Here is a 108,391-nt window from a genome sequence, read left to right as displayed (position 1 = left end):
CGGCCGCACAATCGTTTCGGACCGGGGCTCTACATCGTCGGTGGCGGCACCCATCCGGGCTCGGGCCTGCCGGTGATCTACGAAGGAGCCCGCATATCGGCCCGGCTGCTGATCGAGGAGCTTGCCGGTGCCCGCGCCGCCGCCGCGGCCGGCATCCCCGACACCGCCCCGCTGGCCACCTCCAGCGAGGCCTCGTGAGCGCGGCGACCGACCGGAGCCTTCTCCGGAGGCCGAGAGGACGCGTGACGGTTGCCGTGGCGGCCTGGTTCTGCGCCGCGGCCGTGCCGGCATGGGCCGCCGCCGTCCAGGTCGAGGTCGACGGCATCGAGCCCGGGGGCGGCCAGGTGCGCGTCGCGCTCTGTCAGGGCGGTCTCTCGGAGACGTCGTGTCTCAGGGGGGACGACGCGCCGGCCACCACTGACCGGGCGCGGTTCACCTTCCGGGATGTCCCGCCGGGAACCTACGCGGTGGCAGCCTACCAGGACGCCAACGGCAACGGGCGCCTCGACCGCACCGGCCTCGGCCTGCCGCTCGAGCCCTACGGCTTCTCGGGGGCCGTCGGGCGGCGGGCGCGACCCGACTTCGCCGAGGCGGCCTTCGCCCTCCGGGAGCCCGGCGCCGCCGTACGGGTGCGCCTCGGCCGTGCCCTGCCGGGTCGGTGAACCGATGGACGCCCCCCTCGTCCGGCTCGCGGGCGTCGGCCTCGACCTCCGCGGCCGACGGGTGCTGGATCAGGTCGATCTCGACCTCGGCACTGGCGACACCTTGGCGCTGCTTGGACCGAACGGGGCCGGTAAGTCCTCGCTGATGCGCCTCGTGGCGGGGCGGCTCGCGCCCAGTGCGGGCTCGGTGCGCGTGGCCGGAGCGGACCCGTACCGCGCGGGACAGGCCCGCCGCGCCATCGGATGGGTGCCGCAGGAGATCGCCCTCTATCCGCGGCTGACCGTATCGGAGAATCTCGGCGTGTTCGGGCAGCTGGCGGGGGTTTCCCGCCGCGACCGGAAGGCGGCCGTGGAGGCCGCCCTGGCCATGGCCGACATCGGCGACGTGGCTCGGCGCCCGGTCGGCGTCCTGTCGGGCGGGTACCGGCGCCGGGTGAACATCGCCGCGAGCCTGATGAACCGGCCCCGGCTGGTGCTCCTCGACGAGCCGACCAGCGGCGTCGACCTCGCCGCGCGGGCCGCGATCCACGCGGTGCTCGATCGCCTGAAGGCCGCCGGCACCGCGATCCTGATTGCCACCCACGATTTCGCCGAGGCGGAACGCCTCGCCTCCCGGGTCGCGTTCCTGGCCCAGGGCCGGGTCGTGCGTGCCGGCCGTCTCGCCGACCTGCTCGCGCAGTTGCGCACGGGCGCGCCCGAGCGGGAGCTGAGCCTCACCGGCCCGGTGACGGGACAGGCCGAGGGCGTGCTGCGCCGGGCCGGCTTCGTGCCCGCCGAGGCTGGCGGCCTCGTCTGGCGGTCGGTCGAACGGGCCGGCCTCGACGGCGCGGCGCTGCTCGGCGCCCTGCGCGCCCAGAACGTGCCGGTGGCCGAGATCCGGGTGCGGGCGCCGCGGCTGGAGACGCTCTATCTCGACGCCCTCCGCCCGCGGGAACTGACGGATCCCGAAGCCACCCCGCTCCGGGTCGGGGCCGCCGGATGATCGCTGCCGCCTTCCGGGTGATGCTCCTGACCCTCCTGCGCGACCGGGCCGCGCTGGTGATGGCTTTCGTGCTGCCGACCGTGATCTTCTCGATCTTCGCGGCGATCTTCTCCGGCGCGATCGGCGACCGGATCCGCATCCATCTCGGCTTGGCCGACCTCGTCCACACCGCGGCAACACAGCGCCTCGCCGACGCGCTCGCGGCCGATCCCTCGCTCCGGGTGACGCGGCTGCCCGCGCCCGACATCGACGCCGTGGCGCAGGCGGTGCGGGCCGGCGAGGTCGACGTGGCGCTGGTCCTGCGTGGAGACCTGATCGCCGCCCCTGCTGAGGCCGCGCCCGGTTCCGCGGACCAGCCGGTGGTGCTGGTCGAGAACCCCGCCAAGGCGCTGGCGACACCGATCGCCCTCGGCCAGCTCCAGCGGGTCCTGAACGAGGCGCTGCCCGACGTGGTCCTGTCGCGGGTCGTCGCCGACGTCGAGCGCACGGGCAAGATCGGTCCAGACGAGCGCCGGTTCCTCGACGAGGCCTTCGCCGAGCAGCGTGCCAAGAAGGAACCGTTCAGCTTCGCCTCCCTGGTGGAGCGCCGCAGCACCGCGTCCGGGACCGCCAATGCCCGGGTGAGCTACTACGCCGGCGCGATCACCGCGGTGTTCCTGCTCTTCGCCGCCATGCAGGGCGCCATGTCCCTGGTCGAGGAGCGCGAGACGGGCCTCACCGAGCGGCTGATGGCCGGGCCGGGTGGATTGCCCGTCGTGGTGCTCGGAAAGTTCGCCTTCCTGACGCTGCAGGGGCTCGTCCAGGCCGGACTGATCTTCCTGGCCGCTGCGCTTCTCTACGGCGTCGAGATCGGTCCGCACTGGCCGGCCTTCCTGGCCGCCTGCCTGCTGGTCTCCGCGATGGCGGCCGGTCTGGCGCTCGCGGCCTGCGCGCTCGCGGCCTCGCGCCAGCAGGCGCATCTCGCCTCGACCTTCGGGGTGCTGCTGCTCTCGGCGGTCGGAGGCTCGATGGTCCCGCGGTTCCTGATGCCGCCCTGGCTGCAGCAGGCCGGATGGCTCACCCCGAACGCCTGGGCGATCGAGGCCTACCAGAGCGCCCTGGGCGAGGGCTTCTCCGCCGCGGCCCCGGCCCTGGGCGTCCTGGCGGCGCTGACCCTGGCCGGTCTCGCGTTCGCCCTCGCGTTGGCGGCGCGGCGGACGGCCTAGGTCCCGGCGTCCCGACCCGGACGGCGCTACTCCACGTAGACGCCGGCACCGACCAGCGCCTCCACGCCGGCCACGCGCGTCGCGCAGACGTAGCTCCATTTCACGCTCGGCGCCGACTGGCCGGGCTTCGGGAACATGTAGTCGACCCATCCGGCCCCGAACCGCGTGACGGCGTCGATGAAATCGTGGTGGAACTGCTTCCCGTCGGCGTCGCGCTCGTGGAGCAGGTCGTGGCCCTCGCGGTTCGGATGGGCGGCGTTGAAGAGGACGATCCCCCGCAGGTCGACGACGAACAGGTAGACGTCCCCGTATCGCCAGGTGCTCCCCTTGCGCCGGAACGCGTCGAACGCCCGCGCGCCCTCGGCCTCCAGCATGTCGGCCGCCCTGTTGACCAGGGCCTCGATCTCGGCCGCCTGGTGCAACGGCGGGGGTGCTCGCCGGGCGGTGGCCGGGATGGCCAACCCCAGGACGAGCAGCACGATCCCGACCAGCAGGGTTCTCGACAGGCCGTCGCACCGCCGCGTCACCGGCAGGCGGGGATCTGCGCGCCTCGCGTGGCTCGCCCGATCCTCCGGGGAAGCCTTAGGAATGCGCCTCGATGCCATGGCCCGCGTACCCGCCGCGCCGCCGGAGGAAGAGCAGCCAGTTCCGCTTCCGCGGAGGGGACGGAGGTGGGGACGGGCCGACCGCGTTGGGCAGGGCCAGGAACGCCAGCCGCCTGCGGTGCCGCTCGATGATGCGGTCGAGGTTCCGCAGCGCCGCGAGGCCCTGGTTCGCCATCAGGCAGTGCCCCTCGCAGGCACCTCTCCGGTCCAGGTCGGCAACGATGTTCTCCGCGTGAGCGAGGATATCCCGGGCTTCCGCGCAGTAGAGCTCCACCTCGGCGAGATCTGGCATCCTGTCCTCCGCGCTGATCGTTCCTCGGAGTCCGAGACGGCAGGGGTAAACCCGGCCTCGCGGGGCGCATCACCCGTTTGGAGGAGTCGGGCCAGATTTCAGCGGCCGCCTCCCGCGACGATCCGCGCCGTTCCTGCGACGCGGTGTGCACCGACATAGAGGCGCCTCCGCTACGGCCGCGCTCCCCGGTATCCCGCATGCTCCGCCTGCTCATCGCCGACGGCAACGATCGCGCTGCCCGCGACCGCCACGTCGCGGCCACCGGACGAACCTCGGCCGAGTCCTACGCGGCGGTGGTGCGGGACCTCGCGCCGGGCTCCGTCTGCCGGCACGTCAACGCCGCCGACGCCGACGCGGCCCTGCCGGCGGGTCTCGCGGAGTTCGATGGCCTGATCTTCACCGGCTCGACCCTCAAGGTCTCGGAGGGCACGCCGGCCGTGAACCGGCAGCTCGACCTGATGCGCGCGGCCTTCGAGGCCGGGCGCGCGGTCTTCGGCTCGTGCTGGGGAGTGCAGGTCGCCGCCACGGTGGCGGGCGGGCGCGCCGCCGAGAATCCCCGCGGGCCGGAATACGGCTTCGCCCGGGCGATCACCCCGACCGAGGAGGGCCGGACTCACGCTCTGCTGGCCGGCCGTCCGGCGACCTGGGATGCCCCGGCGATCCACTCCGACGCCGTCCTAGAGCCGCCCCTGGGCGCCCGCGTACTCGCCGGCAACCGCGTTCTCGGCATCCAGGCCCTCGAGATCCGCCGGGATCGCGGCTGGTTCTGGGGAACGCAGTATCATCCCGAGCTCGACCTCGACGAGCTGGCCGCGATGCTGCGCCTCTGCGACACCGCCATTGTCGAGGCGGGACTCGCCGAGAACTCGCGGGCCGTGGCCGCCTATGCCGACGAAGTCGCGACGCTCCAGGGCCACGACCCGGAGACCGCGCGCCGCCTGGCCTGGCGTCACGGCGTCGGGCCCGAAGTGCTGGAGGCCGGGCTCCGCCGGCGGGAGATCGGGAACTTCCTGGCGCGCCTGTCCACAGGCGAGCGCCGCCACTAGGCGACCGCGACCGGGTGGCGCGTTGACCCGCCCGGCCCCAGGTCTAGCTTCGCTCTGCGGGCCACGCCTTCCTCGGCCCGGGGAGCCAGCCAGCAGGATGAGCCAGGATTCCACGGTCGCCGTCATCGGCAGCGGGCTCGGCGGACTCGCCGCCGCGTGCGTCGCCGCCGCGCGGGGCCACCGCGTGACGGTCTACGACAAGAACGGCTGGCTCGGCGGAAAGGCGGCGGTGCTCCACGAGGGCGGCTTCCGCTTCGACATGGGGCCGACGATCCTGACCGTGCCCCGGGTGCTGGAGCGGATCTTCGCGGAGTCCGGCCGCTCGGTCCACGACTACATGGACCTGCGCCGCCTGGACCCGCAGTGGCGCTGCTTCTTCGACGACGGCACGCATATCGACCTGATGCAGGACGTCGAGCGGATGGCCGGCGACATGGAGCGCTTCGCCCCCGGCACCGGCGAGGGCTACAAGAAGTTCATCACCATCTCCGAGCATCTTCACGGCGTGTCCGAGAAATTCTTCTTCTGGAAGCCGGTCGAGGACCTGTTCGACACGATCAACATCCGCGCCAACATGAACCCGGGCACGCTGCGCGACGTACTGTCACTCCGCATGCACGCCTCGGTGGCCTCGACGATCCGCGGCAAGGTCAAGGACGCGCGGCTCGCGCAGATGCTCGACCACTTCGTGCAGTATGTCGGCTCCTCGCCCTACGGCGCGCCGGCGGTGCTCTGCGCCATCGCCCACATGCAGACGGCCGACGGCGTCTGGTACCCGATGGGCGGCACCCGCGCCGTCGCCGAGGGGCTGGCGAAGCTCGCCCAGGAACTCGGCGCCACGTGCAAGACCGACACCGAGGTGACCGGGATCGAGACCGCCAACGGCGCGGTCCGGGGCGTGCGGACGGCCGCGGGGGTCACGCCCTACGACGCCGTGATCTCCAACATGGACTCGGTCCGCACCTACCGCGAGCTCGTGGGCGGCGAGGCCGCCAAGGCCTACGCCAAGAAGAACCCCGAACCGGCCTGCTCGGGCGTGGTGCTCTATCTCGGCCTGAACAAGCGCTACGAGCACCTCAACCACCACGACTTCGTCTTCTCCCGCGACCCGGAGGAGGAGTTCGACTACATCTACAACAAGGGCGAGCCGGCTCCGGACCCCACCGCCTATCTGGCAGCTCCCTCCTCCACCGATCCGAGCGTGGCGCCCGAGGGCGGCGAGGCGCTCTACGTCCTCGTGCACACGCCGTATCTGCGGCCGCACCACGACTGGCGGCCGGACGGGCCGCTGTTCCAGAACTACCGCCGCACGATCCTCGACAAGCTCAAGCGCACCGCCGGCATGCCGGACCTCGAAGAGCGTATCGTCGTCGAGCGCCACCTCACGCCGCAGGACATCCACGAGCGTTACAAGGTCCTGAACGGCGCGATCTACGGCCTCGCCTCCCACGGGCGCGTGATGGGGGCGTTCAAGCCCGGCAACCGGTCGCGGCAGGTGCGCGGCCTCTACCTCGCGGGCGGCGCCGCCCATCCGGGGCCCGGCATGCCGATGGTGATGATGTCGGGCTGGATCGCCGCCGACGCGCATGACCAGGATGCGCGCGGCGCCCTGCGCGCCTCGGCGTGACCGCGACGCCGCCATCTCCGCCCCCCGGTGCGGGGGGCGCGAGAGGCGCGCACGGCGCCCCCCTGCCCTCGGTCTCGCCCCGGATCCGCGCCTTTATGGTGGCGTGGTTCGAGCGATACCTGCACCGCCACCTCGACGCCCTGCGGCTGCCCCTCTGGAGCACGCCGCCTGACGCAAACCATCCCGGCGCGATCGTGGTCTACTGCAACCATCCGGCCTGGTGGGACGCCGCGCTGATCATCGTGCTGGGCGGCCGGCTCTATCCAGAGCGGGCGAGCCGCGCGCCGTTCGACGCCGCGATGCTGGCGCGCTACCGCATCTTCGAGCGGATCGGGGCCTTCGGCGTCGACCTCGACAGCCCGCGCGGGGCGGCGCAGTTCCTGGCAGCCGCACGGTCGATCCTCGGAGCCCCCGACGGCATGCTCTGGATCACCGCGCAGGGCCGCTTCGCCGATGCCCGCGCGCGGCCGCTGGCCCTCCGTCCCGGCGTCGCGCGGCTCGCCGAGATCGCCCCCGACGCGCTCTTCGTCCCGCTCGCCGTCGAGTACACCTTCTGGGACGAGCGCGGCGCGGGAGCCTTCGCGGCCTTCGGGCCGGGGATCGCCGGATCCGAACTCGCCGCGCTCCCGCGCGATCGGCGCCTCGCGCGCCTGGAATCCGAACTGACCCGAACCCTCGACCGCCTGAGCGCCGACGTGATCAGCCGGGAGCCCGGACGCTTCCGCACGCTGGTTTCCGGCCGGAAAGGCGTCGGCGGCCTCTACGACCTGTGGCGGCGCCTGTCGGCCCGCCTCTCCGGCCGCCGGTTCGATCCGGCGCACCGCGCCGCGGGCGGTCAGGATCGCGCCGGATGAGACCGCCCGCGCGCGCCAGATCCCGCCCGATCCCCTATCGTGGCGCGCTCCCCTGCCGGCGCAGACGATGACCGACTCGATCCTCACGGCCCTGGCGTACCTCTGCCTCGCCGCCGCCCTCCTGCCGGCCATCCTGGCGGCGGTGAATCTCGCGGTCCTGCGCCGGCCCGCGGTGGAGACCGGGGCCGGTCTCGTCTCGATCCTGATCCCGGCGCGCAACGAGGCCGGCAACATCGACGCCACCGTGCGGGCGGCGCTCGCCAGCGCCGCGGTCCCGGTGGAGGTGATCGTCGGCGACGACCATTCCACCGACGCGACCGCCGAGATCGTGCGCGCCGTCGGCGACCCGCGCCTGCGTCTCGTCCCGGTGCCGGCCCTGCCCGACGGATGGACGGGCAAGAACCACGCCTGCAGCCACATGGCCGGGCTCGCCCGCGGCGACCACCTGCTGTTCATCGACGCCGATGTGCGCCTCGAGGCCGGGGCAGCCGCCGCCCTCGCGGCGCAGGCTCGCCGCACCGGCGCGGCCCTCGTCAGCGGCGTGCCCCGGCAGCGGACCGACACGGTGGGTGAGATGCTGACGGTGCCGATGATCGACTTCCTGCTCCTCGGCTTCCTGCCCGTGCCGCTGATGCGCCGCCTGTCCGACCCGTCGCTCGGCGCGGCCTGCGGTCAACTGATCCTGATGGATCGGGGGGCCTACGCGGCCACCGGTGGCCACGGCGCGATCCGCACCTCCCTGCACGACGGAGTCCGCCTGCCCCGCTTGTTCCGGGCCGCGGGCTACCGGACGGATCTCGTGGCCGCCGCCGCGCTGGCCACCTGCCGGATGTACGACGGCTTCGCCCAGGCCTGGGCCGGCTTCTCCAAGAACGCCCACGAGGGCATGGCCACGCTCCGCGCCCTTCCGATCTGGACCTTGCTCCTCGGCTGCGGTCAGATCCTGCCGCCGCTCCTCGTCCTGGCCGGGCTGCTCGGGCTGCTGCCGGCCTCCGCCCTGTCCCCGGCCGCCCTGGCCCTCGGCCTGTCCCTGGCGACCCGAACGGCCGTCACCGTCGCGGTCCGGGCCCCGTGGGCGACGATCCCGCTCCACCCCGCGGCGGTCGCGGTGGCCCTGGCGATCCAGTGGAACGTGCTCCTGCGCCGCGAACGGGCCGGCGCGGCGACCTGGAAGGGCCGCAGCTATCCGGTGAGCGGCGGCTGACGCGCGCGGACCGGCGGAACAGAGGATGCCAGCCCGCGCCCGGACCTCACGGTTGGGACGGCTGGCACGGATCGGTGGAGCGGGCCTTTCCGGCCTGCGGCTTCAGCGAGACGATGAGCTGCACGTTCGGCACGTCGCCGACCTGTCGGGTCAGGTGTCCGACATGGCCCTCAGGCCCCTGCGGCATCGATCCCATATCGGCGTTGAATTCCACCTCGCCGGGGCCCTGCTCCAGCACTGACCCGTCCGTAGCCTCCACGGACCAGCGGCCCGACAGGGTGATCACCCATTGGGGACCCGGCGCCGTGTGCCACGTGCCGACATAGCCGACCGGCAGGACCGCGTACTTGATCGACGTCACCTCACCCGGCGGAAAGCCGACATATTGCGGCGCTGCCGGAGGCGCGTAGCTCTTGAAGATGAAGTTCTTCAGGTCGCAATACTGGACATGGCTGTGGCCCTTGTCGTCGGCATAGAGGACACCGTACCGCAAGGCGGGCGGATCGGCCGATGCGAGGCCGGCGGGACCGGACGGCGCCGGCGCGACGGTCATCAGCGGCTCGCTCTTCGGCGCCCCGGCCGCTTGCGCATGCACGGCGCCCGCGACTGCGGCGAGCAGGACCAACCCCAACCGTCCTGCATTCCTGAAACGTACCATGATTTTCCTCCGCGTCGCATCGCGTGCGGTGTACGCACGGAGGTTTTCTAGCCAAGCACACCAGATGAATTCAATCTTCTACTCCAATCAGTCAATATAAATTCTCGTTTCATAATTCAAGATCGGATATTTTTAGCATAGATTCGTATATTTATGTCTTTTTAATTCGACTCCACGACTACGCCAATGGCACCAGTGTCCGACGAGCCATTGTGGCGCCCGCACCGACGGCAAGGCGCGCTTGTCCACAGCCGTCTGGACCCTGTCCGGCACACTCGCGGAACCGGCCGGAAGGGTCAGGGTGGGAAGCAGCGCGGCGCAGTCTGCCGGATCAGTCCGCCTGGGTCCCGTTCTCGGACGGCTCACCGGGCTGCGTCTCCGCCAGGATCCAGGCGGCCGTGTCGGCGTCCGCCCCGGCGACCGGCAGATGCAGGATGATCGGCGTGTCGTAGGGGTGGCGGGCCTTCAACGCGACCGCCAGCGCGTCGGCCAGACCTTCGCGGCTCTTGAGGATGGCGGCGACCTCGGCACCGCGCTCCACCGCGCCCTTCCAGCTGTAGACGGACTGCATGCCCGGCAGCACGTTGATGCAGGCGATGAGTCGCTCGCGGACCAGCGCCTCGCCGATGTTCAGCGCCGAGGCGAGGTCGGGAAAGGTGGTGTAGACGAGGAGCGGACGCTCCATGCTATGCCTCCAATTGCGCGTGTGCTCGCGGAGTGAGGCGCATGCCGGGCAAGGACGTCAACCGGGCGGTTCGCTCGTCAGACTGGAGCCGTGACGTGAACCCTGAGGCGATCCCGACGCGCCTGCGCGGCTGCGCCTGATCCATGCCGCGTTTCCAGAAGATCGCCTTCGTGGCGAGCCCGACCGGCTACGCCCGCGAGGCCGCGGCCGCCCTGATGCGGCGCTACGACCACGTCCCGCCCGAGGAGGCCGACGTCGTCGTGGCCCTGGGTGGTGACGGCCTGATGCTCCAGGTGCTGCACCGCTTCATGGACCACCCGAAGCCGATCTACGGGATGAACCGCGGCACGGTCGGCTTCCTGATGAACGAGTTCCGCGACGACGACCTCTTGGAGCATCTGGAGAACGCCCAGCGCAGCGTCATCCACCCGCTCGTGATGGACGTGCTCGACACGGAGGGCCGATCCCACCGGGCGCGGGCGATCAACGAGGTCTACCTGCTGCGCCAGACCCACCAGACCGCCAAGCTGAAGATCGCCGTCGACGGCAATGTCCGGCTCGACCTGCTGATCGCCGACGGCGTGCTCGTCGCCACCGCGGCGGGCTCCACGGCCTACAACCTGTCGGTCGGGGGACCGATCCTACCGCTCGACGCCAAGCTTCTGGCGCTGACACCGATCTCGGCCTTCCGCCCCCGGCGCTGGCGCGGCGCACTTCTGCCGGACTACGCCCGGATCCGGATCGACGTCCTCGACGCCCCCCACCGCCCGGTCGCGGCGGTGGCCGACCACACGGAGTTCCGCCGGGTCTGCACGGTGGAGACCTCCCTCGACCGCGCCACCGAGCTCGTGCTGCTGCACGATCCCGGCCACAGCCTCGACGAGCGCATCCTGCGGGAGCAATTCGGGTGAGTCTGCACATCCGGGCCGCGCAGGCGGCCGACCACGCGGCCATCACCGGCATCATCGTGCCGACCATCCGGGCCGGTGAGACCTACGCGCTGGACCGCGACCTCGGCGAGGCCGAGGCTCTCGCGTACTGGACCGGCCCTGACCGCGAAACCTTCGTGGCCGAGGAGGCAGGGACGGTGCTCGGCACGTACTACCTGCGCGCGAACCAGGCTGGCGGGGGCGCCCATGTCGCCAATTGCGGCTTCATGACGGGAGCGGCCGCCCTCGGCCGCGGGGTCGCGCGGGCCATGTGCGCGCACGCCCTCGACCGGGCGCGGACGCGGGGCTTCGCGGCGATGCAGTTCAACTTCGTGGTGAGCACCAACGCCCGGGCCGTCCGGCTCTGGGAGAGCTTCGGCTTCGACGTGGTCGGCCGGCTGCCGGGCGCCTTCCGGCACCCGACGCTCGGGCCGGTCGACGCGCTGGTGATGTTCCGGACGCTCTGAGGCGCCCGGATCAGGCCTGCGGGGCCGCGACGAGGTCACCCTCGCGGATCGCCCGCTCGCCGGTCTTCGTCCGGATCCGATAGCTCGGCTCGCCGGTCTGATCCGCCGGCATCAGCCGCAGGATCTCGAACACCTCGGCCTCGCCCGTCTCGCCCGGGATGCCCAGGCGGGACCGGCAGACGCGCTCGCCGACCTTGAACTTGTGGGACATGCCGAGCTCCTGGACGGGCATCGCTGCGGAACGCGCCTCAGCGCTTCTTCTGAGCCTTCGCCTTGCGGGCGAGATAGCGCGCGTCGCGCTGGGCCTTCTGCTCGGCCTGCAGGGCCTTGGCGCGCTCCTGGGCGGCCAGCTGCTCGGCGTGCTTGCGCTCGATCTCGGCGAGGCGTTCCGCCTCGGCGAGGGCGGCGGCGCGCTCGATCTCGGCCTGACGCTGGGCGGCGCGCTCGGCAGCGCGGACTTCGCGGGCATCGACCACAGCGCGGCGGGCGGATTGGCGGGCGAGGACGGCCGGGTCGTCGGCGGACGGGCGGGCCCGGAACCGGGCCAGCATCTCGGAGCGCGCCTTGGCGGCGGTCTCGAGGCGATCGGCGACACCCTGCTTGTTCAAAAAGCTCACAGACACTCCTGGATCGGGTGCGGCGAAGGCCGTCACCCGCAGAGGGGGGTTAGAAACACGATGGCAGATACGAAGAAGCCGCTCCCAGAGGAGCGGCTTCCGGAGAAACGCTGAGGACGGCGATCAGGCCGTCTGGAGCTGACCGGCGGACTGCTTGCCGCTGCGACGGTCGGTCTCCAGCTCGTACGTGACCTTCTGGCCCTCGTTCAGGCCGCGCAGGCCGGCGCGCTCGACGGCCGAGATGTGGACGAACACGTCCTTGCCGCCGTCATCCGGCTGGATGAAGCCGTAGCCCTTGGTCTCGTTGAACCACTTGACGGTTCCGGTGCTCATGGAAGTCCTTGATCTTCGCAGGCATAGTGAGAGATGGCACCCGCCCGAACGAGGGGGCGCCGGCATCGACCGATAGCGATAGGAAAGTCAGAACCGCCCTGCGAAGGCGTAACGGTCCAAGATATCCGGACACGTGCCGATGCGGTAGAAGTAGACCGCCGGCGGTTCTTTGGCAAGCGCAGAGAAATATTTCCCTCGGCCAGCGCCGGAGCGATGCGGGAAACTCTTTCCGGAAATCCCGGTTGAGCGGCGCCGGAACGGTCGCTTGAACAACGGGATAAGGGATTTCAATACGGCGCGTCCGCGCGAAAGCTGTGCTGCCGACCGGACGATCGGACGCGGCCGACATGGGCCCCGTGACGCGGGTTCGCTCAGGCCGGGACGAGGCGCAGGATCCCTTCGCCGCGCCGGTGGCCGACGGCCGTCACGGCGACCTCGCGCGCACCGCCGGCGGCGACGAGGGCGGCGGCGAGGGCCGCCCCGAACGGCGCCGCCACTTCGAGTCCGTGCCCGATCACGTCCCCGAGGGCGCGCAGGCGCGCGCCCGGTGCGAGCCGCGCCAGCGCGCCGCGCTCCTCCGCAGTGATCGGGGCCACGCCGGTAGCGCCGGACAGGACGGTGTCGGGAGCCGAGAGGCCGGCCTGCCGCCAGAGCGTCTCGAGGCTGCCGGCGACACTGCCCGGCGCGCGCCGGGTCCGATCGCTCGCCACCGGCTCCAGCCGGGCCAGGGCGCGGGCGCCGCGCGCCGCGGCTTGGGCGGCGGATTCGAGCATCAGGAAGGCCGCGCAACTCCCGAGGATGAACCCGCCCGCCCCGCCACCGGACTCGCCCCGCGCGAAGACCGGGCGGTAGGCGTCGCGGGCGAGGTAGCCGCCCATCTCGTGGATCACCAGAACGTCCGGCCGCTCGGCGCTGTAGGAGCCGCCGACCAGGATCGCGTCGATCTGGCCCGACGCCACCCGCGCCTGGGCGATCCGCAGGGCGTCGACCCCGGCGGATTCCTCACCCATGAACGTGCGCGAGGCGCCCGTCACCCCGTGTACGATAGCGATGTTGCCGGCGAGCAGGTTCGAGAGCTGGGCGAGGAACAGGGTCGGGCGGAGATCGTTCTGGAGCCGCTCGTTCAGGTAGGCGCCCGGATCGGCGGCGTCGCGCAGGCCGGTCAGGATCGCTCCGTCCGCCGCGTAGTCGCGCTCGCCGCCGCCCGCGGCCACGACGAGGTGGAGCGCCGGCTTGAAGGCGGCGTCGTCCTTCACGCCCGCCGCGTCGAGCGCGAGGCCGGCGGCGTAGACGCCGAGCCGCTGCCACGCCTCCATCTGGCGCTGGTCGCTGCGCTTGGGGATCTGGCCGTCCCAGACGATCGCCGGGGCCGGATGGACCGGATAGGGCGCGAAGGTCTCGCTGTCGGTGCGCGGGACCGCCTCCCCGGCGAGGGCGGTTAGGTGGGCGTCGACGCCCTCGCCCGCGCAGGAGACGAGGCCGAGGCCGGTGACGACGACGGGGCGGCTCATGGCTGGCTCATGGCTGGCTCAGGGCTCGCGTTCGGCCGGAGCCGGATCGGGGAACAGGCCGATGGTCCGCGCGCGCTCGCGCATCGGCGCGTCGAGTCCGTCCGGGAACGGCATGGTGCGGAAGCGGAGTTCCGCGTCGCACAGCGCCTTGCCGTCGTGACTGATCGCCGCCCTGGTCACCGCGTAGCCCGAGCCGTCGTGCTCGAGGGTGGCCGTGACGAGGAGGTCCGCGCCGGGCCCGACGAAGGACCGGAAGCGCGCCTTGTCGACCCCGGTGAGGAACGGCATCCGGGCGAAGTCGAGATGGGCGAGCACGAGGTACCCGGAGGCCTGGGCCATCGTCTCGGTCAGGAGCACACCCGGCACGAGGGGGTGGCCGGGGAAGTGGCCCTCGAAGACCGGGCTCGCCATCGGCACCCGGGCGAGCGCCTCGATGCGGCCGGCGGCCTTGTCGAGGAGCCGCACGGAGTCGATCATCTCGAAGTATTCGAGGCGCATGACGGGTCGGATCGGCCTCGGTTCAGACCTTGGCGGCCTTCTCGGCCACGAGGCCGTCGATGCGCGCGCACAGGTTCTTGAGGACGAAGTACTCCTCGGCCGGGACCTTGCCCTCGTTGACCTCCTGGGTCCACCGCTCGAGTGGCAGCTTGATCCCGAAAGCCTTGTCGACCGCGAAGGCGATGTCGAGGAAGGCAAGGCTGTCGATGCCGAGGTCGTCGATGGCGTGACTCTCGGGCGTGATCTTGTCCCGCGGGATGTCGGCGGTCTCGGCAATGATGTCGGCCACGCGCTCGAAGGTGGCGCTGCCGTGGGCGGGCTCGTCGGACATGTCTTCTCGCGGGCTGTTCGAGTTCCGGATCGGTCGTGCGGGAGCCCCCTCGCCGCCCGGGCGGCCGCCCGACGCGTGGACGGGGCCTGGAACGCGGCCCGGTCGAATGGCGGCGACCTCTACACGAGGGTGTCAGAAGCGGCAACCGCGGCGCTTCCCCGGCGTTTCAGCGCCTGTCCACAGGCGTGCGCCGCCGGGTGCGGAGACGCGCGTACGCTCCGGACGCGCCGGCCCTAGCTTGACGGCGAGACGAGGCGCGTCCTCAGGAGACCAGACGGATGCCACCGATCACCAAGCCCGCCGCCCCGCCGGCGCGCGTCGAGACGCCGCCCCTGCCGCCGCAGGAGCGCGCGCGCTCCCAGGGAGCGGCCCGGGTCCTGCTGGTCCTGACCCTGACGGCGCTCGGCCTCTGGATCCTGCACGAGTTCCTGCCGGCGCTCGCCTGGGCGGTGGTCCTGGCGATCGCCCTCTGGCCTGTCTACCAGCGGCTCGAGCACCGTTTCCCGCCGGGCAAGCACAACATCCTCCTGCCCACGCTGATGACCGCGGCCGTGGCGCTGGTCTTCCTGGCGCCGCTCGCGATCCTCGGCATCCAGGCCGCCCGCGAGGCCCACGACGTGGCCGAGTTCGTTCGGAACGCCGAGGCGAACGGGGTGCCGGCGCCGGAATTCCTGCAGCACCTGCCCTACGGCGCCGCGCAGGCGACCGCGTGGTGGAACGACAATCTCGGCCACGCGCAGGCGGGCTCCGACCTGCTGCGCCGGTTCGAGAACCACTCGGTGCTCGGGGCCTCCCGCAATGTCGGCCGCGAGGTGCTGCACCGCATCGTCCTGTTCGGCTTCAGCCTCGTGGCGCTGTTCTTCCTGTTCCGCGACTGGCGGACGGTGCGGGACCAGTCGCTCACCGCCTGCCACCGGCTGTTCGGGCCGCGCGGCGAGCGCGTCGCCCGCCAGATGGTGGCCTCCGTGCACGGCACGGTCGACGGGCTGGTGCTGGTCGGCCTCGGCGAGGGCTTCGTGCTCGGGATCGTCTACCACTTCGCGGGCGTGCCCCACCCGGTCCTGCTCGGCGCCTTCACGGCAGTGGCGGCGATGATCCCGTTCGGCGCCGCCGTGGCCATCGCGATCGCGGCGCTCCTCCTGGTGGCGGCCGGGTCGGTGACAGCGGCTCTCGTGGTGGCGGCGGCGGGCCTCGTCGTGACTTTCGTGGCCGACCACTTCATTCGCCCGGCGCTGATCGGCGGCACGACCAAGCTGCCCTTCCTGTGGGTGCTCCTCGGCATCCTCGGCGGCGTCGAGACCTTCGGGCTCCTCGGCCTGTTCCTAGGGCCGGCCGTGATGGCCGCCCTGGTCCTCCTCTGGCGGGAATTCACCGAGGGACAGGACGCGACGGCCTGAGCCGCCGGAGCGGCTAGTCGGCCGCGCTCGTGCCGGCCGCGGCCTCGACCCGGCGCCGGTCCTGGCGCCAGTCGGCCGGCTTCTCGAAGGTGCCGGCCCAGATGCCGCGGCGGGTCGCCCAGGCGTGGCCCTCCTGGCGGATATAGGGAGCCGTCACTTGACGGTTGGCCAGCGCCAGGCCCTGCCCGACCATCCAGGCGGACAGGTCCTCACCGTGGACGTGGCAGATCCCGGTGACGCGACCGGGCGCGCCGCCCTCCCGCCGCTCGCACGTGACCGCGCCGCCGCCGATCCGCGCGCGCAGGGCCTGCGCGGCCTTGCTGCCGCAGCGATACTCCTGGCCATTGGCGGTCTCGCAGCGCTGCGCGGTCTCGGGGGCGTCGATACCGTAGAGGTTGATACGCGTGCCCTGCACCTCGATCGTGTCACCGTCGATCACGGTCGCGGGGCCGCTGACCGTCCCGGCCGCGGCCGCGGGGCCGCAGAGGAGGAGCAGGGCGAGCATCGGTCTGATCATAGCGGGAATGTCCACGCGCGTGGCGAGTCAGCTGGTGACGGGGGCGTCGAGGCCGCGACGGTGCCCGGCCAATGTGGCGAATTTGCCGGGCGACCGAATCGGCCTCGAGAGCGCGATGCCGAGTTTCGACCGCCGTGGTTGCCAAAGCGTTCCGCCCGTCGGAGCGAAGCTTGGCAACGGAACGACGGCCCGGAGCCGCTCGTTATGAAACATGACCTTTCTCAAGACCCTGCTGGCCAGCCTGGCCCTGTGCGCGGCTCTCCTCGTATGGGCCGGCCTCTCGATCGGCCCGGAGCGGCCGACGGACCGGACCAGTCCGGGCCTGACCACCGCCGCGGTGCTGGCCAGCGACGGCATGGGGCCGGACGGTCGACCGGGCGAGCCGGCCGCGGCCCCCGGCGGCCCGGATCGGGGCGATCTGGATCGAGCGGCTCTAGACCGGCTCGCAAAGCGGGTCTCCGGCGAGGTCCGCGACGCGTCCGCCGCGGGGACGCCGGCCGGCTGACCGGTCAGGAATCCGCGCCACGCCCGCTCAGGTCCGGTACTTGCCGTTGCGCTTGATGAGCACGCGGGTGCCCACCGGCACGCGCTCATACAGGTCGGCGATATCCTCGTTCAGCATCCGAACGCAGCCTGACGACATCTGCTCGCCGATGCTCCAGGGCTCGTTGGTGCCGTGGATGCGGAACAGGATGTCGCGGTTGCCCTGGTAGAGGTAGAGGGCGCGCGCCCCGAGGGGATTGTCGAGGCCGCCCTTGCGGGTGCGCGGCAGGTCGGGATGCAGCGAGACCATCGTGACGGTCGGGCTCCAGTCCGGCCAGACGCCCTTGCGCCCGACCCGAGCCTCGCCCTTCCAGGAGAAGCCGGCCTTGCCGACGCCGACACCGTACTGCATCGCCGTGCCGTCGGCCTGGACCAGGACGAGCTGCCGCTTGTCGATGTCGACCACGATTGTCCCCGGCTGCTCGGGGCCGTTGTAGCTCACCTGCTGGCGGCGGTACTTCGGATCGAGGCGCTGGGTGTCGACCAGCGGAATGTCGAAGGGCTTGTCGGGCTTGCTGCCGACGTACCACGCCGCCTCGTCGTCCTGGGCGACCTGGACCGGACGGGTCTGGCAGGCCGCGACGGGCGCGATCGCCACGACGGCGAGGAGGATTCGCGAGAGAACGATCCGGCGCAGGCGGCTCCAGGCCGAGGGAAGCGTGGCGATCATAGGTCCTGTCGTGCGGGATACGGTCGTCGCGCCATGCCTACCGCCTCTGCGCCTGTGACGATGTAGCTTTTGCGCCGCAGCCGGCCGCGCGCGGGCCGCTCCCACGGCCACGGTTGTGCCCTAATTCTGAATCGCAGCGGTGCTCTACTGCGCCCGGAGCGGAGGTGAACGATGGCCGAGACCGAAACTCTTCCCACCGAGGCGACGGTCGCTCCCGATGTCCCGCTCAGCCCGGCGATACACCTCGATCACTGCGTGATCCACGTGAGCGACTGGGCACGCTCGAACGCCTTCTACCGCGACGTGGTGGGTGCCGAGATCCTCGAGCGCGGTCCCGGCTTCGCCTACCGGTTCGGCGGCGTCCAGCTCAATTGCCACGGGCCGGGCGTCGAGCCGGTACCGGTCGCGGCGAAACCCGTCCAGCCGGGCAACAGCGACCTGTGCTTCCGCTGGTCGGGCGCGATCGAGACCGCCATCGCGCATCTCGAGGCCGCCGGGGTCCCGGTGGAACTCGGCCCGGTGGAGCGGCACGGCGCCGCGGGCGCGGGGATCAGCGTCTACTTCCGGGATCCCGACGGCTCGCTCCTGGAATTCATCACCTACGCGGGATGATCAGCCCCGGCTCTCCGCCAGCGCCTGGTTGGTCTGCTCCAGCCGCAGCGCCAGCACGCGCATCAGGGCGATGCTGATCTGTGGAAACTGGGCCAGCAGTTCCAGGAACACCCCGCGGTCGATACGCAGGGCGGTCACCGCGGATTGCGCCGTCACGGTGGCGGAGCGGGGCTGCTCGGCCAGGATGCCCATCTCACCGACGAGGGCGTCCTGGCCGAGCAGCGCCAGCCGCACCGGGCCGGCGGGACCGTCGATGCTGACGTCCGCCGTACCCGAGAGGATCACGTAGGCCGCATCCGCGACGTCGCCGCGGGCGAAGAAGCGTTGCCCCGGCTCGAAATGCACCCGCTCGCTGGTGAAGGCCAGGAGCTTCAGGCGCGCCGGTTCCACCTCGCGGAACAGCGGCACCTGCTTCAGGGAGGAAACCTCGGTGTCGAGGGTCATTCGGGGGCTCCGCGACGGGTCTCACGCCCAGGACGGCGGGGCCGGACGGGCCCGCTTATCCATGCGGTTCGTCAGGCACTTGTCCAGCCCCGCGCCTTACGCAACCTGTCGGTGTGGTCTCGGCGCCCTCCTGGCATTGTGCCTCGTCCTGTCGCCGGAGCCGGCAGCGGCCCGCCTCGTCAAGGCCGACCTCGCCCGCGTCGCGGTCGCGCCGCCCCCGGGTGCCCGGGCTCCGCTCGACCTCGCCGCCACCGACGCGCGCACCGACCGGCCGACCACCCTCGGGCAGGCGCTGGGCGGCCGCGCGGCCCTTCTGCTGCCGGTGGATTACACCTGCGGGAATGTCTGCGACCCCATGCTGTCCCTGTCGGTGGACGCGCTGGCGGCCACCGGCCTGCCGATCGACGACTACGCACTCGTGCTGGTCGGGATCGATCCCCGCGACGACGCCGCGGCCGCCCGGCGCATGCTGACGGAGACGCTCGGGGATCGGGCGGGATCCGTCCGGCCCCGGGCGCTCATCGTGTCGGACGCCGCGCTCGCGCGCCTCACCGGCGCGCTGGGCTATGAAGCTGTCTATGATGCTGGGACCGACAGCTTCGCGCATCCCGCGGCGGCGCTTCTCCTCACCGCCGACGGCCGGGTAGCCCGTGTGCTGTCGCCCCTGGCGCTGACCGGGCGCGACCTGCGCCTCGCCCTGACGGAAGCCGGCGAGGGCCGGGTCGGCAGCATCGCCGACCGGCTCACCCTGCTCTGCTACGGCTACGATGCCGCGCGCGGCGTCTACACGCCCCTCATCCAGCGGATCCTGACGGTGGCCGGGATCGTCACGATCCTGGCGATCACCCTTCTCGTCGCGGGCCTGACGCGCCTCGCGCACCGGCGCCGGACCTGAGAACGCCCTCGCCCGGCTCAGCGCTTCGTCGAGAGCCCCTGTCCCCCGGGAGGGGGCGCGTCGCGCTTGAGACTGGCATTCAGGTGCGGCGAATCCGTCGGCTCCTCGCGGGTGGTCGGGGTGGCGGAGTCTTCCGGCGCCGGCATCGGCGGCAGCGGCGGCGTGTTGGGCTGCGTGGCCTGTGCCCCCGGAGCGGCATCCTTGACCATGTTGCGGTTCGTCATGCGCGAAAACCCTTCTCTCGTGCCGTGAGGCCGCGCCGTCCGCCCGGGACGAGTCGCCGGGCCTCCAGGCCTGTCGGACCCGACGCGGACTTCAACCAAGATCGAATGTCGACCAACGCGGCACACAAGTCGGGGTTGCTGCCAAGCTTAGCTGTCGGAAGCTTGAGCAGGTCTCGGGACAGGAACCTTGGTTATTGCTGAAGGTTGTTGCGGGGTGAAGCGAAGCCTGAGGAGGAACTGATGGCGTCCGGAAATTCGACCTCGAAGCGAGGCTTTGCCTCGATGGACCTGGAGCGGCAGCGCGAGATCGCCAGCAAGGGCGGCCGCAGCGTTCCGGCCGAGAAGCGCTCCTTCTCGCAGGATCGTGAGCTCGCCTCGTCCGCCGGCCGCAAGGGCGGTCAGTCCACGGGGACCGGCCGGGCCGAGTGAGGCCGCTGCCGTTCCGTACTGCGTAGCGGCGCCGCGTCCCTCGGGACGGGCGCCGTTTTCGTTTCAAGTTTAGGCCGCGGATCGCGATCTAGGGCCGATCCACACAGCAGAAGGCCCCGCCGAGACGGCGGGGCCTTCTGATTTCCAGTCCTTGTCGGCGCCGATCAGGAAATGCAGCGGCCGGGGGTCATGCGGCGCGCCTCGGGACCGACCAGAGAGCTCAGCGCTGCTTCGCACCCCTCGCGCATGCGCCGCGGCGGCTGCCGCAGGATCGGCTTGATCTCCAGATCCTGCGCCTCGCCGGCCACCGGGGCGTTCCGGCTGTCGAGGCGCTGCACCCCTGCCACCCGCGTCGGGCTGATCGACAGCGACACGGGGCGCATCCCGGGCAGCGGCGCCGAAATGGTCTGCGCGGTCGGGACCGGCATCGTCCACCGATCCGCCGTGTCGCGAACCACCGGCTGGACCAGAACGGTGAGAAGAGCCGCAGGAGCACTCACGCCCAGGATGAAACCAGACCGCAGCATCGCCCCGACCTCATTGCGAGAGCTTGACAGGATGTTCGTACAACGCGCCCTGCAATCGCAGGTTCCTAGACTGTCTCGTGTCTACGAAGCCTGAGTATTCGAACGCAGCTCGGCTGTTGGTGCGGCGGCGCACGCCCGCTATCCACAGCCCCGGGTCGTGGCAAAAAAAGCACGCCTCACGAAAAAGCGCCCATTCTGGAACCTCCCGCGCCGGCACCCGTTCTCTGTGCACCCGGCCACCTGGTCCTCCCCGCATTCCCCTTGTGCATCGGCCGGAACCTTCGCGACGGGCTGGAGCTCTCTCCGGCCCGTTTTTTTGTGCGCGGCGACCGACGAGGGCGTGCGGACCGACAACGAAAAAGCCCCGGCGTGAGCCGGGGCTTTTTCGTTGTCGCCGCTCTCGGTCGCGGGCGCCCCGGGTCACTCCCGGGGGGCGAACCGCCAAGCCTGACCGCAGGCCGGATCTCAGGCCGTCAGCTCAGGCCGTCTTGGCTTCCCGCCGACGGGCGGTCTGCTGGAAGAACAGCGCCTGGCTGATCACCGCCGAGACGTTGGCGGGCTGGAACGGCTTGGCGATCAGGAACGCCGGCTCGGGCCGCTCACCGGTGAGGAAGCGCTCGGGATAGGCGGTGATGAAGATCACCGGCACCTCGAAGGATTTCAGGAGGTCGTTCACGGCGTCGAGGCCGGAGGAGCCGTCGGCGAGCTGGATGTCGGCCAGGATCAGGCCGGGGCGCTTGCCCTCGCCGGCGATCTTGATCGCTTCGGTGCGGGTGCGGGCGACACCGATGACGTTGTGGCCGAGACCTTCGACCAACGCCTCCAGATCCATCGCGATCAGGGGCTCGTCCTCGATGATGAGGATCTCGGTCGCCATGTCGGCGGCGAGCTCGCGACCAGCCTCGTCCACGAGGTCGCGAACCTCGGACACGTCGACGCCCAGAATGATCGCCGCGTCCTCCTCGGAGAAGCCCTCGAGGCAGGAGAGCAGGAAGGCCTGGCGCGGCAGCGGGGTGATCTGGCCGAGGCGGACCTCCGCTGGCAGGTCGTGCTGGACCTGCTCGCTTCGGCCGTTGACCGAGAGCGAGTTCCAGATCCGCGTGAAGACGCGGAACAGGTCGGCCTTGATGTTGGTGCTGCGACCGAGCGTGTCCGGCTCGTTGACGAGGGTCTCCAGGGTGGCGGCGACGTACGCGTCACCCGCCACTTGGCTACCCGTGAGCGCGCGCGCGTAGCGGCGCAGGTACGGCAGGTGCTGTACCACGAGTTGCGATGTCGACATTCGATCCCCTGTGCCTCGCCGTGTTGCCCGGCCGCGAGCGCCTCGATCCGTCACCGAGGGCCTGCCGGGGCCGGCTTTCTGTCCTGCGCAGCCTACCGCCCAACGCGGAGGCCCGCACTCCGTTCCACCCCCCAGCGGAACCGATGCCGGCGCGCAGGCGTTGCCAGCGCAGCCATGGCGTATGTCGAGCCGCAGCACAATGCGGCCGGGCCGACTTCGGCAACAAGGGGCGTGTTGATGGTGGACCAGGGAAAGGAGGCCGGTCTTCGCGCGCGCGATCCGCACGTCGAGACCGCTTCGGATCGCTTGTCGGAGTCCGAGAACAGCTCCGGCGGCACGGCCGCCTCCGACCCGTCCGACCGCGCCAGGAGCAAGGGCGGCCTCAGCGATCAGACCCGGAACCGCATCGCCGCGCAGCTGCGCGCGATGTACGACACGGTCACGCAGCAGCCCGTACCCGATCGCTTCGCCGAACTGATCGCCAAGCTCGACAGCGCCGACCGCAAGGCCTGAAACCGCTCGTCCCGTGACCGGGACAATCTACCCCTGCAACGGCGCGATGGTAGCGCCGCGATGGAAAAAGCCGCCGCCCTTCGGCGACGGCTCTTCCGTGGGTCCGTGCGCCGGCCCGCTGAACGGGGCCGGCCGCTCCGGCCCTCGGTCAAAGTGTCGGCGAACGGCCCCGCATCAGGCCGACGACGGCCGAGATGGCGAACAGGACGATCGCTACGAAGAAGACCAGCTTGGCCGCCTCCATGGCGGTGCCGGCGATGCCGCCGAACCCAAGCAGAGCGGCCACGAGAGCGACGACGAGAAAAGTTACGGCCCAACCGAGCATGGTTCGTATCCTTAGAAAGTACCAACGCGGGCGGGCCGCGTCGTTCTGAACACGAAAACGCCAAGGTTTCGCTCCGGTTCCGCCCCCATCGCGAAGTCCTGTGAGTCCCCGCGGGCGCGAGCGCCGGCCGCGACATGGGGTGACGGAACGAGACAGGGGCGCTAGCGTTCGAAGATAGGTCTTAAGGCTCGATCCGGGATTTGCGATGCTGCAATCTGCCAAGAGTGCCGTTCGATCGAAGGCCGCCGCGATGGCGGCGCGGGTGACCGAGATCGTCGACAGGGCCGGCGACGCCCTGCGCGCGGCCGCGCTCGGTCTCATGCCGGCACCGGCGCCCGTACCGGTCCGCGTGCGCGCACGGCAACCGCGCCGGCAGGACTGATCGCGGGACGCGCGCGACCCCGGAGCGGACGCGACCCCGTCCGCGTCCCTCCACAGGCGCCGGACGGCATCACCCCTGCGTCAGGATCACCGGCAGGACAGCGGGCAGGTCCTGCCGCCATCCCAGAATGCCTCGCACCGCGGCCTCCCATCCCCTAGGCCTCGAGGGCGATTGCCACGCGGCCGCGAACCGTCCAAGGAACCGCCGTATCGATCGCACGGGATCGCGATGGCGGACACCGACGAGACCACCCTGACCTTCGATCCGTCGATGCCTCCGGCCGGCCGGCTGGACCGGGTCGCGCCACTGATCCGCCGGCGGGTCGCGCCGAACGGAGGCCCGTTCACGGCGAGCGGCACCTGCACCTACGTGGTGGGCCAGGAGCGCGTCGCGGTGATCGATCCGGGCCCGGACGATCCGGCCCATGTCGAGGCGCTGCTTCGGGATCTCGGCACCGAGCGGGTCGAGGCCATCGTGGTCACCCACACCCATCGGGATCACTCGCCCGGAGCAAGGCTGCTCGCCGCGCGCACCGGCGCGCCGATCGTCGGATGCGCGCCGCACAGGGCCGCGCGGGCCCTGTCGGAAGCGGAGACCCCGATGCTCGACGCGAGCGCCGACCGGGCGCACGCGCCGGAACGGATCATGGTGGAGGGCGACGCCGTGTCCGGCCCGGGCTGGACCCTCGTGGCCGTCGAGACCCCCGGGCACACGATGAACCATCTCGCCTTCGCGCTGCCGGAGGCGCGGGCGCTGTTCTCGGGCGACCACGTCATGGCGTGGTCGACCACGATCGTGGCGCCGCCCGACGGCGCGATGCGGGCCTACATGGAGTCCCTCGACAAGCTGCGCGGGCGCGACGAGACGGTCTACTGGCCGGGCCATGGCGGACCGGTGCGCGAGCCCGCCCGGTTCCTCCGCGGGCTCGCCGGGCATCGCCGCCAGCGCGAGGCGGCGATCCGCGCGCGGCTGGCCGCCGGCGACGGGCGGATCGCCGACATCGTCGCTGCGATCTACCAGGGGCTCGATCCCCGGCTCCGCGGCGCGGCGGCGCTGTCGGTCTTCGCCCACCTGGAGGATCTGGTCGGACGCGGGCTCGCGTCCTGCGACGGCGCCCCCCGCCTCGACGGCACCTACGCGCCGGCCTGAGAGGCGCGGCGGCTCACTTCACCGCGAGAGCGAGGTTGGCGACGTCGTCGAGATAGGCCCGGATCCGGTCGGCATTGCTGCCAAAATCGCGGCCGCCGAGCCGCGAGGCCGAGCGCACGTCGATCCGCGCCCCGTCGGCGCGGGGGCGGATGCGCACGGTGACATCGTCCGGCAGGTTAAGGATCAGCCCCCGCGCCACGGCCTCGATCCGGCCGTTGCCGGTCCGGCCGCCCGGCCGGATCGCCTCGACGATCTGCCAGTGCCGCTTCAGGGCAGCCTGCCGGGCGAGTTCGAAGGCCTCGTCGGCGCCGATATCGAGGGTCAGCGGCGCGATCTGCGGGTAGGCGCCGCGCTGGCTCTCGCGCGCAGCCGGGCTCGGGTCCGCCGGGTAGCGTCCGCCGCGGGCCGCGAAGGCCGCCCGCGAGCGCGAGAAGGCCGGCGGATTGTCGATGTCGGTGGTGATGTCCGACAAGGCGGGAAGACGCAGGCCGCGCAGGCCCAGGAAGGCGGGGTAGCCGAGAACCGCCAGCGCCAGGATCAATCCGGCGAGGGCGGCCCCGAGACCGCGGGCGCCCTCGCGCCAGACCCGCACGAAGGCGAAGATCGCGGCCGCGGCCGCCAGCAGCGCGACGCCGAGCCCGGCCACGAGGGCCACGAGGGCGGCGTCCGTGTCGGAGCGCGGATCCCGGACGAGGACCAGGGCGATCCCGGTGGCGATGACGGAGAACACGGCGAGCCGCCGGGCCAGCGGCCCCGCGCGGGTCACGGGTTCCTCGATGAGCAGGCGGCGCATGGGGATCATGAAGGCGTTCGAGGCCCGATCTTAGAGCTTGGCCGGAGCCGGCGCCATGACGCCGCGGTCACGGCGCGTACGCGCGGGCGTTGCCGGGCAGGCCGAGCGTGGCGGGCAGTTTGAGCGGGTCGGGGAGCATCGCGCCCCCGTACCGGCCGACCGGGTCGGGGATCTCGCTGTGCGCGACCGTCTCAGCCGTCAGGGCGCTCCAGGGGCCCGTCACCGCGAACAGGATCCCGCGGGAGGAATCGCCGGGCGGACGCAGGACGAGATCGCCCTTGGCATCGAGCCGACGCTCCGGCAGCGAGACTTGGCCGTGCAGGGTCGCCCCGACGCTCGGCCCCAGGAGACCCGACTCGGCGATCTCGCCCACGCCGTCGGCGAAGCGCAGCGTCACCACGGCCCGTTCGAAGGCCGTCCGGCCGTTGCGGCGCGCCAGGGCGCCGGACGCCACCGCGCCGTTGCGGTGGATGACGTCGGCGAGGTCGAGGCCCGCGATGGCACCACCGTCCATGGCGAGCGTGGCGCGGCCATTCAGGTGCGCCAGCAATCCGACCGTGTCCCGGGCCCTGGATTCGAGGGCGAAATGCCCCTGCACGGGCCCCACCACCCAGCGGGCCGCGCCGATCTCGCCGAGCAGCGCGCCGAGGTCGACGCGGTCGAGGCTTCCCTGCGTGCGCAGTTCGGTCGCGGCCGGATCGGACCCGCTCGTCAGATTGACGCGCCCCTTGAACGTGCCGTCCTGGATCCGGGCCCGGTTCACCGCGACCTCCAAGGCGGCCTCCCGCACCAGCACGCTCGCCGCCAGATCCTGCACCCGGACGGCGCCGGCGCGCCCCTCGGCCGCCGACAGCCGCAGGTCGAGGTCGCCGCGCGTGAAGGGCGCCAGAGCGATCGACGCGGGCGCGGGGTCGAGGAGCCGCGACAGATCCGCGACGAGAGGCGTGAGATCGAGCGTCTCGGCCGCCAGGGTCGCCTGCACCGAGAGGCGCGGCGCCTTGCCGGGCCCGAACGCGACGGCGCCGGCCCCCTCGAGCACGTTCTGACCCAGGCCGATGCGCAGGCTCGGCCACGAGACGGACCGCTCGCCCGTCTCGAACCGGCCGTCGACCGAGAAGGCGCCGGCGAGCGGCGCCAGCGGCATATCGCGGCCGATCCAGGCCAAGCTGTCCGGCAGGGATCGCGTCTCGAACCGGACATGCCCGGACATGACGGGCAGCGCGCTCCCCTCCGCCGGCGGCGCCACCGTTCCGTCCGCCGCGAGGCGGCCGTCCGGCCACGTGATCTCCGCGGTGAACGGGCTCCCGCGGCGCTGGGCCATCTCGGCCGGCCGCAGGTGGCTGAGGGCGATCCGGGTCGGCACGCCGCGCCAGATGAGGCTAGCGCGGCCCTCGGCGGCCTTGCCCCAGAGCGGCCACGCGATGTCGAGGTCGATGTCCCGGGCCGTATCGCCGGCGGCGAGGCGCGCGTCGCGCACGACGATCCGGCGCGGCCGGGCCGTCTCGCCGGACCGGGCCTGCTCGGCGAGGCGCGCGAGGGGGGCGTCCCAGCCGGCGGGGTCGTCCGACAGCCGCGCGCCCTCCAGGCGGAGGCCGCTCACCGCGGCGCGGCCGCCGAGGAGGCTCAGCGGGTCGAGATCAATGGTCAGACGGCCCTCATCCGCCAGGACCGGGCCGTCGGAACCGGCAGCGAGCCGGACGCGGTCGAGGGTCAGGCGCGGCCAGGGCAGCACCGCGAGGCGCGCGGGCCCCTGCAGCGTCAGCCCGAGTCCGTAGGCGTCGAAGGCGCGGCGGGCGAAGGCCGTGGCCCGGCCATCCTCCAGGGGCCAGTCGCGCAGGCCGAGGCCGGCCGCGATCAGGCTCCCGAGAGCGAGGATGAAAATCGGGCGGCGCAGCGACATCATGCTCCGAGAGGGCGGCGGCTGTGGCCGGAAGCCGGGCGCCGCGCCGGCCCCTCGGGCTGCCACGGCCCGGCAGGGTCTGCACGTCGAGTGGGCAACTTAGCGTCCCCGGCCGGTTTTGTCTGCCGCGCCCGCGCAGGGCCGCCCTGCCCTCCCCAGCGCAGTGCCGGTTACGGATCGCTCGGGACCGCGCCGGCCGGTGCGGTGCACCACTGGATTTCGCGCGCGGAATCGGGAAGAGCAGGCGCGAGGACACGCGCGTCCCGAGGTTTCGGCCGGTCGGGTCCGGCGGGAAAAGGACGGTTCGATGAAGAAGGTCTACACGGATGCCGCCGCGGCCCTGGCCGGCCTCCTGCGCGACGACATGATGGTGATGTGCGGCGGCTTCGGCCTCTGCGGCATCCCCGACGAGCTGATCGAGGCGGTGCGCCTCTCCGGCGTCAAGGGCCTCACCGTCGTGTCGAACAATGCCGGCATCGACGGGGTCGGTCTCGGCAAGCTCCTGGACACCCGTCAGGTCGCCAAGATGATCTCGTCCTACGTGGGCGAGAACAAGGAGTTCGCCCGGCAGTACCTCGGCGGTGAGCTGGAGATCGAGTTCAACCCGCAGGGCACGCTGGCCGAGCGGATCCGCGCCGGCGGCGCCGGCATCCCGGCCTTCTTCACCAAGACCGGCGTCGGCACCAAGGTCGCCGAGGGCAAGGAAGTCCGCGAGTTCGACGGCGAGCAATACGTCATGGAGCGCGGCCTGTTCGCCGACCTCGCCCTGGTCCACGCCCACACGGGCGACACCGAGGGGAACCTGCGCTACCGGATGACCGCCCGCAACTTCAACCCGATGATGGCCACCGCCGCCAAGATGACCGTGGCGCAGGTCGAGCACCTCGTGAAGCCGGGCGAGATCGATCCGGACACGATCCACACGCCCGGCATCTTCGTGAAGCGCATCATCGACGTCGGGCAGCGCGACAAGCGCATCGAGCAGCGCACCACGCGCAAGCGCGGCGACAGCACCCCGGCCGCGGCGGCCGGCGGCGGCACGCACTGATCGGACGGGAAGGGAGCGAGAACGATGGCCTGGACCCGCGAGCAGATGGCGGCGCGCGCCGCCAAGGAGCTGGAGGACGGCTTCTACGTGAACCTCGGCATCGGCATCCCGACGCTGGTGTCGAACTACATCCCCGAGGGCATGTCGGTGCAGCTCCAGTCGGAGAACGGCATGCTGGGCATGGGCCCCTTCCCCTACGAGGGTGAGGAGGACCCGGACCTGATCAACGCCGGCAAGCAGACGATCACCGCTCTGCCGACGACGAGCTACTTCTCCTCGGCGGATTCCTTCGGGATGATCCGCGGCGGGCACATCAACCTGTCGATCCTCGGCGCCATGCAGGTGGCCGGCAACGGCGACCTCGCCAACTGGATGATCCCCGGCAAGATGGTGAAGGGGATGGGCGGCGCCATGGACCTCGTGGCCGGCGTGAAGCGCGTGGTCGTGGTGATGGAGCACGTCGCCAAGAACAAGGACGGCACCGAGAGCCCGAAGCTGCTCAAGGCCTGCGACCTGCCGCTCACCGGCACGCAGGTGGTCGACCTGGTGATCACCGATCTCGGCGTGTTCGAGATCGACAAGAAGGGCGACGGCGGCATGAGGCTCATCGAGCTCGCCGACGGCGTCACCGAGGACGAGATCCGCGGGAAGACCGAGGCCGATTTCACCGTCGCCCTGAAGAACTGACGTCTCGGGGCCCGGCGGCCGGCGTCGCCGGGTCCGCCGGGTGGGAGACGGCCGGGCACCCGACCGTCCCGCAGTGCCGCCGCCCAACGCCTTTCCACATCGGCGCAGGCGGTTCTCGGTTCAGACGGCGCGCTCCGTCGTCGCGAGCGCAGCGAAGTGACCCAGGGTCGCGCCATCGTGGAGAGCGGGGCGCTGTTGGATTGCTTCGCTCCGCTCGCGAGGACGGCGGAACCGGTCGGTGACCCGGAAACCGCATCGAACGCCAGGCACCCCCGCTCCCAGTCGGGACAGGGGTGCTTCGCGTGATCGCCTGCCGGCCAGGCGTGGCGCGGGCTGAGGGTCCAGCCCGGCCTCGGGCGGATCAGCCGGCGTCGCTGGCGCCCGCGCCCGCGAGTTGCGGATTCCGGGTCGCGGGCCGCACCGGGCTGTCGGCCGCCGGTTCCTCGCCCCGCAGCGCCCGCCGCACGTAGCCGTCGACCCGGTCGCCCTGCTCCGGCAGGGCGGCCTCGAGATGCGCGATCATCTTGGGCGTCCAGAACGCCTTGATGTGCTTCTGGATCCCGGCCACCGCCTCCTCCTCCGGGTAGGACCGGAAGAAGGTCGCGATCTGGTTGGCCATGCGGACGAGCTTGTCCGCCTGCGTCACGGCGCTCATCGGGTACTCTTACTCTGCCGCGTCGAGGGTCTGGGCGATCCGGGTCAGGGAGAAGTCCTCCTCGTAGAACTTCGCCTGCCAGTCGGAGGGCCGGTTGGTCCGCCGGACCTGCACCGCCGTCACCTTGTACTCGGGGCAGTTGGTCGCCCAGTCCGAGTAGTCGGTGGTGATGACGTTGGCGCCGGTCTTGGCGTGGTGGAAGGTCGTGTAGACCACGCCGGGCTGCATCCGCTCCGAGATCTTGGCCTTCAGGGCGATGTCGCCGGAGCGGCTCTCCAGGGCGACGAGGTCGCCGTCGACGATGCCGCGCAGCTCCGCGTCGAACGGGTGGATCTCCAGCACGTCCTCCTCGTGCCAGCGCGAGTTCTCGGTGCGCCGGGTCTGCGCGCCGACATTGTACTGGGACAGGATCCGGCCCGTGGTCAGGATCAGCGGGAACTTCGCGCCCGTCCGCTCCTCGGTGGCCACGAACTCGGTGATCATGAACCGGCCCTTGCCGCGGACGAACCGGTCCACGTGCATCATCGGCGTGCCGAGCGGCGCCTTCTCGTTGCAGGGCCACTGCACCGAGCCGAGCTCGTCGAGCTTGGCGTAGGACACGCCGGTGAAGCTCGGGGTGAGCGAGGCGATCTCGTCCATGATCTCGGACGGGTGATTGTAGTTCATGGGGTAGCCGAGGGCATTGGAGAGCAGCACCGTGCCCTCCCAGTCGCCGTAGCCGCCCATCGGGGCCATGACCTTGCGGACCCGCGAGATGCGGCGCTCGGCGTTGGTGAAGGTCCCGTCCTTCTCGAGGAACGAGGCGCCCGGCAGGAAGACGTGGGCGTACTTGGCGGTCTCGTTCAGGAACAGGTCCTGGACGACGATGCACTCCATCGCCATCAGGCCCGAGGTCACGTGGTGCGTGTCGGGATCCGACTGGGCGATGTCCTCGCCCTGGATGTACATGCCCTTGAACGTGCCTTCGACGGCCTCGTCCAGCATGTTGGTGATGCGCAGGCCCGGCGCGTTGTCGAGCTTGGCGCCCCAGAGGGCCTCGAAGCTCTCGCGGGTCGCATCGTCCGAGACGTGACGGTAGCCCGTCAGCTCGTGCGGGAACGAGCCCATGTCGCAGGAGCCCTGCACGTTGTTCTGGCCGCGCAGCGGGTTCACGCCGGCGCCGAGCTTGCCGATGTTGCCGGTGGCCATGGCGATGTTGGCCATGCCCATGACCATCGTCGAGCCCTGGCTGTGCTCGGTGACGCCCAGCCCGTAGTAGATGCCCGCCGCGCCGCCCTTGGCGTAGAGCCGGGCCGCCCCGCGGACCTGCTCGGGGTCGAGGCCGGTGAAGGAGTGCTGGTTCTCCGGGGAGTGGCGCTCGTCGGCGATGAACCGGGCCCAGGACTCGAACTCGGCGAGGTCGCAGCGCTCGCGGACATAGGCCTCGTCGATCAGCCCCTCGGTGACGATCACGTGCGCCAGCGAGTTGATGAAGGCGACGTTGGAGCCGGGCTTCAGCGGCAGGTGATAGTCGGCCTTGATGTGGGGCGACTTCACGAGGTCGATCTTGCGCGGATCGGCGACGATCAGCTTGGCGCCCTCGCGCAGGCGCTTCTTCATGCGCGACCCGAAGACCGGGTGGCCGTCGGTCGGGTTCGCGCCGATCACCAGGATCACGTCGGACTTCTCGACCGACTTGAAGTCCTGGGTGCCGGCCGAGGTGCCGAGCGTCGACATCAGGCCGTAGCCGGTCGGCGAGTGGCAGACACGGGCGCAGGTGTCGACGTTGTTGTTGCCGAAGGCGGCGCGCACGAGCTTCTGGACGAGGTAGGCCTCCTCGTTGGTGCAGCGCGACGAGGTGATGCCGCCGACCGAATCCTTGCCGTACTTGGCCTGGATCCGCTTGAACTCGGAGGCCGCGCGGTCGATCGCCTCCTCCCACGACACTTCGCGCCACGGATCCGTGATCTTCTCGCGGATCATCGGCTTGGTGATGCGGTCCTTGTGGGTGGCGTAGCCGTAGGCGAAGCGGCCCTTCACGCAGCTATGGCCCTCGTTGGCCTTGCCGCCCTTGTACGGAACCATGCGGACGACGCGCTCGCCCTGCATCTCGGCCTTGAACGAGCAGCCGACGCCGCAATACGCGCAGGTCGTCACCTCCGCGTGCTCGGGCTGGCCGTACGCGTGGATCGACTTTTCATGGAGCGTCGCGGTCGGGCAGGCCTGGACGCAGGCGCCGCAGGAAACGCACTCGGACTCGAAGAAATTGGTCGGGCCGGCGGCCACGCGGCTGTCGAAGCCGCGGCCCGCGATGGTCAGCGCGAAGGTGCCCTGCACCTCCTCGCAGGCGCGGACGCAGCGGTTGCAGACGATGCACTTCGACGGGTCGTAGGTGAAGTACGGGTTCGACTCGTCCTTCGGCAGGTACTTCTCGGAGCTCGGCCGGACGTGGTTGTCGCCCTCGTAGCCGTAGCGCACGTCGCGCAGGCCGACGACGCCCGCCTGGGTCTGTAACTCGCAGTCACCGTTGGCCGCGCAGGTCAGGCAGTCGAGGGGATGGTCGGAGATGTAGAGCTCCATCACGCCCTTGCGGAGCTTGGCGAGCTTCTCGTTCTGCGTGTGCACCACCATGCCGTTCTCGGCCGGGGTCGTGCAGGAGGCCGGGGTGCCGCGCCGGCCCTCGATCTCCACGAGACAGAGGCGGCAGGAGCCGAACGGCTCCAGCGAGTCTGTGGCGCAGAGCTTCGGGATCTGGGTGCCGGCCTGCATCGCCGCCGCCATCACCGAGGTGCCGGCCGGCACCGTCACCGACATGCCGTCGATCGTCAGCGTCACCGTCTGCTCGCTGACGCGGATCGGCGTGCCGTAGTCGATCTCCTTGATCAGGCCCATCGACGCCTCCTTACTCGGCCGCGGCCGGCAGATCGCCGGCGCGCCTGAAATCCTCGGGGAAATGGGTGATCGCGCTCATCACCGGCATGGGCGTCAGCCCGCCCATGGCGCAGAGCGATCCGTCGGTCATGACCTCGCAGAGATCCTCGACCAGCTTGAGATTCGCGTCCGGCCGGATGCCGGCGATCACCTTGTCCATGGTCTCGACGCCGCGGGTCGCGCCGATGCGGCAGGGGGTGCACTTGCCGCACGACTCGGTGGCGCAGAACTCGAAGGCGAAGCGGGCCTGGGAGGCCATGTCGACGGTGTCGTCGAACACCACGATGCCGCCGTGGCCGACGAGGCCCTTCTTGGCCGCCATCGCCTCGTAGTCGAGGGGCGTGTCGAGGAGATGGTCGGGGAAGTAGGCCCCGAGCGGCCCGCCGACCTGCACGGCCCGGACCGGCCGGCCCGAACGGGTGCCGCCGCCGAAATCCTCGATCACCTGCCGGAGGGTGATGCCGAAGGCCATCTCGATCAGGCCGCCGTGCTTGACGTTGCCGGCGAGCTGGATCGGCAGGGTGCCGAGCGACCGTCCCATGCCGTAATCGGCGTAGGCCTTGGCCCCGTTCTCCAGGATCCACGGCACGGCCGTGAAGGTCATGACGTTGTTGACCAGCGTCGGCTTGCCCAGGAAGCCCTTGAGCGCGGGGATCGGCGGCTTCGCCCGCACGATGCCGCGCTTGCCCTCCAGGCTCTCCAGCAGCGAGGTCTCCTCGCCGCAGATATAGGCTCCGGCGCCGAGGCGCACTTCCAGGTGGAAGGTCTTGCCCGAGCCCAGGATGTTGTCGCCGAGCACGCCGGCCGTCACACCGTTGGCGATCGCCTCCTTCAGGGTGGCGAAGGCCTGCGGGTACTCGGAGCGGAGGTAGATGTAACCGCGGGTGGCGCCGGTCGCGACGCCCGCGATTGTCATGCCCTCGATGAGGTTGAAGGGGTCGCCCTCCATCATCATCCGGTCGGCGAAGGTCCCGGAATCGCCCTCGTCGGCGTTGCAGACCACGTATTTCTGGTCCGCCTTGGCGAGCATCACGGTGTTCCACTTGATGCCGGCCGGGAAGCCGGCACCGCCCCGGCCGCGCAGGCCGGAATCGCGCACCGCCGCCACGATGCCTTCGGCATCGAGCTTCAGGGCGGCCTCGAGGCCGCGGTAGCCGCCATGGGCCCGGTAATCGTCCACGGAGACCGGGTCGACCACGCCGCAGCGGTGGAAGGTCAGGCGCTGCTGCCGGGCGAGGTAGGGGATCTTCTCCGGATCGCCGAGGCGCAGGGCGTGGTCGCCGCCCGTGGTCAGGCCGGCATCCAGCAGGGCATCGACGTCCTTGACCGTCACCGGCCCGTAGGCGACGCGCCCCTCGGGGGTGCCGACCTCGACCATCGGCTCCAGCCAGAACAGGCCGCGGGAGCCGGTGCGGACGATGGTGACGTCCAGGCCGCGGCGCTCGGCGCCGGCGAAGAGGGCGCGGGCAACCTTGTTGGCGCCGAGCCCGAGGGCGACGGCGTCGCGCGGAACGTAGAGCGTGACGCTCACTGGCGCACCTCCGTCAGGGCAGCTTCGAGGGCGTCGGCGGTCAGGTGCGCGACGGGCTCACCGTCCACCAGCGCGGCGGGGCCGTTGGCGCAGAGGCCGAGGCAGTAGACCGGCTCGACCGTGGCGCTGCCGTCGGCGGTGGTCTCGTGCCAGCCGCAGCCGAGGCGGCCCAGGATCTCGCGGTGCAGCTTGTCCGAGCCCATGGCCTGACAGGCCTCGGCCCGGCACAGCTTCACCTCGTGGCGGCCGGCGGGGTGCGCCCGGAAGTCGTGGTAGAAGGTGATGCAGCCGTGGACTTCGGCGCGCGACAGGTTCAGCGCGTCCGCGATCAGCGGCACGGCACCGGAATCCACGTAGCCGAAGGTTTCCTGCAGCGCGTGCAGGATCGGCAGCGTGGCCCCCTCGAGATGGGTGTGCTCGGCGATGATCCCGGATGCGCGCTCCGCGCTCCAGGGCTCGTGACGCGCCATGGTTTCCAGCCCAGTCTGTTCCTGTTCTAATGCGAAGAGGAACAGAAATGCCGAATGGCATCAATCGCGCTGTCCGGTCGGGCGACAAAGGACGTTTGTCGAGCTGTAACGCGCAGGCCTGAGGAGCGGAGCCAGTTCCTTAACCTCTTGCCGCAGCGCGATTTTTCAGATCCGATCGGCAGTCAGGATTTGTCGCTTGCGTCGCAACATAAATTTGTGCCCTGCAAGAAACTGCATTCCGCCACGTTGGGTCCGGAACGTCCGCTCAGAGCCCTCTGTCCTTGCGGGCGGAGCGAAGCAATCCAGGGCAGCGCGACCTCGGCAAGCGTGGCGCGACTGGATTGCTTCGCTCCGCTCGCAAGGACGGTGGCGGGCTCCAAGGCGGCAGCCTCGGCCGCGTCAGAACTCCATCTCGAGTTCCTCGATCTCGTCCGGCTCGTCGGCGGCGGCTTCCGCCCACTCGACCATCAGCGGCCAGTGCAGGATCGTGTCGCGGTAGGCGGCGGCGCGGGGCGGCAGCGCGACGTCGTAGGTGCGGAAGCGGGTGCAGACCGGGGCGAACATCGCGTCGGCGAGGCACGGCCGCGCGCCGAACAGGTACGGCCCCTCGTAGCGGTCCAGGCAATCGTCAAAGATCGTGACGATGCGCTCGATATCGGCCTTGGCACCGTTGAACACGCGGAAATCGGGGTGGAAGGCGCGCAGGTTCATCGGCAGCGCCGAGCGCAGATTGACGAAGCCGGAATGCATCTCCCCCGAGATCGACCGGCAATGGGCGCGCTCCGCCACGTTGCCGGGCAGGAAGCCGGCCTCCGGGAAGGTCTCGGCGAGATACTCGGCGATCGCCAGCGTGTCCCAGACGACCACGTCGCCGTGGCGCAGGCGGGGCACCAGGAACGAGGGCGACAGGTGCAGCAGCTCCGCCCGGGTGGTGGCGTCGGTGCCGGACAGGACCTCCGTCCGGAAGTCGAGCCCGGCCATCCGGCAGATCAGCCAGCCCCGCAGGGACCACGAGGAGTAGTTGCGGCTCGAGATGGTGAGCGTAGCGGCCGTCATCGTCCTGCCCCGGGCGCGTCGCCGATCGTGCGGTCTGCGAGGCCCGATCCAAGACTCGTGCCGAACGGGGCGGGCGAATCGCTTCCGGCGGCGATTCTACTCCCGTCGCAGCAGCGCCGCGACCTCCGCCTGCTCGGCGGCCGACAGGTTCCGGGCCGGCGCGGGCGGGCGGCGGCGGGCGAGGCGCCAGATTCCGAGCCCGCCGAGCAGCACCGCGAGCACCGGGGTCAGCCACAGCAGCAGGGTGTGCAGCGCGAAGACCGGGCGCAGCAGCACGAACTCGCCGTAGCGGGCCACGACGTAGTCGAGCACCGCCGTGTCGCTGTCGCCCTTCTCCAGCCGCTCGCGGACGATCAGGCGCAGGTCCTTGGCGAGCGGCGCGTCGGAATCGTCGATCGACTGGTTCTGGCAGACGAGACAGCGCAGTTCGGCCGAGATCTCCCGGGCGCGGTGTTCCAGCGCGGGATCCTTCAGCACCTCGTCGGGCTGCACCGCCAGGGCCGGCAGAGACGCCAGCAGGGCGAGCGCGGCCAGCGCCGGGCGGAGCGAACGGCGCGCCATCACTCGGCCGGCACCGCGGCCGGGAGCGGCCGCGCCTTCGCCTTGGCGGGGACGCCCACGCGCATCCGCCGGTCCGTGAGCGACAGGCCGCCGCCCAGCGCCATCACCACCGCCCCGAGCCAGATCAGCAGGACCAGCGGCTTGTAGTAGAGGCGCAGGCCGACGCCGCCGTCCTGCCCGATCTCCCCGAGGCTCGCGTAGACCTGGCTGACACCGTTGGTCAGCAGCCCCGATTCCGTCACCGCCATCTTGCGGCTCGGGTAGAAGCGCTTGCCGGTCTCGACCTTCCCGACCTCGTCGCCACCGCGGGTGCGGATCGTCAGGTAGGCGGCGGCCTCCTCGTAGTTCGGTCCCTTGCGCGGCGCGACCCGGTCCAGGGTCGCCACGTAGGGCCCCGTCGCGAGGCTCTCCCCGGGCTTGAGGGTCGCCAGCCCCTCGGTGGCCCAGCCCTGCGCGGCGATGCCCAGCACCACCACGCCGACCCCGGCATGGGCGATGGCGGTGCCCCAGGCCGAGCGCGGCAGGCCGACGGCGCGGCGGCCGATCTGTCCGAGGGACCGGGCGCGGCTCGCCCCGTAGCCGCGAGCGCGGGTGACGATCTCCAGGGCGGACCCGATCAGCAGGTAGGCGCCGAGGCCGATTCCGACCGGCGCCAGCACCGGCCCGCCCCAGGTCAGCGCCAGCACCGCGAAGCCGACCACCAGGGCGACCGCCAGCGCGGCGAACAGGCGCTGGGCGGCGGCGAGCACGTCGCCGCGCTTCCAGGCCAGCGCCTGGCCCATGGGCACGATCAGCAGCAGCGGGATCGCCAGCGGCACGAAGGTGGAATTGAAGAAGGGCGGACCGACCGTGATCTTCTCGCCCGTCAGCATCTCGAGCACCAGCGGGTAGAGCGTGCCGACCAGCACGGTGGCGCAGGCCGCCACCAGGAACAGGTTGTTGAGGACGAGCGAGCCCTCGCGGGAGATCGGCGCGAACAAGCCTCCCTGCCGCAGCAGCGGCGCCCGCCACGCGAACAGCGTCAGCGAGCCGCCGATGAACAGGATCAGGATCGCCAGGATGAAGACGCCGCGGGTCGGGTCGGTGGCGAAGGAATGCACCGAGGTGATCACGCCCGAGCGGACCAGGAAGGTGCCGATCAGCGAGAGCGAGAAGGTCAGGATGGCGAGCAGCACCGTCCAGACCTTCAGGGCGTCGCGCTTCTCCATCACCACGGTGGAGTGCAGCAGCGCCGTTCCGGCGATCCACGGCATCAGGGAGGCGTTCTCGACCGGGTCCCAGAACCACCAGCCGCCCCAGCCCAGCTCGTAATAGGCCCAGTAGGAGCCCATCGCGATCCCGAGCGTCAGGAAGCACCACGCGGCGAGGGTCCAGGGCCGCACCGCCCGCGCCCAGACGGCGTCGATCCGCCCGTCGATCAGCGCGGCCACCGCGAAGGCGAAGCTGATCGAGAAGCCGACATAGCCGACGTAGAGGAGCGGCGGGTGGACCGCGAGACCCGGATCCTGCAGCAGCGGGTTGAGGTCGTTGCCCTCGAGCGGGGCCGGGATCACCCGGGTGAACGGGTTCGAGGTCGTGATGATGAACAGCACGAACACGAAGGTGATCAGCCCCTGCACGGCCAGGGTGTTGGCCCGCAGCCGCGGCGGCACCGAGTTCTTGGCCGCCGCCACGCAGGCGCCGAACAGGGTGAGGATCAGAACCCAGAGGAGCATCGAGCCCTCGTGGTTCCCCCAGACGCCGGAGATCTTGTAGATCAGCGGCTTCTGCGTGTGCGAGTTCTCGACGACGTTCTGGACCGAGAAGTCCGAGGTGACGTGCGCGTAGGTGAGCGCCGCGAAGGCGAAGAGCACGCAGGCGAAGGCGCCGAGCGCCGCCTGCGAGGCGGTCTGGCGCAGGGCCGGATCGCCCGAGCGGGCGGCCCAGATCGGCATCACCACCTGGACGAGGGAGATCGCCAGCGCGAGCGCGAGGGCGAAGTGGCCGGTCTCGACGATCATGCGGGTTCCCTCACCGCTCGCTGCGGGGACCGAGGGTGCTGTCCGCCGCCGCGGTGGCGGGCTTCGGCGCCGGGCCGCCCTTGTTCGGGCCGCCCTCCTGCCAGCGCCCCTGCGCCTTCAGCGCGTCGGCCACCTCGCGGGGCATGTAGGATTCGTCGTGCTTGGCCAGCACCGTGTCGGCGCGGAACTGCCTGCCCGGCTCCAGCACGCCCTCGGCGACCACACCCTGCCCTTCCCGGAACAGGTCCGGCAGCAGGCCCTTGTAGTGGACCTCGACGGTCTCGTTCGTGTCGGTGACGGCGAAATCGACCGTCTGGTCGGGGCCGCGCCTGAGCGAGCCGTCCTTCACCAGCCCGCCGAGCCGCAGCCGCGTGCCCGGGGCGATGGCCTGCTTGGCGATGTCGGTGGGCGAGCGGAAGAACACGATCGAGCCGCTCATGGCGTACAGCATCAGCCCCACGGCGAGCGCCAGGACGCTGCCGCAGGCGGCGATCAAAATCAGGCGGCGTTTCTTACGCGTCACGATACTTCCACCCCGCGGTCCGGCGCGCGGAGACCCGCCTCGACCGGAACCGTTCTCATTCTAGTCTTGAGGGTGTCGGCTCCAGGCGCCCGCGGGTCAAGGGCGGGCGTCGGGACCGATTGTCGTACGGACCGCTCCACGGAGGCGGGCTCGCGATTTCGTGGCGCCGGGGAACGGGCTTGGCGGAGGCCCGGCGGTCAGGGATTGGGCTTGGCGGGGAGCTCCAGCTCCCGGGCGAGACCGTCGAGCCGCGCCACAGCCTCGCTGTTGGCGGCCAGCGCCATCCGGGCGCGATCGAGGGCCTTCACCGCCTGGTCGCGCTCGCCCAGCGCGCTGTAGGAACGCACGAGCCGCATCCACTCGTCCGGCGTGCCGCCCCGCGCGGCGAGGCGCCGGTCGAGTCCCTCGACCATCCCGCGAATCGCCGCCTGCTGCTCCGCCTGCGGCATGGCGCGCACGGCCGCCATCGCGGCCTCCTTCTCGGCCTGAACGCCCGGTCCCGCCCGGCCCGATTCGGCCGGCGCGGGCGCCGCGCCCTCGGCGCCGAGACCCACGGCGCGGGCGCCCTGCTCGACCTGGGCGAGACCCTGCGGGTCGCCCGCGAGGGCCGTGCGCGCGCGGGCCAGGGCGTTGGTCGCCTGCGCGCGCTCGCCGAGGACCATCCGGGACCGGACGAGCCGCAGCCACTCGTCGGGGGTGCCGCCGCCGCTCTTGAGGCGGGTGTCGAGCCCGTCGACCATGCCGCGAATCGCTGCCTGCTGCTCGGCCGGGATCTCGGGGGCGGCCTGGGGCGTCGCGGGCGGGGGCGGCTCGCCCTTGAGGCGGGCGAGGCTCTGCTTGACGATCCCGAGCCACGGGGCGTTCGGCGGGCTGCTGGCCTCGAGCTCGGTGAGCTGGCGGATCGCCTCGCCGGTGTCGCCGGCCTGCTCGGCCGCGCGGGCGAGGTAGAAGCGGGGCTTGGGCGCGTTCGGCTCCTTGGCCTGCGCCTTCTCGAACAGCGCCTTGGCCTCGGGCGACACGGTGCCGTCGCCGGCCGCCGTGAGGGCCTCGCCCTGGTCGGCCAGGAGGTCGGCGGTCTCGCCCTTGATCCGCGCGAGGTGGCCGTAGGCGCGGGCGGCATCGTCGAATCGGCCGGTGCGCATGTAGACCGGGGCGAGCACGGCCCAGCCGCGGGCATCGTTCGGGTCCCGGGCGAGGCGCGCCTCGATCTGCCCGACCGCCTTCATCAGCTCGTCGGCGCCGCCGCGGGCGGCCTGCCGGTCAGCCTCGGTCTGCGCCGGCACCTCGGGCGAGCCGTAGAGCCCGTAGGCGATCAGCGCCACGAGGGGGATGGTGGAGAGCGCGAAGGCCGAGGCGGCGCGCCGGCGGCGCAGGCGCGGCTCGGCCGGGCGCGCGGCCTCGGCGATGCCGGCATCCTCGGCCTCGCGCTGCGCCTCGCGGCTCGACCGGAGCAGGCGGCGCGCCGCCTCGGCCTTGGCGGTCTCGGCCTCGTCGGGGGCGATCAGGCCGCGCTCGAGGTCGCGGTCGATCTCGGCGATCTGATCCTCGTAGAACGCCGTCTCGGTGGCGAGCCCGCTGCCGCCGGCCTCGCCGGTCGGCACGGCGGCGCGCCGCGACATCGGCCAGAGCAGGCCGAGCACGGCCGCCGCGGTCATGGCCGCCAGGATGAACCAGATCGCCGTCATGGACCTTATCGCCAACGGGCCGCACCGGCCCGCCCCTCCCCACGCCCTGTGGAGCCGGCGGCGTGATGCCACGACGCCTCCCGGCGGCGGCTCGGTGTCACGCAACTCTGTTGCGATGACAAGGCCCCGGGCGGGAGCCATGAGGCCGCGCGCCGCCTCCCGGCCCGTACCCGGACGCGGCCGGACGTGCCCGGACGTGCCCGGACGCGTCCGACGGCCTCAGTGGGCGGCCGTGCCGACCGGCAGGTCCCCCGGCACCTCCAGCACCGCGCGCAGGCCGCCGAGCGCCGCCTGCTCCAGGGTGAAGCGCCCCCGGTACAGGGCGGCGAGGTCGGCCACGATCGACAGGCCGAGTCCCGAGCCGGGCTTCGATTCGTCGAGGCGGCGCCCCCGGCCGAGCACGGCCTGCCGGGCCTCCGGCGGCAGGCCCGGACCGTCATCCTCGATGGCGACGACGAGGTGGGGATAATCGTCCTTGCTCACCGCCTCGGCCCGGATCGCCACCCGCCCGTGGGCCCACTTGGACGCGTTGTCGACGAGGTTGCCGACCATCTCCTCGAAATCCTGGCGCTCGCCGCGGAAGCGCAGGCCCGGCGGGACGTGGACGTCGTAGGCGATGTCCTTGTCCCGGTAGATCTTCCCGAAGGTGCGCACGAGGCCGGCGAGCGCCGGCTCGACCTCCGTGGAGGTGCCGAGCGTGCCGGCGAGCGCCGCGGCGCGGGCCCGGTCGAGGTGGTAGTTGACCTGATCGCGCATCACCGCGGCCTGCTCGCGGATCTTATGCGCGAGTTCCTCGGGGGCGTCGGAGGCCCCGACCTCGTTGACGATGATCGAGAGCGGCGTCTTCAGGGCGTGGGCGAGGTTGCCCACCTGGGTGCGGGCGCGCTCCAGGATCTCGCGGTTGGTCTCGATCAGGAGGTTCACCTCGCCGGTGAGCGGCGCGATGTCGCGGGGATAGGTGCCGGTGATGCGGTCGGCCTCGCCCCGGCGGACGGCGCCGAGCGCGGCGCGCATCTTCTTGAGGGGCGCGAGGCCGAAGCGGATCTGCAGCAGCGTGGTGATCGCAAGCGACAGGCCGAGCAGGCCGAAGGTGATGGTCAGCGAGTTCCGGAAGCGGTCGACGTCGTTGACGATCTCGTCGGCGGGGCCCGCGACCCGGACCGTGTAGCGGCCCTCCTCGCCGAGATCGACGTCGCGCTCCATGATGCGCAGGAGGCGTCCGTCCTGCCCCTTGCCGTAGCCCTGGCGGATCTGCCCGACGCCGACCTTGCCGTCCGAATCCGTCGCGGGCGGGAGCGGCACGCCGACGAGCGAGCGGGAGGTGCGCACGTCGCGCGGCTTCGCGTCGGGCTTGCCGACCTGCCAGTACCAGCCGGACAGGGGCAGGTCGAAGCGCGGGTCGCCGAGCGAGAAGGTCCGGCTCTCGGGGTCGTTGGGCGAGACAAGGTCGGTGGCGAGATTGTTGGCGAAGACGAGGAGCCGGCTGTCGAAGGAGCGCTCGGTGTTCTCGCGGTAGAGGGTCGTGAGGATCCAGGCCGCGATCAGCAGGATCGCGGAGCTCGACAGGAACGCCGACACGGCGAGTCGCACCGCGATGGAGCGGCGGCGCAGGGAGAAGAGGCCGATGAGGTCGATCATGGATGCGTCGGTCGCTCAGACGTGCGGCGGCGCATCGTAGAACACCGCGCCGCGCATCAGCGGGCGCGCCGTGCGGAAGAAGGCGCCGCGCTCGGCCCGCCAGCCGTCGGCCCCGCGGGTCACGGCGGCGTCAGCGGTGAGGATGCCCGACGGCATGCCGACCCGCAGGGCCGCGTCGGTGGGGCGCGCGGCCTCGTGGACGAGGCTGCCTTCGAGCCGGGCGGCGACCGCGAGGCACAGGGTGGCGGTGAGCGGCAGCGCCTGGTGCGGCACGCCGTTCGAGATGACCCGGGCGGTCAGGTCGGTCTCGGCGGCGCGGATCGTGGCGCCGGAGAGGCTGCCGGAATCCTGCGGCGGCGCCACGAGGCCGACGAAGGGCACGTGGACGACGCGCGCCGCCGCCTCGAGATCGGGCGCGATGCCCATCGCCACGGAGCCGGCCCGGCGGATCCGCGCCAGCCGGTCGAGGAGGCCCGGCACGGCCTCCAGGGCGGCGGGCAGCTCGGTGCCGGCGAGGCCGAGATCGGCGGCGCGGACGAACACGCAGGCATTGGCGGCGTCGATCAGCGAGGCCTCGATCGCGCCGAGGCCCGGCACGTCGAGCCTCTGACGGACGGCGCCGGTCGGGAGCAGCCGGCCGGTCGTGGCGCCGCCCGGATCCAGGAAGTCGAGCTGGATCGGCGCGCCCGTGCCGGTGACGCCGGGGATCGCGAGGTCGCCGCGGTAGACGCTGCGGCCGCCCGCGGCCGCGAAGCCCGCCACGATCAGCTTGCGCGTGTTGGTGTTGAAGATCCGCAGCCGCACCGGGCCGTCCGGGACGTCGACGAGCCCCTCGTCGACCGCGAACGGCCCCACGGCGGCGAGCATGTTGCCGCAATTGCCCGAGAGGTCGATGCGGCCGTCGCGGACCACGACCTGCACGAAGGTGTAGTCGATGTCGGCGTCGGGCCGCGCCGAGCGCTCGACCACGCAGATCTTCGAGACCGACGAGACGCCCCCGCCCATGCCGTTGAGCTGCCGCCCGAACGGGTCGGGGCTGTCCATGGCGGAGAGGAAGACCGGCTCCCAGGCGGCGAGATCCCCCGGCACGTCCCGGCGGTGCAGCATCAGCGCCTTGCTGGTGCCGCCGCGCATGAACACGGCCGACAGCGTGCCGGAACGCGCGGCCGCGCTCACATCCGCGCCGGCGGCTGGTTGGGATCCACGAGGTAGCCGAGGCCGCGGACTGTCTGGATCAGGTCCACCGCGAGCTTCTTGCGCAGGCGGCCCACGAACACCTCGATCGTGTTCGAGTCGCGGTCGAAATCCTGGTCGTAGAGGTGCTCGGTGAGTTCGGCGCGGGACACGACCCGGCCGGTATGGTGCATCAGGTAGGAGAGCAGCCGGTACTCGTGACTCGTCAGCTTCACCTGGGCGCCGTCGACGAAGACCTTGCCGGAGCGGGTGTCGAGGGTCACCGGCCCGCAGGCGATCTGGCTGGTGGCGTGGCCAGCGGCGCGGCGCAGCAGGGCGCGCACCCGGGCCATCAGCTCCTCCATGTGGAAGGGCTTGGTGACGTAGTCGTCGGCGCCGGCGTCGAAGCCGTCGACCTTGTCGGACCAGCGGTCCCGGGCCGTGAGGATGATCACCGGGGTCTTCACGCCGGCCCGGCGCCACTTCTGCAGCACGGTGACGCCGTCGGCCTTGGGCAGGCCCATGTCGAGGATGATGGCGTCGTAGGGCTCGCTCTCACCGAGATAGCCGCCCTCCTCGCCGTCATAGGCCTTGTCGGCGACGTAGCCGGCCTCCTCCAGCGCGGCCACGACCTGCCGGTTGATGTCCTTGTCATCCTCCACGACCAGCAGACGCACGGCTCACTCCCCTCCGAAACGGTCCCCGCGCCCGCTCAATACTGTCCCGCCACGGTGCCGGTGCGCGCGTCGACGATCACGTGCACGAAATGCCCGTCGCGGCGCAAGGCGGTGAGCATGTAGACGAGGCCGTCCGCGTGACGGCAGAGGCTCGCCCGCTGGATCTCGGCGCGGGGGATCACTGTCCGGGCCGCGCGGATCGCCGCGACCGGCGGGATCACCCGGCGCTCGCCGACCTCCTCGCGCAGGTCCGCGGGGGACAGGCAGCTCTCGATCCGCAGCGGCGGCTGGCTCGACACCGCGCCCGTCTGAGGGGCCGGCCCGTCGTCGGCCATGGAGCCGAGGCCGCCCGCGGCGAGGGCCGCGGCGGTCAGGCTGATGGCGACGAGGGCGATGGCGTAGCGCATTGGCAGACGATGTGAGCCCAGGGCACTGAATGCGTCCTGAATACGTGGCCGTGCGTCGCCCCCGGCGGTCGTCGGCGGCGGTCCGGACAGTCCCTTCGCGGTCGATTCGGTGGCGGGCGGCATCGTGCGGACATGACGGCCGAGGCGGCGCCCGGTTCCACGCCGTGCGCCGCTTCCCACAGGCGCCGCGGCCGGTCTCACGGTGGCGGCGCTGCGGCGGGACCGCAGGCCGCGGCGCGGGCCGGCGGCCCGGCCCGGCCGGTCCCCGCCGGCGCGGCCTGCGCGGCGCCGCCGGACCCGAGCGTCCAGGCAAGCCGGCCGACCGCCGCACCCTCGTGGACGGCGACCGTCACCGCCGCGGCGGCCGCCAGGCCGAGCCACGCCCGGTCGAGAACCCTGTCCCAGAGCAGGCGCATCTCACCCTCCCGTCAGCAGCTTCCAGAGGGCCCGCAGGGCCGGGATATGCGCGGCGAGCCACGCGACCTGGTCGGAGAACCAGTGCGCGGCCGCCGCCGCGGCGACGAAGGTGAGCACCGTCGCGTGCTTGAGCCGGCGCAGGTAGCGGCGCAGCGCGCGGCGCTCGAGATGCGCGTCGACCAGCTCGTCGAGGGCGGCGAGGCGCGGCTCGGACTGCCGGGCGAACCACGCGTGCCAGACGGGCGGGAAGCGGATCGTCCGGGGCCGCCCGCCGAGGGCGACCCCCGCGCCCTCGGCGTCCTGGGGGGGCGCGGATTGCCGTGCCTCGGTGCGGAGGGGCTTCATGGTGACGATCCCTGTTACACGGCCCCCGCACCGCCGAGGCGGCGAGGCCCGGCCTCAGGCCGGGTGCTTGTCCGCCCCGCGCAGCTGCGCGAGCGCTGGGGCGAGGACGTTAGCGGCGCTCGCCTGCGGATCGAGGGGGAGCGCCCGGAAGATCCGCGCGGCCACGCCCTCGGGGCCGCCCGCCTTCCGCACGACGTGCGCGGGGGCGGTGGCGAGCACGTGCCGGGCGCCGGCAGCCACCACCGCGGCGCCGAGATCGGCGCTGACGGTCCGGCCCCGGGCGGCCCCGGCCACGGCGTTCTGGCCGAACTCGGCCCCGGCGCGGATCGCGGCCTCGATCCGGTCGCGGGTGAGCACCGAGGCGGCCCAGGGCGCGACCCGGGCGATGCCGGCGGTGACGGCGGCAGCGGCGAGCGGCACGAGGGCGGCCGTCACCGGCTGGAGCAGACCGGAGAGCCAGTCGCCCCACGGCAGCGCCGGGCCGGCGATGGAAGCCGCGACCGAAGCGACGGCGGGCGCGGCACCCCCGGCCTGCGCGGCGAGCGGCAGGCCCGTGACGGCCAGGGCGAGGGCCGCCCGGATCGGGTGCATCATCGTGGAACTCCTTCTCAGCGCGCGGCGGACCCGGCCGGCTCGGGATCGTGTGACGACGGGTCAGGGCCGGCCCGGCGGCTGAGCCGGCATCGCGGCGGGACCGTCGCGCAGGGCGGCGAGGGCCCGGCGCGCCCAGGCGAGGCGGCGCGCGGGCGCCACGACGCCGGGCCGCTCGTAGCGGCGCCAGACCGCCTCGGTGGCGGCAGCGAGGGTGGTGGTGGCCCGCAGGGCCGCGAGGGCCGGCGCCTCGGGACCGCGCAGCTCGGCGCAGAGGTAGCCGTAGCCCGCCTCGGGGTCGGCGGGATCGCGGCCGCGCGCCCGGCACCACGCCTCCATGGCGACGCGCCGGGGCCCGGTCCACTGGGCGAGCCCCCAGCCGCCACGGGAGCCCGGCACTGCGGGGGCGACCTCCTGGAGGTGGCGGAACCCGCCGGTCTCGTGGCCGAGATTGCCGAGCAGGCCGGCGGCCTGGACGTCGCTCAGGCCGAGATCGCGCATCAGCTGCGGGCCGAGCCGGCGGCAAGCGGCGGCGAAGGGCTCCCGCGCGGCGGGGTCGGATGGCGGCATGGGCGTGCTCCGGAAGCTGGCGTGCCCGGACGCGCCGGGCTAAGGCGGCCCGCGCCGCGGGCGGCGCCGAGGGGAAAGCGTGGGACGCGGACAGGACCGGCCGCTCGTGTTCATCGGCGACTCGATCACCGCCGCCTGGGGCGCGGTGCGGGCCGAGACCTTCGCGCGCCACGGCTTCGTCGCCCGGGGCGTCCCGGGCGAGACGAGCGGGCAGATCCGCGCGCGCTTCCTGCGGGACACGGCCGGCGCCCGGGGCGTGCATCTGCTCTGCGGGATCAACGACATCGCGGAGATCGGCGGCCCGGTGCCGGACCGGGCGATCGCCGGGAACATCATGGCCATGGGGCGGATGGCCTTCGCGGCCGGGCTGCCGCTCACGATCGGCACCGTGATGCCGAGCGACTTCTGGGGCTGGCGCCCCGAGCTGCGGCCGGTGGCGCGGATCCGCGCCCTGAACGGGTGGCTGCGCGCCTACTGCGCGGCGGGCCCGGCCCGCCTCGTCGATTACGGGCCGCCGCTCGCCACGGAGGCGGGGGCGCTCCGGCGGGACTTCACCGACGACGGCATCCACCTCAACGGCGCGGGCTACGCGGCCGTGGAGCCGGCGATGCTCCGGGCCCTCGACACCGTCCGGGAATAACGGCGGCCGCGGGGTCGGGCGCTCACGCGCCCAGCGCCAGCCAGTAAGTCGGCACCGACCCGACCCCCGCCACCGCGCCGGGCGTCGCGCGGCGGGTGCGGAGCGTGAACCCGGTGGCCGCCACGTCGCTGACCTGCGCGGCGTGGAGCGCGTCGCCGGCGCCGGCGACCGGCTGCGCCCAGACGCCGAGGCAGCTCCCCGGGAAGGCGATGCCGAACGCCACCGCGACATCCGCGTCGGCGGCGGTGACGAGCCCCCATTGCGCGATCAGGCCGCCCGGGAGCCGCACCGACCCGTTCGCGCCGAGCACCTGCGCGCCGGTCGCGAGCGGCGTCCCGTCGGCGCGCTGGTAGTGGCGCACGCGCCAGCGGCCCGCCGCGTCCGAGGTGGCGATGCAGGTGTCGTCGGCGGCCGTCACGAGATCGGCGCGGGTCGGCAGCACCAGCGCCTCGGGATCGTGGACCAGGGTCGCGGCGCCCGAGAAGCGCACGAACCGCTCCCGGTCGGCGGCGGCGCCGAAGCTCGCGATCCGGGCCGCGCCGGTGACGAGCACCCGCCGGGTGCCGGCCGCGCCGAGGTCGGTGGTGGGGGCGGCCGCGAGGGCGGTCTCGGCCGAGGCGAAGTCGATCCCGCCGGTCCGCGCCGAGGCGGTGAGCGCCGTGGCGAAGGCGGCCCCGTCGGGCGAGACCTTCAGGGTGAAGTCGTCGCTCCCGAGGGTACCCAGCAGCGCCCGCGCCGCGTAGCCGGTCTCGAAGACCAGGGCGGCGTCGCGGGCGGCGGATTTCCGGTTGACGAAGACCCGCATGTCGCCGGTGCCCGGCGTGGCGTCGTCCCAGGTCAGGAGCGCGGAATCGGACTTCACCGCGAGACGGTTGGTGGCGTCGGCCGCCGTGTTGATCCCGAGGCGGCCGACGCTCTGGAGCGCGGTCAGCGCGCGGCGGAGGCTCGTCCAGGCCGCGCCGTCGAAGACGTAGAGGTCGGCCTCGTCGATCAGCCAGGCGAGCCAGCCAACCCGCGGCGCGGCGCCGGTCCAGACCCCGTCGGCGTAGCGCACCACCTGGCCCGCGAGCCCCGCCCAGGCGCCCCCGGGCTCGGCGGCGGCCACGAGGTAGCGGTCGCCCTCCGCGGGGCCCGGCGGCGGCGCGGCGAGGTCCTTGTCCAGGCACGCCAGTTGGACCAGCGCGTCGAGGAGGCCGAGCGCCTCGTTGTGGGTGACGTGCTTCTGCGCCTGGCTCGCGGCGATCAGCGGCAAGCCGAGATGGGGCGTGGCGTCGGACATGGGGCGGCTCCCGGGCGGTCAGGCCGAGCGGACGGAGACTCGGGCGCGGCAGGCGGGTCCGGGGCCGGCGACCAGACCGATCTGCGCCACCGCGACGTCGAGATGCGTCTGGGCGCCGCCGAAATCGGCCGCCTCGTCCGCGTAGAGGCAGTGCTGGGCCTCGGCCCGGAGCGTGCGCAGGGCCGTGCCGGCGGCCGAGAACACCGTCACGGCGTAGGTTTCCGGCTCGTCGAGCGGGATCTCGGCCGGCTCCCAGGCATCGCCGTCGCGGCGGGCCCGCCGGATCCACGAGAGCCGCACCCCGTCCGCCGCGCGCCGCGCCCGCAGGTGGACCGGCCGCAGCGGCGTCAGCGCCGCGAGGCCGGCCGTGGCGGTGATCTCGGCGAAGGCCGGGTCGGCCGGATCGCGATCCGCCGGCCCGATCCGGTAGCGGAACGCGCGGCCGACCTCGTCCAGCCGGTCGACCAGGGGCGCCACGGCACCGTCGTCGAGGCGCACGATCAGGCTCCCCGCCGGGCAGACCCGCCCCGCCGCCGCCTCGCTGCCCGCGAGCCCGCGCAGGAAGCCGGACAGCCGGTAGGTGTCGGGCCCGGTCAGGACCGCGGACGCGGCGCAGAGCAACTCCACGGTCCCGTCCGCACCGAGCAGGGCGAACAGGTTGCCCCCGGCCAGCATCGCGCCCGCCCCGATCGAGGCCAGCGTCGCGCCGCGCCGCAGGGCGACGTCGAGATGCGCGCCCCGCTGAATCCGCCAGAGCGGGCCGGGCGGCAGCGCCGACAGGGTGCGCCCGAGGCAGGCCGGGTAGTCGACGAGGCGGTGCAGGGCGAGCGGCCCGTCGCCCGCGGCGCGCCAGATCGCGACCGCGCCGGGCCAGGGCTCGGCCGCCACCGCGCAGGACTGAAGGACCGTGGGGTCGCCGCGGTCGACCGGCAGGTCGAGGGCCAGGGCGAGCGGCGGACCGGGAAAGGCGGGCGGCGCCACCTCGGCCCGGGCCATCGCGCGGGGCAGCCCGCGCCCGGGCCCCGCCCGGGGCGGCACGCCGCTCGCCTCGATCCGGCGGCCCGTGGGCGCGTCGTCGATCCGGTCGATCCGGCGCAGGACCGCGCCGCCGGGCACGTCGGCCGGGACCGCCAGGAGGTCGCCGGGCTCCAGCTCGACCCGGCGCGGGCTCAGCGTGAACACCGCGGTGTCGCGGGCCGCGATCAGCCGGTCGAGCAGCGCCTCGGCCAGGCCGTCGGCGGTCTCCCGGCGGGTGACGATCGCCGCCTCGATCCGGGTCTCGCGCCGCCGCAGGCCGGCGGGCCGCACGGCCGAGGCCGCGGCGCGCCGGTAATCCGGGCTCTCGGAATCGGTGATCCCGAGGTCCACGGAGCGCGGCAGGGCGCTCTCCTCGGCCCGGACCTGGTGCAGGACCGGCCGCTCCTCCGACAGCCGGACGAGGTCGGTCTCGGCCAGGATCACGGGCCGGTCGCGCCGGGGACCGCGCAGCCGCAGGGTCCCGGCCACCGCCGAGACGTCGAGGCCGTAGACCTCCGCCAGGGTCTCCAGGGCGCCGCGCGCCGTGAGCGGCCGGTCGATCACGTAGCCGTCGAGATAGGCGGCGGCCTCCACGGAGACCGGCGCGTCGAACCCGAAATCCGCGAGGATCCGCTGGACCAGCAGGTCGAGGTCGCAGCCCTCGATCCGGCCGGTGATCCAGTGGCCGACCCGCCAGTTGGCGGCGTCGGCCCAGACGCCGCGCACCGTCGGGAAGGCCGGGAAGGGCCGCGCGTCCCAGGCCCAGACGAAGATCCCGTCGGGATCGACCATGCGGCCGCCGTAGACCGGCGAGACCGGGTTGTCGGCTTCCCGGAAGCCCGGCACGGCCGGGTCGAACCGCGCGATCACGGCCTCCAGCCCGCGGAGCTGGATCAGCTCGTCGCGCAGGGCGCGGGATTCCGGCGGGACGGCGCTCTCGGACGATTTCGGGTCCGGGAAGACGTTGGGGCCGTTGGTGCCCTTGTCCACCGCCGGAACGCCGATCTCGGTGAGCCAGATCGGCTTGCCGGCCGGCACCCAGGCGGTGGTGCGGGTCTCGACGCCGCCGTCGCGCTCCACGTGCGGGCTCGACCACCACGCGACGAGGTCCTTGGCCCGGTAGATCCAGGGCTTGCCGGCGGCGCCGTCGGTGATCGGCCGGCGGGCCTGGGCGGCGCGGTCGGCCGCGTCGGCGTAGTACCAGTCGAAGGCCTCGCCGGACGCGCCCCGGGCCTTCAGATAGGCCCGGTCGGCGATGTCGCCCGTCACCGCGAGGTCGGCGTGGTCCGGGTCGTCGCGCCAGTCGGAGACGGGCGGGTACCAGTCGATCCCGACGGCGCCGATATGCGGGTCGGCGAACAGGTCGTCGAGGGGGAAGCGGACGGTGGCGCCGCCGTCGCCCACATGGGCGCCGTACTCGGTCCAGTCCGCCGCGTAGACCAGGGTGACGGCCGGGCCGAGGCGGTCGCGGAGCGCGGCGGCGAGGTCGCGCAGGGCCCGCACTGCCGGGTAGCCGGCCGCGCCGCGCACCCGGGTCAGGCCGACGAGCTCGCTGCCGATCACGAAGGCCGCGAGGGGCGCGCCCGAGGCCGCCCAGCCGGCCGCGAGGTCTGCGTAGTGCAGGACCGCGTCGCGGTAGCCACCCGCGAAGAAGGCCGCGACCTGCGCGTCGGCCGCGGCGGTCCCGTCCGGGCTCCCCGGAAGGCCCGGGGCCGGATCGCAGGTGATGCGGCCGCGCCAGGGATAGGCGGGCTGCGCGGCGCCGGGGGCGTGCGGATCGGGGAGCGCGTTGCCGGCCGGCACGTCCATCATGACGAACGGGTAGAGCGACACCGCCAGCCCCCGGCGCGCCAGCTCGGAGACCAGCCGGGTCAGGCCCGCATCCGCCGGCGTGCCGCCGTAGGCCGGGCTGCCGTCCGGCAGGGTCGAGACCGTCTCGGCCCGGTCGCGGGCGATCCCGGCGACGCGCCAATCCTCCGGCCGGGCGCGCTTGTCGGCGGCCTCGACCTTGGGCACGACCCGGCAGGATCCCGCCCGCAGGTCGGTGCCGAACCACGTCGCCACCACGGCGACCCGGCGCAGATTCGGGCAGAGCGCCTGGAGCGCGTCGAGGGAGGCGATCACGTCGGTGCCGCGCTGGAGCTGGTGCCGGTTGGCGGCCTCGGTGCGGCCGAGCCCGAGATCGACCGTGACGCGGTCCGGATCGAGGCCGAACTCGCTGGCGCCGGGGATCAGGTCGACGGCGCGCACGCGGTCGAACAGGCCGTTGACCGGGCGGATCACCTCGAAGGCGAATTGCGGGACGCGGTTGCCGAAGGCCGCGAGGGCCAGGTTCTCGAACACCGCGTAGGCGAGGCCGCGATAGGCGGGCGCGTTCTCCGCGCCCTCCTTGGCGACGATCAGCGGGTCCGGCTCCTGGCCGGAGCCGCCGGTATGGACCCGCAGGGTCAGGCCGGCTTGGTCGATCTCACTGCCGTCGGCCCAGATCCGGCGGACGCAGGCGATCTCGCCCTCGCACAGGCCGACCGCGAGGTTGGCGAAGTAGCTGTAGCGGGTGGTGACGGTCCTCGGGCCGCCCGCGAGCCCGCCCAGGCCCTTGGCGGGCGCGGCCGCGCGGGCGACGGTGGTGTTGGCGACCTCCAGCGGACGGGTCGCCCAGATCAGGGTGCCGCCGATCCGCGCCCGCCCGTAGACCCGCGGGATCGGATCGCCCTCGGTGGAGGTGAGCCCGGCCACGTCGGCGAGCCGCGGCCCCTCGACGAAGCGCGCGTGCCGCCCGGACCCCGACAGGGCGCCGCCGAGGGCCGCGCCCGCGACGGAGCCGAGCGCGCGCCCGACCAAGCCGCCGATCGGGCCTCCGAGGGCGGTGCCGACCGCCGCGCCGGCCGAAGACAGGATCAGCGTCGCCATGGCGGGGCTCCGGATCTGATGGCGGTATCGCGTGGACGGGTTGCCGGTCCGTATCCGATCGGATACGTTCGACCTGTGACGACGATCCTGCTGTCCGACACCTTCCGGACTTGGCTCACGGGCCTGAAGGATCACCGCGCCAGGGCACGCATCGCGGCACGTATCCGCAGCGCGGGGCTCGGCAATTTCGGGGATGCCAAACCGGTCGGGGCAGGTGTGTTCGAGATGCGGATCCCGTATGGCCCGGGCTTTCGCGTCTACTATGTCCGACGCGGCGAGGTAACGTACCTGCTCCTGTGCGGCGGCGATAAGTCCAGCCAGACCCGGGACATTCAGAGGGCCAAATCCATGGCCGCCTCTCTCGACGGAATCACCTGATGCGTTTCACACCGTTCGACGCCTCGGAATTCCTCGACAGTGAGGAGGCGATTGCCGAATACCTGGCGGCGGCGCTCGACGACCCCGACCCCGAGCTGTTCATCGCGGCCCTGGGCGATGTCGCGAAGGCACGCGGCATGGCGCAGATCGCCCGGGAAGCGGGTGTCGGTCGGGAGAGCCTCTACAAGGCGCTGACGCCGGGCTCGAAGCTCCGCTACGAGACGGTCCGCAAGATCATGGACGTGCTCGGCGTCAAGCTCACCGTATCGACGCGTTCCTCGTAGGCGCCGCAGCGCGCCGGAAACCGGAACACCCCCGTCGCGTGCCGCCGCCACCATCCGGTGAGCGCGACCTCGGTGACGGCGGCCCCGTCGTGGGCGTGGATCATCGCGCCGGCGCCGGTGGCGATGGCGCAGTGGCGGGCCGGCAGGTGGCGGCGGAAGGCGAAGAGCAGGACGTCGCCCGGCCGCATCGCCAGGTCCGCCAGGGATCCGGGCACCGGCACGAGGTGGCGGGCGGCCGCCTCGGTGAGCGGGTCGGTCCCGGGCGCGGCCGATTCCGCCCAGGTGCCGGAATAGGGCGGCGGCACCTCCGGCTCGGCGCCGTAGAGCCCGCGCCAGACCCCGCGCAGCAGGCCCAGGCAGTCGCAGCCCACGCCGCGCAGCGACGCCTGGTGGCGGTAGGGCGTGCCCAGCCAGAGCCGCGCCTCGCCGAGCGCCGCGACACCGATCTCTCGGCCGATCTCGCGCCGCATCGCGCTCATCGGAAGAGGCTCCCGCCATCGAGGATGGGGTCCGAACCGGGGACCGCCCGCATGACCGCGTCGTTGCCGGGCATGTGCGGGAAGCCCTGGAAGTTGACCGCGTTGGCGAAGCGGTCGCGGCAGGTGGCGAGGCGCTTGTCGCACCCGGCCGTCAGGCTGAACCCGTCGCCGGCGGCGACCGGCCGGGGCGGCACCGTCCAGAGCTCGATCAGGGGCCCGAGCTGGAGGCGCACGTCGGCCGCGAGCCCGGCATTGGCGCCCGTCGTCCAGGTCAGGCGCCCGCCGGTGAACAGGCCGTCCGCGAAGGACCCGGCGAGCGCCGCCGCGAGCGTGGCCGGCTCCGGGACGCCGCTCACCCGACCGGCCGTCGTCCACGCGGCGCGGTCCACCCGGCATCGGGCATCGCCGAGATCGGCGCCGCAGGTCGCCCGGTAGGTGCGGCCCCGCTCGGCGCCGAGCCGGTGCGCGAGGCCGCGCAGCTCCGCCACGAAGGCGTCGCCGTCCCGGCGCACCTCGCCGATCGTGGCGACGTCGAGGAGGAGCCGGGTCTCGGGGCTGCTCCAGTCGACCAGCCAGGTCTCCACGGCGGCGCCGTCGTAGAGGCCGCCGGCGATGTCCGCCTCGGTGAGCCCGAGGCCGCTCAGCGCCCCCGCCACGTCGCCCCCCGAGACCGCGAAGCCGAGCTCGGCGCTGGCCTCGGCCGCCTCCAGCCCGGTGCGGGCGGCGTGGACGAGGCCCGCGACGGTCAGGTCGCGGTCGTGGTCGGTGAAGCCGAGGGCGAGCCCGTCCCGCCGCCGCAGGGACCAGCAGCGGCACAGGGTGGTCACGCCCCCCGCGAGATGGGCCGCGAAGGCCTCCGGGATGTCGCGCATGGCGTCACGCCTCCTCAGGGCACGATCTCGACGAGCGGCACCTTCGGGATCTCCCCGGCCGTGAAGGCGGCGAGGTCGATGGTCAGCGCGTCGGTGTCGAACCGGACCGGCACGTCGAAGGCGAAGCCCGCCGTCACGGCGGCGCCGGGCGGCGGGACGCGGCCCGCCGCGAAGGTGACGAGGCCGGTCGTCGGGTCGCACGCGAAGGCGCCGGGCTCGACCTCCCGGCCCGCCACCGCCACACGGACGCTGCCGGCTACCGGCTTGGCGATCCGGCGGCGGTAGGGCGCGAAGCCGACGCCGTAGGTCTTCACCAGCGGAAAGGTGGCGGTGACCCCGTCGCCGGTGCCGAGCGGCTGGTCGAGGGGATCGGTCGGCCGGCCGGGCGGCCCGGAGCGGTCGTCGACCCGGTCGCGGAACCGGAATCCGTAGAGCCGCCCGCGCCGCTCCTCGAAGAAGGCCAGCACGGCGTGCAGCGCGTCGAGGCCGCGCATCCCGAAGCCGGCCTCGTAGCGGCGGCGGGAATCGGCCCAGCGGCCGTTCCGGTGCTCCCGGCCCGAGGCCAGGGTCACGATCTCGGTGAGCCGCTGCGGACCCCCGCCGGCGCGCAGGGAAACGTCGAGGGGGAACAGCACCTCGTGGAAGTCGTCGGCCATGACGGGCCTCTCCGGTTCGGGTGGCGACAGGGCCGCGCCGGTCTTCCGGGGCGTCACCGTCATCGCGAGCGCAGCGACGCGACTCAGGGCAGCGCGACATCCGTGACCGTGGCGCTCCGGGATCGCTTCGCTCCGCCCGCGAGGACGGAGGCCGGGCCGCAGATCCCGCGCGACGCCCGGGGAACGGTATCGCTGCCGGATCGGAGCAGCTGAAAAAAGTCTTCCGAGAGGCGCCGGAAAATCAAAAGCGCCGTTCATCGACACGGGACGGCAGGTGATCGAAGATCACCGCACCGAAGCGGATGTTCTCCGAAGTCCTCTCGGTCCGCACATCTCGGTTCACCGCGCGATCCGCACGACGCGGCGCCGTTCTGCCAGGGAAACCTTCCGATGAGCGCCATCCCCCAGCCCCTGCACGCATCCGCCCCTGCCCTCGACATCCGCCGCGTCGCCGGCCGCATCGGCGCGGAGATCCGCGGCGTCACCCTCTCGGGTGACTTGGACGACGGGACGGTCGCGGCGATCCGGCAGGCGCTGAACACCCACAAGGTGGTGTTCTTCCGCGACCAGGACCTCGACGAGGCCGGGCAGGAGGCGTTCGGCCGGCGCCTCGGCGACCTCGTCCCGCATCCGACCGTGCCCTCCCTCGCCGGCACGGCGGGAATCCTCGACATCGACGGCAGCCGGGGCGAGCGGGCGAGTTCCTGGCACACCGACGTGACCTTCGTGCCGGCCTACCCGGCGCTCTCGATCCTGCGGGCCGTGACGCTGCCGCCCCACGGCGGCGACACGCTCTGGGCCAACACGGCGGCGGCCTACGCGGACCTGCCCGAGCCCCTGCGCGACCTCGCCGACAAGCTCTGGGCGCTGCACTCGAACGTCTACGACTATGTCGGCGGCCGGGTGAACGTGTCGGAGGCCGGGCGGCGGCGCTACGACGAGGTGTTCACCAGGACCGTGTTCGAGACCGAGCACCCGCTGGTCCACGTCCACCCGGAGACCGGGGAGCGCTCGCTGATCGTCGGCCACTTCATCCAGCGGATCCTGGGCCTGACCACCGCGGATTCGCAGCACCTGCTGGCGATCTTCCACGACCACGCGACCCGGCCCGAGAACACCGTGCGCTGGTCGTGGCGGACGGGCGACGTGGCGATCTGGGACAACCGCGCCACGGTCCACCGGGCGGTGGACGATTACGGCGAGGCGCCCCGCGTGGTCCGCCGCGTGACGATCCAGGGCGTCGCGCCGGTGAGCGTCGACGGCCGCACCAGCCGGGCGCGGGAGACGGAGGCGCGCAGGGCGGCGTGAGCTGTGGCCGCGCGCGCCTCAGGTCGCCCGCTGGCCGCGCGCCACCGCCCGGGCGAGGCTCGCGGTCACCTGCGCCTCGGAGCGGCGGAACGCCCCCGGATCGGGGGTCGCGATGTTGACCGTCACGGAGACGGGCCGCGCCGCGGCGCCGCCCGCGGCCACGCCGAGGCGACCGTCCGGCCCGCGGCCGAGGGGGAGGATCGCCTCCGGGCCGGCCTCGCCCATCAGGCCGGTGCCGCCCGCCATGGGGAAGTAGGTCGGCGCGGCCACGACGCCGCCGGCGGCGAAGGGCTGGACGCGGCCGCCCCGGAACACGCCCCCGCGGGCGAAGCCCGTCTCCGCGCCGGAGCCCAGCATCGCGCCGATCAGGCCCGTGAGGCCCGCCTGGATCGGCCCGGCCGCCGCCCGCGCCGCCACGCCGGCGAGGCGCGCCCCGATGGTGCCGAGCACGCCGTCGAGGCTGCGGCCGGACGCGGCCCCGCGGGTCAGGGCGGTGTCGAGGCTGCGGCCGAAGCTCTGCGCCAGCCGGTCCAGGGTCTCGAGCTGCCGGATCCGGTCGTCGGACAGCGGGTCGGCCTGCGGGTCGGTCTCGGCCATGGCGGTGCCTCACGGTGGGTCGGGATGGGCGGCGAGGAGCCGCGCGAAGGCGGCGCGGGACAGGGGCTCCGGGCCGGCGCGCCGGCCGAGCGCCGCGGCGAACTCCCGCGGGGTCGCCGACCAGAAATCGCGGGGCCGCCAACCCAGCGCGCCGAGGCCGAGGGAGAGGGCGTCGTCCCAGGGGAAGCGGCCCGGGGCCGGACGCGGCGGCTTGTCCGCGTCCGGCCCTAGGGAGGGTTTGCCGGGCCCGGCGCCTCCCCACCCGGCGCTTCCCCGAAGGCCGCCGCCAGGACGTCGCCCAGGGCGGCCGAGACGGCGTCGAGCCCGCCCGCCAGCGGAAGCCGCGCCACCGCCGCGTCGTCGAGGTCGTGGCCGCCGCCCCGCAGGGCGACGCCCAGGAGGGCGATCAGGTCGCGGGCCGAGACGCGCCCGCCGGCGAAGCGCGCGGCGAGGCCCGCGAGGTCGCCGGCCTGGAGCGCGGTCTCCAGCTCGGCGAGCGCGCCGAGGGTGAGGCAGAGCGTGTAGCGCCGCCCGCCGAGGGTGAGCGGCACCTCGCCGCGGATCCGGTTGGCCACGGCGCTCAGACCGCCGCGAAGGCGAGCGCGCCGCCGGATTCGAGGCTCATGTCGAAGGTGACCTCACCGGCATGGTCGCCCCGGTACTCCAGGCTCGCGATCTGGAACGGCCCCTCCAGGATCCCGAAGGCCGGGATCACGATCTGGAACACCTCGACCGCGCCCTCGAAGAACAGCAGGCGCAGGCGCGCGTCCGAGGCCTGGTCGCGGAACACGCCCGAGCCGGCGATCGCGGCCCGCCGCACCCCGGCCCCGGCGAGCAGCTCGCGCCAGCGCCCGGCGGAATCGGCGTTGGTGACGTCGACGGTCTCGGCGTTGAGGGTGATCTGGCGGCTGCGCAGGCCCGCCACCGCCGCGAAGCCGCCCGCACCGTCGCCGGCCCGGATCAGCAGGTCCTTGCCCTTCTGCGCGCCCATCGGCACCCTCCTCACAGGTTCTCGGTGACGGCCTCGACCGTCAGGGTCGCCCTGGCCTCGCCGGTCCGGGCGTCGCGCCGGGCGCGGACGGCCCGCACCCGGAGGGTCACGAGCCGGCAGCCGGCCAGCGGCAGGACGAGGGGCGTCGGGGCGTCCCGGAGGAGCGCCGCCATGCGCGAAGCAGCGTCGAGGGCGGTGCGCACCGAGCCCGCCTGGGCGATCACCGCGATCGCGTGGCTGTGCCAATGGCGCTCGGCGCCGTCGACGGATTCGTCCGCGATCTCGGCGTCGCCGAACAGCGCGTAGACCGGGAGCGTGCCCCGCGGCGGCTCGTCGTAGAGCCGGACGCGGCCGCCCAGCAGCGCGGCCAGGGCGGCGTCGGCGGCGAAGCGGGCGATCAGGCCGGCGCGGAGCGCCAGGAGCGGGCCCGGATCGCTCACGACCGCCCCTCCCCGGGCAGCTCCTCGACGTGGCAGACCAGGTCGCGGCCCCGCGCGTCGGGCTCGGCGACGGCGCGGATCGCGAAGCGGCGCGGCCCGGCGGCGAGCCGCATGGTCGGGTCGAGCGCGGCCCGGCTCCGCAGGGTGACGCGGTAGGCGGGCCGCGTGTCGGTGCGGCCGCCGGCCGTTCGGTCGGCGAGTCCCGCCGGGGCGATCGCGCCCCACAGGACCGGGCCGGCCACGTAACGGCGCAGCACGCCCCCGAACCCGTCGGGCTCCTCCAGGGGCCGCTCGAGCACGAAGCGGCGCCGCCGCGCGCCGAGGGGCGGGCGTTGGAACGAGGTCACCATCGGGGAAGCTCCGGGTGCGAGGATCACAGCCGCAGGCGCCGGAACGGCGCGCCGAGCGCGGCGGCGTCGGTGCGGGCGGCGTCGGGCTCGTCGCCGCGACGCTCGTAGCGGGCGGCGGCGAGGCGCAGGATCGCGAGGCGCAGGGGCTCGGGGAGCGGCGGCCCGTCGCCGCCGTACCCGGCCGCGACCTCGATCAGGATCGTGCGGCCGGCGGGATCCGGCGCGGCCGGATCCACCTGCAGGGACGGTGCCCCGTCCGGGTCGGGGCCGAGGCGCACCAGCCCGGCGTCGAGGTCGGTGACGCCTCCGGACGGGTCCGCGAGGCCGGCGCGGAGGATCGCGACCAGCGGGCTCAGGGGCAGCGGCACCTGCCCGTCCGGCGGCCAGGCCGTCAGGGCGATCCGGTACCGGCCCGGGACCAGGATCCGCCGGGTCTCGATCTCCAGGCTCGCGCGGGCCGCCGCGATCAGGGCCTGGAGCAGGCCGTCCTCGTCGGCGCCCGCGTCGGAGTCGACGCGCAGGTAGGCGCGCAGGTCGGGCACGCCCACCGGCTCGACGGCGGCGGCGGCGATGCGTAACGGGATCATCGCGCGTCTCTCTGCAGGTGGTCCGATGCCGATCTCGAAGCGCCGCCCGGCGGCCCGCACCGCGCGGGTAGCGACCGTCACCGCGATCCTGATGGCGATCCCGGCGCTCGCGGCCGTCCCGGCGCGGGCGGTGGTCGGCGGCACCGAGGCGCCGGCCGGCGGGGCCGTGATGGTCCTGTCGTCGAAGGGCGGTGTCTGCACCGGCGTGGTGCTCGCCCCCGACACGGTGCTGACCGCCGGCCACTGCCTCGCCGGCGCCAAGGAGCACCGCGTCCATTTCCGCGACGCCGCCGGGGCGCCGGTGCTCGTCGACGTCACCGCCCAGGCGGTCCATCCGGGCTACGACGCCGGCGCGGCCGCTTCCCGGCGGCGCTCCGTCGATCTCGCGCTGCTGCGCACCGAGACGCCGCTGCCGCCGCGCTTCGCGCCCGTGACCCTGAGCGCCGCCCCGGCGCGGGCGGGCGAGACCCTGACCCTGTCGGGCTACGGCGCGGCCAAGCCCGGCGACCCGCGCTCCACCGGCACCTACCGCAGCCTCGGCCTGCCGGTGATCGAGCCCTACGGGCCGAGCCGCATCCTGGTCTGGCTGAAGGGCGCGGGCGGCGGCGCCTGCCAGGGCGATTCCGGCGGCCCGATCGCGGGACCGGACGGGGCGGTGCTCGCCCTGTCGGCCTGGATCGGGGGCGCCTGCGGCGGCCTCACCCAGGGCGTCCTGGTGGGGCCGCAGCGGGGCTGGATCGACCGCGTGCTCGATAGCTGGGACCGGACGGCGCGCTGGGCGCAGTAGCGGCGCGGCGCCGCGTGCGCAGGGAACCTCAGCTTGGCCGGGCTATTGCCTTGCTCTAGGCTCACTCGATCTGGGGCCCCTCGCCCCAGGCTCCCTCGGCGCCGCCTCCGGCGTCCCCCACCCGCGCCCGCGCGCGCCCGGAGTTCCCGATGTCCCCTCGCCCGATCCGGAAGGCCGGCCCCCGCGAGCGCAGCCTGCGCGGCGGCCTGTGGGGCGGGTTCCTGGGCCTGTCGCTGCTCGGCGCCCTCGGCGGCCTGCTGCCCACGCCCGCCGCGGCGGTGATCAACGGCACGACGACGCGGGACCCGAACGGGGCGCGCAGCTTCGTGGTGCGGATCGAGAGCACCGAGGGCGAGATCTGCTCGGGCACCCTGATCGCCCCGGACCTCGTGCTGAGCGCGGCCCACTGCGTGATGCGGCCCGCCGGCTACACGGTGATCAGCGTCGACCGGAACTTCCGCCAGCACCGGACCGCGGTGATCACCGCCTCCATGCACCCGGACTTCGTGCCCGGGACGACCCCCGAGGACCAGCCCGGCGTCGACCTGGCGCTGCTCAAGCTCGAGCGCCCGCTCGGCGACGACTACGTGCCCCTCGATCCCCGGGGCGCGGGCTCGATCACCGACGGGCAGCCCGTGGACATCGCGGGCTTCGGCGTGGTGGCCGAGAACCGGCGGAACTCGGCGCGGATCCTGCGGCTCGCCCACCTCGTGTCGATCGGCTCGCTCCAGGTCGCCAACCGGGTGACCGTCGTCACCGACCGGCGGCGCATGGCCGAGACCTCGGGCGCCGGCGCCTGCCTCGGCGATTCGGGCGGCCCGATCCTGACCGGCGGCCCCGGCGGCTACCGGATCGTCGGCGTGGTGAGCTGGTCGAGCGGCGCCCTGCAGCAGGGCGCGCGCCGGACCGCCTGCGGCGGCTTCACCGCCGTGACCCCGGTGGCCGAGCATGCCGGCTGGATCGCCGCGCGCACGGCGGAGCTGTCGCGCATCCAGGTCGGCGACGCCCTGCCCCGCGGCAACCGGTCCGACTGGATGGCCCGCCCAGGCCGCCGCCGCTGAGGGGCTTGACCGCGGCCCGACCGCGGCAAAGCCGCTGCCCGCCCCCGGATCCTTCGCGCCTGCGGGAACCCGGGGGCCGATCGGCACTTTTCGCATCCGAACCTTCCCGGCTCACGGAGCGAGAGCATGGCCGACACCGGTACCAGCAACACCCCGCGGACGCACAAGACCCGCAACAACACCGACTCGAACGCCAAGAAGGTCTCGATCGAGGCGCTCAACGCCCGGCTCGCGGACGGCATCGACCTCGCGCTGGCGATCAAGCAGGCCCACTGGAACCTCAAGGGGCCGCAGTTCATCGGCGTCCACGAGATGCTCGACGGGTTCCGCACCCAGCTCGACGAGCTGAACGACAGCGTCGCCGAGCGCGCGGTCCAGCTCGGCGCCACGGCCTTCGGCTCGACCCAGGCGGTCGCCGAGCGCACCAAGCTGCCGGCCTACCCGACCGGCATCTACGCCATCGCCGACCACATCGCCGCGCTGATCGACAGCTACGCCGCCTACGCCAACGCGGTCCGGCAGAACATCGACGAGACCGACGAGGCGGGCGACCCCGACACGGCCGACCTGTTCACCGAGATCTCGCGGGCGGTCGACAAGCACCTCTGGTTCCTCGAGGCGCACGTGCAGGAGCCGACCGGCACCCTGCGCGACGGCAACGCGGGCCGCTGAGCAAGGCGCCCCGCCTTCGGGCGGGGCGCGATCCGACGCGATCGGGGATACGAAAATGCCCGGCCGCGAGGCCGGGCTCAGTGGGGTCCCTTTGCACGGGGACATCAGAACCGGGAAGCTTTGGAGAGCGAACCGGTCCCGATCGGGGATCAGAAGTCGCGCTGGACGCGGAAGCGGAAGGTGGAGACGCTGTCCGCCGTCGTGGTCCGCGGCACGAAGGTGCCGTTGTTGATGCCGGCGACGTTCGCGTAGGCCGTCGGGCTCTTGTCGCGGTCGATCACGCGGCCGTTCTTGACGCCGATCTGGGTGTAGAAGCCCTCGACACCGATATCGAGGTCCTTGACCGGCGACCAGATGATGCTGCCGCCCGCCACGAACTGGTAGGTGTCGCGCAGCGCCTCGCTGAGCTGGTAGAACCGGGTGCCCGGCACGCCGACGGCGTTCACGCCGAAGGAGTTGGCACCGGCCGGGTTGGACAGCGCGAAGGCCGCGCCCTGGGCCAGACGGGCGCCGCTGCCGTAGTTCATCTCACCGTACGACCCGAAGAAGGCCGAGCGCCACTCCGGCGTCCAGTAGTGGAGGTACGAGGCCGTCGCGGTGAAGCTCGTCGACTGCTCCATCTGGCCCGTGAACGGGTTCACCGTGGCGTCGTTGAAGTACTGCGCGAACTTCTGCCCCTGGATGGTCGTCGGGTTCTGCGAGTAGCAGCCGCTGAACGCGCAGTAGCCGGTGTACATCTGCGAGCCGGAGCCGTAGGCGCCCTGCAGGTAGAGGGCGTCGCCCGGCGCGATGAACGGCGTGTTGATCTTCAGGCCGCCCTGCACCGCCCAGCCGTACGAGTTGCTGGTGTGGGGGATGCTGATGTTCGAACCGGTGCCGGTGCCGGCGCCGTTCGCGACGTTGCCGACGTTCAGCTCGTGGACGGCGGCCGAGACCTGAGCCGAGCCCCAGGCCTGGTCGAGGCGCAGGGCGCCGACGACGTCGGGCATGCGCGAGCGCTGGATCACGTCGACGAAGCTGTACCGGGTCGGCACGCCGCCGGTGTAGCCGATGAACACCTCGGCCGGCGCGTTCGTCTGCGCGAAGTTGGCGATGTTGGCGTTGTTCGTCACGCCGGCCGGGTTGTTGGTCTGCGAGAAGATCGGGCTGCGGCGGAAGACCGGGTCTTCGGCCGAGATCGTGGCGGACAGGCCGTTGCCGAGCGTGGCCGTGTAGGCGAGCAGGTTGGTCGAGGCGATGTCGGAGCCGAGCGTGGCGCCGGCGAACTCGAAGTCGTGGGCGTAGAAGTCGAAGAACGACGAGGCGCGACCGGCGGTCATGCCGGCGAACTGGATGAAGGCCTTGTCGACGTTCACGAACTGCGAGGCGCGACCGAACTGGTCGATGCCGAGAGCCGGGAAGGCCTGGCCGATGCGCTGCTGGGTGCCCGACTGGCCGACGCCGGAATAGCCGGTGCGGGATCCGGCATCGAGGCGCACGAAGGCGCGCAGGGTGCCGTAGGCGGTCTGGGTGCGGGCATCGAGGTTGATGCGCATCCGGCCCTGGTAGCCCGACGTATCACCGACGTTCGAGCCGTTCTGCCGCGAGTAGCTGGTCATGTAGCCGCCCTCGAACCGGGCGCGGCCGGAGAGACGCAGGCAAGTGTCGGTGCCGGGGATGTAGAAGAAGCCGGCGCCGTACGCGCCGCAGACGCGGACGTACTCGATCGGGACAGCCTTCTTGACCGGCAGATCAGCCGCCTGCGCTGCGCTCGCCGCGGACAGAGCCGCGGCGGAACAGAGGAGCGTGTGCTTCAAGATCCTCATCGATTTCCCCAAAACGTCGAGACCCATATTGGAGACAGCATTCAGCCACGCAGGCCGCGCTGCTATTATTTGTTTCGGCCGAATTGATTCGTCTTGCCGATGAGCTCTGGTTCTTTCGAGCTCTTGTTCGAATAAGTTCCCGCAAATGGCCGCAGCCATCAATCCCAAATCGGAACGGCCACCCGTGCCGATGTATTCGGTGGCCACGCGGCCACATAAAAATGATCTTGTTTGTCCGACGGAAACAGACACAGCACGAGCGTTTCGGCTGGAAAGCGTACTAACAGACCATGTTTCTAGCAGAAACACTGTACTTCCCTGACAGATCGTATTGATCTACCGGAAACGAAGGGGTATTCGGCCGTCGAGCCCTCACGGGCCGGCTCGGACGCGGATCCGATCGCCCTGCAGGATGGCGCCGCGCCGGGCGGTGCGCGGGCCCCGCAGCGACGGACGTCTGCCGACGGGACCGGACCCGGACTGCTCGGTATCGAGAGGCGGCGCCGGGGTCCCGGCCCCCTCTCACCCCATCGGGTCGATTGGCACGGCCGATCGGCCCTAGGCGAGCCGCCCATGCGCAGCGCTTCGTTTCATCCCGTCCCACGCCCGAGTCGTCCGCGTACCGTTTCAGCGTTTCCATGATTTCCGCGCGTCCGCCCGAGCGGATCCGCGTCATGCAGCCCTTGAAATTGTGAGACGTCAGTGGAAATCGATCTTGAGACATATTATCAGGCGGCCAGAACCGGCAGTCTGGCCTGTATTCGCTCGCTCGACCCGATCTACGGCGAGCGCTTCTTCTTCCTGCGCGTCCGCGAGGTGCGGAACGGCCGCATCGCCACCGCGCGCGGGATCTTCTGGGCGGTCAACGGCGAGAAATGCGATCCGGGCTGGGGCGGGGACGCGCACGCGCTGGTCGTCCCGACCCTGGCGCTCCTCGAGATGATCGAGCCGAACCTGGAGCGGATGGCGCAGTTCGGCGTCGACCGGCGGTTCGAGATCGCCGTGGCGCGGGCCGTGCTGGAGGGCCGCCTCACCGAGATGCCGGAGATGCCGCAGCCGCCGGTCCCGACCCTCAAGGAGGCGCAGGCCGAGCTGCAGGCCGCGATGGCCTACTGGGAGGCCGTGGACGTCCGCGAGGCGAAGCCCGGCACCTCGGTGCGGATCCGCCGGGAGGCCAGCGAGCGGCTGGTCACCGCCCGCACCAATCTCGAGCGGGCCAAGCAGCAGGCCGGGCGGCTCGCGAGCTGCGGCGACCGCGCGGGCTGCCCCGGCTAGGGTCGCCGCCGCGCGTCAGGAGAACTTCAGGAGCTTGAGCGCGTCGAAATCCTGCACCCCGCCGCCGACGCGCTTGGTGGTGTAGAACAGCACGTAGGGCTTGGCCGAGTACGGGTCGCGCAGCACCCGCATCCCCGTCCGGTCGACCACGAGATAGCCCCGGCGGAAGTCGCCGAACGCCACCGACAGGCTGTCCTTGGCGAGGTCCGGCATCGCCTCGGCCTCGGTGACCGGGAAGCCGACCAGCGTCGCGGACCGGCCGGCGGCGAGGGGCGGCTGCCAGAGATAGTTGCCCTCCGAATCCTTGAACTTGCGGATCGTGCTCTGGGTGCGCCGGTTCATGACGAAGCCGGCATTCTGCCGGTAGGCCGCCCGCAGCCCGTAGATCAGGTCGAACAGCGCGTCCCCCGGGCTCGCCGACGGGAAGGCCCCGGCCGTCCCGGTGGCGACCGTGCCGATCTTGCCCGGCACCCAGGCGGCGTTGGCGACCGTGTCGTAGCTCAGGAAGCCCCGCGGGCGGCTCGCGCCGTTGCCGGACACGAAGGCGACGCCCTCCTGCTCGGCGAAGGCGGTCTCCACCTCGGCCGAGAGCCACGCGTCGAGATCGACCACGGAATCGTCGAGGAGCGTCTGGGTGGCGGCCGGCATCGCGTAGAGCTCCATCGCCGGGAACGCGATCTCCGACAGGGCCGGCGCGGCGGTCTCGGGGCGCGGCGCGGTCTCGGCGGCCCAGCCGGTGACCGGCGCGCCCACCGAGACGGCGCGCTTGTACTGGGCGCCCGAGATCGGCTGCACGCTGGCGATCGACCGGATCGGCGAGACCTGCCCGAGGCGCGCGAGCACGGTCCGCTCGATCGTGTCGGGGACGAGGTAGCCGCCGTCGGGCCCGGAGCCGGCCGAGAGCGCCTTGGCCTCCAGGCGCTTGAGCCCGGCGCTCTCGCCCGCCCGGACGTAGAGGTCGAAGGCGGCCTTGTGCTCGTGCGCGGCCCCCGTCTCCCGGACGTCCGGCTGCCCGAGGGGCGGCCGGGCCCGCTCCAGGGCGATGCGGTCGAGCCGGGTGCGGGCGGCGTCGAGGGCCGCGTCGATCCGGGCGAGCTTCTCCTCGGTGAGCACGTCGACGCCGAGGCGGCCCTCGATCCGGTCGATCCGCGCGTCGTTCGTCTCCTTGAAGGCCGCGAAGGCGGCGGCGAGCTCGTCCAGGGCGGAGCGGACCGGGCCGCCGTCGGAATGGGCGGCCTTGTTCTCCAGCGGCGGCAGGCCGCCCAGCGGGGCGGGATCGGCGATCGGGGTCTGGGCGTCCATGATGGGCCTCGTCGGGGGTGGAAGTCAGGACCGCGCGGCCGGCAGCGGCCAAGCGGCAGGTCTGGCGGCAGGTCTGGCGGTGCGCGGCGGCGCGATCAGGCCGGCGAGGCCGCGGATCGCGTCGGCCTCCGGGTCCGGAGCCGGGATCGACGCGGGGCTCGCCCTGGCCCCCGGCTGCAGCGGGAAGGTCACGAGCGAGATCTCCCAGAGATCGACCTGCTGGAGCCGGCGCTCGCCGCCGGCGCCCTTCCGGGCGCGCAGCGTGCGGAAACCGATCGAGAGCCCGTCGAGGCCGCCGCCGCGCATCAGGGCGTCGACCTCGCGGGCGCGCTGCACCGCGAGGTTGAGCGCGCCCTCCGCGAACAGGCCGCGGCCATCCTCGCGCAGGGCGAGCCAGCGGCCGATCGGCTCGGCCGGATCGTGCTGGAACAGGAGCCGCACGCCCGCGGCCCCGCGGCGGGCGAGGCTCGCCGCGAAGGCGCCCGGCACCACCACGTCGCGGCCGAGATCGGGCACGCCGAACAGGCTGGCATAGCCGGAGAAGTGGCCGTCCATGGAGGATCCTCGGATGGGACAGTGAGGGCGCGCCCCGCGCCTCAGGGTGTGCCCGGCGCCCCCGGCATCGCGGGCGGGTAGCCCACGGCCTCCCGCTTCTCCGCCACCGACAGGAAGTCCGCGGCCTGGACCCGGCGCCACAGGGATTCCCGCTCGCCGGCCAGCGCCTCGATCCGGTCGAGGTCGGGCTCGAGGTCGATCGCCCCGAAGGCGGGTTCCAGCCAGCCGGCCAGCGCCCGGGCGGTGCGGGCCGCGAGGGGGATCAGGGTCTGGCGGTAGAGGGCGCGGTTGGCCTCGGCGTAGTTGGCGTGGGTGTTGTCGCCGGGGAGGCCGAGCAGCAGCGGCGGCACGCCGAAGGCCAGGGCGATCTCCCGGGCGGCCGCGTCCTTGGCCGCCACGAAATCCATGTCGCGCGGCGAGAGCGCGAGCGGCTTCCAGTCGAGGCCGCCCTCCAGCAGCAGCGGCCGGCCGGCATTGGCGGAACCCTGGTAGTTCGCCTCCAGCTCCGCCTTCAGCCGGTCGAATTGCGGCTCGGACAGCGTCGCCCCGGCGAAGACCAGGGCGCCGGACGGCCGGGCGGCGTTGTCGAGCAGCGCCTTGTTCCAGGCGCTCGCGGCGTTGTGGATGTCGAGGGCGGCGGCCGCCGCCGCGATCGGGGCGAGCCCGCCGGTCTCGTCCTCCGGGTGGAACAGCGTCAGCGCCAGGATCGGCGCCACGGCGATCCCCGGCTCGGGCAGGTCGAACCGGCGGCTGCGCCCGCCCGCGGTGTAGAGATAGGCCGCCGGCCAGCCGTCCGGGCCCGGCAGCACCCGCATCCGTCCGGGACGCAGGACCTGGAGCGCGGCGACCCGCCCGTCGAGGCTCACCGCCTCCAGGTAGGCCGTGCCGGTGAGGAGGAGGTCGGCGTAGAGCGTTTCCAGGAGGTGCGGCCCGCTCTCCCGGGGGTTCGGCCGCGCCAGCAGGGCGAGCAGGTCGCCCGCGCGCTCGGCGCCGGGGCCGGTGGCGATCAGCGGCAGGCCGGCGGCGCTCTCGGCGACGAGCCGCACTGCCCGGTGGACGACCGGGTTGGCCTGGTAGCCGGCCCGGGCAAGCGCCGCCGGATCGCGGGGCGTCCAGCTGGCCCGTCCCTCGGCGTAGAGGGCGAAGGCCGGGGCCGCGGCGGCCTTGGTGGCGAGGGCCGGGCCGCCGGCGGCGCGGCGCGCGACCCGCGCCAGGCGTTCGAGGAGGGTCGACATGCCGGTCCGTTCCTGAGCTATGGTCACGCGATGCAGCCCCGGATCCCCACACGGCCCCAGGCGCGGCCCCAGGCGCGGTTCGGGGGACGGGTCCGGGCGGGGACCCGCGTCGCGGCGCGGGTCGCGGCTCTGGTCCAAGCGCTCGTCGCCGGGCCTCTGTCCGGGCCTCTGGCCGGGCCCCTGTCCGGGCCACTGGCCGCGCCCCCGGCCGCGCCGGCCCGGGCCGCGGATGCGCCCGCACCCGCACCCCTGTGGCCGGAGCCCGACGGGACCCTGATCCTGGCGCGCCCCTTCGGCCGGTCCGAGATCAGCCTGCGCCTGTCCCGGCGGGTCGCCGGGGCGGTGGACACGCTGACCTGGGACGGCGTCACCTTCCTCGCCGACACCGAGCCCGGCGATGCCCTGCAGGCGCGGGCGGAGATCGGCTCCGGCGCCGCCTGCCGCCGGGCGAGCGAGGCCGGCACCCCGCAGGACGGGTCGGGCGCGCCCGCGGCCCGGCGGCTCCGCGCCCTGCGCGCCGGCCGGAGCTGGGCCGAGACCGAGACCCGCATGGCCTGGGACGGCCCCGCCGACCCGGCCGACGAGCCGCCCGCGGACTGCCCGACCGCCTCCGCGAGCCCCGCGATCCCGGCCCCGCTCCTGCGCAAGCGGGTCGCCCTCGGCCTGCCGGGCCTCGGCAACGCCGTGGAGGTGCAGGCGAGCTTCGTCCTGATCGAGCCCGCGGCGGCGCTGCGTCTCGAACCCCTCGCCGCCGCGGTGCCGGCGGAGTTCTCCGCGGCCTGGCGCTTCGACCCGTCGACCGGCGGGCTCGCGCCCCTCGGCCCCGGAGCGGGGGAGCGGCCGGACCCGGTGATCCTGGCGACGCCGGAGGGCTCGCACGCCCTCGCGGTCTGGGCCCCGGGTCCGCCGGAGCAGGAGCCCGACGCGCCGCGGCCCGGCTTCGCGGTCGCGCCCGAGGCCGGGGCGAACCGCCTGAGCTGCCGCTTCCGGCTGGCGAACGCCGCCGCCGGCGCGCACGATTTCGCCTGCTACGCCCTGGTCGGCACCCTCGCCGACGTCCGGGCCGCCCTTCGGAGCCTGACCACGCCGCCCTGACCGGCCCGGCGCCGACCTGTGCTAGACTGTCCGGACCGACGAACCGATGGAGGTTCCGATGGACAGGAAGCAGGCCCTCGAACTCGCGATCTTCGTCATCGCGCTCGTCCCCTTCCTCCGCTGCCTCATGCCCTCCGCGACGCGCTCCCGGGGGCCCCGCCGCTCCGGCTCCCTCAGCTACGATTCGGGCTCCGGCGGCGACGGCGGCGCGATCTTCGGCGATGGCGGCTGCCACGGCAGCGACGGCGGCAGCTGCGGCGACGGCGGCGGCGGCGGTGATGGCGGTGGCGGCGGCGATTGAGCGACCGCTCGGGCGTCCAGGAGCCCGGCACGCCCAGGAACCCGGCACGCCTAAGAACCCGGCACGCCCAAGAACCCGGCATGCCGATGTGCCGGGGTCGGGCAGCGACGACGGTTCGGGAATCGGAGCCGGGCCGCGGCGCCCGGCAAAGGACGGCGGGGATCAACCCGACAGATGCGCCGCTCAATCCGCCCGCCGTCGCCGCGCAATACGGAGAATTACGGTGGGGATTCCCAGCTCAGGACCGCGTGCCGTGGCCTGATCGCTACAGATTTGGCGCACGACATTGTGTATACAGCATGCAGTTCGTTCCAGAGACCACGAACCGACTCCGGCGCGCTTCACCCGAAGCGCGCCGAATTGTTTCCGGCGACCGCTGTCACAACCGCCGGATCCGGGGCTCGGCCCGGGGCTCCAGCATCAGGTGCGTGAGCGCCCAGACCAGGGCATCGAGACGGTCGGGCGAGGTCCCGCCGGACAGGCCGTCCGGACCGAAATCGCACAGCTCGTCCTCCAGCGCCGGGAAGGCGCCGACGTGGTGGACCAGCCCGCGGGCGTAGAGCAGCGAGACCGGCTCGGCGCGCAGGTACTTGCCCCGCGTGGCGTGGACCCGGGTCACCGGCACGGCGGGGTCGCACTGGCCCAGCACGGCGGCGGCCATCTCGCCGCCCTGGTTGACCTCGACCACGAGGGCGTCGGCCCGGAGCCGGTGGTAGAGCGCCAGCGCCGCGGCCGCCCAGGCCTGCGGGGTGGCGCGGGCGAGGCTCGCGTCGGCCAGCACGTAGGCGTGCCCGCCCGCGCGCCCGGCCGCCACGATCCCGCAGGCGTCCGAGCGCGCGCCCGAGGCGGCGGGGGGATCCACCGCCACGACGATCCGCCCGAGATCGGGCGCCGCGGCGAGGCGGCCGGCCTCCAGGGCCGCGCGCGTCCACAGGCCGTCGTCCCGGTCGGCGATGAGCTCGCCGTCGAGTTCCTGCCGGCCGAGCCGCGTGCCGGCGTAGCGCCCGACCACCTGCTGGAGGAAGTCGGGCGCGAGATGCGCGGCGTTGTCGTGGGTCCGGGCACGGCTCACCACCGTGCGCGGGTCGGCAAGCAGGCGGCGGATCAGCGGCACCGGCCGGGGCGTCGTCGTCACGAGGTTGCGCGGCCGGGCGCCGAGGCGCAGGCCGAACTGCAGCATGTCGAAGGCCACCTCGGGCCGGCGCCACTTGGCGGCCTCGTCGCACCACGCGGCGCCGAATTGCGGGCCGCGCAGCGCGTCGGGCTCCTCCGCCGAGAAGGCGAGCGCGACGGCGCCGTTGCTCCACTCCACCCGGCGGCGGCTCGGCGACCAGGCGGGCCGGGCCCGTCCCCGCGCCGGCAGGCCGAGGAGGCCGGAGGGTCCCTCGACCATCACGTCGCGCACGTCGAGATGGGTCTCGCCCACCAGGGCGATCCGCCCGACCGGCGCGCCCGCGAAGGCCGGGTCGCCGCGCGCGAGGGCGTCGACCCACTCGGCCCCGGTGCGGGTCTTGCCGCTGCCGCGGCCGCCGATCACCGCCCAGGTGGTCCAGGGCGACGCGTCGGGCGGCGGCAGCTGGTCCGGCCGGGCCTGGTGCAGCCAGTCGCCTGCGAGCGCCCGGAGGAGGTCCGGCGGCAGCGTCTCGAGGAAGTCAGGCAGCCGCCCGGCCGCCGACAAAGCCAGCAACGCGTCGCGCGATCTCCGCGCGCAGGGCGGGCAGGTCGGGCTCGGTGTCGGGTTCGGTGTCGCGTCCGGTGCCATCGCCCCCCTCCCCCGCGGCGCCGCGCGCGCCCTCCGCATCCACCGTGTCGAGGAGCCGCTTGAGGCCGCCGAGGTCGCGCAGGATTCGGGCGGAGTCGCCCGCGCCCGCCCCGGCCCCGCTCAGAGCCGCGTCGAAGGCGGCGATCTGCCGGGCGATGTGGGCGCGCAGACGCGCCCGCAGGGTCGCCGGGTCGGCCGCGGGGTCGCCGCGCCCGGTGACCGCCGGCGGCAGGTCAGCCCCGAAGGCCGTGGCCATCATCGCCGGGTCGAGCCGGCCGAGACCGAGGATCTCGGTGACGTCGCCGGGATCGGCGCCAGGCGTGCACAGCAGGCGGATCAGGGCGGCCCGGCGCGCCGCCGGCCAGCGCCCCGTCAGGAGCCGCGGCCGGTGCTGCCGCGGCCTCGGCCAGCCGGCCCGGGCGTTCCAGGTGTGCACGGTCTTCGGGTGGACGCCGAGACGGGCCGCGATCGCGTCGCACGTCAGGTCGGTCTCGCGCAGGAGCGTCAGGGCCTCGGCGCGGCTGTCCGCCCTGCTGGGAGGGGGTGGCCACATCGGGGTCTCTCCGCACACGTCTCGACCGTGCCTGGTTGATACCCCGGCAGCGCGCCGGTGTCAAGCGTTAATTCCTATTTCTCGGCTGATCTAGGACTTAAGGCATCGTTCGGTCTCAGCCCGCCCAGTGCGCCACGCCGCCGTGACCCGAGCAGGTGCCTCGACGGGTGTGGCTGAAGCTCCACGTGCCGTCCCGGCACTTGGCCGTGGCGCCCGCGGGCTTCCTGCCGTCGAGGCTCTTGGCCGGCCGGTGGACGTCGGACCCGTCCCGGCTGCGGTAGTGGCCGTGGCGGTCGAGGTTCCGGTCGTCGGGCTCCGAGAACGGCCGGGCGACGGCGCCGCCCGACAGGCCGAGGAGGACGAGGCCGGCGAGCACCGGCCAGCGGGCGGCGTTCGTCGCGGTCGGGACAGGCAGCACGGCACCCTCAAGGTTGTATCATCTGCCAAGAGACACAACCAGATCGGGGCGTCACGAACTATCTGTGGTTATCCAGAAGCCAGCTACAGGTTGTGCGCGCGGGTCACGGGGTGCGCGCGGGCCGGACCTCGGCCGGGGTCGTCCGACCGGCTCTCCGCCGCATCCGCGCGCCCGGTGCGGCCCTGCATGTCTACGGGATGCTGAACGGGCTCGAAAGGTATTGCCGCTAATGTCCCGGTGAATGGCAGATCTGAACGCGGTTCAGGACCGGAACGGCCGTCCGGTCGACACGTTGACCGGCGCCATCCGCACGCAGGCGTCGCCTTTCACGCAGTTCGTCAGAGTGAATCGGGTACAGAATGGTCGGTGAGCCACCAGGGTCCGGCGCGGAAGACCCGCTGGGCAACGGCCCCGCGGGGGATCCTGGTCGGGGCCCGGCGCAGGGCACCGCGGAAGCCGCCGCCCTCAGCGACAGCTTCAGGCGATTCGCCGACGTGGTGCCGCTGATGATGTGGCGCTCGGACGAGGCCGGTCAGGCGATCCACCACAACGAGTGCTGGCTGGAATTCACCGGGCGCCCCCTGGAGGCGGAGCTCGGCCTGGGCTGGCGCAGCGGGCTGCATCCCGAGGATTTCGAGCGGCACGCCCGGATCGTCGCCGAGGCGTTCGAGGCGCGGGCGCCCTTCACCGTCGAGTTCCGCCTCCGGCGGCACGACGGCGAGTACCGCTGGCTGCTCGACACCGCCCGCCCCCTCGTGGAGGACGGCCGGTTCCAGGGCTATCTCGGCTCCTGCTTCGACATCACCGACCGCAAGCACGCGGAGGAGCACATCGAGCACGCGCTGGCCGAGAAGGAGGCGCTGCTGGCCGAGGTCTACCACCGGGTCCGCAACAACCTCCAGGTGATGGTCAGCCTGATCGGCCTCTACGGGCGGGCCGCCCCCGACCCCTGCCGCGGCAGCTTCGAGGCGCTGGGCCAGCGGGTCCGGGCGATCGCGCTGGTGCAGCAGCACCTGCACGAGGCGCCGCACATCGCGTCGATCGACCTCAAGGACTACCTGCACCGCCTCGCCTCCGGGCTCGGGCAGCTCCGGCGGGCCGGGCGGATCGGCGTCCAGGTCGGCGGCTCGGGGAACGGTCTCGTGGAGCCGCGCACCGCCAACGCCCTGGGCATGATCGTCGCGGAGATCGTGGCCGAGTGCCTGGACGCCACCGCCGAGCACGTCGCCTGCGCCATCGCCATCGACATCGAGGCCGCCGCGCCGCTGCGCCTCTCGATCGTCTCGAAGGTGAGCGACACGGCCGAGTCGGGCCGACCGAACGTCCCGAAGCTCGGCCCCCGCCTCATCGCCGCCTACGCGGCCCAGGCGGAGATCAGCGTCGCGGGCGATGCCAGCCCGGGCGACCCCCTGTGGCTGACCCTGCCGGCGGCGCGCCCCGGCCCGCAATGAGCACCCGCGGCGCCGGACCCCGTCGCCACAACGGCGCGGCCGGCCTATAGCGGCCCAGACCTTTCCGGACCCGGCCGAGCATGCTCCCTCCCATCGACACCATCATCGAGAATTTCGAGATCGTCGAAGACGACGACATGCGGCTCGAATACCTGATCGAGCTCGGCCGCGCCCTGCCGCCGATGCCCGAATCGGAGCGGACCGAGGCGAACCGCGTCCACGGCTGCGAGAGCCAGGTCTGGATCGACACGCGGGCGGAGCCGGCGGACGGCACGCCGCGCCTCGTCCTGCACGGCTTCAGCGACTCGTTCATCGTCCGCGGCTTCGTGGCGCTGATGATCGCGCTCTACACCGGCAAGACGCCCCAGGAGGCCGCCGAGACCGACGGCCTCGACCTGTTCCGGCAGCTCCGCTTCGGCGCCCACGTCACGTCGAAGCGCTCCAACGGCGTCCGGGCGATGGCGGAGCGTATCCACCGCGACGCGGTCCGGCTCGCCGCCGAGGCCTGAGCGGCCTCACCCGCGCCAGAGGCGCAGGCGGGCCCGGTCCGGACCGGTCGCCTCCCGTTCCAACCCGTAATGCTCGGCGAGCCGCCCCAGGGCGATGCGGGCCACGACCTTGGCGGAGCGGGCCGGCCAGCGGCGCTCGGCCTCGATCCGCTCCAGGCCCTTGAGGAATCCGCAGAGGTCGATCAGCAGGCCCGAGAGGTCGCTCCCGACCGCGTCGAGGGCGCCGCGCACCCGCTGCCGGGCCGCGATCACGTGGTCGGCCGCGGAGGCCGGGTCGCGCGGGCCGCCGCCGTCGATCCGGGGCGCCCCGAGATCCGCGCCCATCCGAGGCAGCAGGGCGGCGGTGGTCATGTCCCGCCGCAGCCGCTCCCCGGCCTCGAAGGCGGCCGCGTCGATGAGCGGCGCGCCGTCCCGGTCGCGTCGGCGCACCATCCAGGCCAGGGGGTTCTCGGCGGCGTTGCGCAGGGTCGGCCCGGCGCCGCCCCCCACGACGGCGAGATCGCGGTGCTGGTTCGCGAAGGTGAGGTCGCCCGGCCGGGCCGCCCGGCGCAGGCGCGCCCGCCCGGCCTCGCTGATCGTCAGGTGCGTGCCGGCCGCGTTCCACGTCGCCAGATCGGCCGCCACCAGGGCGCGCCCGGAGGTGGCCGCGAAGCGGCCGCTCCCCACCGAGATCCCGTCGCCGCCGCGCCGGGCGACCAGCGCGTCCTCGACCAGGGGGTCGGGCCGCGCGTAGGCGCCGGGCTCCCCAAGCCGCGCCAGCAGGCGCACCGCCTCCGACGGGAGATCCCCCGGAGCGGCGCCGCGGCGACGCGTCCCCGCGGAGGCGGAACGGCCGCCCTTCACTCGCATGTTCATGTTTTGTTCCGTGTGTGCTACGACGGACGTGCGAAGCCTCCAGTGTCTCAGGAAAAATCAGAAGGTCAAGGCTTTTTTACCTACAACCCACAGCTATCTAGCGACGGCCGCGCGCGTCGGCGGCCGGTGCAGGATTTCGGCGATCTCGCCCTCCGACTTGCCGCGGACTTCGTAGCCCATCGCCTCGAACCGGTCGATCAGCGCGGCGCTCTCGGTGGCGGAGCGCGCCGCCCAGACGGCGAGGATGTCGTTCACCCGCTCCAGGTCCGCGGCGGGGTGATCGTCCTGCGGATCCGGCTGCGGATCGGGGGTCGCGTCCATGTCGGCACCTCGGGATCGAACCGGTGACCGTGGTCGAAGCCACGGCCCGCGGTTCAACGCCCCAGGCCGGAACCGGCTCCCGGCCGAGCCGGCATCGCCGCCAGCCCTCTTGGATCACCCCGGATCCGCAGCCGCCCTCAGAAGTCCCGCTGCACGCGCGCGCGCACCTGGATGACGTCGACGTGGCGGGCGGTCGAGACCGGGTTGGCGAGGTTGTTGACGTAGGCCGCGTTCTGGTTGGGATACCGGCCCAGGTCGAGGATGCGGCCGCTCTGCGGCCCGTAGCGCGTGTAGATCGCCTCGACGCCGATATCGAACTCCTTCACCGGCGACCAGATCAGGTTGCCGCCGACCACGAAGCGGTAGCTGTCCCGCAGGACCTGGCTCAGGTCGAAGAACCGCGTGCCGGGGGTGCCCGGCCCGGTCCCGGTCACGCCGAAATAGGCGCCCTGCGCCGCGCGGGCGCCGCGAGCGAAGCTGAGAGCGCCGTAGGAGCCGAAGAAGGCGGAGCGGACCGCGGGCGTCCAGTAGTGCAGCATCGCCGCCGTGAACGAGTAGCTCGTCGACAGCTCCAGGCGCTGGGTGAAGGGGTTGATCACGCCGTCGCTGAAGAACTGGGAGAAGGCCGCCCCCTGCACCGCGGTGGCCGACTGCGCCCAGGGGCCGTTATAGGCCGGCAAGCCGGTATACAGGGCGGTGCCCTCCCCGTAGGCGCCCTGCAGGTAGAGCGTGTCGCCGGTCGCTATCGCTGGCAGGTTGATCTTCACGCCCCCCTGAACGGCCCAGCCGAGGGCGGAGGCCGCGCCGCCCGGGGTGCGGTTGTTGCCCACCGAGACGGGCGCGCCCAGGTTCGTGCCGGCGAACGAGACGCTGCTGAGCAGGCCGTGGTTGACCTCGTGCACGGCCCCCGAGAGCTGCGCGGAGCCCCACGACTGGTCGGAGCGCAGCACGCCGACAATGTCGGGCATGCGGCTGCGCTGGACCGTGTCCACGAAACCCACCCCGGTCGGGCGGCTGGCGGCGTCGTAGCCGACGAAGACCGGGGCGACGGGGTTCCCGGGCGAGAGGATCGCGCCGGGATTCGGGAACGCCGAGGCCGCGGCGTTCTGGGACGCGTAGACCGGCGTGCGGCGGAATACCGGGTCCTCCATCGACAGCGAGGCGGACAGGCCCTTGCCCAGCGTCGCCGTGTAGGCAGCGAGGTTGGTCGAGGGATTGTCCGAGCCGATGGAGGCGACGATGAACTCGAAGTCGTGAGCGTAGAAATCGAAGAACGAGGAGGCGCGGCCGGCGGTGATGCCGGCGAACTGGATGAAGGCCTTGTCGACGTTGAACTGCTGCTGGGCCCGCCCGAACTGATCGACGCCCAGGGCCGGGAAGGCGCCGCCGATCCGGTTCAGCGCGCCGGCATGCATGGTGGCGAAACCGGTCCGGCTCCCGGCGTCGAGGCGGAGGAAGGCGCGCAGGGTGCCGTAGGACGTCTGGGACCGGGCGTCGAGGTTGATCCGGAGGCGGCCCTGGTAGCCGCTGTAATCGCCCGGGGTGGCGGTCGCGCTCCCCGAACGGCTGTAGGAAGGCTGGTAGGCGTACTCGTAGCGCGCGCGGCCGGAGAGGCGCAGGCAGGTATCGGTGCCGGGGATGAAGAAGAAGGCCTGGCCGTAGGCCGAGCAGATCCGCACGTGCTCGATGAGCTGCGATTTTCGCCGATCGGGAAGTTCCGCCGCCTCCGCCGGCAGACTCAGCAACCCCGCTACACCCGCCAGTACGCCCGTTGTCCCCCGCTTCGCACGATGTTTCCGGTACTCCGCACACAAAACATGCATCGAATCGGCCATTCCACCATCCGCAAGTCCCCCTTCATGTCGGACGGATCGCGGAGCCGGATAATCCCATAGCGATTTTCTCGGGCCTGTGCTCGGCTCGACTTGTCAGGATCTGTGGCGCACCCGCGGCGTTCCGGTGCCGCGCTGAGGCCGAAATCGGCCGCTGCGCCAAGTCCCTGGCGGGTTCGGGGCCTTCGCCGAGACCGCACGATCGGGCCGCCCCGGCGCGGCTCCCGACGCCGCTCCGGCGCGGGACCGCGCCGGCGGATCGCGTCGTCGGCCGGACCGTTTCCCGCGCCACCGATGCCGGAAAGCAACGGATCGGCCCCGGTCCCGCGGCCGCGCCGTCCCGGCCGGCGATACGCGCCTCCCGCCCCGGCCGCGCCCCCGGACGCCTTGCATCCGCGCGCCCGGCGGGACACATCCCCTCACCCGGACGCGACACCCGCGCGCGACGGGACCCGACGGGAGAGACGATGACGGAGATCGGCCACGGCTTGCTCGCTCACAGGACCGGCGCGCCGGTGGCCGAGGCCCGGCCGCGACGCTTCAGCGTCCACGGGCAGGAGATCACCGACGACTACGCGTGGCTGAAGGCCGAGAACTGGCAGACGGTCCTGAAGGACCCGGCCGCGCTGCCGGAGGACATCGCCGCCTACCTGAACGCCGAGAACGCCTTCGCCGAGGCGGCGCTCGCCGGGAGCGCGGAACTCCGGCGGCAGCTCGTCGCCGAGATGCGCGGGCGGATCCAGGAGGACGAGAGCGGCGTCCCCGAGCCGGACGGGCCCTTCGCCTACTACACCCGCCACCGCGAGGGCGGGCAGCACCCGCTGATCTGCCGGCGGCCGGCCACATCACCCGACGTGCCCGAGTCGGGCTTGGACCCGGATGAGACGATCCTCATCGACGGCGACCGCGAGGGTGAGGGCCTGCCGTTCTTCGAGATCGCCGCCGCAGTGCATTCCGACGACCACGCCCGGCTCGCCTGGAGCGCCGACACCAAGGGCTCGGAACTCTACACGATCCGGGTGCGCGACGTCGCCACCGGCCTCGATCTCGACGACCGGGTCGAGGCGACCTCCGGCGAGGCGGTCTGGGCCGCGGACGGCGCGAGCTTCTGGTACGTGGCGGTGGACGCCAACCACCGCCCCGCCAAAGTGATGCGCCACCGCGTCGGCACGGGGCAGAGCGAGGACGAGACCGTCTACACGGAGGCCGATGCCGGCTACTTCGTCCACATCGGCAAGACGCAGTCCGGCGCCTTCCTCGACGTGACGGTGAGCGACCACGAGACCTCCGAGGTCCGGCTGCTCGACCGGCACGCGGAGGACGCCCCCCTACGCCTCGTCGAGCCGCGCACGCCGCTGCTGATCTACGGCGTCGAGCACCGCGGCGACCGCCTGTTCATCCGCACCAACGCGGACGGCGCCGAGGACTTCAAGATCGTCACCGCGCCGCTCGACGATCCGGGCCGCGCCAACTGGACCGACCTAGTGCCGCACCGGCCCGGGGTGATGATCCGCCACCTGCACCTGCTGGCCGGCCACTTGGTCCGGCTGGAGATCGAGAACGCCAAGCCGCGGATCGTGGTGCGCGACCTCGCCGACGGCACCGAGCACGTCGTCGCCTTCGCCGAGGAGGCCTACTCCCTCGGCCTGCGGGCCGGGCTCGCCTTCGACACGGCCACGATCCGCTTCGTCTACTCGTCGATGACGACCCCGTCGGAGACCTGGGACTACGACTGCGCGACCCGAACCCGGCTCCTGCGCAAGCGGCAGGCGGTGCCGAGCGGCCACGACCCGGACGCCTACGTGACCCGGCGGCTCTTCGCCACCGCGCCGGACGGCGAGCAGGTGCCGATCTCGCTGCTGCACCGCCGGGACCTCGCCCTCGACGGCGGCGCGCCGCTGCTGCTCTACGGCTACGGCTCCTACGGCACGCTGATGCCGGCGGCGTTTCGCACGAACCTGCTGAGTCTCGTCGACCGCGGCTTCGTCTACGCGATCGCTCATATCCGCGGCGGCACCGAGAAGGGCTGGCGCTGGTACCTCGACGGCAAGCGCGAGAGGAAGCCCAACACCTTCACGGACTTCATCGCCTGCGCCCGCGCTCTGATCGACGCGCGCTACACGTCCGAGAAACGCATCGTCGCCCATGGCGGGTCGGCGGGCGGGATGCTGATGGGGGCTGTGGCCAACCTCGCGCCCGAGCTGTTCGCCGGCATCGTCGCCGACGTGCCCTTCGTCGACGTGCTCAACACCATGCTCGACGCGGAGCTGCCGCTGACGCCGCCGGAATGGCCCGAATGGGGCAACCCGGGCGAGAGCGAGGCCGCCTTCCGGACGATCCTGTCCTACTCGCCCTACGACAACGTCGCCGCCAAGGACTACCCGGCGATCCTGGCGCTCGGCGGGCTGACCGACCCGCGGGTGACCTACTGGGAGCCGGCCAAGTGGGTCGCGCGGCTGCGCGCCACCATGACGGGCGGCGGGCCGGTGCTCCTGCGGATCAACATGGAGGCCGGCCACGGCGGCGCCGCCGGCCGGTTCGACCGGCTGGAGGAGGTGGCGCTGATCTACGCCTTCGCGCTCATGGCGGTGGGGAAGGCGTAGAGCCGCCTCCCGTGCGGGCGCGGCGCTCCACGGGGTGCTGCGCCTGAGGCCGTCACGCTGGCCAGCCCCACCCCCGCCCTCAGGACGCGGCCGGCCTCACGGCCGGGCCTCGGCCGGCGCCGGTGGCTGGGCAGCACCCTCCTCCGGGTTGCGCGGCCGCCTCGCCGCCTCCTCGGCGGCCTTGTCGGCGGCAGTCCTGTCCGCAGCGGCCTTCTCGGCCGCGGCCTTGAGGGCCGCCGCGCGGGCCCGATCCATCTCGATCCGGGCGCGGCGGCGCTGCCGCTCCACTTGGTCGGCCTCGGTCAGCTCGATCGTCTCCAGCTCGCGCTGCAGCACGAAGGCCGCGAGGCCGTTCGACAGGGTGCCGACGTCGAGCACCCGCTCGGGCGCGCCGAGCGGCCCGGTCAGGCCGAACTGGACCGCGGGCGGCCCGGCATTCCAGCCGCGGGGCACCGGGCCGCCCGCGAGCGTGCCGCGGGCGTCGAGGCGCCCGGCGCGCAGGTCGTAGCCGACGGTGCCGACCCAGCGGGCCGGCCCGAGATCGAGGTCGAATGGCCCGGCCCGCAGCACGCCCCCCACGATCGTGGCGGCGGCCTGGGCGGATCCGCGCGCCTGCGCGCCGCCCCGGGCGAGCTCCTCGGTGACGAGCGCCTGGAGCCGGCCCTCGCGGAGCGGGTCGTCCATCTCGGCCGCGCGGGCGAGAGCGCGGCCGAGCGCCGCGGGATCGGCCGCGGGCAGGCTCAGGTCCGTCAGGGTGAGCGCGCCGCTGCCCGAGAGGCTGTCGGCGAGGCCCGGCAGGGTCTCGGCCGTGGCGGCGAAGCGCAGGTCGGCGCTCAGGCGGCCGCCGAACGGGCCGCCGGCCAGGGTGGGGAGCGCCGCGCCGTCGAGGCTGCCCGAGCCCGAGACCGAGGCGCCGGCCCCGAGCCGGGCGATCGTCACCGAGCCCGCGAGGCGGCCGCCGGCGAGCTTGCCGGTCAGGTCGCGCAGGGTCAGGCCCGCGTCGGCGAGGCCGAGGGCAGCGGTCGCGTCGGTGGCGACGAGGCCGCGGCCGAGATCCAGGCTGGCCACGCGGGCGTCGAGGGACAGGGCCGGGTGGGCGGTCGGCGGGCCGAACGCGCCGTTCGCCCCCGGCGGGATCACCAGGGCGGCCGCGAGCTGCGGGATCGACAGCCGGTCGAGGGCGAGGCGGCCGTGAAGGGCACCGCCTGCCGACCGCAGCAGCGTCCCGTTCACCCCCGCGCCCGCGACCGTGCCGGCGAGCGCGGCGGCGGCCTCGCCCTGCTGCCGCGACAGCGTGACGGTGAGGTCGGCCGGCCACGCCCCCGGTGCCAGGGTCGCGGCGCCGGCCAGCGTCAGGAACGGCGCCAGATCGGCCGTCTCGGCGCGGAGCGTGCCGCCGGTGGGGACGAAGTCGGGACCGACCAGGATCGGGCGGCCCGTACCGAGGCGCAGGCCCGCGACCGTGCCGTTCGCCGTCAGGGCGAGGGTCTGGCCCTCCGGCCGCTCGGCTGTCAGGCGCAGCTCGGCAGGTTGCTGCAGGCCGGCGAGGTCGGTGCGGCCGAACCACGCCCCCGCCCGCGGCGCCGTGAGGGTGGCAGCGCCGCCCTCGATCCGCGTGCCGCGGCTCGCGAGCGTCAGGTCGAGGGTGCCGCCGCCGGCACTGCCCCGGGCCTGGGTCCGCAGGGCCGCGGCCGCGCCGCCCTCCCGGTCGAGGGTGACGGCGAGGTCGAGGGGCGCGTCCCGCAGGAAGGCGGGCAGCAGGCGGATCTCGCCCACCCAGACCCGCTCGAGCAGGCCGAGCAGCGGCGCCGCCGCCGGCGCCTTGAGGCGCCCGGAGACGCGGCCGGTCCCGTCCGCGCCGATCTGCCCGGACAGCCGGGCGCTGGCGCCGGCGAGGTCGGTGACGTCGAGGCTGTCGACCGTCAGGCCGGCGCCGTCCGACTGGATCCGCGCCGCGATCGTGCCGGTACCGGAGCCCGCGGTGCCGAACCGGACGTCCTTCGCCTCGAGCGTCAGGGCGAGGTCGGTGTCGCGCAGGGTGCCGAGGGTCGTCCCGAGGGGCGGCAGGCCGGCGATGTCGAGGCCGGTGGCGCGGATCTGGGCCTCGAACCGCCCGCGCTCGGCGCCCTCGGCGGCGGTGTAGCGGGCGTTCCCGGTGATCCGCGCCGGCCCGAGGCCGAGGCGCATGTTGCGCAGGGATAGGCCGGTCCCGGCGGCCGACAGGTCGGCGGCGGCCTCGATCTTCCGCCCGTCGAGCAGCGCGACGAGCGGCCCCTCGGCGCCGAGGCGGCGCAGGTAGCGGCCGAGCGCATCCGAGTCGGGGGCGGCGAGCGCCACCGGGCCGGAGAAGCGCAGCGGCGCCGTCTCGACCTGCCCGCTCGCCGTGACGGTGGACTCGGCCGGGCCGGTCACCGCGAAGCGGCGCAGCAGCAGGCCGCCGGCCCGCTCCAGGGTGCCGGTGAGGGCGAGGTTCGACCATTCCTCGCCGCCCAGCACGGCGCTGCCCACGGTGAGGTCGAGGTCGAGCATCGCCGGCAGGCTGCCGGCCGAGCGCGGCAGGCCGCGGGCGATCAGGCTCTGCCCCTCCGCCGAGGCCAGGAAGGCGTCGAGGTCGAGGCGGCGGGCGTCCAGGGTCAGGCCGGCGCGCCACTGGCGCAGGTCGAGCCGTCCGGTGCCGCCGAGCCGCAGGGCCCGGCCGCCGGGGTCGATGGCGAGGTCGACGGCCTCGAAGCGCACCTGCGTGCCCCGGGCCTTGAAGGTGCCGGCCAGCGAGAACGGCAGGTAGGCGCCGGCCGCCTGGGTCGGCGGCCCGACGACGAGGCGGGCGGAGCCCTCGGCCTCGACCTGGGCGCCGCCGGATTCGGCGGGGACGAGGCCGAACCGCGCGTCCGCCTCGAAGCGCGGCATCGCGTCGCCGCCGCCGGAGATCTTGGCGGCGAGGCGCCCGTCCGGTCCCGGCGTGCCGCTGACCGCCCGGAACGGGACGCCGCCGCTCGTCCCCTCGATCCGCCAGGGCCCGACCAGGGCCGGCGCCTGCAGGCGCAGGTCCTGGACGTAGAGCTGGTCGGTCCGCCCGGTGGCGGGGACCTGCGTGGTGACGAGGAACTGCTGGATGTGCAGGTTCTCGATGGCGAGGTCGCGGTCGCGCAGGGCCCCGCCGAAATCGGGCGGCAGCTTCAGCGTGTCCGGGCCGGCGACCGGGAGCTTGATCTCGGCCCGGCCGATCCGGGTCTCGGTGAAGCGGAACTCGCCCTTGAGGAGCGGCGCCAGGGCGATCTCGGCCTTGACGAACCGGGCATCGAGGCTGGGGCGGTCCGGATCGGCGCCGAGGTGGAGGCGGTCGACGCGCAGCCGCGGCGACGGCAGCAGGCGGACCTCGATCCGGCCGTCGGTCCGGACCGGAACGCCCAGGGACCGGGCGAGCGCCCGCTCGACGAGCCCGCGATGGGCCTGCCAGTCGACGAAGGGCGGGACCGCGAGCGCCGCCACGAGAACCAGGATGACGGCGCACGCCAGCGCGGTCAGAAGATCACGCAATGGTCCCGTTCCGCACCATCTCTGCGCGAGGCCGCGACCTCACCGGGCCGCCGTGCCCCGCGTGCCCCCGCGAGTCAGTCGCCACGGCCATAGCACGATAAGCCGCCGGGGGCGCCAGCGGCGATGCCACGGTCCCGAGCGGCGGTCGGGGCACGCGCGAGGTTCCTCGGGCATCCCGGGCCCGCGGCCTATGGATCGCGCGATCGGCCGCGGAGCGCGACGCGCCCGGAGGACGCGGATCATCCCGGCGCGGACAGCCGCGCTTCATGGCTCCGCGCCCCCGCCGCGGCGCGAACGGCCTCGACGCCGTTCGCGATTTGGTCCAGGGAAGCGGGATGCAGAACCGCCCGCATCCGCAACCCGCCGGGGACGGCGCGCCCGCCACGTCCATCGCCGCCCGCGCCATGGGCGCCCTCCGGCGCGACGCGGCCGCCTACCTCGAGGGCCTCAACCCCGAGCAGCGCCGCGCCGTCGAGACCACGGAGGGCCCGGTCCTGGTGCTGGCCGGGGCCGGCACCGGCAAGACCCGGGTGCTGACCACCCGCATCGCCCACCTGATCGCCACCAACCGGGCGCGCCCCTTCGACATCCTGGCGGTGACCTTCACCAACAAGGCCGCCCGGGAGATGAAGCACCGGATCGGCGCGCTGATCGGGCCGGCCGGCGAGGGCATGCCCTGGCTGGGCACCTTCCACGCCATCGGCACCAAGATCCTGCGCCGCCACGCCGAGCTGGTCGGGCTGAAATCCGACTTCACCATCCTCGGCACCGACGACCAGCTCCGGCTGATGAAGCAGGTCATCGCCGACCAGAACGTCGACGAGAAGCGCTGGCCGGCCCGGGCCCTGTCCCACGCCATCGACGGCTGGAAGAACCGCGGCCTCGGCCCCGAGCAGGTGCCCCCGGGCGAGGCCGCGGCCTTCGCGTTCGGCAAGGGCGGCGCCCTCTACACCGCCTACCAAGCCCGGCTCGCGACGCTGAACGCCGTCGATTTCGGCGATCTCCTGCTGCTCTGCCTCAAGCTCTGGCGGGAGAACCCCGACGTCCTGGCCAATTACCAGGACCGGTTCCGCTACATCCTGGTCGACGAGTACCAGGACACCAACGTCGCCCAGTACCTGTGGCTGCGCCTCCTGGCGCAGTCCCGGAAGAACATCGCCTGCGTCGGCGACGACGATCAGTCGATCTACGGCTGGCGCGGGGCCGAGGTCGACAACATCCTGCGCTTCGAGCACGACTTCCCGGGCGCGGTGGTGGTGCGCCTGGAGCGCAACTACCGCTCCACGGGCCACATCCTGGCCGCCGCCTCGGGGCTGATCGCCAGGAACGAGAGCCGCCTCGGCAAGACCCTGCGCACCGACGACGAGCCGGGCGAGCGCGTCACCGTGACGGGCGCGTGGGATTCCGAGGAGGAGGCGCGGATGCTCGCCGAGTCGATCGAGTCCCTCCAGTCCAAGCAGCATCCCCTGTCGGAGATCGCCGTGCTGGTGCGGATCTCGGCGCAGATGCGCGAGATCGAGGACCGGTTCGTCCAGCTCGGGCTGCCCTACCGGGTCATCGGCGGCCCGCGCTTCTACGAGCGCGCCGAGATCCGCGACGCGCTGGCCTACCTGCGCGCCACCGTGAACGTCAGCGACGACCTCGCCTTCGAGCGGATCGTGAACACGCCCAAGCGCGGCCTGGGCGACGCCACTCTGCAGCAGCTCCACACCTACGGCCGCGCCAACCGGCTGCCTCTGCGCATCGCCGCCGCGCGCCTGTGCGAGACCGACGAGCTGAAGCCCCGGGTCCGCTCGACCCTGCGGGCGCTGACCGAGAGTTTCTCGCGATGGGCGCGGCTCGCGGAGACGCAGCCGCACAGCGAGGTCGCGCAGACCATCCTGGAGGAGTCCGGCTACACCGAGATGTGGCAGAAGGACCGCTCCGCCGACGCCGCCGGCCGGCTGGAGAACCTGAAGGAATTCGTCCGCTCCATGGAGGAGTTCCCCGACCTCGCGGCCTTCCTGGAGCACGTCTCCCTGGTGATGGAGGCCTCGGAGGCGGAGGGCGCCGAGCGGGTCTCGCTGATGACGCTCCACGCAGCCAAGGGGCTCGAGTTCGACACCGTGTTCCTCCCCGGCTGGGAGGACGGCCTGTTCCCGAACCAGCGCGCGCTCGACGAGAGCGGCCGGGCGGGCCTGGAGGAGGAGCGGCGCCTCGCCCATGTCGGGCTGACCCGGGCGCGCAAGCGCGCGAAGCTGTCCTTCGCGGTCAACCGGCGCATCCACGGGCTCTGGTCCTCGACCATCCCGTCCCGGTTCATCGACGAGCTGCCCGAGACGGCGGTCGACGTGGTCGAGGCCCCGGCGCACTTCTCCGCCGGCGCCTCGCGGTTCGACCGCAACCCGACGCCGTTCGGATCGAGCTACGGCACGCCGGGCTGGCAGCGCGCGCAGGCCAACACCGCGCCGGGCGGCCGGTCCGGGTTCGGATCGGGGTCCGGAGGCGGCTTCCGCTCGGCGGGCCCGGGCGGCCGGTCCGGGGGCCAGTCCGGCGGTCCCCGCCAGATCGAGGGCGAGCTGATCGCCAAGTCGACGGGCGCGCCCTCGGCCTTCCAGGGCGGCCAGCGGGTCTTCCACACCAAGTTCGGCCCCGGAACGGTCGCGGCGGTCGACGGCAACAAGCTGACCGTTGACTTCGACAAGGCCGGCCGGAAGATGGTCCTCGACAGCTTCGTCCAGGCCGGATCGAGCTAGTCCCGCCGACCAAGCCCGGACGTGTCAGGGCGGCAGGGTCGGCCGGCTTCGCCCGCGCGGGCGGGGAGGATCGCGACCGTGCCGGATGCCGCGTTACCGCGACACCACCGTCCCGAACCTGATGCATCCGCGCCAGCCGCGCGGCTTTTTCGAAGCCCCTTCACCGACCGTCACCCCTTAGTCACACCCGGCGCGCAATCGTCGGGCGCGAATCGCACTGGTGCGCCAGTTGCATCGCGTATTCGGCCGCGCACGGAACGTCGTGACGCTCTCCACAGGCGGACGAGCGCGGGGCGGAACCTTCGGCCTTGGGCCGGTATTAAGTTCCGCAAGCGAGTAGAACCGGGAGCAAGCAGGTAAACGGCAGTTCAGAGACAGATCCAGGTTGGCAAGTCCCGTTGGAGTGTACATCCATGAAGAGACGCCGCGCACGACTTGAACTGGTTGAAGACCGCACGTCCCGCATTCATCGCACACGCTTCGACGAAGAACGCAATCTCGCTCCCATCCAGCCGCTCACCGAACGCCAAGCCGAGTACCTCGACGCCCTCGCCCGCTCGCCGCAGGTCATCGTCCTGGGGCCCGCCGGCACCGGCAAGACCTTCATCGCCGGCACCCGCGCGGCGGACCAGCTCCGCCAGCGCCGCATCGCCAAGGTGGTCATCACCCGCCCGAACGTGCCCTCGGGCCGGTCCCTCGGCTACTTCCCCGGCACCCTGGAAGAGAAGATCGCCCCCTGGGTCGCCCCCCTCACCGAGGCCATGAAGGAGCGCATGGGCGCCGCCGCCTTCGAGATCGCCCTGAAGACCGGCGACATCGAGATCGTCCCCTTCGAGGTGATGCGCGGCCGAACCTTCAAGAACTGCCTCGTGATCCTCGACGAGGCGCAGAACACTACGATCAACGAGATCAAGATGTTCCTGACCCGGATCGGCGACGATTGCCAGGTCATCATCAACGGCGACGTCTCGCAGACGGACCTCCGCGAGACCTCGGGCCTGCGCACCGTCATGCACATGGTCAAGAGCCGGATGATGCCGATCCCCGTGGTGGAGTTCACCCGCAACGACATCGTCCGCTCCGGCATCTGCGCCGAGTGGGTGAAGGCGTTCGAGGAAACGAATCTTTAAATCGGAAGTTGATGGCGGCGGGTCCTCGCAGACCCGCCGTGCCGTCCCCCGGCACGAGACGACTCTCCGCACCTCCCATTCGGGAGGATGAACCGGGCGCCGAGCCCGGCCTTCAGAGAACTGGAGTCTCCTCGTGAGGAAACTGACCTTCGCCTTCGCCGTGCTGGCCTCGCTCGGCGGCGCCGCCCTCGTCCAGCCGGCCTCGGCCGCGCCCGCGATGCCCGGCGCCGTGTCGGCGCCCGACGCGGTGACGCATGTCCGGATGACTCCCATGGAGCGGCGCATGATGCATCGCCGCATGGAGCGGCGCATGATGCACCGCCGCATGGAGCGCCGGATGATGCATCACCGCATGCACCGCCGCATGCACCGCATGTGATTGAACGGCGGAGTGGGGTCTTCCGGCCCCGCTCCGCTCGCCCGGCCGGAACCGGGCGTTGCTCCCCGTTCCGAAGATTCCTATCTCGTCGTCTCGAATCGTGCCGTCAGGCGGCCGCCGCGGCAGCCGGCCGATCCGGGAGACCCCGATGCCCCCCTCCAATCGACTGTTCGACGACCTCGCCCGCCTCATGACGGACGCCGCCGGCGCCGCCCAGGGCGTCCGCCGCGAGGCCGAGACCGTGGTCCGGGCGCAGCTCGAGCGCGTCGTCCGCGACCTCGACATCGCCTCCCGCGAAGAGCTCGACGTGCTCCGCGACCTCGTGACCCAGCTCCAGGCGCAGAACGAGGCCCTGACGGCCCGCGTGGCGGCCCTGGAGGCGCGATCCGGGAGCGCCGGAGCGGGCGCCGCGGGCCTGAGCGAGGTGGTCTGAGTCTCCGCGGCAACGCCGCGGGCTTTTACACAGGAAGCGGCGTCGACGATCCGGTTTCCTGTTCACTGAATGTGACCTGCACTTTGTGTCGCGAGTCACGGCCGGTCTATAGTCGGGCATAGGGTGATTCGGGGGCTGCGGGGCGATGTCCGCAGAGCTTCGACAGTCGATCGCGTCACCGCCGGCCTAGATCTGCCGGTCGTTCCAGTTCTCGGAGTGTTCTCGCGCTCCGGTTTCGCGTCACCGCCACGTCGGGCCGGATCTCGTCCGGGTCGTCCTTTTGGATCGTCATGCCGCTTCTCAACGTCGACTTCCACGACCCGGACCGGAACGAGCATCCGCTCGACGTCGTCGAGCGGCTGGCCTCCCTGCGCGACTGGATCTTCGACCGGGCCGAGACCGACGAGATGTCGGTCACGAGCCCCGGTCGCTGGACCGACTACAACGTCGCCTTCACGTGGATCGAGGACGTCGAGGCGCTCCACGTCGCCTGCGCCTTCGACCTCAAGGTGCCGGAGCGGCAGCGCACCGAGGTGATGCGCCTGATCGCGCTGATCAACGAGCAGCTCTGGGTCGGCCATTTCGACCTCTGGACGACCGACAGCGTGGTGATGTTCCGGCACGCGCTTCTGCTGACCGGCGGCGCCGTCCCGACCCACCCGCAATGCGCCACGATGATGAAGACGGCGGTCGACGCCTGCGAGCGCTACTTCCAGGCGTTCCAGTTCGTCCTCTGGGCCGGCAAGAGCGCCCGCGAGGCCCTCGACGCCGTCCTGTTCGAGACCGAAGGCGAGGCGTGACCGCCCCCGGCGCCTCCACGGCGCGGATGCCCGCCTCCCTGGTCCTGGCCGGGGCCGGCAAGATGGGCGGCGCGATGCTGGCGGGCTGGCTGGAGGCGGGCCTCGATCCCCGCCGCACCACCATCATCGACCCGGTGCCCGTGCGCCCGATCGTGGATCTCTGCGCCGAGCGGGGCATCGCCCTGAACCCGTCCGATCCCGAGCCCGGCGACGTTCTGGTCCTCGGGATCAAGCCTCAGGGCCTGGACACGGCGGCCCCCGGGCTCGATCGGCTCATCGGCCGCGACACGCTCCTCGTCTCGATCCTGGCGGGCAAGACCGTCGCGGATCTCCGCGGCCGGCTGCCGCGGGCGCGGGCGATCGTCAGGGCGATGCCCAACCTGCCGGCGAGCATCGGCCGGGGCGCCACCGGTGCCTGTGCGAGCTCGGAGGTCACCCCCGCGCAGCGGGCGGCCGCCGAGGCCCTGTTCGCGGCCAACGGCGCCGTGGCGTGGCTCGCCGACGAGGCGCAGATCGACGCCGTGACGGCGGTCTCGGGCTCCGGACCGGCCTACGTATTCCTCCTGGCCGAGACCCTGGCGGAGGCCGGCATCGCGGCCGGCCTGGAGCCCGACGTCGCCCGCCGCCTCGCCCGGGCGACCGTGGCGGGAGCCGGCGCGCTCCTCGATGCCAGCCCGGCCGAGGCGGCGGAGTTGCGCCGCAACGTCACGTCGCCCGGCGGCACCACCGCGGCGGCCCTCGACGTGCTGATGCGGGAGGACGGCCTCGGCGCGCTGATGCGCGAGGCCGTGGCCGCGGCCCGTCGGCGGGCGGGGGAACTGTCCGGCTGACATCGAGCGTTGGCATCAAGGGCTGACATCGGGCGGCGTCCGTGCGGCATGGCCGCGCGACGGACCTGCCCTTCGCGGCCCGCCAGCCTACATGAGGCCACACGACCGATCAGACCGGGCGACCGATCCATGACCGACAGCAGAGCCCCCTCGAAGCGGCCCCGCAAGGCCGCGAGCCCCGCCAAGGCGGGCGACGCGCAGGAAGGCGCTGCCCGAGAGGGCGCTGCCCACGCGAGCGTCGCGCAGGAGAGCGGGACGCGGGGGAGCGGCCAGACCGGGACAGCCGATTCGGGGGAGCAGGGCGGCGCGCCGAAGCTGTCGCCCCGGGAGGCCGCCGTCGAGGCCCTGATGCGCCTCGCCGCCGAGCAGCCCTGGAACGACATCGAGGTCAGCGACATCGCCCGGGAGGCGGGCCTGACGCTCGCCGAGCTGCGCGACCTGTTCCCGTCGAAGGGGGCGGTCCTCGGCGGGCTGACCCGCATCATCGACCGCAAGGTTCTGGAGGGCGATCTCACGGGTCTCGAGGAGGAGCCGACCCGCGAGCGGCTGTTCGACGTGCTGATGCGCCGCCTCGACGCCATGGAGCCCTACAAGCCGGCGCTGCGCCGGATCGCCTACGCGCTCCGCGGCGAGCCGCTCTCGATGCTGGCGCTGAACGGCGTCATGCTGAACTCGCACCGCTACATGCTGGCGGCGGCCGGGATCGACACCGAGGGGTCGCTCGGGCAGCTCAAGCTGCAGGGCGTGGTCATCGCCTTCGCCCGCGTGACCCAGGTCTGGCTGGACGACGACGATCCGGCGCTCGCCCGGACGATGGCGCGGCTCGACAAGGAGATCCGCAACGGCGAGCGCATCATGGAGCGGGCCGAGGACGTTCGCCGCCTGACGGCGCCCCTGCGCGCCATCGGCCGCTCGTTCCTGGACCGGCGGCCGCGCGACCGGCGGAGCCGCGACGGCGACGGTGACGAGAGCGACCCCGCTGCCGCCATCTAGACCGGTCGCTCACGCGGCCTGGATGTCGCTGAGGAAGCTGTCGACCTCGCGCTTGACCGTCAGGGACTGCGTCGCCAGTTCGGCCGCCGCGCTCTGAACCTGCGCGGCGGCGCTCCCGGCCTCCCGGGCGGCGGCCAGCACGCGCGCCACGTTGGCCGAGACGCCCTCCGTCCCCCGCGCCGCCTCGCCGGCATTGCGCGAGATCTCGCCGGTGGCCGCCGTCTGCTGCACCACCGTCGCCGCGATGGCGCCGCTGATCTCGTTCACGGAGGCGATCGTGCGGGCGATCTGCGCCATCGCCTCCGCGGCCTGCCCGGAGGCCGCCTGGATCGCGGCGATCTGGCCGCCGATCTCCTCGGTCGCCCGCGCCGTCTGGGCGGCGAGCTCCTTCACTTCGGAGGCCACGACGGCGAAGCCGCGTCCCGCCTCGCCGGCCCGCGCCGCCTCGATGGTGGCGTTGAGGGCGAGCAGGTTGGTCTGGTTCGCGATGCCGGAGATCATCATCACGGCGGCCCCGATCTGCTCGGCGGCGGCGCGCAGGCTCGCCATGGCGGCGTTGGTCGCCTCGGCCTCGTGGGCGGCGTGACCGGCCACCGCGTTCGAGCGCACGACCTGCCGCTCGATCTCCTGGAGCGAGGAGACCATCTCCTCGGCGGCGGCCGCGACGGTCTGGACGTTGGCCGAGGTCTGGGCGGCGGCCGAGCTCGACGTCACGGCCTGGCTGTTGGTGTTGTCGGCCACCCGGGTCATCGCCTGCGCGGTCGCGTCGAGTTCGCTGGTCGCCGCCGTGACGATGTCGAGCGAGGCGGCGATCTTCGCCTGGAAGGCGTGGACGCGCTGCTCGACCCGCTCGGCCCGGCGCAGGCGGGCCTCCCGCTCGGCGGCCTGCGCCGCCTCGAGCTCCGCCCGCGCGACCGCGTTCTGGCGGAAGACGTCGACGGCCTTGGCCATCGCGCCCATCTCGTCGGTCGCCGCGCGGTACGGCACCGCGACGTGAAGATCGCCCTCGGCCAGCCGCGTCATCGCCTCCGTCATGCCGGCGACCGGTCGGATGACGCTGCGGGCCAGCACGAAGGCCAGGATACCCCCGAGGAGCAGGGCCGCGGCGACCAGGCCGATCAGGATGTACCGGGCCCGCCTCGCCGCCAGGGCGGTCTCCCGGGAAATCGTCTCGCCGGCGGCCACGATCCGGTCGCGCAGCGCGATGCCGAGCCGGTCGATCGCGTCGGCGTGGGGTTTGATCCCGGTCTCGAACGTCGCCTTCGCCGACGCCACCGCCCGATCGTACGTGCGGAAGCCGGCCGCGGCGGCGATCAGCGCGTCGCGGACGGCCCTGACCTGCTGCCCGAAGACCGCGCCGCCCTGCGCGTCCTTGAACGCATCCAGGGCCGCCAGAGCCTGCTCGACCCGCTGCTCGAAGGCGTCGCGGTCATGTGCGTCCAGGCCGATCACGAAGCGGGCCGACGCGATGCGGGACCGCAGGACGGCGTTCTCGACGTGCTCGACCCGCGCGAGCATCGCCTCGCCGGCCCGGGCGCGCACGTCCGCGAGCAGGCTCGCGAGAAGGTTGGTGAGCGCGTTGCCGGTCTCGTAGAGCTTCGTCCTGGCCTCGCGCAGGCTCGCCCCCGACGCCGCGAGGCGTTCCAGCTCCGGCTTCATGGCGCGGGCGGCCTCCCGCACGTCGTCGTAGAGCTTCCGCCCCCCGTCCGTCATGGCCAGCGAGAAGTACCGGTCGCAGGTCTGCTCGATCGCCTGCCGGGCCTGCTCCATCGCGGCGATCAGGTCGGGATCCGGCTGGAGCCGGTACCGTTCGGCCGTCCCGACGAGGCGTGCGGCGTGACCGTCGATCATCAGGACCGACTGCGCCCCTCGCTCCACGCGCTCCTGAAGCGCGTGGTCCGCGCCGATGACAGCCTGCTGGTAGATCGCGAATGCGCCGATGATGCCCGTGATCATGACGAGCATCGCAAATCCCGCGTAGAGACGAGCGCGTATCCCAGTTCTCACAGACGTATCTTCCACAGAAGAGGCCAGACTTTAGGCCTTACGATAGACGATACGATCATGACAACATCGTGTCGCGCGATCAAGTTCAACTTGTATTATAGATGATAGACGACAATACTTAGAGACAGACCCGATATCTCGGGCGCTCGAGGTGACCAAACCTGCCGGGCTGCGCGCGCAAACGGCAATCGGTGCGTTCTCGTCGCGATGGATCAGTTCTGACGGCGCCTCCCGGTCCGCCCGGAAGCTTCACCCTGCGCGTGTCCGCTGCCGAGCGGCGTCGAGACTTCGCGCGGTACACGCTCGCGCTGGATCACGCGGGCGATGCACTTGCATTGCGGCACGGTCCGGCCCGCGTTGCTGACATCGGGCAGGAAGACCCGCGCTACAGTCCCGACCTTCGGGGAGACATGGCGACGGCCTGAAGCGCGTCGGCCGCGATTCGATCGACGGGTCGCGCAGGCCCTCGGCTCGCGGGCCGTCCGGGTCGATCAGGCCTCGCGCCGGAGTTCAGGCGGCGCGGCTCGCCAGCGCCTCGCGCATGGTCGTGGCGATCATCCCGTTCTGGAACTGGTCGCGCGGGACCAGCAGCGCGTCGGGCACGCGGACCGACGCCTCCGGCCCCATGGCGTCGACCGGGTCGCTGGCGAGGATGATGCGCAGGGCCGGGCGCAGGGCCCGGGCCTCGACGGCCAGCTGCGCGCAGCACAGGCCGCCCTGGAGCGCGGTATCGACCACCAGCACGTCCACCGGCAGGCCCAGGGCCAGCACCGTCATGGCGTCGACGCCACGGTCGCAGGCGGTGACTTGGTAGCCCAGCATCCGGACCTGGGCCGAGACCTCGTCGCGCCAGCGCTTGTGACGGCCGACGACCAGAACCTGGATCCGGTAGCAGCTGCCCTGGGGAAGGCTGCTCGAGGCAGTCTCGTCGTCGGCTGGGGGCATTCCGCACTCGACTTCGCGCTGGCTTTGCGATGCAGCATGCTAAGCTGGGATGCAATCCACACGCAAGCCCGGCGCCGTCATCGCGCCGCATTCGGCGCCGCCGTTGCACAATGGCGAAGCACTCCGGCGGCCTGATCATAGGCTGGGCACGGAGTTGACGCCGGCGGGGTCGCGCGGGCAACACCGGGCCGCCGCGGGACCTGAGCCGCGCGCTGCCGGAGCCCGAGCCGATGTCGTCCGCGAAAGCCCCTCCCGTCTCCCCGCTGGCGCCCACCGCGATGCCCGATCTGCCGCCCCTGCCGGGCGTGCGAATCGCGACCGCCCAGGCGGGGATCCGCTACAGCGGCCGCACCGACGTGCTCTACGTGGCGCTGGAGGCCGGGACCCGGGCCGCGGGGGTGTTCACCCGGTCGAAGTGTCCCTCGGCGCCGGTGGACTGGTGCCGCGACGCCCTGGCCGACGGGTCGGCACGGGCGCTCGTGGTCAATTCCGGCAACGCCAACGCCTTCACGGGCCGGCTCGGGCGCGACGCGGTGGCGCGCACCGTCGAGATCGCCGCGGAGGCGGCGGGCTGCGGCGCGCGCGAGGTCTACGTCGCCTCGACCGGCGTGATCGGCGAGCCGCTCCCGGCGGAGCGGTTCGCGGGCGTGCTGGCGGACTGCGCGGCCCGCGCCGAGGACGGGCCGGCCGCCTGGACCGAGGCGGCCCGGGCGATCATGACCACCGACACCTTCCCGAAGCTCGCGACGCGCACGGCCGAGATCGACGGCGTGCGCGTGACGATCAACGGCATCGCCAAGGGCGCCGGCATGATCGCCCCCGACATGGCGACGATGCTGTCCTTCGTGTTCACCGACGCGGCCCTGCCGCAGGACGTGCTGCAGGCGCTCCTCTCGGCCGGGACGAAGACGAGCTTCAACTGCGTGACCGTGGACGGCGACACCTCCACCTCCGACACGCTGATGCTGTTCGCCACCGCCAGGGCCGGCAACCCGGCGATCAGCGATCTCGCCGACCCGCGGCTCGCCGGCTTCCGGGAGGCGCTCGACGGCCTGCTGGTCGAGTTGGCCCAGCTCGTCGCCAAGGACGGCGAGGGCGCGCGCAAGTTCGTCACCGTGCGGGTCACCGGCGCCGAGAGCGACGCCTCCGCGCACCGCATCGCGATGTCGATCGCCAACTCGCCGCTGGTGAAGACCGCGGTGGCCGGCGAGGACGCCAACTGGGGCCGCGTGGTGATGGCCGTGGGCAAGGCCGGCGAGCCCGCCGACCGCGACCGGCTCGCGATCTGGTTCGGCGACGTGCGGGTGGCGGTGCAGGGGGCCCGCGACCCCGATTACAGCGAGGCGGCGGCGAGCGCCGTGATGCGCGAGCCGGAGATCACGGTCCGGGTCGATCTCGGCCTGGGCGGCGGCACGGCCCGCGTCTGGACCTGCGATCTGACCAAGGCCTACGTCGAGATCAACGGGGATTACCGCTCGTGAGGGCGGTCCTGTCCGGCGCCCTCCTCGTCCTGAGCCTGGCGACCGCGGCGCGGGCCGACGACGCGGCGTGCAAGCGCCACATCAGCGTCGTCGGGCGCGCGTCGGAGACGCGGGCGCCGGACTTCGCCGAGGTGACGGTCGGCATCGAGGCGCGCGGCGCGAGTGCGGCGGCGGCCCTCGACGCGGCCTCGAAGGCGGTGGCCGGGGTCTCGGCGCAGGCCCGCGCCCTCGGGGTCCCGCCCGCCGATCTCGGCACGGCCGCCGTCACCCTGCAGACCGCGACCCGCACCGTCGCCCGGCCGGGGGGCGCCGTCACCGAGGAGCCCGACGGCTACCGCGCCAGCAACCTCGTCACCGTCCGGCTCGCCGACATGGACCGCCTCGGCGACCTGCTCCGGCAGGCCCTCGACTCCGGCGCCAACCGCATCGACGGCGTGAGCTTCGGGCTGCGCGACCCGGACAAGAGCGAGGCGGCCCTCCAGGTGGCGGCGACCCGGGACGCGCGGAGCCGCGCCGAGGCCCTCGCGGAGGCGGTCGGCGCCAAGCTCGGCCCGCTCTGCACGCTGAGCACAACCGCGGCCGGCACGCCGTACCGCCCGGCGCTGGAGATGGCCCGGGCGGCGCCGATGGCGGCCAAAGGACGGCGGGTGCCGCTGGAGGCGGGCACGATCCCGATGTCCTCCGAGGTCTCGGCCACCTTCGCGGTGGCGCAGTGAGCGCCCCCGGAAGCACCCCCGATGGCGTCCCCGCGGCCGCGCCCCTGCGCCTGCTCCTCGTGGTCGCCGTCGCCCTCGTCGATGTCGACGGCCGCGTCCTCGTGAGCGAGCGCCCGGCGGGCAAGCAGCTCGCCGGCCTGTGGGAGTTCCCAGGCGGCAAGGTCGAGCCCGGCGAGCGCCCCGAGCAGACGCTGATCCGCGAGCTGGCGGAGGAGCTCGGCATCCGGGTCGAGGAGCCCTGCCTCGCGCCGCTGACCTTCGCGAGCCACGCCTACCCGGACTTCCACCTGCTGATGCCGCTCTACATCTGCCGGCGCTGGACGGGGACGCCGCGCCCGATGGAGGGGCAGGCGCTCAAGTGGGTGCGCCCCAAGGCCCTGCGCGACCTCGCGATGCCGCCCGCCGACGCGCCGCTGATCCCGTTCCTGATCGACCTGCTGGATTCCTGACCCCGTCGCGGGCCGCCCTCACAGGGTCAGGATCGCCTCGACGACCTCCTGCACGTCGAGCGCCTCCGCGAAGGTGGCGAGGTGGTGGGGCTCGCCGCGCGCCATGCGGACGACGCCCTCGAGCTGGCGCCGGAGCGTGATCGGCCGCAGCTTCTCGTTCGGGATCGCGTCGGGCTCCGGCTCGAAGCGCCCGTCGGCGCCCCGTCGCTCGGCGATGGCCCAGTCGCGCAGCCGGACGGCGCCCGCGTCGCCCTCCAGCGTCCACGTGTTGTGGTCGTCGGCCGCGACGCCCCCGACCCGGCCTGTCAGGGTGACGGGGATCCCGCCCGCCGTGAGCGTCACGTCGATCGCGCGCTCGGACCGGCCCGGTTCCGGGAAGTCGATCCGTCCGGCGAGCCCGGCGAGCGGGCCGAGCTGGCGGCGGGCCAGGAACAGGAAGTGCGAGACCACCTCGCGGGTGAAGCCGCCCTCGCCCCGCGCGTCGAGCCAGCGGGCGGCGTCGGCCTGCCAGGGCCGGGGCCAGCGGGCGAACGCCACCGCGACGGTGAGCGCCCGGGGCGTGCCGACCGCGCCGGCCGCGATCCAGCGCTCGATCGTCGCCACGCCCGGCGACGAGGCGAACGGGAAATTGACCGCGCCCGCGCCCCTCGCCTCCGCCACGAAGGCGCGGGCATCGGCGCGATCGATGGCCAGCGGCTTCTCGCAGAAGACGCTCCGGCCGGCGGCCAGGGCGGCGCGGGCGTAGCCGAGATGCGAGGCGGGCGGCGAGGCGACGTAGACGCAGTCGCTCGCCGCCACGACGGCGGCGGAATCGGCCACCCGCGGCACCGCCGGGAAGGCCGCGCCGATCCGGTCCAGGGCCGCCGGGGCCGGATCCCAGATCGCCGCGACCCGCACGGGCAAGTCCGCCGCCCCGTGGATCGCGCCGAGCAGGCGCTCGGCCATGATTCCCGCGCCGATGATCCCGATGGTGAGCGGTGCGTCGGAGGTCGGCATGCGGGGATCCGTGCGGCTTCTGGCGTCTGACGAGCCGCGGCGCGGCCCGTCGCAGGCTTTAGGAGCCCGAACCGGCGCGGGGAAGGCCGCCGGTCAACGCGACCCGGGATCTCAGCCCTGGATGAAGGCGAGCAGGTCGGCGTTGAGCCGGTCCTTGTGGGTGGCGGCCAGCCCGTGCGGGGCGCCCGGATACTCCTTCAGCACGGCGCCCGGCACGAGCTTGACGGCGGCGCGCGCGGCGGCGTCGATCGGCACGATCTGGTCGTCGTCGCCGTGCACGAGCAGGGTCGGCACGTCGATGCGCTTCAGGTCCTCGGTGAAGTCGGTCTCCGAGAAAGCCGCCACGCAGGCGTGCACGTTCCGCAGGCCCGCCATCATGCCCTGCATCCAGAACGTGTCCCGCAGGCCTTCGCTGACCGCGGCGCCGGCGCGGTTCGCGCCGTAGAACGGGCCGCTCAGGTCCTTGAAGAACTGGGATCGGTCGCGCAGGACCGAGTCCCGGATGCCGTCGAACACGTCCCGGGGCAGGCCGCCCGGGTTCGCGTCGGTCCGGACCATCTGGGGCGTCACGGCCCCGACCAAGACCGCCTTGGCGATGCGCGCCGTCCCGTGCCGCCCGATGGTGCGGGCGACCTCGCCGCCGCCGGTGGAGTGGCCGACCAGCACCGCGTCGCGCAGGTCGAGATGGGCGATCAGCCCGGCGAGGTCGTCCGCGAAGGTGTCCATGTCGTTGCCCGACCAGGGCTGCCCGGAGCGACCGTGCCCGCGCCGGTCATGGGCGATGACCCGGAACCCGCGCTCCGCGAGGAACAGCATCTGGTCCTCCCAGGCGTCGCCGTTGAGCGGCCAGCCGTGGCTGAAGACCACCGGCTGCCCGGCGCCCCAGTCCTTGTAGTAGATCTGGGTGCCGTCCTGCGCGGTGAAGTAGGGCATCGTGGTCTCCCGAGGGTCGAGAAGGCAGAGGGCGAGAAGGAGGGGTCGCGCGGACCGACGGACCGGTCAGGCTCGGCCCTGCCGCGCGTCGAGGCTGAGCGGGCCGGCCCCGAAGGCCGCGACCTGAAGCAAGCCGCCGGCCATGGCGAGGTTCTTCAGGAAGTGGAACATCTGGTTCTGGTCGCCGAGGGCCGCGTGGAAGGTCACCGCGGTGGCCACCGCGAAGAGCGCGAGGGCCAGGGCGACCAGCCGGGTGCGGTAGCCGGCGACGAGCAGCAGCCCGCCGACGACCTCCACGGAGGTCGCCGCCGCGTAGGCGAGCGGCGGCAGCGGCAGGTGGGCGGCCTCGATGGTGGCGAGCGTCGCGGCCGGGGCCGCGAGCTTGCCGGCGCCGCTCACGAGGAAGATCGCGCTCATCAGGACCCGGCCGGTCACCGGCAGCAGGGCGGTCGCACTGGAAGAATAGATCGGGGGCATCGTCGAACGCTCCGTCCTGTCGTGCGCGGCCGGCTCAGGCCGCTTCGGGAAGTGTGAGGCCGCGAAGCCAGTTCAGCGCCAAGCCGATATCGGCCTGCGACAGGCCGTGGCCCGTCGGCAGGATCCGGTGCTCGACGCGGGCTCCGGCCGCGGTGAGCTGCTGCGCGAGGCGCCGCGCGTTCTCGGCGGGCACGATCGGGTCCATCGCCCCGGAGAGGATCAGGACCGGCCGGCCGGCGAGATCCGCGGCCGGGGGCTCGGCGAACGGCACCATCGGGCGGATCAAGACCGCGCCCGCCAGGGTCTCCGGCCGGAGCAGCAGCAGCGACGCGGCGATGTTGGCGCCGTTCGAGAAGCCCAGCGCCACCGGCGTCCCGAGCCCGTACCGCGTCCGGGCGGCCGCCACGAAGGCCGCGAGGTCACCGGTGCGGCGGCGCAGGTCCGCCTCGTCGAAGACGCCCTCCGCCAGGCGCCGGAAGAAGCGCGGCATGCCGTTCTCGCTGACGGCGCCGCGGGGCGCCAGCAGGGCGGCCTCCGGCGCGACCGTGCGGCCGAGGGGCAGGAGGTCGTTCTCGTCGCCGCCGGTCCCGTGCAGGAGCAGCAGCGGACGCGCGGTGTCGGGACCGGGCTCGAAGCGGTGGATGAAGCCGGCGGTGTCCTGGGTCATGATGGCCTCACGGGTGACGGGGAGAGGTCCCGCCCCGCGCGGGCGCGGGGCGGGCGTGGAGGTCGCGGATCAGGCGACCTTGGGCAGCACGGCCTCGATCTCGGCCCGGTGCGGCTCGAGGCCGGCGGGGAGCTTGAGGGCCTGGCCGAGGGCCTCGATCGGCTCGTCCACCGCGAAGCCGGGCGCGTCGGTGGCGATCTCGAACAGCACGCCGCCGGGCTCGCGGAAGTAGATCGAGCGGAAGTACTGGCGGTCGCGCTGCTCGGTGACGTGGAGCCCCCGCGCCGCGAGCGCCCGGCCCATCGCGGCCTGCGCGGCGTCGTCCGCCGCCCGGAACGCGATGTGGTGGACCGAGCCCGCCCCCGGGCGGCCGGGCAGGAACCCGCCGACGGCCCGCAGGGTGACGAGACCGCCGAGCTCGGCGCTGCCCGCGAAGCGGATCAGGTTGCCCTCGCGGCCGACCTCCTCCAGCCCGAGCACCTCCGTGAGGATCGCGGCGGTCGCTTCGGCCCTGTCGAGGAGGAGCGTGACGCCGTGCAGGCCGCGGATCGCGTGCTCGGCCGGCACCTCGCTCGACGCCCAGCCCTCCGCGTCGCCGACATCGACGCCCACCAGCGCGAGCATCATGCCGTCCGGGTCGCGGAAGCGCAGCGTCGGCGCGCCGAAGACCTGGACCAGCGGCTCGTGGGCCACGCCCTTCTCGATGAGCCGGTGGGTCCACCAGCCGATGGAGGCGCGGGGAACCCGGAAGGCCGTCTCCTGGGTCTCGCCGATCCCGACCCGGCCCGGCGCGGCGTGCTCGACGGGGAAGAAGGTCAGGATCGTGCCGGGCCGCCCGGCCGCGTCGCCGTAGTACAGGTGGTAGGTGCCCGGATCGTCGAAATTGACGGTCTTCTTCACCAGACGCAGCCCGAGGATTCGGGTGTGGAAGTCGAGGTTGCGCAGGGCCGGCCCGGAGAAGGCCGTGACGTGGTGGAGGCCGGTCTGAACCATGGCGATGTCTCCCGACGGAAGGCCGCGGTGGGCGGCCTGTTGCGATGACGGGAATGTGCCCCTTGCCATCGGCGGCGAAAATAGAAACGGTGGAAACCTATCGTTTCCGGATCTGATCGATGAGACTGCCCGATTTCGAGGCCTGGGCCGTGTTCGCCAAGGTGGTGGAGACCGGCTCCTTCGGCCGCGCCGCCGCGGAACTGGGCTTGTCGAAGGCCACGGTCTCGAAGGCGGTGAGCCGGCTCGAACTGCGGATCGGCGCCCGCCTGTTCAACCGCACGTCGCGGAAGCTCGCCCTCACCGAGGCCGGGCAGGCCGCCAAGGACGGCGCCGCGCGCATCCTCGCCGAGGGCGAGGCCGCGGAGGCGCTGGCGACGGCGGGCGCCGCGGAGCCGCGCGGGCTGGTGCGGCTCGCGGCGCCGATGACCTTCGGGGTGATGCACGTGGCCCCGATCCTGCCGGCCTTCCTCCGGGAGTACCCGGCCGTCTCGGTGGATCTCCACCTGTCGGACGCGGTCGTCGACCTCGTCGGCGGCGGGTTCGACATCGGGCTGCGCATCGCGGCCCTGCCGGATTCCTCCCTGCGCGCGCGCCGGCTCTGCGAGATCCGCCGCTCGCTGGTCGCCACGCCCGCCTATCTCGACCGGCACGGCCGGCCCGAGCACCCGGACGACCTCGTCCACCACACCTGCCTCGGCTACGCCTACCTGCCGACGCCGGACCGCTGGCGCTTCGTGGACGGGAGCGGCGCGGAGGCCGTCGTGGTGCCGGCGGGCCAGCTCCGGGCGAACAACGCCGAGGCGCTGGCGCCGGCGCTGCGGGCCGGCCTCGGCCTCGCCTTGCAGCCCGACTTCATGATCTGGGACGACCTCGAAGCCGGGCGCCTCGAGCGGGTGCTGCCGGCCTGGTCGCCGCCGCCGATCGCCCTGCACCTCGTCATGCCGCCGGGCGATCCGCGGCCGGCGCGGGTGACGGCGCTGATCGCCCATCTCGCCCAGACCCTCGGCCAAGCGCCCTGGGCCGCGCCGCCGCTCCGGCACGATCCGGCGGACCGGTGAATCGCGGCCGGCGCGCGCGATCCGGGCACGTCATTCACTTGGATCAATGCCGTATTCACGAACGTGCGTTACCGGCGGGCCTGGCGCCTTGCCGGCGACGGCCTGTTCCTTGCTGATACATCTGTCGGAGAACGCCCGAGACTTGTCGCCCTGTTGCGACTCTCGGCCAAGCAAACTTCAAGTTTCCCCAGGACAATCTGGCATTGGACAGCGGCGCGTTTTCCGGGCAGTAAGGTGCCTTGTATAAATGTATACGTTTTCTCCGAGGCGTTGATGTCCCCTGCGTTCCCCGGACGTCCCGCACCCGACCGACTGCGGCACAAGACCGTGGCGGCGGCCGTCGCGGACTCGCTCCGCGAGCAGATCCTGAACGGTGAACTGCCGCCGGGGGTGCAACTGCGCCAGGACGCTCTGGCGGAGGAATTCGGGATCAGCCGGATCCCGGTGCGCGAGGCCCTGCTGCAGCTGGAAGCCAGCAAGCTCGTGCGGATCGTGCCGCACCGCGGGGCGGTCGTGACGGGCCTCTCGCTGCAGGAGGTGGAAGACATCTTCCAGCTGCGCGTCCAGCTCGAGCCGGAACTGCTCCTGCTCTCGGCCCCGCACCTGACCCGCGACGACATCCGCGATCTCGACGCCCTCTCGAAGGAGTACGGCGCGGCGCTGGAGACCGGTCAGGTCCTCCGGTGGGGCGACCTGAACAGCCGCTTCCACCTCGACCTGATCCGGCACGCCGGCCGTCCGCGGTCGCTGGCGATCATCTCCGCGCTGCTGCAGGATTGCGAGCGGCCGACGCGGCTGCAGATCGCGACCTCCGAGGACGCGACCCGCGCGGTCAGCGAGCACGCGCAGATCCTGGCCCTGTGCGAGGACCGCGCGTTCGAGGCGGCGGCCGCGTGCCTGCGGCGCCACATCGAGCATGTCGGCGCCTCGCTCATCGCCCTCTACCGGGGGGCGCTCGCCGAGGCCTGATCGGTCGCGAGGCGGCTCAGTCCGACTTGGCCGACCGGCCGCCGATCCGGCCCGGCAGGCGGGTCAGGCGATCCTTCATCTCCAGGACCTTCTGGACCTTCGAGCCGAGCGTCAGGAGCTGGACGAGGCGCTCGGTGTCGAGGCGGCGCACGTCCGCGTACCAGCCGGCGAACAGCTCGAAGAGGTCGTGCATCTCCCGCAGGCGCGCCTGGGCGTGCCGCTCCTCCTCGGTCGCCGGCTCCTGCATCAGGAGCTCGCGCAGGAGGGTCAAGGTCGGGTCGACCTCGCGCTTCTTGCGCTCCTCGACCAGCGTGCGGACGATCTGCCAGATGTCTTCGGGCGTCGTGAAGTAGTCGCGCCGGTCGCCGGGCCGGTGCTGGAGCCGGACGAGGTTCCAGGCCTGGAGCTCCTTCAGGCCCATGCTGACGTTGGAGCGCGACACGCCGAGCCGCTCGACGATCTCGTCGGCGTTGAGCGGCCGCTCGGCGACGAACAGCAGGGCGTAGATCTGCCCCACGGTCCGGTTGATGCCCCAGCGCGAGCCCATCTCGCCGAAATGCAGCACGAAGGTCTGGACGAGCGGGGGCAGTTGCACGGCAGGGATCCGACGCGGGCGATAATCGGGCGGGCGCCGCCCCGGTCTATCAGCTCTTGAGCCAATACCGCAGGACCGTCGCGACGAAGCCGAGGCCGACGATGCTGGAGGCCCAGAGCCCCGCGAACCACGCGAGGCGCTTCCAGAGGGGCTGTGCTGCTGCGGGTGCCATCAGTGATATCCGTGCGCGTCGACCTTGCCGCGGAAGACCCAGTACGCGTACGCGGTGTAGGCCAGTATGATCGGGATCAAAACCGACGCGCCGGCCAGCAGGAAGATCTGGCTCGCCTCGGGCGCGGCCGCCTGCCAGATCGTGATCCGGCCCGGCACGATGTCGGGGAAGATGCTGATGCCGAGCCCCAGGAAGGTCAGGGCGAACAGCCCCAGCGCGATCAGGAAGGGCGCCCGCTCGGCGCCGCCCCGCAGGGTGCGCCACAGGGCGTAGGCCGCGAGCGCCACGAGCAGCGGCACCTGCGCGGTGACGAGCACGTTCGGCATCGCCAGCCAGCGCTCGTAGTAGCGGCCCTGGAGGAACGGCGTCACCGCGCTGACGAGGGCGATGGCCGCCACCGTCGCCGCGGTGAGGCGCAGGGCCAGGCGCCGGGCCCGCACCTGGAGCAGGCCCTCGGTGCGCATCACCAGCCACGTCGCCCCGAGCAGCGCGTAGGCGACGACCAGGCTCGCGCCGACGAGGACGCTGAAGGGCGTGAGCCAATCCCACCAGCCGCCGGCATAGGCCCGCCCCTCGACCGCGATGCCCTGCAGGAGCGCGCCCAGCGTGATGCCCTGGGCGAGGGCCGCCACCAGCGAGCCGCCCGCGAAGGCCACGTCCCAGGCGGCGCGGTGGCGGGGGTCGCGCCAGCGGAACTCGAAGGCGACGCCGCGGAAGATCAGCCCGAGCAGCATCGCGATGATCGGCGCGTAGAGCGCCGGCAGGATCACCGCGTAGGCCAGCGGGAAGACGGCGAACAGGCCGCCGCCGCCGAGCACCAGCCAGGTCTCGTTGCCGTCCCAGACCGGCGCGACCGAGTTCATGGCGGTGTCGCGCTCCGCGCCCGGCGGCAGGACCGGGAACAGGAGGCCGATGCCGAGGTCGAAGCCGTCCATGACGATGTAGGCGAAGACCGCGAAGGCGATCACGAGCGCCCAGACCACCGTGAGATCGACGCTGTAGGCCATGGGTCCCTCACTCGGCCGGCTGGAGGTGGCGGTCGGGGTCGATCGCCGGGGCGGGCGTGATGCCCGCCGTCCGGATCGGCGCGCCGGGCTCGATCCCGCTCTCGCCGGCATGCGGGGGCTGGCCCATCAGGCGCAGCATGTAGCCGGTGCCCATGGCGAAGACCGCGAAGTAGATCACCACGAAGGCGGTGAGCGAGGCCGCCACCGCCGGCGCGTGCAGCGGCGAGGCCGACTGCGCCGTGCGCAGCAGTCCGTAGACCGTGTAGGGCTGGCGCCCGACCTCAGTGGTGATCCAGCCGGCCAGCACCGCCACGAAGCCCGCCGGGCCCATGGCCACCGCGAAGCGGTGCAGGGGGCGCCACGCGTAGAGGGTGCCGCGCCAGCGGGCGAGGAGGCTGAGGGCGCCCAGGAGCAGCATCAGCATGCCGAGGCCGACCATGATGCGGAACGACCAGAACACGATCGGCACCGGCGGCCATTCCGACCGCGGCAGGCTGTCGAGCCCCTTCAGGGGCGCGTCGAGGGCGTGCTTCAGCACCAGCGACGACAGCTTCGGGATCTCGACCGCGTAGCGCACGGTGCCGGCCTCCTGGTCGGGCAGGCCGAACAGCACCAGCGGCGCGCCGTCCGGGTGACTCTGGAAGTGCCCCTCCATGGCCATGACCTTGGCGGGCTGGTGCTCCAGCGTGTTGAGGCCGTGCGCGTCGCCCGCGAGGATCTGGACCGGCGCGACCAGGGCGGCCATCCACATCGCCATCGAGAACATCGTCCGGGCCGCCGGGTTGGCCCGGTCGCGCAGCAGGTGCCACGCGCCGACCGCGCCCACCACCAGGGCCGTCGTCAGGTAGGCGGCCAGGACCATGTGCACGAGGCGGTACGGGAAGGACGGGTTGAACACGATCGCCCACCAGTCCAGCGGCACGAACTGGCCCTCGGCATTCGTGCCGTAGCCCGCCGGCGTCTGCATCCACGAGTTCACCGCCAGGATCCAGAACGCCGAGAAGCAGGTCCCGACCGCCACCATCAGCGTCGCCGCGAAGTGCAGCCGCGGCCCGACCTTGCGCATCCCGAACAGCATCACGCCGAGGAAGCCCGCCTCCAGGAAGAAGGCCGAGAGCACCTCGTAGGCCATCATCGGCCCCAGCACCGGGCCGGTCTTGTCGGAGAAGACCGACCAGTTCGTGCCGAACTGGTAGGACATCACCAGGCCGGACACGACGCCCATCGCGAAGGCGATGGCGAAGATTTTGAGCCAGTACTTGAACAGATCCATGAAGACCTGGCGCCCGGTGGCGAGCCAGAGCCCTTCCAGAACGGCGAGGAAGCTCGCGAGGCCGATCGAGAAAGCCGGGAACACGATGTGGAAGGCGACCGTGAACCCGAACTGGATGCGGGCGAGGATCAAGGGATCGAGGTTGGCGAGCACGTCGTGCCTCCGGCTCTGTGCGCGACTCGGCGTATAGCAATTTCAGAAATTTCTGAAAAGTCAAAACATCTTGTGCCGCCGGTGCGGCGCCCTGGCCATGCGCCGGCGTCCGGGGTCGATCCGGCCTCGGGGTCTGGACGTCCGCGCCCGAACGCGTCAGGCTCGCCGGATTCCTCACAGGTCGGGACCACGCGGGCCCCTGGACGCGCGCCGCGCGACGGGACGCCGCGTCCCGACGCACGGAGAGCACGCGCCGCCATGGCCGACACCCTCGTCTCCGCCGCGCCCGTCGATCTCGCCGCCGCGCTCTCGGAGCGCATCCGCGGCATCGGCACGAGCCAGATCGGCCTCGTGGCGGATCGCGGGCGGGACGACCCGGAGGTGGTGAAGCTGTGGATCGGCGAGGGCGACCTGCCGACGCCGCCCTTCATCGTCGAGGCCGCGCACCGGGCGATGCTCGACGGGCACACCCGCTACACCACGTCGCTGGGGCTGCCGGCGCTGAGGGCGGCGCTCGGCGCCTACCATGCCCGCCACTGGGGCGTGGAGATTCCGCCGGACCGGTTCGGCGTCACGGCGGGCGGCATGAACGCGATCATGCAGGCGGCCCAGGTGCTGCTGGAGCCGGGCGACGAGATGATCATCCCCTCCCCGGCCTGGCCCAACCTCGGCGAGGCGGTCCGCATCGCCGGCGGCGTGCCCGTGACGGTGCCGTACCGCCGCCTGTCGGACGGGCGCTTCGCGCTGCCGCTCACCGACATCGCGGCGGCGATCACGCCGCGCACCCGGGTGATCATGGTGAACTCGCCCTCGAACCCGACGGGCTGGACCATGCCGCTCGCCGAGATGACGGCCCTGCGCGACCTCGCCCGGGAGCGCGGCCTCTGGATCCTCTCGGACGAGGTCTACGCCCACTTCACCTACGGCAACCGGATCGCGCCGTCCTTCCTGCAGATCTGCACGGAGGACGACCGGCTGATCGTGACCAACACCTTCTCGAAGAACTGGGCGATGACCGGCTGGCGGGCCGGCTGGGTGATCTATCCCCGCGGCCTCGCGCCGACCTTCGCCAAGCTCGGGCAGTACAGCACCACCTCGATCCCGACCTTCGTCCAGCACGCCTGCATCGCGGCCCTCGAGGAGGGCGACGGCTTCATCCGGACGATGGTGGACCGCTGCGCCGAGGCCCGGGCGATCCTGGTGGAGGGGCTGTCGCGCCTCCCGGGCGTCACGGTCGCGCCGCCGGACGGAGCCTTCTACCTCATGGCCCGGATGGGCGGCGACGAGCCGAGCCTCGACCTAGCGCTGCGCCTGCTGCGGGAGGCCAAGGTCGGCGTGGCGCCCGGCACCGCCTTCGGACCCGAGGGCGAGGGCCTGGTGCGGATGTGCTTCGCCATCAGCCCGGACCTGGCGCGGGAGGCGGTGCGCCGGCTCGCGGGCGTGCTCGGGACCCGGGCGCCGGCCGCGGCGGCGCACTGAGTCGGGGCGAGCGGCTCAGCGGCCCCAGCGCAGGACCAGCGCGTCGTTCCGCCGGGCGAGCTCGATCAGGCCGGCCCGCGTCGCCGGGTGCAGGGGCTGGATCGGCAGCCGCGCGGTCTCGCTCGCGATCACGCCGCCCTCGGCCATCAGCGCCTTGCAGGCGAGCAGGCCGCACTGCCGGTTCTCGTAGTTGATGAGCGGCAGCCAGCGCGCGTAGGCGTCCATCGCCTCGTCGCGACGCCCGGCCGCGTAGGCGTCGGTGATCTGGCGGATGCCGTCCGGGTAGCCGCCGCCGGTCATCGCACCCGTCGCGCCGGCGTCGAGGTCGGCCATCAGGGTGATCGCCTCCTCGCCGTCCCAGGGGCCCACGACCGCGTCGCCGCCGAGCGCGATCAGCTCGCGGAGCTTGGCCGCGGCGCCCGCGGTCTCGATCTTGAAGTAGGCGACGTTCGCGATCTCCCGGGCCATGCGCGCCAGGAGCGGTGCCGACAGCGGCGTGCCGGCCACCGGCGCGTCCTGGATCATGATCGGGATCGAGATCGCGTCCGAGACCGCGCGGAAGAAGTCGACGATGCCGAGCTCCGGCACGCGGATCGTGGCGCCGTGATAGGGCGGCATGACCATCACCATCGCGGCGCCGGCCTCCTGGGCGCGGCGCGAGCGCTCGGCGCAGACCTGCGTGGCGAAGTGCGTCGTCGTCACGATCACCGGCACGCGGCCGGCCACGTGGTCCAGCACGGCGTCCATCACCCGCTCGCGCTCGTCGTCGGTGAGGACGAACTGCTCGGAGAAGTTCGCCAGGATGCACAGGCCCTGGCTGCCGGCGTCGATCATGAAGTCGACGGCCCGGCGCTGCCCGTCGAGGTCGAGGGCGCCCGCGGCGTCGAAGACCGTGGGGGCGACCGGGAAGACGCCGCGATAGGCGGGGACGGACGAGGTCATGCGCGGTCCTTCTGCCGGGATCGCGCATCCCGGCGGACGACCGTGTCCGCGGGCGGGATCCGGCCGCCTCTTAGCACGCGGCCTCGGTCCTGGCGCGTTCCGGACCGCGCGCACCGCGCTGTCGACAAGCCCACCGGCTTTCCTGTACGGCCGAGATCTTCTTTGCTTTGTCCATCGACAGCCGAGATCGGGCGCGGCGGCCGCACGAGAACGGCGTTTTCTTTTCGGAGCTACTGTAATGCGATTCTTCTCTGCGAGCCGCGTCGCGGCGCTCGTCGCGGCGACGCTCCTCGGCGCAATCGCCGGCGCGCCCGCGCGGGCCGACGATCTCGACGCGATTCGCGCCGCCAAGACCCTGCGCATCGGCACCGAGGGCACCTACGCGCCCTTCACGTTCCACGACGCGTCCGGGCAGCTCGTCGGCTTCGACGTCGAGATCGGCCGCAAGGTCGCCGAGCAGCTGGGCGTCGCGCCGCAATTCCTCGAGGGCAAGTGGGACGGGCTGATCGCCGGGCTCGACGGCAAGCGCTACGACGTGGTGATCAACCAGGTCGGCATCACCAAGGAGCGGCAGGCGAAGTTCGACTTCTCCGAGCCCTACATCCGCGCGCGGGCCGTGCTGATCACCCGGGCGGACCGGTCCGACATCAAGTCCTTCGCGGATCTCAAGGGCAAGAAGGCCGCCCAGAGCCTCTCCAGCAACTTCGCGCGCCTCGCCGAGCAGTCCGGCGCCGAGCTCGTCGGGACGGACGGCTTCGACCAGTCGATCCAGCTCGTCCTCACCGGCCGCGCCGACGCCACCGTCAACGACAGCCTGTCGTTCCTAGACTTCCACAAGCAGAAGCCGAACGCCCCCGTGAAGATCGCCGCCGAGCAGGCCGACGCGGACGCCTCCGGGATCATCATGCGCAAGAACAACCCGGCCCTTAAGGCGGCGATCGACAAGGCGCTGGAGGCGATCAGGGCCGACGGCAGCTACGCGGCGATCGCCCAGAAGTACTTCGGGGCCG

Annotated in this window: 117 protein-coding genes and 1 pseudogene (2 of these 118 only partly in view); 47 read left to right on the top strand and 71 right to left on the bottom strand. The window is 73.0% G+C overall.

Annotated elements, in window-relative coordinates; genetic code table 11:
- The 4 genes in view from crtI (BLW78_RS02390) to BLW78_RS02375 are tightly spaced (at most 44 nt apart) and all read left to right on the top strand, a layout consistent with a single transcriptional unit that may run on beyond the window.
- Window positions 1–198, top strand: partial view of a phytoene desaturase family protein gene (gene crtI, locus BLW78_RS02390; RefSeq protein WP_026604568.1) — the end only. The gene continues 1,392 nt to the left of window position 1, outside the view; 198 of the gene's 1,590 nt are visible here — the last part of the coding sequence; the start codon falls outside the window, past its left edge; the stop codon is at window positions 196–198.
- 44 nt (window positions 199–242) lie between these two features.
- On the top strand, window positions 243–662 hold the full coding sequence (locus BLW78_RS02385; protein WP_020090854.1) for a DUF2141 domain-containing protein: 420 nt from the start codon (window positions 243–245) through the stop codon (window positions 660–662).
- Window positions 663–666: 4 nt separating this feature from the next.
- Window positions 667–1,644, top strand: coding sequence for an ABC transporter ATP-binding protein (locus tag BLW78_RS02380; RefSeq protein ID WP_020090855.1), 978 nt, complete (start codon window positions 667–669; stop codon window positions 1,642–1,644).
- Complete coding sequence (locus BLW78_RS02375; RefSeq protein ID WP_042674036.1) at window positions 1,641–2,849, top strand: ABC transporter permease; 1,209 nt, start codon at window positions 1,641–1,643, stop codon at window positions 2,847–2,849. The genes BLW78_RS02380 and BLW78_RS02375 overlap by 4 nt, the downstream gene beginning before the upstream one ends.
- Window positions 2,850–2,875: 26 nt before the next feature.
- Here the strand turns inward: BLW78_RS02375 and BLW78_RS02370 are convergent, their stop codons facing one another.
- Both BLW78_RS02370 and BLW78_RS02365 read right to left on the bottom strand, forming a co-directional pair.
- Entirely contained in the window at window positions 2,876–3,376 is a 501-nt protein-coding gene (locus BLW78_RS02370; RefSeq protein ID WP_020090857.1) for a cache domain-containing protein, read from the bottom strand.
- A 55-nt stretch (window positions 3,377–3,431) separates the two neighbouring features.
- Window positions 3,432–3,746, bottom strand: a complete 315-nt coding sequence (locus tag BLW78_RS02365; protein ID WP_020090858.1) for a hypothetical protein — start codon at window positions 3,744–3,746, stop codon at window positions 3,432–3,434.
- Between the two features lie 197 nt (window positions 3,747–3,943).
- Between BLW78_RS02365 and BLW78_RS02360 the strand changes: the two genes are divergently transcribed.
- The 4 genes from BLW78_RS02360 (at window position 3,944) to BLW78_RS02345 (ending at window position 8,477) form a co-directional block, all read left to right on the top strand.
- Complete coding sequence (locus tag BLW78_RS02360) at window positions 3,944–4,792, top strand: type 1 glutamine amidotransferase (protein ID WP_020090859.1); 849 nt, start codon at window positions 3,944–3,946, stop codon at window positions 4,790–4,792.
- Window positions 4,793–4,889: 97 nt separating this feature from the next.
- Window positions 4,890–6,419: a phytoene desaturase family protein gene (crtI, locus tag BLW78_RS02355; RefSeq protein ID WP_020090860.1), complete on the top strand. Its 1,530-nt coding sequence runs from the start codon at window positions 4,890–4,892 to the stop codon at window positions 6,417–6,419.
- A 95-nt stretch (window positions 6,420–6,514) separates the two neighbouring features.
- The gene (locus tag BLW78_RS02350) at window positions 6,515–7,273 is read left to right on the top strand and encodes a lysophospholipid acyltransferase family protein (protein WP_091676259.1); all 759 of its coding nucleotides are present in this window, start codon (window positions 6,515–6,517) and stop codon (window positions 7,271–7,273) included.
- A 67-nt stretch (window positions 7,274–7,340) separates the two neighbouring features.
- Window positions 7,341–8,477, top strand: coding sequence for a glycosyltransferase family 2 protein (locus tag BLW78_RS02345; RefSeq protein WP_091676257.1), 1,137 nt, complete (start codon window positions 7,341–7,343; stop codon window positions 8,475–8,477).
- Window positions 8,478–8,523: 46 nt separating this feature from the next.
- Here BLW78_RS02345 and BLW78_RS02340 read toward each other — a convergent pair whose 3' ends face one another.
- Both BLW78_RS02340 and cutA read right to left on the bottom strand, forming a co-directional pair.
- Window positions 8,524–9,135, bottom strand: coding sequence for a cupin domain-containing protein (locus BLW78_RS02340; RefSeq protein ID WP_091676254.1), 612 nt, complete (start codon window positions 9,133–9,135; stop codon window positions 8,524–8,526).
- Between the two features lie 331 nt (window positions 9,136–9,466).
- Window positions 9,467–9,820, bottom strand: coding sequence for a divalent-cation tolerance protein CutA (gene cutA, locus BLW78_RS02335; protein ID WP_020090864.1), 354 nt, complete (start codon window positions 9,818–9,820; stop codon window positions 9,467–9,469).
- A gap of 143 nt (window positions 9,821–9,963) precedes the next feature.
- Between cutA and BLW78_RS02330 the strand changes: the two genes are divergently transcribed.
- Both BLW78_RS02330 and BLW78_RS02325 read left to right on the top strand, forming a co-directional pair.
- Entirely contained in the window at window positions 9,964–10,731 is a 768-nt protein-coding gene (locus BLW78_RS02330; protein WP_020090865.1) for an NAD kinase, read from the top strand.
- Window positions 10,728–11,216, top strand: coding sequence for a GNAT family N-acetyltransferase (locus tag BLW78_RS02325; protein WP_091676252.1), 489 nt, complete (start codon window positions 10,728–10,730; stop codon window positions 11,214–11,216). Before BLW78_RS02330 ends, BLW78_RS02325 begins: the two co-directional genes overlap by 4 nt.
- Before the next feature lie 10 nt (window positions 11,217–11,226).
- On the opposite strand, the gene BLW78_RS02320 is transcribed toward BLW78_RS02325, so the two are convergent.
- The 6 genes from BLW78_RS02320 to BLW78_RS02295 all read right to left on the bottom strand — a co-directional run bounded on the left by BLW78_RS02320 (window position 11,227) and on the right by BLW78_RS02295 (window position 14,506).
- On the bottom strand, window positions 11,227–11,427 hold the full coding sequence (locus BLW78_RS02320) for a hypothetical protein (protein WP_026604574.1): 201 nt from the start codon (window positions 11,425–11,427) through the stop codon (window positions 11,227–11,229).
- Between the two features lie 37 nt (window positions 11,428–11,464).
- A complete protein-coding gene (locus BLW78_RS02315; protein ID WP_026604575.1) occupies window positions 11,465–11,833 on the bottom strand; it encodes a DUF6481 family protein in 369 nt (122 codons plus the stop codon).
- Between the two features lie 123 nt (window positions 11,834–11,956).
- Window positions 11,957–12,166, bottom strand: a complete 210-nt coding sequence (locus BLW78_RS02310) for a cold-shock protein (RefSeq protein ID WP_020090869.1) — start codon at window positions 12,164–12,166, stop codon at window positions 11,957–11,959.
- A 371-nt stretch (window positions 12,167–12,537) separates the two neighbouring features.
- Entirely contained in the window at window positions 12,538–13,677 is a 1,140-nt protein-coding gene (locus tag BLW78_RS02305; RefSeq protein WP_091676249.1) for a beta-ketoacyl-ACP synthase, read from the bottom strand.
- 18 nt (window positions 13,678–13,695) lie between these two features.
- A complete protein-coding gene (locus tag BLW78_RS02300) occupies window positions 13,696–14,175 on the bottom strand; it encodes a 3-hydroxyacyl-ACP dehydratase FabZ family protein (RefSeq protein WP_020090871.1) in 480 nt (159 codons plus the stop codon).
- A 22-nt stretch (window positions 14,176–14,197) separates the two neighbouring features.
- Window positions 14,198–14,506: an acyl carrier protein gene (locus BLW78_RS02295; RefSeq protein ID WP_010683687.1), complete on the bottom strand. Its 309-nt coding sequence runs from the start codon at window positions 14,504–14,506 to the stop codon at window positions 14,198–14,200.
- Between the two features lie 278 nt (window positions 14,507–14,784).
- Here BLW78_RS02295 and BLW78_RS02290 point away from each other — a divergent pair, with 278 nt between their 5' ends.
- Window positions 14,785–15,903, top strand: coding sequence for an AI-2E family transporter (locus BLW78_RS02290; RefSeq protein ID WP_020090873.1), 1,119 nt, complete (start codon window positions 14,785–14,787; stop codon window positions 15,901–15,903).
- A 13-nt stretch (window positions 15,904–15,916) separates the two neighbouring features.
- Here the strand turns inward: BLW78_RS02290 and BLW78_RS02285 are convergent, their stop codons facing one another.
- Window positions 15,917–16,420, bottom strand: a complete 504-nt coding sequence (locus BLW78_RS02285; RefSeq protein ID WP_091676246.1) for a thermonuclease family protein — start codon at window positions 16,418–16,420, stop codon at window positions 15,917–15,919.
- Between the two features lie 211 nt (window positions 16,421–16,631).
- Here BLW78_RS02285 and BLW78_RS02280 point away from each other — a divergent pair, with 211 nt between their 5' ends.
- Entirely contained in the window at window positions 16,632–16,925 is a 294-nt protein-coding gene (locus BLW78_RS02280; protein ID WP_020090875.1) for a hypothetical protein, read from the top strand.
- 27 nt (window positions 16,926–16,952) lie between these two features.
- Here the strand turns inward: BLW78_RS02280 and BLW78_RS02275 are convergent, their stop codons facing one another.
- Window positions 16,953–17,633 (bottom strand): L,D-transpeptidase, encoded by a 681-nt coding sequence (locus tag BLW78_RS02275; protein ID WP_091676243.1) that lies wholly within the window; start codon window positions 17,631–17,633, stop codon window positions 16,953–16,955.
- Window positions 17,634–17,804: 171 nt separating this feature from the next.
- Between BLW78_RS02275 and BLW78_RS02270 the strand changes: the two genes are divergently transcribed.
- Window positions 17,805–18,245, top strand: a complete 441-nt coding sequence (locus BLW78_RS02270; RefSeq protein ID WP_020090877.1) for a VOC family protein — start codon at window positions 17,805–17,807, stop codon at window positions 18,243–18,245.
- Here the strand turns inward: BLW78_RS02270 and BLW78_RS02265 are convergent, their stop codons facing one another.
- On the bottom strand, window positions 18,246–18,689 hold the full coding sequence (locus BLW78_RS02265; protein WP_020090878.1) for a cyclic nucleotide-binding domain-containing protein: 444 nt from the start codon (window positions 18,687–18,689) through the stop codon (window positions 18,246–18,248).
- A 136-nt stretch (window positions 18,690–18,825) separates the two neighbouring features.
- On the opposite strand from BLW78_RS02265, the gene BLW78_RS02260 reads away from it, so the two are divergent.
- A complete protein-coding gene (locus BLW78_RS02260; RefSeq protein WP_091676241.1) occupies window positions 18,826–19,584 on the top strand; it encodes a thioredoxin domain-containing protein in 759 nt (252 codons plus the stop codon).
- A 17-nt stretch (window positions 19,585–19,601) separates the two neighbouring features.
- Here BLW78_RS02260 and BLW78_RS02255 read toward each other — a convergent pair whose 3' ends face one another.
- The gene (locus BLW78_RS02255) at window positions 19,602–19,808 is read right to left on the bottom strand and encodes a hypothetical protein (RefSeq protein ID WP_020090880.1); all 207 of its coding nucleotides are present in this window, start codon (window positions 19,806–19,808) and stop codon (window positions 19,602–19,604) included.
- A 240-nt stretch (window positions 19,809–20,048) separates the two neighbouring features.
- Between BLW78_RS02255 and BLW78_RS02250 the strand changes: the two genes are divergently transcribed.
- A complete protein-coding gene (locus BLW78_RS02250; RefSeq protein WP_010683678.1) occupies window positions 20,049–20,237 on the top strand; it encodes a con-10 family general stress protein in 189 nt (62 codons plus the stop codon).
- A gap of 164 nt (window positions 20,238–20,401) precedes the next feature.
- Here BLW78_RS02250 and BLW78_RS02245 read toward each other — a convergent pair whose 3' ends face one another.
- Window positions 20,402–20,665, bottom strand: a complete 264-nt coding sequence (locus BLW78_RS02245; RefSeq protein ID WP_020090882.1) for a hypothetical protein — start codon at window positions 20,663–20,665, stop codon at window positions 20,402–20,404.
- Between the two features lie 577 nt (window positions 20,666–21,242).
- Window positions 21,243–22,046 carry a response regulator gene (locus BLW78_RS02240; RefSeq protein WP_012321915.1) on the bottom strand — a complete coding sequence of 268 codons (804 nt, stop codon included), beginning with the start codon at window positions 22,044–22,046 and terminating at the stop codon, window positions 21,243–21,245.
- 174 nt (window positions 22,047–22,220) lie between these two features.
- Between BLW78_RS02240 and BLW78_RS02235 the strand changes: the two genes are divergently transcribed.
- The gene (locus BLW78_RS02235) at window positions 22,221–22,559 is read left to right on the top strand and encodes a NepR family anti-sigma factor (protein ID WP_244435369.1); all 339 of its coding nucleotides are present in this window, start codon (window positions 22,221–22,223) and stop codon (window positions 22,557–22,559) included.
- A gap of 148 nt (window positions 22,560–22,707) precedes the next feature.
- Here the strand turns inward: BLW78_RS02235 and BLW78_RS02230 are convergent, their stop codons facing one another.
- Window positions 22,708–22,884, bottom strand: a complete 177-nt coding sequence (locus BLW78_RS02230) for a DUF1328 domain-containing protein (protein ID WP_007568853.1) — start codon at window positions 22,882–22,884, stop codon at window positions 22,708–22,710.
- A gap of 205 nt (window positions 22,885–23,089) precedes the next feature.
- On the opposite strand from BLW78_RS02230, the gene BLW78_RS31250 reads away from it, so the two are divergent.
- Both BLW78_RS31250 and BLW78_RS02225 read left to right on the top strand, forming a co-directional pair.
- Complete coding sequence (locus BLW78_RS31250) at window positions 23,090–23,266, top strand: hypothetical protein (protein WP_170855067.1); 177 nt, start codon at window positions 23,090–23,092, stop codon at window positions 23,264–23,266.
- Between the two features lie 228 nt (window positions 23,267–23,494).
- Window positions 23,495–24,415, top strand: a complete 921-nt coding sequence (locus tag BLW78_RS02225) for an MBL fold metallo-hydrolase (RefSeq protein WP_091676238.1) — start codon at window positions 23,495–23,497, stop codon at window positions 24,413–24,415.
- Between the two features lie 13 nt (window positions 24,416–24,428).
- Here the strand turns inward: BLW78_RS02225 and BLW78_RS02220 are convergent, their stop codons facing one another.
- Together BLW78_RS02220 and BLW78_RS02215 are read right to left on the bottom strand one after the other, a co-directional pair.
- Window positions 24,429–25,208, bottom strand: coding sequence for a DUF1499 domain-containing protein (locus tag BLW78_RS02220; RefSeq protein ID WP_056527687.1), 780 nt, complete (start codon window positions 25,206–25,208; stop codon window positions 24,429–24,431).
- Between the two features lie 67 nt (window positions 25,209–25,275).
- Window positions 25,276–27,111 carry an AsmA family protein gene (locus BLW78_RS02215; RefSeq protein ID WP_244526725.1) on the bottom strand — a complete coding sequence of 612 codons (1,836 nt, stop codon included), beginning with the start codon at window positions 27,109–27,111 and terminating at the stop codon, window positions 25,276–25,278.
- Between the two features lie 304 nt (window positions 27,112–27,415).
- Here BLW78_RS02215 and BLW78_RS02210 point away from each other — a divergent pair, with 304 nt between their 5' ends.
- Window positions 27,416–28,156, top strand: coding sequence for a CoA transferase subunit A (locus BLW78_RS02210; RefSeq protein ID WP_020090888.1), 741 nt, complete (start codon window positions 27,416–27,418; stop codon window positions 28,154–28,156).
- A gap of 24 nt (window positions 28,157–28,180) precedes the next feature.
- Window positions 28,181–28,843 carry a 3-oxoacid CoA-transferase subunit B gene (locus BLW78_RS02205; RefSeq protein ID WP_042671934.1) on the top strand — a complete coding sequence of 221 codons (663 nt, stop codon included), beginning with the start codon at window positions 28,181–28,183 and terminating at the stop codon, window positions 28,841–28,843.
- A 361-nt stretch (window positions 28,844–29,204) separates the two neighbouring features.
- On the opposite strand, the gene BLW78_RS02200 is transcribed toward BLW78_RS02205, so the two are convergent.
- The 17 genes from BLW78_RS02200 to BLW78_RS02120 all read right to left on the bottom strand — a co-directional run bounded on the left by BLW78_RS02200 (window position 29,205) and on the right by BLW78_RS02120 (window position 46,052).
- A complete protein-coding gene (locus BLW78_RS02200; RefSeq protein WP_056527622.1) occupies window positions 29,205–29,498 on the bottom strand; it encodes a formate dehydrogenase subunit delta in 294 nt (97 codons plus the stop codon).
- A gap of 9 nt (window positions 29,499–29,507) precedes the next feature.
- Window positions 29,508–32,369, bottom strand: a complete 2,862-nt coding sequence (gene fdhF / locus BLW78_RS02195) for a formate dehydrogenase subunit alpha (RefSeq protein WP_091676235.1) — start codon at window positions 32,367–32,369, stop codon at window positions 29,508–29,510.
- A gap of 10 nt (window positions 32,370–32,379) precedes the next feature.
- Window positions 32,380–33,939: a formate dehydrogenase beta subunit gene (locus BLW78_RS02190; RefSeq protein ID WP_056527615.1), complete on the bottom strand. Its 1,560-nt coding sequence runs from the start codon at window positions 33,937–33,939 to the stop codon at window positions 32,380–32,382.
- A complete protein-coding gene (locus BLW78_RS02185; RefSeq protein ID WP_010684574.1) occupies window positions 33,936–34,409 on the bottom strand; it encodes a formate dehydrogenase subunit gamma in 474 nt (157 codons plus the stop codon). Before BLW78_RS02185 ends, BLW78_RS02190 begins: the two co-directional genes overlap by 4 nt.
- A gap of 399 nt (window positions 34,410–34,808) precedes the next feature.
- Window positions 34,809–35,465: a glutathione S-transferase family protein gene (locus tag BLW78_RS02180; protein ID WP_020090894.1), complete on the bottom strand. Its 657-nt coding sequence runs from the start codon at window positions 35,463–35,465 to the stop codon at window positions 34,809–34,811.
- Between the two features lie 96 nt (window positions 35,466–35,561).
- Complete coding sequence (locus tag BLW78_RS02175; RefSeq protein ID WP_020090895.1) at window positions 35,562–36,026, bottom strand: cytochrome c-type biogenesis protein; 465 nt, start codon at window positions 36,024–36,026, stop codon at window positions 35,562–35,564.
- On the bottom strand, window positions 36,026–38,026 hold the full coding sequence (locus BLW78_RS02170; protein ID WP_091676231.1) for a heme lyase CcmF/NrfE family subunit: 2,001 nt from the start codon (window positions 38,024–38,026) through the stop codon (window positions 36,026–36,028). The genes BLW78_RS02175 and BLW78_RS02170 overlap by 1 nt, the downstream gene beginning before the upstream one ends.
- A 10-nt stretch (window positions 38,027–38,036) precedes the next feature.
- Window positions 38,037–38,549 carry a cytochrome c maturation protein CcmE gene (gene ccmE / locus BLW78_RS02165; RefSeq protein ID WP_091676225.1) on the bottom strand — a complete coding sequence of 171 codons (513 nt, stop codon included), beginning with the start codon at window positions 38,547–38,549 and terminating at the stop codon, window positions 38,037–38,039.
- A gap of 197 nt (window positions 38,550–38,746) precedes the next feature.
- The gene (ccmI, locus tag BLW78_RS02160; RefSeq protein WP_091676222.1) at window positions 38,747–40,234 is read right to left on the bottom strand and encodes a c-type cytochrome biogenesis protein CcmI; all 1,488 of its coding nucleotides are present in this window, start codon (window positions 40,232–40,234) and stop codon (window positions 38,747–38,749) included.
- A 219-nt stretch (window positions 40,235–40,453) separates the two neighbouring features.
- Complete coding sequence (locus tag BLW78_RS02155) at window positions 40,454–41,872, bottom strand: ATP-binding protein (protein WP_091676219.1); 1,419 nt, start codon at window positions 41,870–41,872, stop codon at window positions 40,454–40,456.
- 15 nt (window positions 41,873–41,887) lie between these two features.
- Window positions 41,888–43,048, bottom strand: a complete 1,161-nt coding sequence (locus BLW78_RS02150; protein ID WP_091676216.1) for a 2-methylaconitate cis-trans isomerase PrpF family protein — start codon at window positions 43,046–43,048, stop codon at window positions 41,888–41,890.
- The gene (locus BLW78_RS02145) at window positions 43,045–43,722 is read right to left on the bottom strand and encodes a response regulator transcription factor (RefSeq protein ID WP_012321897.1); all 678 of its coding nucleotides are present in this window, start codon (window positions 43,720–43,722) and stop codon (window positions 43,045–43,047) included. Before BLW78_RS02145 ends, BLW78_RS02150 begins: the two co-directional genes overlap by 4 nt.
- 35 nt (window positions 43,723–43,757) lie before the next feature.
- Window positions 43,758–44,129, bottom strand: coding sequence for a PepSY domain-containing protein (locus tag BLW78_RS02140; RefSeq protein WP_020090901.1), 372 nt, complete (start codon window positions 44,127–44,129; stop codon window positions 43,758–43,760).
- 197 nt (window positions 44,130–44,326) lie between these two features.
- Window positions 44,327–44,545 (bottom strand): hypothetical protein, encoded by a 219-nt coding sequence (locus tag BLW78_RS02135; protein ID WP_091676214.1) that lies wholly within the window; start codon window positions 44,543–44,545, stop codon window positions 44,327–44,329.
- A 1-nt stretch (window position 44,546) separates the two neighbouring features.
- Window positions 44,547–44,891, bottom strand: a complete 345-nt coding sequence (locus tag BLW78_RS02130; protein ID WP_091676211.1) for a hypothetical protein — start codon at window positions 44,889–44,891, stop codon at window positions 44,547–44,549.
- 54 nt (window positions 44,892–44,945) lie between these two features.
- Window positions 44,946–45,485 (bottom strand): hypothetical protein, encoded by a 540-nt coding sequence (locus tag BLW78_RS02125; protein WP_091676209.1) that lies wholly within the window; start codon window positions 45,483–45,485, stop codon window positions 44,946–44,948.
- Between the two features lie 60 nt (window positions 45,486–45,545).
- A complete protein-coding gene (locus BLW78_RS02120) occupies window positions 45,546–46,052 on the bottom strand; it encodes a phage tail tip lysozyme (RefSeq protein ID WP_091676205.1) in 507 nt (168 codons plus the stop codon).
- 79 nt (window positions 46,053–46,131) lie between these two features.
- Between BLW78_RS02120 and BLW78_RS02115 the strand changes: the two genes are divergently transcribed.
- Complete coding sequence (locus BLW78_RS02115; RefSeq protein WP_244526723.1) at window positions 46,132–46,692, top strand: GDSL-type esterase/lipase family protein; 561 nt, start codon at window positions 46,132–46,134, stop codon at window positions 46,690–46,692.
- Between the two features lie 22 nt (window positions 46,693–46,714).
- Here the strand turns inward: BLW78_RS02115 and BLW78_RS02110 are convergent, their stop codons facing one another.
- Both BLW78_RS02110 and BLW78_RS02105 read right to left on the bottom strand, forming a co-directional pair.
- Window positions 46,715–47,971, bottom strand: a complete 1,257-nt coding sequence (locus tag BLW78_RS02110; RefSeq protein ID WP_091676202.1) for a DUF2793 domain-containing protein — start codon at window positions 47,969–47,971, stop codon at window positions 46,715–46,717.
- Between the two features lie 18 nt (window positions 47,972–47,989).
- The gene (locus BLW78_RS02105; RefSeq protein WP_091676200.1) at window positions 47,990–51,898 is read right to left on the bottom strand and encodes a baseplate multidomain protein megatron; all 3,909 of its coding nucleotides are present in this window, start codon (window positions 51,896–51,898) and stop codon (window positions 47,990–47,992) included.
- A gap of 75 nt (window positions 51,899–51,973) precedes the next feature.
- Here BLW78_RS02105 and BLW78_RS02100 point away from each other — a divergent pair, with 75 nt between their 5' ends.
- On the top strand, window positions 51,974–52,276 hold the full coding sequence (locus BLW78_RS02100) for a type II toxin-antitoxin system RelE/ParE family toxin (RefSeq protein ID WP_056527588.1): 303 nt from the start codon (window positions 51,974–51,976) through the stop codon (window positions 52,274–52,276).
- Window positions 52,276–52,560: an addiction module antidote protein gene (locus tag BLW78_RS02095; protein ID WP_056527585.1), complete on the top strand. Its 285-nt coding sequence runs from the start codon at window positions 52,276–52,278 to the stop codon at window positions 52,558–52,560. The genes BLW78_RS02100 and BLW78_RS02095 overlap by 1 nt, the downstream gene beginning before the upstream one ends.
- Here the strand turns inward: BLW78_RS02095 and BLW78_RS02090 are convergent.
- From BLW78_RS02090 to BLW78_RS02080, 3 genes are read right to left on the bottom strand one after another with little or no spacing between them, the layout of a single operon-like run.
- Window positions 52,491–53,039, bottom strand: coding sequence for an NlpC/P60 family protein (locus BLW78_RS02090; protein ID WP_091676197.1), 549 nt, complete (start codon window positions 53,037–53,039; stop codon window positions 52,491–52,493). The two genes, BLW78_RS02095 and BLW78_RS02090, sit on opposite strands and share 70 nt — an antisense overlap.
- Window positions 53,036–53,911 carry a DUF2163 domain-containing protein gene (locus BLW78_RS02085; protein WP_091676194.1) on the bottom strand — a complete coding sequence of 292 codons (876 nt, stop codon included), beginning with the start codon at window positions 53,909–53,911 and terminating at the stop codon, window positions 53,036–53,038. The genes BLW78_RS02090 and BLW78_RS02085 overlap by 4 nt, the downstream gene beginning before the upstream one ends.
- Window positions 53,912–53,925: 14 nt before the next feature.
- Window positions 53,926–54,567: a DUF2460 domain-containing protein gene (locus BLW78_RS02080; protein WP_091676494.1), complete on the bottom strand. Its 642-nt coding sequence runs from the start codon at window positions 54,565–54,567 to the stop codon at window positions 53,926–53,928.
- Window positions 54,568–54,957: 390 nt separating this feature from the next.
- On the opposite strand from BLW78_RS02080, the gene BLW78_RS02075 reads away from it, so the two are divergent.
- Entirely contained in the window at window positions 54,958–55,875 is a 918-nt protein-coding gene (locus BLW78_RS02075; RefSeq protein ID WP_020090914.1) for a TauD/TfdA dioxygenase family protein, read from the top strand.
- Between the two features lie 18 nt (window positions 55,876–55,893).
- Here BLW78_RS02075 and BLW78_RS02070 read toward each other — a convergent pair whose 3' ends face one another.
- From BLW78_RS02070 to BLW78_RS02040, 7 genes and pseudogenes are all read right to left on the bottom strand, one after another.
- Window positions 55,894–56,472: a phage tail tape measure protein gene (locus BLW78_RS02070; RefSeq protein ID WP_091676192.1), complete on the bottom strand. Its 579-nt coding sequence runs from the start codon at window positions 56,470–56,472 to the stop codon at window positions 55,894–55,896.
- A gap of 9 nt (window positions 56,473–56,481) precedes the next feature.
- Window positions 56,482–56,658: pseudogene (locus BLW78_RS02065) on the bottom strand (phage tail assembly chaperone); the annotation flags it as partial.
- 41 nt (window positions 56,659–56,699) lie between these two features.
- Window positions 56,700–57,047, bottom strand: a complete 348-nt coding sequence (locus BLW78_RS02060; RefSeq protein ID WP_056527568.1) for a gene transfer agent family protein — start codon at window positions 57,045–57,047, stop codon at window positions 56,700–56,702.
- A 5-nt stretch (window positions 57,048–57,052) separates the two neighbouring features.
- Complete coding sequence (locus tag BLW78_RS02055) at window positions 57,053–57,463, bottom strand: phage major tail protein, TP901-1 family (RefSeq protein WP_056527565.1); 411 nt, start codon at window positions 57,461–57,463, stop codon at window positions 57,053–57,055.
- An 11-nt stretch (window positions 57,464–57,474) separates the two neighbouring features.
- Entirely contained in the window at window positions 57,475–57,903 is a 429-nt protein-coding gene (locus BLW78_RS02050; RefSeq protein ID WP_091676189.1) for a tail completion protein gp17, read from the bottom strand.
- Window positions 57,900–58,253 carry a head-tail adaptor protein gene (locus tag BLW78_RS02045; protein ID WP_091676187.1) on the bottom strand — a complete coding sequence of 118 codons (354 nt, stop codon included), beginning with the start codon at window positions 58,251–58,253 and terminating at the stop codon, window positions 57,900–57,902. Before BLW78_RS02045 ends, BLW78_RS02050 begins: the two co-directional genes overlap by 4 nt.
- A 23-nt stretch (window positions 58,254–58,276) precedes the next feature.
- Window positions 58,277–58,840, bottom strand: coding sequence for a head-tail connector protein (locus BLW78_RS02040; RefSeq protein WP_020090920.1), 564 nt, complete (start codon window positions 58,838–58,840; stop codon window positions 58,277–58,279).
- A 25-nt stretch (window positions 58,841–58,865) separates the two neighbouring features.
- On the opposite strand from BLW78_RS02040, the gene BLW78_RS02035 reads away from it, so the two are divergent.
- The 3 genes from BLW78_RS02035 to dps all read left to right on the top strand — a co-directional run bounded on the left by BLW78_RS02035 (window position 58,866) and on the right by dps (window position 61,360).
- The gene (locus tag BLW78_RS02035) at window positions 58,866–59,627 is read left to right on the top strand and encodes a S1 family peptidase (RefSeq protein ID WP_091676184.1); all 762 of its coding nucleotides are present in this window, start codon (window positions 58,866–58,868) and stop codon (window positions 59,625–59,627) included.
- Between the two features lie 149 nt (window positions 59,628–59,776).
- Complete coding sequence (locus BLW78_RS02030; RefSeq protein WP_091676180.1) at window positions 59,777–60,688, top strand: S1 family peptidase; 912 nt, start codon at window positions 59,777–59,779, stop codon at window positions 60,686–60,688.
- Window positions 60,689–60,814: 126 nt separating this feature from the next.
- Entirely contained in the window at window positions 60,815–61,360 is a 546-nt protein-coding gene (dps, locus tag BLW78_RS02025) for a DNA starvation/stationary phase protection protein Dps (RefSeq protein WP_012321876.1), read from the top strand.
- 149 nt (window positions 61,361–61,509) lie between these two features.
- Here dps and BLW78_RS02020 read toward each other — a convergent pair whose 3' ends face one another.
- Window positions 61,510–63,165 carry a porin gene (locus tag BLW78_RS02020; protein WP_091676177.1) on the bottom strand — a complete coding sequence of 552 codons (1,656 nt, stop codon included), beginning with the start codon at window positions 63,163–63,165 and terminating at the stop codon, window positions 61,510–61,512.
- A gap of 702 nt (window positions 63,166–63,867) precedes the next feature.
- On the opposite strand from BLW78_RS02020, the gene BLW78_RS02015 reads away from it, so the two are divergent.
- Window positions 63,868–64,440, top strand: a complete 573-nt coding sequence (locus BLW78_RS02015; RefSeq protein WP_056532261.1) for a hypothetical protein — start codon at window positions 63,868–63,870, stop codon at window positions 64,438–64,440.
- 15 nt (window positions 64,441–64,455) lie between these two features.
- On the opposite strand, the gene BLW78_RS02010 is transcribed toward BLW78_RS02015, so the two are convergent.
- Genes BLW78_RS02010 through BLW78_RS02000 form a run of 3 tightly spaced genes read right to left on the bottom strand, consistent with a single transcriptional unit; the run spans window position 64,456 to window position 67,532 of the window.
- On the bottom strand, window positions 64,456–65,742 hold the full coding sequence (locus tag BLW78_RS02010; RefSeq protein WP_020090925.1) for a phage major capsid protein: 1,287 nt from the start codon (window positions 65,740–65,742) through the stop codon (window positions 64,456–64,458).
- Between the two features lie 24 nt (window positions 65,743–65,766).
- The gene (locus BLW78_RS02005; protein WP_091676175.1) at window positions 65,767–66,297 is read right to left on the bottom strand and encodes an HK97 family phage prohead protease; all 531 of its coding nucleotides are present in this window, start codon (window positions 66,295–66,297) and stop codon (window positions 65,767–65,769) included.
- A gap of 41 nt (window positions 66,298–66,338) precedes the next feature.
- Window positions 66,339–67,532, bottom strand: a complete 1,194-nt coding sequence (locus tag BLW78_RS02000; RefSeq protein ID WP_091676172.1) for a phage portal protein — start codon at window positions 67,530–67,532, stop codon at window positions 66,339–66,341.
- A 30-nt stretch (window positions 67,533–67,562) separates the two neighbouring features.
- Between BLW78_RS02000 and BLW78_RS01995 the strand changes: the two genes are divergently transcribed.
- Complete coding sequence (locus BLW78_RS01995) at window positions 67,563–68,627, top strand: hypothetical protein (RefSeq protein WP_091676169.1); 1,065 nt, start codon at window positions 67,563–67,565, stop codon at window positions 68,625–68,627.
- Window positions 68,628–68,685: 58 nt separating this feature from the next.
- Window positions 68,686–68,928 (top strand): hypothetical protein, encoded by a 243-nt coding sequence (locus BLW78_RS01990; protein WP_234081909.1) that lies wholly within the window; start codon window positions 68,686–68,688, stop codon window positions 68,926–68,928.
- 379 nt (window positions 68,929–69,307) lie between these two features.
- Here the strand turns inward: BLW78_RS01990 and BLW78_RS01985 are convergent, their stop codons facing one another.
- From BLW78_RS01985 to BLW78_RS01975, 3 genes are all read right to left on the bottom strand, one after another.
- Window positions 69,308–70,606 carry a DNA-packaging protein gene (locus BLW78_RS01985; RefSeq protein ID WP_091676164.1) on the bottom strand — a complete coding sequence of 433 codons (1,299 nt, stop codon included), beginning with the start codon at window positions 70,604–70,606 and terminating at the stop codon, window positions 69,308–69,310.
- Window positions 70,581–71,243 carry a helix-turn-helix domain-containing protein gene (locus BLW78_RS01980; protein ID WP_091676161.1) on the bottom strand — a complete coding sequence of 221 codons (663 nt, stop codon included), beginning with the start codon at window positions 71,241–71,243 and terminating at the stop codon, window positions 70,581–70,583. Before BLW78_RS01980 ends, BLW78_RS01985 begins: the two co-directional genes overlap by 26 nt.
- Window positions 71,244–71,358: 115 nt before the next feature.
- Window positions 71,359–71,661, bottom strand: coding sequence for a DUF3761 domain-containing protein (locus BLW78_RS01975; RefSeq protein WP_091676159.1), 303 nt, complete (start codon window positions 71,659–71,661; stop codon window positions 71,359–71,361).
- Between the two features lie 359 nt (window positions 71,662–72,020).
- Here BLW78_RS01975 and BLW78_RS01970 point away from each other — a divergent pair, with 359 nt between their 5' ends.
- Window positions 72,021–73,112: a sensor histidine kinase gene (locus tag BLW78_RS01970; RefSeq protein WP_026604585.1), complete on the top strand. Its 1,092-nt coding sequence runs from the start codon at window positions 72,021–72,023 to the stop codon at window positions 73,110–73,112.
- 80 nt (window positions 73,113–73,192) lie between these two features.
- Window positions 73,193–73,621 (top strand): SufE family protein, encoded by a 429-nt coding sequence (locus BLW78_RS01965; RefSeq protein ID WP_020090933.1) that lies wholly within the window; start codon window positions 73,193–73,195, stop codon window positions 73,619–73,621.
- Between the two features lie 6 nt (window positions 73,622–73,627).
- Here BLW78_RS01965 and BLW78_RS01960 read toward each other — a convergent pair whose 3' ends face one another.
- From BLW78_RS01960 to BLW78_RS01950, 3 genes are all read right to left on the bottom strand, one after another.
- A complete protein-coding gene (locus BLW78_RS01960; RefSeq protein WP_170855065.1) occupies window positions 73,628–74,476 on the bottom strand; it encodes a DUF6456 domain-containing protein in 849 nt (282 codons plus the stop codon).
- 93 nt (window positions 74,477–74,569) lie between these two features.
- Window positions 74,570–74,797 carry a hypothetical protein gene (locus tag BLW78_RS01955; protein ID WP_091676156.1) on the bottom strand — a complete coding sequence of 76 codons (228 nt, stop codon included), beginning with the start codon at window positions 74,795–74,797 and terminating at the stop codon, window positions 74,570–74,572.
- A gap of 137 nt (window positions 74,798–74,934) precedes the next feature.
- Window positions 74,935–76,542, bottom strand: coding sequence for a porin (locus tag BLW78_RS01950; protein ID WP_091676153.1), 1,608 nt, complete (start codon window positions 76,540–76,542; stop codon window positions 74,935–74,937).
- A 554-nt stretch (window positions 76,543–77,096) separates the two neighbouring features.
- Between BLW78_RS01950 and BLW78_RS01945 the strand changes: the two genes are divergently transcribed.
- Window positions 77,097–79,232 carry a S9 family peptidase gene (locus tag BLW78_RS01945; protein ID WP_091676151.1) on the top strand — a complete coding sequence of 712 codons (2,136 nt, stop codon included), beginning with the start codon at window positions 77,097–77,099 and terminating at the stop codon, window positions 79,230–79,232.
- A gap of 96 nt (window positions 79,233–79,328) precedes the next feature.
- Here BLW78_RS01945 and BLW78_RS01940 read toward each other — a convergent pair whose 3' ends face one another.
- Complete coding sequence (locus BLW78_RS01940) at window positions 79,329–82,769, bottom strand: AsmA family protein (protein ID WP_091676148.1); 3,441 nt, start codon at window positions 82,767–82,769, stop codon at window positions 79,329–79,331.
- Window positions 82,770–83,104: 335 nt separating this feature from the next.
- On the opposite strand from BLW78_RS01940, the gene BLW78_RS01935 reads away from it, so the two are divergent.
- The 7 genes from BLW78_RS01935 to BLW78_RS01905 all read left to right on the top strand — a co-directional run bounded on the left by BLW78_RS01935 (window position 83,105) and on the right by BLW78_RS01905 (window position 90,069).
- A complete protein-coding gene (locus BLW78_RS01935) occupies window positions 83,105–85,504 on the top strand; it encodes an ATP-dependent helicase (protein WP_091676489.1) in 2,400 nt (799 codons plus the stop codon).
- A gap of 413 nt (window positions 85,505–85,917) precedes the next feature.
- Entirely contained in the window at window positions 85,918–86,634 is a 717-nt protein-coding gene (locus BLW78_RS01930; protein WP_012321860.1) for a PhoH family protein, read from the top strand.
- Window positions 86,635–86,767: 133 nt separating this feature from the next.
- Complete coding sequence (locus BLW78_RS01925; protein WP_020090940.1) at window positions 86,768–87,013, top strand: hypothetical protein; 246 nt, start codon at window positions 86,768–86,770, stop codon at window positions 87,011–87,013.
- 148 nt (window positions 87,014–87,161) lie between these two features.
- Complete coding sequence (locus tag BLW78_RS01920; RefSeq protein ID WP_020090941.1) at window positions 87,162–87,446, top strand: accessory factor UbiK family protein; 285 nt, start codon at window positions 87,162–87,164, stop codon at window positions 87,444–87,446.
- 290 nt (window positions 87,447–87,736) lie between these two features.
- A complete protein-coding gene (locus tag BLW78_RS01915; RefSeq protein ID WP_020090942.1) occupies window positions 87,737–88,246 on the top strand; it encodes a type III secretion system chaperone family protein in 510 nt (169 codons plus the stop codon).
- Window positions 88,247–88,272: 26 nt separating this feature from the next.
- Window positions 88,273–89,076, top strand: coding sequence for a pyrroline-5-carboxylate reductase (proC, locus tag BLW78_RS01910; protein WP_091676486.1), 804 nt, complete (start codon window positions 88,273–88,275; stop codon window positions 89,074–89,076).
- A 129-nt stretch (window positions 89,077–89,205) separates the two neighbouring features.
- Entirely contained in the window at window positions 89,206–90,069 is an 864-nt protein-coding gene (locus BLW78_RS01905) for a TetR/AcrR family transcriptional regulator (protein WP_170855064.1), read from the top strand.
- A gap of 9 nt (window positions 90,070–90,078) precedes the next feature.
- On the opposite strand, the gene BLW78_RS01900 is transcribed toward BLW78_RS01905, so the two are convergent.
- Window positions 90,079–92,025: a methyl-accepting chemotaxis protein gene (locus tag BLW78_RS01900; RefSeq protein WP_091676483.1), complete on the bottom strand. Its 1,947-nt coding sequence runs from the start codon at window positions 92,023–92,025 to the stop codon at window positions 90,079–90,081.
- 561 nt (window positions 92,026–92,586) lie between these two features.
- Entirely contained in the window at window positions 92,587–93,021 is a 435-nt protein-coding gene (locus tag BLW78_RS01895; RefSeq protein WP_020090945.1) for a response regulator, read from the bottom strand.
- A gap of 230 nt (window positions 93,022–93,251) precedes the next feature.
- Between BLW78_RS01895 and argJ the strand changes: the two genes are divergently transcribed.
- Genes argJ through BLW78_RS01880 form a run of 3 tightly spaced genes read left to right on the top strand, consistent with a single transcriptional unit; the run spans window position 93,252 to window position 95,667 of the window.
- The gene (gene argJ / locus BLW78_RS01890; RefSeq protein ID WP_091676146.1) at window positions 93,252–94,502 is read left to right on the top strand and encodes a bifunctional glutamate N-acetyltransferase/amino-acid acetyltransferase ArgJ; all 1,251 of its coding nucleotides are present in this window, start codon (window positions 93,252–93,254) and stop codon (window positions 94,500–94,502) included.
- A complete protein-coding gene (locus BLW78_RS01885) occupies window positions 94,499–95,218 on the top strand; it encodes an SIMPL domain-containing protein (RefSeq protein ID WP_091676143.1) in 720 nt (239 codons plus the stop codon). Before argJ ends, BLW78_RS01885 begins: the two co-directional genes overlap by 4 nt.
- A complete protein-coding gene (locus BLW78_RS01880) occupies window positions 95,215–95,667 on the top strand; it encodes a (deoxy)nucleoside triphosphate pyrophosphohydrolase (protein ID WP_091676140.1) in 453 nt (150 codons plus the stop codon). The genes BLW78_RS01885 and BLW78_RS01880 overlap by 4 nt, the downstream gene beginning before the upstream one ends.
- A gap of 18 nt (window positions 95,668–95,685) precedes the next feature.
- On the opposite strand, the gene BLW78_RS01875 is transcribed toward BLW78_RS01880, so the two are convergent.
- The 5 genes from BLW78_RS01875 to BLW78_RS01855 all read right to left on the bottom strand — a co-directional run bounded on the left by BLW78_RS01875 (window position 95,686) and on the right by BLW78_RS01855 (window position 99,733).
- Window positions 95,686–96,663, bottom strand: a complete 978-nt coding sequence (locus BLW78_RS01875) for a Gfo/Idh/MocA family protein (RefSeq protein WP_091676137.1) — start codon at window positions 96,661–96,663, stop codon at window positions 95,686–95,688.
- A gap of 111 nt (window positions 96,664–96,774) precedes the next feature.
- Window positions 96,775–97,596 (bottom strand): alpha/beta fold hydrolase, encoded by an 822-nt coding sequence (locus tag BLW78_RS01870; protein ID WP_091676135.1) that lies wholly within the window; start codon window positions 97,594–97,596, stop codon window positions 96,775–96,777.
- Between the two features lie 66 nt (window positions 97,597–97,662).
- The gene (locus tag BLW78_RS01865; RefSeq protein ID WP_020090951.1) at window positions 97,663–98,073 is read right to left on the bottom strand and encodes a DoxX family protein; all 411 of its coding nucleotides are present in this window, start codon (window positions 98,071–98,073) and stop codon (window positions 97,663–97,665) included.
- Window positions 98,074–98,107: 34 nt separating this feature from the next.
- A complete protein-coding gene (locus tag BLW78_RS01860; protein WP_091676133.1) occupies window positions 98,108–98,740 on the bottom strand; it encodes an alpha/beta hydrolase in 633 nt (210 codons plus the stop codon).
- 69 nt (window positions 98,741–98,809) lie between these two features.
- Window positions 98,810–99,733 carry a ring-cleaving dioxygenase gene (locus BLW78_RS01855; RefSeq protein ID WP_042670591.1) on the bottom strand — a complete coding sequence of 308 codons (924 nt, stop codon included), beginning with the start codon at window positions 99,731–99,733 and terminating at the stop codon, window positions 98,810–98,812.
- A 119-nt stretch (window positions 99,734–99,852) separates the two neighbouring features.
- Between BLW78_RS01855 and BLW78_RS01850 the strand changes: the two genes are divergently transcribed.
- Together BLW78_RS01850 and BLW78_RS01845 are read left to right on the top strand one after the other, a co-directional pair.
- A complete protein-coding gene (locus BLW78_RS01850) occupies window positions 99,853–100,791 on the top strand; it encodes a LysR family transcriptional regulator (protein ID WP_091676130.1) in 939 nt (312 codons plus the stop codon).
- A 273-nt stretch (window positions 100,792–101,064) separates the two neighbouring features.
- A complete protein-coding gene (locus BLW78_RS01845; RefSeq protein ID WP_091676127.1) occupies window positions 101,065–101,760 on the top strand; it encodes a GntR family transcriptional regulator in 696 nt (231 codons plus the stop codon).
- A gap of 16 nt (window positions 101,761–101,776) precedes the next feature.
- Here the strand turns inward: BLW78_RS01845 and BLW78_RS01840 are convergent, their stop codons facing one another.
- From BLW78_RS01840 to BLW78_RS01825, 4 genes are read right to left on the bottom strand one after another with little or no spacing between them, the layout of a single operon-like run.
- Window positions 101,777–102,355, bottom strand: coding sequence for a GbsR/MarR family transcriptional regulator (locus tag BLW78_RS01840; RefSeq protein ID WP_020090956.1), 579 nt, complete (start codon window positions 102,353–102,355; stop codon window positions 101,777–101,779).
- Window positions 102,356–102,404: 49 nt separating this feature from the next.
- Window positions 102,405–102,527: a DUF2474 family protein gene (locus tag BLW78_RS01835; RefSeq protein WP_012321840.1), complete on the bottom strand. Its 123-nt coding sequence runs from the start codon at window positions 102,525–102,527 to the stop codon at window positions 102,405–102,407.
- The gene (gene cydB / locus BLW78_RS01830) at window positions 102,527–103,534 is read right to left on the bottom strand and encodes a cytochrome d ubiquinol oxidase subunit II (protein WP_091676125.1); all 1,008 of its coding nucleotides are present in this window, start codon (window positions 103,532–103,534) and stop codon (window positions 102,527–102,529) included. Before cydB ends, BLW78_RS01835 begins: the two co-directional genes overlap by 1 nt.
- Before the next feature lie 7 nt (window positions 103,535–103,541).
- Complete coding sequence (locus BLW78_RS01825; RefSeq protein ID WP_091676122.1) at window positions 103,542–104,960, bottom strand: cytochrome ubiquinol oxidase subunit I; 1,419 nt, start codon at window positions 104,958–104,960, stop codon at window positions 103,542–103,544.
- Between the two features lie 258 nt (window positions 104,961–105,218).
- Between BLW78_RS01825 and BLW78_RS01820 the strand changes: the two genes are divergently transcribed.
- Window positions 105,219–106,439, top strand: a complete 1,221-nt coding sequence (locus BLW78_RS01820; protein WP_091676120.1) for a pyridoxal phosphate-dependent aminotransferase — start codon at window positions 105,219–105,221, stop codon at window positions 106,437–106,439.
- Between the two features lie 15 nt (window positions 106,440–106,454).
- Here BLW78_RS01820 and BLW78_RS01815 read toward each other — a convergent pair whose 3' ends face one another.
- Window positions 106,455–107,381: a dihydrodipicolinate synthase family protein gene (locus BLW78_RS01815; protein WP_091676117.1), complete on the bottom strand. Its 927-nt coding sequence runs from the start codon at window positions 107,379–107,381 to the stop codon at window positions 106,455–106,457.
- Between the two features lie 238 nt (window positions 107,382–107,619).
- Here BLW78_RS01815 and BLW78_RS01810 point away from each other — a divergent pair, with 238 nt between their 5' ends.
- On the top strand, window positions 107,620–108,391 hold the 5' portion of the coding sequence (locus BLW78_RS01810; RefSeq protein ID WP_091676114.1) for an amino acid ABC transporter substrate-binding protein. Its footprint extends 14 nt past the window's final position; only the first 772 of its 786 coding nucleotides appear in the window; its start codon is at window positions 107,620–107,622; its stop codon lies beyond the right edge, outside the window.

Origin of the sequence: Methylobacterium sp. 275MFSha3.1 (assembly GCF_900108435.1) — a bacterium.
Taxonomy (GTDB): Bacteria; Pseudomonadota; Alphaproteobacteria; order Rhizobiales; family Beijerinckiaceae; genus Methylobacterium.
The sequence above is the reverse complement of the archived record's forward strand: the minus strand, read 5'-3'. Positions and strand labels throughout refer to the sequence as shown.

Bases quoted from the DNA above. Each gene is read 5' to 3' on its own strand.
- BLW78_RS02380 (WP_020090855.1), top strand. From the start codon at position 667: ATGGACGCCCCCCTCGTCCGGCTCGCGGGCGTCGGCCTCGACCTCCGC.
- BLW78_RS02375 (WP_042674036.1), top strand. From the start codon at position 1,641: ATGATCGCTGCCGCCTTCCGGGTGATGCTCCTGACCCTCCTGCGCGAC.
- BLW78_RS02365 (WP_020090858.1), bottom strand. From the start codon at position 3,746: ATGCCAGATCTCGCCGAGGTGGAGCTCTACTGCGCGGAAGCCCGGGAT.
- BLW78_RS02360 (WP_020090859.1), top strand. From the start codon at position 3,944: ATGCTCCGCCTGCTCATCGCCGACGGCAACGATCGCGCTGCCCGCGAC.
- crtI (WP_020090860.1), top strand. From the start codon at position 4,890: ATGAGCCAGGATTCCACGGTCGCCGTCATCGGCAGCGGGCTCGGCGGA.
- BLW78_RS02350 (WP_091676259.1), top strand. From the start codon at position 6,515: ATGGTGGCGTGGTTCGAGCGATACCTGCACCGCCACCTCGACGCCCTG.
- BLW78_RS02345 (WP_091676257.1), top strand. From the start codon at position 7,341: ATGACCGACTCGATCCTCACGGCCCTGGCGTACCTCTGCCTCGCCGCC.
- BLW78_RS02340 (WP_091676254.1), bottom strand. From the start codon at position 9,135: ATGGTACGTTTCAGGAATGCAGGACGGTTGGGGTTGGTCCTGCTCGCC.
- cutA (WP_020090864.1), bottom strand. From the start codon at position 9,820: ATGGAGCGTCCGCTCCTCGTCTACACCACCTTTCCCGACCTCGCCTCG.
- BLW78_RS02330 (WP_020090865.1), top strand. From the start codon at position 9,964: ATGCCGCGTTTCCAGAAGATCGCCTTCGTGGCGAGCCCGACCGGCTAC.
- BLW78_RS02320 (WP_026604574.1), bottom strand. From the start codon at position 11,427: ATGTCCCACAAGTTCAAGGTCGGCGAGCGCGTCTGCCGGTCCCGCCTG.
- BLW78_RS02310 (WP_020090869.1), bottom strand. From the start codon at position 12,166: ATGAGCACCGGAACCGTCAAGTGGTTCAACGAGACCAAGGGCTACGGC.
- BLW78_RS02305 (WP_091676249.1), bottom strand. From the start codon at position 13,677: ATGAGCCGCCCCGTCGTCGTCACCGGCCTCGGCCTCGTCTCCTGCGCG.
- BLW78_RS02300 (WP_020090871.1), bottom strand. From the start codon at position 14,175: ATGCGCCTCGAATACTTCGAGATGATCGACTCCGTGCGGCTCCTCGAC.
- BLW78_RS02295 (WP_010683687.1), bottom strand. From the start codon at position 14,506: ATGTCCGACGAGCCCGCCCACGGCAGCGCCACCTTCGAGCGCGTGGCC.
- BLW78_RS02290 (WP_020090873.1), top strand. From the start codon at position 14,785: ATGCCACCGATCACCAAGCCCGCCGCCCCGCCGGCGCGCGTCGAGACG.
- BLW78_RS02285 (WP_091676246.1), bottom strand. From the start codon at position 16,420: ATGATCAGACCGATGCTCGCCCTGCTCCTCCTCTGCGGCCCCGCGGCC.
- BLW78_RS02280 (WP_020090875.1), top strand. From the start codon at position 16,632: ATGACCTTTCTCAAGACCCTGCTGGCCAGCCTGGCCCTGTGCGCGGCT.
- BLW78_RS02275 (WP_091676243.1), bottom strand. From the start codon at position 17,633: ATGATCGCCACGCTTCCCTCGGCCTGGAGCCGCCTGCGCCGGATCGTT.
- BLW78_RS02270 (WP_020090877.1), top strand. From the start codon at position 17,805: ATGGCCGAGACCGAAACTCTTCCCACCGAGGCGACGGTCGCTCCCGAT.
- BLW78_RS02265 (WP_020090878.1), bottom strand. From the start codon at position 18,689: ATGACCCTCGACACCGAGGTTTCCTCCCTGAAGCAGGTGCCGCTGTTC.
- BLW78_RS02255 (WP_020090880.1), bottom strand. From the start codon at position 19,808: ATGACGAACCGCAACATGGTCAAGGATGCCGCTCCGGGGGCACAGGCC.
- BLW78_RS02250 (WP_010683678.1), top strand. From the start codon at position 20,049: ATGGCGTCCGGAAATTCGACCTCGAAGCGAGGCTTTGCCTCGATGGAC.
- BLW78_RS02245 (WP_020090882.1), bottom strand. From the start codon at position 20,665: ATGCCGGTCCCGACCGCGCAGACCATTTCGGCGCCGCTGCCCGGGATG.
- BLW78_RS02240 (WP_012321915.1), bottom strand. From the start codon at position 22,046: ATGTCGACATCGCAACTCGTGGTACAGCACCTGCCGTACCTGCGCCGC.
- BLW78_RS02235 (WP_244435369.1), top strand. From the start codon at position 22,221: ATGGCGTATGTCGAGCCGCAGCACAATGCGGCCGGGCCGACTTCGGCA.
- BLW78_RS02230 (WP_007568853.1), bottom strand. From the start codon at position 22,884: ATGCTCGGTTGGGCCGTAACTTTTCTCGTCGTCGCTCTCGTGGCCGCT.
- BLW78_RS31250 (WP_170855067.1), top strand. From the start codon at position 23,090: ATGCTGCAATCTGCCAAGAGTGCCGTTCGATCGAAGGCCGCCGCGATG.
- BLW78_RS02225 (WP_091676238.1), top strand. From the start codon at position 23,495: ATGGCGGACACCGACGAGACCACCCTGACCTTCGATCCGTCGATGCCT.
- BLW78_RS02220 (WP_056527687.1), bottom strand. From the start codon at position 25,208: ATGCGCCGCCTGCTCATCGAGGAACCCGTGACCCGCGCGGGGCCGCTG.
- BLW78_RS02215 (WP_244526725.1), bottom strand. From the start codon at position 27,111: ATGATGTCGCTGCGCCGCCCGATTTTCATCCTCGCTCTCGGGAGCCTG.
- BLW78_RS02210 (WP_020090888.1), top strand. From the start codon at position 27,416: ATGAAGAAGGTCTACACGGATGCCGCCGCGGCCCTGGCCGGCCTCCTG.
- BLW78_RS02205 (WP_042671934.1), top strand. From the start codon at position 28,181: ATGGCCTGGACCCGCGAGCAGATGGCGGCGCGCGCCGCCAAGGAGCTG.
- BLW78_RS02200 (WP_056527622.1), bottom strand. From the start codon at position 29,498: ATGAGCGCCGTGACGCAGGCGGACAAGCTCGTCCGCATGGCCAACCAG.
- fdhF (WP_091676235.1), bottom strand. From the start codon at position 32,369: ATGGGCCTGATCAAGGAGATCGACTACGGCACGCCGATCCGCGTCAGC.
- BLW78_RS02185 (WP_010684574.1), bottom strand. From the start codon at position 34,409: ATGGCGCGTCACGAGCCCTGGAGCGCGGAGCGCGCATCCGGGATCATC.
- BLW78_RS02180 (WP_020090894.1), bottom strand. From the start codon at position 35,465: ATGACGGCCGCTACGCTCACCATCTCGAGCCGCAACTACTCCTCGTGG.
- BLW78_RS02175 (WP_020090895.1), bottom strand. From the start codon at position 36,026: ATGGCGCGCCGTTCGCTCCGCCCGGCGCTGGCCGCGCTCGCCCTGCTG.
- BLW78_RS02170 (WP_091676231.1), bottom strand. From the start codon at position 38,026: ATGATCGTCGAGACCGGCCACTTCGCCCTCGCGCTCGCGCTGGCGATC.
- ccmI (WP_091676222.1), bottom strand. From the start codon at position 40,234: ATGACGGCGATCTGGTTCATCCTGGCGGCCATGACCGCGGCGGCCGTG.
- BLW78_RS02155 (WP_091676219.1), bottom strand. From the start codon at position 41,872: ATGATCGACCTCATCGGCCTCTTCTCCCTGCGCCGCCGCTCCATCGCG.
- BLW78_RS02140 (WP_020090901.1), bottom strand. From the start codon at position 44,129: ATGCGCTACGCCATCGCCCTCGTCGCCATCAGCCTGACCGCCGCGGCC.
- BLW78_RS02135 (WP_091676214.1), bottom strand. From the start codon at position 44,545: ATGCGCCTGCTCTGGGACAGGGTTCTCGACCGGGCGTGGCTCGGCCTG.
- BLW78_RS02130 (WP_091676211.1), bottom strand. From the start codon at position 44,891: ATGAAGCCCCTCCGCACCGAGGCACGGCAATCCGCGCCCCCCCAGGAC.
- BLW78_RS02125 (WP_091676209.1), bottom strand. From the start codon at position 45,485: ATGATGCACCCGATCCGGGCGGCCCTCGCCCTGGCCGTCACGGGCCTG.
- BLW78_RS02120 (WP_091676205.1), bottom strand. From the start codon at position 46,052: ATGCCGCCATCCGACCCCGCCGCGCGGGAGCCCTTCGCCGCCGCTTGC.
- BLW78_RS02110 (WP_091676202.1), bottom strand. From the start codon at position 47,971: ATGTCCGACGCCACGCCCCATCTCGGCTTGCCGCTGATCGCCGCGAGC.
- BLW78_RS02105 (WP_091676200.1), bottom strand. From the start codon at position 51,898: ATGGCGACGCTGATCCTGTCTTCGGCCGGCGCGGCGGTCGGCACCGCC.
- BLW78_RS02095 (WP_056527585.1), top strand. From the start codon at position 52,276: ATGCGTTTCACACCGTTCGACGCCTCGGAATTCCTCGACAGTGAGGAG.
- BLW78_RS02090 (WP_091676197.1), bottom strand. From the start codon at position 53,039: ATGAGCGCGATGCGGCGCGAGATCGGCCGAGAGATCGGTGTCGCGGCG.
- BLW78_RS02085 (WP_091676194.1), bottom strand. From the start codon at position 53,911: ATGCGCGACATCCCGGAGGCCTTCGCGGCCCATCTCGCGGGGGGCGTG.
- BLW78_RS02080 (WP_091676494.1), bottom strand. From the start codon at position 54,567: ATGGCCGACGACTTCCACGAGGTGCTGTTCCCCCTCGACGTTTCCCTG.
- BLW78_RS02075 (WP_020090914.1), top strand. From the start codon at position 54,958: ATGAGCGCCATCCCCCAGCCCCTGCACGCATCCGCCCCTGCCCTCGAC.
- BLW78_RS02070 (WP_091676192.1), bottom strand. From the start codon at position 56,472: ATGGCCGAGACCGACCCGCAGGCCGACCCGCTGTCCGACGACCGGATC.
- BLW78_RS02055 (WP_056527565.1), bottom strand. From the start codon at position 57,463: ATGGGCGCGCAGAAGGGCAAGGACCTGCTGATCCGGGCCGGCGACGGT.
- BLW78_RS02045 (WP_091676187.1), bottom strand. From the start codon at position 58,253: ATGGTGACCTCGTTCCAACGCCCGCCCCTCGGCGCGCGGCGGCGCCGC.
- BLW78_RS02040 (WP_020090920.1), bottom strand. From the start codon at position 58,840: ATGATCCCGTTACGCATCGCCGCCGCCGCCGTCGAGCCGGTGGGCGTG.
- BLW78_RS02035 (WP_091676184.1), top strand. From the start codon at position 58,866: ATGCCGATCTCGAAGCGCCGCCCGGCGGCCCGCACCGCGCGGGTAGCG.
- BLW78_RS02030 (WP_091676180.1), top strand. From the start codon at position 59,777: ATGTCCCCTCGCCCGATCCGGAAGGCCGGCCCCCGCGAGCGCAGCCTG.
- dps (WP_012321876.1), top strand. From the start codon at position 60,815: ATGGCCGACACCGGTACCAGCAACACCCCGCGGACGCACAAGACCCGC.
- BLW78_RS02020 (WP_091676177.1), bottom strand. From the start codon at position 63,165: ATGAGGATCTTGAAGCACACGCTCCTCTGTTCCGCCGCGGCTCTGTCC.
- BLW78_RS02010 (WP_020090925.1), bottom strand. From the start codon at position 65,742: ATGGACGCCCAGACCCCGATCGCCGATCCCGCCCCGCTGGGCGGCCTG.
- BLW78_RS02005 (WP_091676175.1), bottom strand. From the start codon at position 66,297: ATGGACGGCCACTTCTCCGGCTATGCCAGCCTGTTCGGCGTGCCCGAT.
- BLW78_RS02000 (WP_091676172.1), bottom strand. From the start codon at position 67,532: ATGTCGACCCTCCTCGAACGCCTGGCGCGGGTCGCGCGCCGCGCCGCC.
- BLW78_RS01995 (WP_091676169.1), top strand. From the start codon at position 67,563: ATGCAGCCCCGGATCCCCACACGGCCCCAGGCGCGGCCCCAGGCGCGG.
- BLW78_RS01990 (WP_234081909.1), top strand. From the start codon at position 68,686: ATGGACAGGAAGCAGGCCCTCGAACTCGCGATCTTCGTCATCGCGCTC.
- BLW78_RS01980 (WP_091676161.1), bottom strand. From the start codon at position 71,243: ATGTGGCCACCCCCTCCCAGCAGGGCGGACAGCCGCGCCGAGGCCCTG.
- BLW78_RS01970 (WP_026604585.1), top strand. From the start codon at position 72,021: ATGGTCGGTGAGCCACCAGGGTCCGGCGCGGAAGACCCGCTGGGCAAC.
- BLW78_RS01965 (WP_020090933.1), top strand. From the start codon at position 73,193: ATGCTCCCTCCCATCGACACCATCATCGAGAATTTCGAGATCGTCGAA.
- BLW78_RS01960 (WP_170855065.1), bottom strand. From the start codon at position 74,476: ATGAACATGCGAGTGAAGGGCGGCCGTTCCGCCTCCGCGGGGACGCGT.
- BLW78_RS01955 (WP_091676156.1), bottom strand. From the start codon at position 74,797: ATGGACGCGACCCCCGATCCGCAGCCGGATCCGCAGGACGATCACCCC.
- BLW78_RS01945 (WP_091676151.1), top strand. From the start codon at position 77,097: ATGACGGAGATCGGCCACGGCTTGCTCGCTCACAGGACCGGCGCGCCG.
- BLW78_RS01935 (WP_091676489.1), top strand. From the start codon at position 83,105: ATGCAGAACCGCCCGCATCCGCAACCCGCCGGGGACGGCGCGCCCGCC.
- BLW78_RS01930 (WP_012321860.1), top strand. From the start codon at position 85,918: ATGAAGAGACGCCGCGCACGACTTGAACTGGTTGAAGACCGCACGTCC.
- BLW78_RS01920 (WP_020090941.1), top strand. From the start codon at position 87,162: ATGCCCCCCTCCAATCGACTGTTCGACGACCTCGCCCGCCTCATGACG.
- BLW78_RS01915 (WP_020090942.1), top strand. From the start codon at position 87,737: ATGCCGCTTCTCAACGTCGACTTCCACGACCCGGACCGGAACGAGCAT.
- proC (WP_091676486.1), top strand. From the start codon at position 88,273: ATGCCCGCCTCCCTGGTCCTGGCCGGGGCCGGCAAGATGGGCGGCGCG.
- BLW78_RS01905 (WP_170855064.1), top strand. From the start codon at position 89,206: ATGACCGACAGCAGAGCCCCCTCGAAGCGGCCCCGCAAGGCCGCGAGC.
- BLW78_RS01900 (WP_091676483.1), bottom strand. From the start codon at position 92,025: ATGATCACGGGCATCATCGGCGCATTCGCGATCTACCAGCAGGCTGTC.
- BLW78_RS01895 (WP_020090945.1), bottom strand. From the start codon at position 93,021: ATGCCCCCAGCCGACGACGAGACTGCCTCGAGCAGCCTTCCCCAGGGC.
- argJ (WP_091676146.1), top strand. From the start codon at position 93,252: ATGTCGTCCGCGAAAGCCCCTCCCGTCTCCCCGCTGGCGCCCACCGCG.
- BLW78_RS01875 (WP_091676137.1), bottom strand. From the start codon at position 96,663: ATGCCGACCTCCGACGCACCGCTCACCATCGGGATCATCGGCGCGGGA.
- BLW78_RS01870 (WP_091676135.1), bottom strand. From the start codon at position 97,596: ATGCCCTACTTCACCGCGCAGGACGGCACCCAGATCTACTACAAGGAC.
- BLW78_RS01865 (WP_020090951.1), bottom strand. From the start codon at position 98,073: ATGCCCCCGATCTATTCTTCCAGTGCGACCGCCCTGCTGCCGGTGACC.
- BLW78_RS01860 (WP_091676133.1), bottom strand. From the start codon at position 98,740: ATGACCCAGGACACCGCCGGCTTCATCCACCGCTTCGAGCCCGGTCCC.
- BLW78_RS01855 (WP_042670591.1), bottom strand. From the start codon at position 99,733: ATGGTTCAGACCGGCCTCCACCACGTCACGGCCTTCTCCGGGCCGGCC.
- BLW78_RS01850 (WP_091676130.1), top strand. From the start codon at position 99,853: ATGAGACTGCCCGATTTCGAGGCCTGGGCCGTGTTCGCCAAGGTGGTG.
- BLW78_RS01845 (WP_091676127.1), top strand. From the start codon at position 101,065: ATGTCCCCTGCGTTCCCCGGACGTCCCGCACCCGACCGACTGCGGCAC.
- BLW78_RS01835 (WP_012321840.1), bottom strand. From the start codon at position 102,527: ATGGCACCCGCAGCAGCACAGCCCCTCTGGAAGCGCCTCGCGTGGTTC.
- cydB (WP_091676125.1), bottom strand. From the start codon at position 103,534: ATGGCCTACAGCGTCGATCTCACGGTGGTCTGGGCGCTCGTGATCGCC.
- BLW78_RS01820 (WP_091676120.1), top strand. From the start codon at position 105,219: ATGGCCGACACCCTCGTCTCCGCCGCGCCCGTCGATCTCGCCGCCGCG.
- BLW78_RS01815 (WP_091676117.1), bottom strand. From the start codon at position 107,381: ATGACCTCGTCCGTCCCCGCCTATCGCGGCGTCTTCCCGGTCGCCCCC.